109 protein-coding genes and 5 pseudogenes (2 of these 114 only partly in view) are annotated in these 112804 nt (G+C 64.1%); 56 read left to right on the top strand and 58 right to left on the bottom strand.

Translation table 11 applies throughout. The annotated features are described in order from the left end of the window. Window positions 1-260 (top strand): annotated as a pseudogene (locus AABD04_RS07030) (isopenicillin N synthase family dioxygenase); it begins 732 nt to the left of the window's first position. Here AABD04_RS07030 and AABD04_RS07035 read toward each other — a convergent pair. Then, window positions 254-682, bottom strand: coding sequence for a DoxX family protein (locus AABD04_RS07035; RefSeq protein ID WP_341440650.1), 429 nt, complete (start codon window positions 680-682; stop codon window positions 254-256). The pseudogene AABD04_RS07030 and the gene AABD04_RS07035 overlap by 7 nt on opposite strands. A 34-nt stretch (window positions 683-716) precedes the next feature. Here AABD04_RS07035 and AABD04_RS07040 point away from each other — a divergent pair. The 4 genes and pseudogenes from AABD04_RS07040 to AABD04_RS07055 form a co-directional block, all read left to right on the top strand. Further along, a pseudogene (locus AABD04_RS07040) lies at window positions 717-932 on the top strand (Y-family DNA polymerase); the annotation flags it as partial. A 217-nt stretch (window positions 933-1149) separates the two neighbouring features. After that, on the top strand, window positions 1150-2682 hold the full coding sequence (gene istA / locus AABD04_RS07045; RefSeq protein ID WP_094665460.1) for an IS21 family transposase: 1533 nt from the start codon (window positions 1150-1152) through the stop codon (window positions 2680-2682). Then, window positions 2679-3449 (top strand): IS21-like element helper ATPase IstB, encoded by a 771-nt coding sequence (gene istB, locus AABD04_RS07050; RefSeq protein ID WP_094665458.1) that lies wholly within the window; start codon window positions 2679-2681, stop codon window positions 3447-3449. Before istA (AABD04_RS07045) ends, istB (AABD04_RS07050) begins: the two co-directional genes overlap by 4 nt. A gap of 123 nt (window positions 3450-3572) precedes the next feature. After that, window positions 3573-4436 (top strand): DNA polymerase IV, encoded by an 864-nt coding sequence (locus AABD04_RS07055; protein WP_341440651.1) that lies wholly within the window; start codon window positions 3573-3575, stop codon window positions 4434-4436. Here AABD04_RS07055 and AABD04_RS07060 read toward each other — a convergent pair whose 3' ends face one another. From AABD04_RS07060 to AABD04_RS07070, 3 genes are all read right to left on the bottom strand, one after another. Continuing rightward, complete coding sequence (locus AABD04_RS07060) at window positions 4437-5141, bottom strand: TerD family protein (protein WP_243595541.1); 705 nt, start codon at window positions 5139-5141, stop codon at window positions 4437-4439. Between the two features lie 126 nt (window positions 5142-5267). Further along, window positions 5268-7019 carry a pyruvate dehydrogenase gene (locus AABD04_RS07065; protein WP_341440652.1) on the bottom strand — a complete coding sequence of 584 codons (1752 nt, stop codon included), beginning with the start codon at window positions 7017-7019 and terminating at the stop codon, window positions 5268-5270. 206 nt (window positions 7020-7225) lie between these two features. Next, window positions 7226-8338: a YbfB/YjiJ family MFS transporter gene (locus tag AABD04_RS07070; protein ID WP_243595539.1), complete on the bottom strand. Its 1113-nt coding sequence runs from the start codon at window positions 8336-8338 to the stop codon at window positions 7226-7228. A gap of 130 nt (window positions 8339-8468) precedes the next feature. Between AABD04_RS07070 and AABD04_RS07075 the strand changes: the two genes are divergently transcribed. The 5 genes from AABD04_RS07075 to AABD04_RS07095 all read left to right on the top strand — a co-directional run bounded on the left by AABD04_RS07075 (window position 8469) and on the right by AABD04_RS07095 (window position 12171). Then, entirely contained in the window at window positions 8469-9332 is an 864-nt protein-coding gene (locus AABD04_RS07075) for a hypothetical protein (protein ID WP_341440653.1), read from the top strand. Between the two features lie 91 nt (window positions 9333-9423). After that, a complete protein-coding gene (locus AABD04_RS07080) occupies window positions 9424-9723 on the top strand; it encodes a type VII secretion target (RefSeq protein WP_341440654.1) in 300 nt (99 codons plus the stop codon). Then, window positions 9720-10703, top strand: a complete 984-nt coding sequence (locus AABD04_RS07085) for a hypothetical protein (protein ID WP_341440655.1) — start codon at window positions 9720-9722, stop codon at window positions 10701-10703. Before AABD04_RS07080 ends, AABD04_RS07085 begins: the two co-directional genes overlap by 4 nt. Before the next feature lie 209 nt (window positions 10704-10912). After that, entirely contained in the window at window positions 10913-11644 is a 732-nt protein-coding gene (locus tag AABD04_RS07090; RefSeq protein ID WP_341440656.1) for a hypothetical protein, read from the top strand. 17 nt (window positions 11645-11661) lie between these two features. Then, entirely contained in the window at window positions 11662-12171 is a 510-nt protein-coding gene (locus AABD04_RS07095; protein ID WP_341440657.1) for an LpqN/LpqT family lipoprotein, read from the top strand. Here the strand turns inward: AABD04_RS07095 and AABD04_RS07100 are convergent. After that, window positions 12168-13535 (bottom strand): MmgE/PrpD family protein, encoded by a 1368-nt coding sequence (locus tag AABD04_RS07100; protein ID WP_341440658.1) that lies wholly within the window; start codon window positions 13533-13535, stop codon window positions 12168-12170. The genes AABD04_RS07095 and AABD04_RS07100 overlap by 4 nt on opposite strands. A gap of 179 nt (window positions 13536-13714) precedes the next feature. On the opposite strand from AABD04_RS07100, the gene AABD04_RS07105 reads away from it, so the two are divergent. Then, window positions 13715-14527, top strand: coding sequence for a cyclase family protein (locus AABD04_RS07105; RefSeq protein ID WP_243595532.1), 813 nt, complete (start codon window positions 13715-13717; stop codon window positions 14525-14527). Continuing rightward, window positions 14524-15951: an MmgE/PrpD family protein gene (locus AABD04_RS07110; protein ID WP_341440659.1), complete on the top strand. Its 1428-nt coding sequence runs from the start codon at window positions 14524-14526 to the stop codon at window positions 15949-15951. Before AABD04_RS07105 ends, AABD04_RS07110 begins: the two co-directional genes overlap by 4 nt. A gap of 58 nt (window positions 15952-16009) precedes the next feature. Here the strand turns inward: AABD04_RS07110 and AABD04_RS07115 are convergent, their stop codons facing one another. Both AABD04_RS07115 and AABD04_RS07120 read right to left on the bottom strand, forming a co-directional pair. Beyond that, window positions 16010-16837 carry an HpcH/HpaI aldolase/citrate lyase family protein gene (locus AABD04_RS07115; RefSeq protein WP_341440660.1) on the bottom strand — a complete coding sequence of 276 codons (828 nt, stop codon included), beginning with the start codon at window positions 16835-16837 and terminating at the stop codon, window positions 16010-16012. Beyond that, window positions 16834-17622 carry an IclR family transcriptional regulator gene (locus tag AABD04_RS07120; protein ID WP_243610918.1) on the bottom strand — a complete coding sequence of 263 codons (789 nt, stop codon included), beginning with the start codon at window positions 17620-17622 and terminating at the stop codon, window positions 16834-16836. Before AABD04_RS07120 ends, AABD04_RS07115 begins: the two co-directional genes overlap by 4 nt. A gap of 211 nt (window positions 17623-17833) precedes the next feature. Here AABD04_RS07120 and AABD04_RS07125 point away from each other — a divergent pair, with 211 nt between their 5' ends. The 9 genes from AABD04_RS07125 to AABD04_RS07165 are packed head-to-tail and all read left to right on the top strand — an operon-like array spanning window position 17834 to window position 27189. Next, on the top strand, window positions 17834-19054 hold the full coding sequence (locus AABD04_RS07125) for an ABC transporter substrate-binding protein (protein WP_341440661.1): 1221 nt from the start codon (window positions 17834-17836) through the stop codon (window positions 19052-19054). Further along, entirely contained in the window at window positions 19051-20040 is a 990-nt protein-coding gene (locus tag AABD04_RS07130) for a branched-chain amino acid ABC transporter permease (RefSeq protein ID WP_341440662.1), read from the top strand. Before AABD04_RS07125 ends, AABD04_RS07130 begins: the two co-directional genes overlap by 4 nt. Beyond that, window positions 20037-21080, top strand: a complete 1044-nt coding sequence (locus AABD04_RS07135) for a branched-chain amino acid ABC transporter permease (RefSeq protein ID WP_341440663.1) — start codon at window positions 20037-20039, stop codon at window positions 21078-21080. Before AABD04_RS07130 ends, AABD04_RS07135 begins: the two co-directional genes overlap by 4 nt. Further along, window positions 21077-21799 carry an ABC transporter ATP-binding protein gene (locus tag AABD04_RS07140; protein ID WP_243610921.1) on the top strand — a complete coding sequence of 241 codons (723 nt, stop codon included), beginning with the start codon at window positions 21077-21079 and terminating at the stop codon, window positions 21797-21799. Before AABD04_RS07135 ends, AABD04_RS07140 begins: the two co-directional genes overlap by 4 nt. Continuing rightward, window positions 21796-22500: an ABC transporter ATP-binding protein gene (locus AABD04_RS07145; RefSeq protein ID WP_341440664.1), complete on the top strand. Its 705-nt coding sequence runs from the start codon at window positions 21796-21798 to the stop codon at window positions 22498-22500. The genes AABD04_RS07140 and AABD04_RS07145 overlap by 4 nt, the downstream gene beginning before the upstream one ends. A gap of 13 nt (window positions 22501-22513) precedes the next feature. Next, window positions 22514-23146 (top strand): hydantoin racemase, encoded by a 633-nt coding sequence (locus tag AABD04_RS07150; protein ID WP_335742820.1) that lies wholly within the window; start codon window positions 22514-22516, stop codon window positions 23144-23146. Further along, window positions 23143-24516, top strand: coding sequence for an FAD-dependent oxidoreductase (locus AABD04_RS07155; RefSeq protein ID WP_341440665.1), 1374 nt, complete (start codon window positions 23143-23145; stop codon window positions 24514-24516). The genes AABD04_RS07150 and AABD04_RS07155 overlap by 4 nt, the downstream gene beginning before the upstream one ends. Window positions 24517-24535: 19 nt before the next feature. Further along, window positions 24536-26002: a dihydroorotase gene (locus AABD04_RS07160; RefSeq protein WP_243595521.1), complete on the top strand. Its 1467-nt coding sequence runs from the start codon at window positions 24536-24538 to the stop codon at window positions 26000-26002. Continuing rightward, the gene (locus AABD04_RS07165) at window positions 25999-27189 is read left to right on the top strand and encodes a CaiB/BaiF CoA transferase family protein (RefSeq protein ID WP_341440666.1); all 1191 of its coding nucleotides are present in this window, start codon (window positions 25999-26001) and stop codon (window positions 27187-27189) included. The genes AABD04_RS07160 and AABD04_RS07165 overlap by 4 nt, the downstream gene beginning before the upstream one ends. Window positions 27190-27229: 40 nt before the next feature. Here AABD04_RS07165 and AABD04_RS07170 read toward each other — a convergent pair whose 3' ends face one another. Both AABD04_RS07170 and AABD04_RS07175 read right to left on the bottom strand, forming a co-directional pair. Beyond that, window positions 27230-28156, bottom strand: coding sequence for an ABC transporter substrate-binding protein (locus tag AABD04_RS07170; RefSeq protein ID WP_341442981.1), 927 nt, complete (start codon window positions 28154-28156; stop codon window positions 27230-27232). A gap of 75 nt (window positions 28157-28231) precedes the next feature. Further along, entirely contained in the window at window positions 28232-30535 is a 2304-nt protein-coding gene (locus AABD04_RS07175; protein ID WP_341440667.1) for an excinuclease ABC subunit UvrA, read from the bottom strand. A 173-nt stretch (window positions 30536-30708) separates the two neighbouring features. On the opposite strand from AABD04_RS07175, the gene AABD04_RS07180 reads away from it, so the two are divergent. Beyond that, entirely contained in the window at window positions 30709-31164 is a 456-nt protein-coding gene (locus AABD04_RS07180; RefSeq protein ID WP_243595518.1) for a PASTA domain-containing protein, read from the top strand. Window position 31165: 1 nt separating this feature from the next. On the opposite strand, the gene AABD04_RS07185 is transcribed toward AABD04_RS07180, so the two are convergent. Further along, on the bottom strand, window positions 31166-31705 hold the full coding sequence (locus AABD04_RS07185) for a DUF2231 domain-containing protein (protein ID WP_243595517.1): 540 nt from the start codon (window positions 31703-31705) through the stop codon (window positions 31166-31168). An 89-nt stretch (window positions 31706-31794) separates the two neighbouring features. Here AABD04_RS07185 and AABD04_RS07190 point away from each other — a divergent pair, with 89 nt between their 5' ends. Then, on the top strand, window positions 31795-33291 hold the full coding sequence (locus AABD04_RS07190; RefSeq protein ID WP_341440668.1) for an acyl-CoA synthetase: 1497 nt from the start codon (window positions 31795-31797) through the stop codon (window positions 33289-33291). Window positions 33292-33298: 7 nt separating this feature from the next. On the opposite strand, the gene AABD04_RS07195 is transcribed toward AABD04_RS07190, so the two are convergent. From AABD04_RS07195 to AABD04_RS07205, 3 genes and pseudogenes are all read right to left on the bottom strand, one after another. Beyond that, a complete protein-coding gene (locus AABD04_RS07195) occupies window positions 33299-35134 on the bottom strand; it encodes an HNH endonuclease (protein ID WP_341440669.1) in 1836 nt (611 codons plus the stop codon). Between the two features lie 46 nt (window positions 35135-35180). Continuing rightward, window positions 35181-35432 (bottom strand): DUF3253 domain-containing protein, encoded by a 252-nt coding sequence (locus tag AABD04_RS07200; protein WP_243595553.1) that lies wholly within the window; start codon window positions 35430-35432, stop codon window positions 35181-35183. A gap of 15 nt (window positions 35433-35447) precedes the next feature. Then, a pseudogene (locus AABD04_RS07205) lies at window positions 35448-35621 on the bottom strand (DUF2256 domain-containing protein); the annotation flags it as partial. Between AABD04_RS07205 and AABD04_RS07210 the strand changes: the two are divergent. Continuing rightward, entirely contained in the window at window positions 35599-36165 is a 567-nt protein-coding gene (locus AABD04_RS07210) for a peptide deformylase (protein WP_243610930.1), read from the top strand. The pseudogene AABD04_RS07205 and the gene AABD04_RS07210 sit on opposite strands and share 23 nt — an antisense overlap. Here AABD04_RS07210 and AABD04_RS07215 read toward each other — a convergent pair whose 3' ends face one another. Together AABD04_RS07215 and AABD04_RS07220 are read right to left on the bottom strand one after the other, a co-directional pair. Continuing rightward, the gene (locus tag AABD04_RS07215) at window positions 36166-36603 is read right to left on the bottom strand and encodes a hypothetical protein (RefSeq protein WP_243610931.1); all 438 of its coding nucleotides are present in this window, start codon (window positions 36601-36603) and stop codon (window positions 36166-36168) included. It abuts the gene before it with no gap. Continuing rightward, window positions 36603-36935, bottom strand: a complete 333-nt coding sequence (locus tag AABD04_RS07220; protein WP_243595512.1) for a hypothetical protein — start codon at window positions 36933-36935, stop codon at window positions 36603-36605. Before AABD04_RS07220 ends, AABD04_RS07215 begins: the two co-directional genes overlap by 1 nt. Before the next feature lie 107 nt (window positions 36936-37042). Here AABD04_RS07220 and AABD04_RS07225 point away from each other — a divergent pair, with 107 nt between their 5' ends. Further along, on the top strand, window positions 37043-37456 hold the full coding sequence (locus AABD04_RS07225; RefSeq protein WP_243610932.1) for a DUF6992 family protein: 414 nt from the start codon (window positions 37043-37045) through the stop codon (window positions 37454-37456). Between the two features lie 142 nt (window positions 37457-37598). Further along, window positions 37599-38867 (top strand): DUF4185 domain-containing protein, encoded by a 1269-nt coding sequence (locus tag AABD04_RS07230; protein ID WP_243595510.1) that lies wholly within the window; start codon window positions 37599-37601, stop codon window positions 38865-38867. On the opposite strand, the gene AABD04_RS07235 is transcribed toward AABD04_RS07230, so the two are convergent. Beyond that, window positions 38800-39462, bottom strand: coding sequence for a hypothetical protein (locus tag AABD04_RS07235; RefSeq protein ID WP_341440670.1), 663 nt, complete (start codon window positions 39460-39462; stop codon window positions 38800-38802). The genes AABD04_RS07230 and AABD04_RS07235 overlap by 68 nt on opposite strands. Then, window positions 39459-40415 carry a hypothetical protein gene (locus tag AABD04_RS07240; RefSeq protein WP_243595508.1) on the bottom strand — a complete coding sequence of 319 codons (957 nt, stop codon included), beginning with the start codon at window positions 40413-40415 and terminating at the stop codon, window positions 39459-39461. The genes AABD04_RS07235 and AABD04_RS07240 overlap by 4 nt, the downstream gene beginning before the upstream one ends. 250 nt (window positions 40416-40665) lie before the next feature. Between AABD04_RS07240 and AABD04_RS07245 the strand changes: the two genes are divergently transcribed. Beyond that, a complete protein-coding gene (locus AABD04_RS07245) occupies window positions 40666-42030 on the top strand; it encodes an acetamidase/formamidase family protein (protein ID WP_341440671.1) in 1365 nt (454 codons plus the stop codon). Window positions 42031-42045: 15 nt separating this feature from the next. Here the strand turns inward: AABD04_RS07245 and AABD04_RS07250 are convergent, their stop codons facing one another. Next, the gene (locus AABD04_RS07250) at window positions 42046-42639 is read right to left on the bottom strand and encodes a TetR/AcrR family transcriptional regulator (protein ID WP_341440672.1); all 594 of its coding nucleotides are present in this window, start codon (window positions 42637-42639) and stop codon (window positions 42046-42048) included. Window positions 42640-42783: 144 nt separating this feature from the next. On the opposite strand from AABD04_RS07250, the gene AABD04_RS07255 reads away from it, so the two are divergent. Next, window positions 42784-43848, top strand: a complete 1065-nt coding sequence (locus tag AABD04_RS07255; RefSeq protein ID WP_341440673.1) for an aldo/keto reductase — start codon at window positions 42784-42786, stop codon at window positions 43846-43848. Window positions 43849-43860: 12 nt separating this feature from the next. On the opposite strand, the gene AABD04_RS07260 is transcribed toward AABD04_RS07255, so the two are convergent. After that, window positions 43861-44478 (bottom strand): TetR/AcrR family transcriptional regulator, encoded by a 618-nt coding sequence (locus AABD04_RS07260; RefSeq protein ID WP_341440674.1) that lies wholly within the window; start codon window positions 44476-44478, stop codon window positions 43861-43863. Between the two features lie 85 nt (window positions 44479-44563). Between AABD04_RS07260 and AABD04_RS07265 the strand changes: the two genes are divergently transcribed. After that, a complete protein-coding gene (locus tag AABD04_RS07265; RefSeq protein ID WP_341440675.1) occupies window positions 44564-45916 on the top strand; it encodes a cytochrome P450 in 1353 nt (450 codons plus the stop codon). Window positions 45917-45918: 2 nt separating this feature from the next. On the opposite strand, the gene AABD04_RS07270 is transcribed toward AABD04_RS07265, so the two are convergent. The 3 genes from AABD04_RS07270 to AABD04_RS07280 all read right to left on the bottom strand — a co-directional run bounded on the left by AABD04_RS07270 (window position 45919) and on the right by AABD04_RS07280 (window position 48570). Further along, a complete protein-coding gene (locus AABD04_RS07270) occupies window positions 45919-46782 on the bottom strand; it encodes an alpha/beta fold hydrolase (protein ID WP_243595505.1) in 864 nt (287 codons plus the stop codon). A gap of 46 nt (window positions 46783-46828) precedes the next feature. Continuing rightward, on the bottom strand, window positions 46829-47125 hold the full coding sequence (locus AABD04_RS07275) for an antibiotic biosynthesis monooxygenase family protein (RefSeq protein WP_341440676.1): 297 nt from the start codon (window positions 47123-47125) through the stop codon (window positions 46829-46831). A 68-nt stretch (window positions 47126-47193) separates the two neighbouring features. After that, window positions 47194-48570, bottom strand: a complete 1377-nt coding sequence (locus AABD04_RS07280) for an NAD-dependent succinate-semialdehyde dehydrogenase (protein WP_243595503.1) — start codon at window positions 48568-48570, stop codon at window positions 47194-47196. Between the two features lie 239 nt (window positions 48571-48809). On the opposite strand from AABD04_RS07280, the gene AABD04_RS07285 reads away from it, so the two are divergent. Next, window positions 48810-51047, top strand: a complete 2238-nt coding sequence (locus AABD04_RS07285) for an NADP-dependent isocitrate dehydrogenase (RefSeq protein ID WP_341440677.1) — start codon at window positions 48810-48812, stop codon at window positions 51045-51047. A gap of 162 nt (window positions 51048-51209) precedes the next feature. On the opposite strand, the gene AABD04_RS07290 is transcribed toward AABD04_RS07285, so the two are convergent. Beyond that, window positions 51210-52103 (bottom strand): LysR family transcriptional regulator, encoded by an 894-nt coding sequence (locus tag AABD04_RS07290; protein ID WP_341440678.1) that lies wholly within the window; start codon window positions 52101-52103, stop codon window positions 51210-51212. Window positions 52104-52185: 82 nt separating this feature from the next. On the opposite strand from AABD04_RS07290, the gene AABD04_RS07295 reads away from it, so the two are divergent. From AABD04_RS07295 to AABD04_RS07305, 3 genes are read left to right on the top strand one after another with little or no spacing between them, the layout of a single operon-like run. Then, entirely contained in the window at window positions 52186-53619 is a 1434-nt protein-coding gene (locus AABD04_RS07295) for a CitMHS family transporter (protein WP_335742195.1), read from the top strand. Next, entirely contained in the window at window positions 53616-54968 is a 1353-nt protein-coding gene (locus AABD04_RS07300) for an acyclic terpene utilization AtuA family protein (RefSeq protein ID WP_341440679.1), read from the top strand. Before AABD04_RS07295 ends, AABD04_RS07300 begins: the two co-directional genes overlap by 4 nt. Further along, window positions 54965-55279 (top strand): AtuA-related protein, encoded by a 315-nt coding sequence (locus AABD04_RS07305; protein WP_341440680.1) that lies wholly within the window; start codon window positions 54965-54967, stop codon window positions 55277-55279. Before AABD04_RS07300 ends, AABD04_RS07305 begins: the two co-directional genes overlap by 4 nt. Here the strand turns inward: AABD04_RS07305 and AABD04_RS07310 are convergent. Together AABD04_RS07310 and AABD04_RS07315 are read right to left on the bottom strand one after the other, a co-directional pair. Continuing rightward, entirely contained in the window at window positions 55276-56118 is an 843-nt protein-coding gene (locus AABD04_RS07310) for an adenylate/guanylate cyclase domain-containing protein (protein ID WP_341440681.1), read from the bottom strand. The two genes, AABD04_RS07305 and AABD04_RS07310, sit on opposite strands and share 4 nt — an antisense overlap. Further along, entirely contained in the window at window positions 56115-57095 is a 981-nt protein-coding gene (locus AABD04_RS07315; RefSeq protein ID WP_341442982.1) for a GlxA family transcriptional regulator, read from the bottom strand. The genes AABD04_RS07310 and AABD04_RS07315 overlap by 4 nt, the downstream gene beginning before the upstream one ends. 124 nt (window positions 57096-57219) lie before the next feature. On the opposite strand from AABD04_RS07315, the gene AABD04_RS07320 reads away from it, so the two are divergent. Next, entirely contained in the window at window positions 57220-57852 is a 633-nt protein-coding gene (locus AABD04_RS07320) for an isochorismatase family protein (protein ID WP_341440682.1), read from the top strand. Window positions 57853-57879: 27 nt separating this feature from the next. Here AABD04_RS07320 and AABD04_RS07325 read toward each other — a convergent pair whose 3' ends face one another. Further along, entirely contained in the window at window positions 57880-59082 is a 1203-nt protein-coding gene (locus AABD04_RS07325) for a VWA domain-containing protein (RefSeq protein ID WP_341440683.1), read from the bottom strand. Window positions 59083-59361: 279 nt separating this feature from the next. Between AABD04_RS07325 and AABD04_RS07330 the strand changes: the two genes are divergently transcribed. Together AABD04_RS07330 and AABD04_RS07335 are read left to right on the top strand one after the other, a co-directional pair. Next, window positions 59362-59787, top strand: coding sequence for an EVE domain-containing protein (locus AABD04_RS07330; protein ID WP_341440684.1), 426 nt, complete (start codon window positions 59362-59364; stop codon window positions 59785-59787). Between the two features lie 24 nt (window positions 59788-59811). Further along, window positions 59812-60468, top strand: coding sequence for a nitroreductase family protein (locus AABD04_RS07335; protein ID WP_341440685.1), 657 nt, complete (start codon window positions 59812-59814; stop codon window positions 60466-60468). A gap of 43 nt (window positions 60469-60511) precedes the next feature. Here AABD04_RS07335 and AABD04_RS07340 read toward each other — a convergent pair whose 3' ends face one another. Next, window positions 60512-60964, bottom strand: coding sequence for a hypothetical protein (locus tag AABD04_RS07340; RefSeq protein ID WP_341440686.1), 453 nt, complete (start codon window positions 60962-60964; stop codon window positions 60512-60514). 145 nt (window positions 60965-61109) lie between these two features. Beyond that, window positions 61110-61610, bottom strand: a complete 501-nt coding sequence (locus tag AABD04_RS07345; RefSeq protein ID WP_341440687.1) for a hypothetical protein — start codon at window positions 61608-61610, stop codon at window positions 61110-61112. Window positions 61611-61705: 95 nt separating this feature from the next. On the opposite strand from AABD04_RS07345, the gene istA (AABD04_RS07350) reads away from it, so the two are divergent. Together istA (AABD04_RS07350) and istB (AABD04_RS07355) are read left to right on the top strand one after the other, a co-directional pair. Next, window positions 61706-63238, top strand: coding sequence for an IS21 family transposase (gene istA / locus AABD04_RS07350; protein ID WP_094665460.1), 1533 nt, complete (start codon window positions 61706-61708; stop codon window positions 63236-63238). Then, window positions 63235-64005: an IS21-like element helper ATPase IstB gene (gene istB / locus AABD04_RS07355; RefSeq protein WP_094665458.1), complete on the top strand. Its 771-nt coding sequence runs from the start codon at window positions 63235-63237 to the stop codon at window positions 64003-64005. Before istA (AABD04_RS07350) ends, istB (AABD04_RS07355) begins: the two co-directional genes overlap by 4 nt. A gap of 59 nt (window positions 64006-64064) precedes the next feature. Here istB (AABD04_RS07355) and AABD04_RS07360 read toward each other — a convergent pair whose 3' ends face one another. The 4 genes from AABD04_RS07360 to AABD04_RS07375 form a co-directional block, all read right to left on the bottom strand. Further along, complete coding sequence (locus AABD04_RS07360; protein WP_341440688.1) at window positions 64065-64859, bottom strand: WXG100 family type VII secretion target; 795 nt, start codon at window positions 64857-64859, stop codon at window positions 64065-64067. Further along, window positions 64859-65155 carry a hypothetical protein gene (locus AABD04_RS07365; RefSeq protein WP_341440689.1) on the bottom strand — a complete coding sequence of 99 codons (297 nt, stop codon included), beginning with the start codon at window positions 65153-65155 and terminating at the stop codon, window positions 64859-64861. The genes AABD04_RS07360 and AABD04_RS07365 overlap by 1 nt, the downstream gene beginning before the upstream one ends. Beyond that, window positions 65152-65472 (bottom strand): SAV_915 family protein, encoded by a 321-nt coding sequence (locus AABD04_RS07370; protein WP_341440690.1) that lies wholly within the window; start codon window positions 65470-65472, stop codon window positions 65152-65154. Before AABD04_RS07370 ends, AABD04_RS07365 begins: the two co-directional genes overlap by 4 nt. 165 nt (window positions 65473-65637) lie before the next feature. After that, window positions 65638-65769 (bottom strand): hypothetical protein, encoded by a 132-nt coding sequence (locus tag AABD04_RS07375; protein WP_341440691.1) that lies wholly within the window; start codon window positions 65767-65769, stop codon window positions 65638-65640. 83 nt (window positions 65770-65852) lie between these two features. Between AABD04_RS07375 and AABD04_RS07380 the strand changes: the two are divergent. Then, window positions 65853-65999: pseudogene (locus tag AABD04_RS07380) on the top strand (Glu/Leu/Phe/Val dehydrogenase dimerization domain-containing protein); the annotation flags it as partial. On the opposite strand, the gene AABD04_RS07385 reads toward AABD04_RS07380, so the two are convergent. Then, the gene (locus AABD04_RS07385) at window positions 65997-66917 is read right to left on the bottom strand and encodes a PucR family transcriptional regulator (protein ID WP_341442983.1); all 921 of its coding nucleotides are present in this window, start codon (window positions 66915-66917) and stop codon (window positions 65997-65999) included. The pseudogene AABD04_RS07380 and the gene AABD04_RS07385 overlap by 3 nt on opposite strands. Before the next feature lie 345 nt (window positions 66918-67262). Here AABD04_RS07385 and AABD04_RS07390 point away from each other — a divergent pair, with 345 nt between their 5' ends. Further along, entirely contained in the window at window positions 67263-68846 is a 1584-nt protein-coding gene (locus tag AABD04_RS07390) for an aldehyde dehydrogenase family protein (RefSeq protein WP_423228125.1), read from the top strand. Continuing rightward, window positions 68843-69670, top strand: coding sequence for an SDR family oxidoreductase (locus AABD04_RS07395; protein ID WP_341440693.1), 828 nt, complete (start codon window positions 68843-68845; stop codon window positions 69668-69670). The genes AABD04_RS07390 and AABD04_RS07395 overlap by 4 nt, the downstream gene beginning before the upstream one ends. 57 nt (window positions 69671-69727) lie before the next feature. Here the strand turns inward: AABD04_RS07395 and AABD04_RS07400 are convergent, their stop codons facing one another. Next, window positions 69728-70795, bottom strand: a complete 1068-nt coding sequence (locus AABD04_RS07400) for a ParB/Srx family N-terminal domain-containing protein (RefSeq protein WP_341440694.1) — start codon at window positions 70793-70795, stop codon at window positions 69728-69730. A gap of 180 nt (window positions 70796-70975) precedes the next feature. Between AABD04_RS07400 and AABD04_RS07405 the strand changes: the two genes are divergently transcribed. Further along, window positions 70976-71479: a hypothetical protein gene (locus tag AABD04_RS07405; RefSeq protein WP_341440695.1), complete on the top strand. Its 504-nt coding sequence runs from the start codon at window positions 70976-70978 to the stop codon at window positions 71477-71479. Then, window positions 71476-72105 (top strand): RES family NAD+ phosphorylase, encoded by a 630-nt coding sequence (locus AABD04_RS07410; RefSeq protein ID WP_341440696.1) that lies wholly within the window; start codon window positions 71476-71478, stop codon window positions 72103-72105. The genes AABD04_RS07405 and AABD04_RS07410 overlap by 4 nt, the downstream gene beginning before the upstream one ends. Before the next feature lie 3 nt (window positions 72106-72108). Here AABD04_RS07410 and AABD04_RS07415 read toward each other — a convergent pair whose 3' ends face one another. The 6 genes from AABD04_RS07415 to AABD04_RS07440 form a co-directional block, all read right to left on the bottom strand. Further along, window positions 72109-72639 (bottom strand): GNAT family N-acetyltransferase, encoded by a 531-nt coding sequence (locus tag AABD04_RS07415; RefSeq protein ID WP_341440697.1) that lies wholly within the window; start codon window positions 72637-72639, stop codon window positions 72109-72111. A gap of 258 nt (window positions 72640-72897) precedes the next feature. Then, window positions 72898-74322, bottom strand: a complete 1425-nt coding sequence (locus AABD04_RS07420; protein ID WP_341440698.1) for a hypothetical protein — start codon at window positions 74320-74322, stop codon at window positions 72898-72900. Next, window positions 74322-77318, bottom strand: coding sequence for a hypothetical protein (locus AABD04_RS07425; RefSeq protein WP_341440699.1), 2997 nt, complete (start codon window positions 77316-77318; stop codon window positions 74322-74324). Before AABD04_RS07425 ends, AABD04_RS07420 begins: the two co-directional genes overlap by 1 nt. Before the next feature lie 207 nt (window positions 77319-77525). Then, the gene (locus AABD04_RS07430) at window positions 77526-78491 is read right to left on the bottom strand and encodes a dioxygenase family protein (protein ID WP_341440700.1); all 966 of its coding nucleotides are present in this window, start codon (window positions 78489-78491) and stop codon (window positions 77526-77528) included. 1 nt (window position 78492) lies between these two features. Further along, window positions 78493-79563 carry a maleylacetate reductase gene (locus tag AABD04_RS07435; protein ID WP_341442984.1) on the bottom strand — a complete coding sequence of 357 codons (1071 nt, stop codon included), beginning with the start codon at window positions 79561-79563 and terminating at the stop codon, window positions 78493-78495. 35 nt (window positions 79564-79598) lie between these two features. After that, window positions 79599-80000: a nuclear transport factor 2 family protein gene (locus tag AABD04_RS07440; protein ID WP_341440701.1), complete on the bottom strand. Its 402-nt coding sequence runs from the start codon at window positions 79998-80000 to the stop codon at window positions 79599-79601. Between the two features lie 473 nt (window positions 80001-80473). Between AABD04_RS07440 and AABD04_RS07445 the strand changes: the two genes are divergently transcribed. The 5 genes and pseudogenes from AABD04_RS07445 to AABD04_RS07465 all read left to right on the top strand — a co-directional run bounded on the left by AABD04_RS07445 (window position 80474) and on the right by AABD04_RS07465 (window position 86989). Beyond that, window positions 80474-81469, top strand: coding sequence for an ABC transporter permease (locus AABD04_RS07445; protein WP_341440702.1), 996 nt, complete (start codon window positions 80474-80476; stop codon window positions 81467-81469). Window positions 81470-81563: 94 nt separating this feature from the next. Further along, window positions 81564-82622: pseudogene (locus AABD04_RS07450) on the top strand (substrate-binding domain-containing protein). Between the two features lie 41 nt (window positions 82623-82663). After that, window positions 82664-85174, top strand: coding sequence for an ATP-binding cassette domain-containing protein (locus AABD04_RS07455; protein WP_341440703.1), 2511 nt, complete (start codon window positions 82664-82666; stop codon window positions 85172-85174). A 37-nt stretch (window positions 85175-85211) separates the two neighbouring features. Then, window positions 85212-86186: a zinc-dependent alcohol dehydrogenase gene (locus AABD04_RS07460; RefSeq protein WP_341440704.1), complete on the top strand. Its 975-nt coding sequence runs from the start codon at window positions 85212-85214 to the stop codon at window positions 86184-86186. Window positions 86187-86218: 32 nt separating this feature from the next. Continuing rightward, window positions 86219-86989 carry an SDR family NAD(P)-dependent oxidoreductase gene (locus tag AABD04_RS07465; protein ID WP_341440705.1) on the top strand — a complete coding sequence of 257 codons (771 nt, stop codon included), beginning with the start codon at window positions 86219-86221 and terminating at the stop codon, window positions 86987-86989. A gap of 7 nt (window positions 86990-86996) precedes the next feature. Here AABD04_RS07465 and AABD04_RS07470 read toward each other — a convergent pair whose 3' ends face one another. Continuing rightward, on the bottom strand, window positions 86997-87713 hold the full coding sequence (locus AABD04_RS07470; protein WP_341440706.1) for a helix-turn-helix domain-containing protein: 717 nt from the start codon (window positions 87711-87713) through the stop codon (window positions 86997-86999). Window positions 87714-87943: 230 nt separating this feature from the next. On the opposite strand from AABD04_RS07470, the gene AABD04_RS07475 reads away from it, so the two are divergent. From AABD04_RS07475 to AABD04_RS07500, 6 genes are all read left to right on the top strand, one after another. Then, complete coding sequence (locus AABD04_RS07475; RefSeq protein WP_341440707.1) at window positions 87944-89008, top strand: zinc-dependent alcohol dehydrogenase; 1065 nt, start codon at window positions 87944-87946, stop codon at window positions 89006-89008. Continuing rightward, entirely contained in the window at window positions 89005-90090 is a 1086-nt protein-coding gene (locus AABD04_RS07480; RefSeq protein ID WP_341440708.1) for an SDR family oxidoreductase, read from the top strand. The genes AABD04_RS07475 and AABD04_RS07480 overlap by 4 nt, the downstream gene beginning before the upstream one ends. Beyond that, window positions 90087-90860 (top strand): SDR family NAD(P)-dependent oxidoreductase, encoded by a 774-nt coding sequence (locus AABD04_RS07485; protein WP_341440709.1) that lies wholly within the window; start codon window positions 90087-90089, stop codon window positions 90858-90860. Before AABD04_RS07480 ends, AABD04_RS07485 begins: the two co-directional genes overlap by 4 nt. Window positions 90861-90907: 47 nt before the next feature. Next, the gene (locus AABD04_RS07490; protein WP_341440710.1) at window positions 90908-91981 is read left to right on the top strand and encodes a 2,3-butanediol dehydrogenase; all 1074 of its coding nucleotides are present in this window, start codon (window positions 90908-90910) and stop codon (window positions 91979-91981) included. Window positions 91982-92030: 49 nt separating this feature from the next. Beyond that, window positions 92031-92909, top strand: a complete 879-nt coding sequence (locus tag AABD04_RS07495; RefSeq protein ID WP_341440711.1) for an NAD(P)-dependent oxidoreductase — start codon at window positions 92031-92033, stop codon at window positions 92907-92909. A 209-nt stretch (window positions 92910-93118) separates the two neighbouring features. Further along, window positions 93119-94150, top strand: a complete 1032-nt coding sequence (locus tag AABD04_RS07500; protein ID WP_341440712.1) for a zinc-binding dehydrogenase — start codon at window positions 93119-93121, stop codon at window positions 94148-94150. 66 nt (window positions 94151-94216) lie between these two features. Here AABD04_RS07500 and AABD04_RS07505 read toward each other — a convergent pair whose 3' ends face one another. Genes AABD04_RS07505 through AABD04_RS07520 form a run of 4 tightly spaced genes read right to left on the bottom strand, consistent with a single transcriptional unit; the run spans window position 94217 to window position 98214 of the window. Then, the gene (locus AABD04_RS07505) at window positions 94217-95350 is read right to left on the bottom strand and encodes a serine hydrolase domain-containing protein (protein WP_341440713.1); all 1134 of its coding nucleotides are present in this window, start codon (window positions 95348-95350) and stop codon (window positions 94217-94219) included. Continuing rightward, entirely contained in the window at window positions 95340-95966 is a 627-nt protein-coding gene (locus AABD04_RS07510) for a TetR/AcrR family transcriptional regulator (RefSeq protein WP_341440714.1), read from the bottom strand. The genes AABD04_RS07505 and AABD04_RS07510 overlap by 11 nt, the downstream gene beginning before the upstream one ends. Next, window positions 95963-97525 carry a class I adenylate-forming enzyme family protein gene (locus AABD04_RS07515; protein ID WP_341440715.1) on the bottom strand — a complete coding sequence of 521 codons (1563 nt, stop codon included), beginning with the start codon at window positions 97523-97525 and terminating at the stop codon, window positions 95963-95965. The genes AABD04_RS07510 and AABD04_RS07515 overlap by 4 nt, the downstream gene beginning before the upstream one ends. Before the next feature lie 26 nt (window positions 97526-97551). Then, window positions 97552-98214 (bottom strand): nitroreductase family protein, encoded by a 663-nt coding sequence (locus AABD04_RS07520; RefSeq protein ID WP_027497814.1) that lies wholly within the window; start codon window positions 98212-98214, stop codon window positions 97552-97554. Between the two features lie 183 nt (window positions 98215-98397). Between AABD04_RS07520 and AABD04_RS07525 the strand changes: the two genes are divergently transcribed. Both AABD04_RS07525 and AABD04_RS07530 read left to right on the top strand, forming a co-directional pair. Next, window positions 98398-100323 (top strand): flavin-containing monooxygenase, encoded by a 1926-nt coding sequence (locus tag AABD04_RS07525; protein ID WP_341440716.1) that lies wholly within the window; start codon window positions 98398-98400, stop codon window positions 100321-100323. Between the two features lie 131 nt (window positions 100324-100454). After that, on the top strand, window positions 100455-100850 hold the full coding sequence (locus tag AABD04_RS07530; protein WP_341440717.1) for a RidA family protein: 396 nt from the start codon (window positions 100455-100457) through the stop codon (window positions 100848-100850). A 1-nt stretch (window position 100851) separates the two neighbouring features. Here the strand turns inward: AABD04_RS07530 and AABD04_RS07535 are convergent, their stop codons facing one another. The 13 genes from AABD04_RS07535 to AABD04_RS07595 all read right to left on the bottom strand — a co-directional run. Beyond that, entirely contained in the window at window positions 100852-101688 is an 837-nt protein-coding gene (locus AABD04_RS07535) for an SMP-30/gluconolactonase/LRE family protein (protein ID WP_341440718.1), read from the bottom strand. Continuing rightward, on the bottom strand, window positions 101685-102617 hold the full coding sequence (locus AABD04_RS07540) for a sugar kinase (RefSeq protein WP_341440719.1): 933 nt from the start codon (window positions 102615-102617) through the stop codon (window positions 101685-101687). Before AABD04_RS07540 ends, AABD04_RS07535 begins: the two co-directional genes overlap by 4 nt. After that, entirely contained in the window at window positions 102614-103240 is a 627-nt protein-coding gene (locus AABD04_RS07545) for a bifunctional 4-hydroxy-2-oxoglutarate aldolase/2-dehydro-3-deoxy-phosphogluconate aldolase (RefSeq protein ID WP_341440720.1), read from the bottom strand. The genes AABD04_RS07540 and AABD04_RS07545 overlap by 4 nt, the downstream gene beginning before the upstream one ends. A gap of 26 nt (window positions 103241-103266) precedes the next feature. Beyond that, window positions 103267-104415 (bottom strand): galactonate dehydratase, encoded by a 1149-nt coding sequence (gene dgoD, locus AABD04_RS07550; protein WP_341440721.1) that lies wholly within the window; start codon window positions 104413-104415, stop codon window positions 103267-103269. Next, the gene (locus tag AABD04_RS07555) at window positions 104412-105131 is read right to left on the bottom strand and encodes a FadR/GntR family transcriptional regulator (RefSeq protein WP_094609877.1); all 720 of its coding nucleotides are present in this window, start codon (window positions 105129-105131) and stop codon (window positions 104412-104414) included. Before AABD04_RS07555 ends, dgoD begins: the two co-directional genes overlap by 4 nt. Window positions 105132-105162: 31 nt before the next feature. Further along, window positions 105163-105903, bottom strand: a complete 741-nt coding sequence (locus tag AABD04_RS07560) for an SDR family NAD(P)-dependent oxidoreductase (protein ID WP_341440722.1) — start codon at window positions 105901-105903, stop codon at window positions 105163-105165. Next, window positions 105900-107078: a DUF4380 domain-containing protein gene (locus tag AABD04_RS07565; protein WP_341442985.1), complete on the bottom strand. Its 1179-nt coding sequence runs from the start codon at window positions 107076-107078 to the stop codon at window positions 105900-105902. Before AABD04_RS07565 ends, AABD04_RS07560 begins: the two co-directional genes overlap by 4 nt. A 2-nt stretch (window positions 107079-107080) precedes the next feature. Beyond that, the gene (locus tag AABD04_RS07570) at window positions 107081-108175 is read right to left on the bottom strand and encodes a zinc-dependent alcohol dehydrogenase family protein (RefSeq protein WP_341440723.1); all 1095 of its coding nucleotides are present in this window, start codon (window positions 108173-108175) and stop codon (window positions 107081-107083) included. Window positions 108176-108215: 40 nt separating this feature from the next. After that, window positions 108216-109268 carry an ABC transporter permease gene (locus AABD04_RS07575; protein WP_341440724.1) on the bottom strand — a complete coding sequence of 351 codons (1053 nt, stop codon included), beginning with the start codon at window positions 109266-109268 and terminating at the stop codon, window positions 108216-108218. A gap of 1 nt (window position 109269) precedes the next feature. Further along, window positions 109270-110832 carry a sugar ABC transporter ATP-binding protein gene (locus AABD04_RS07580; RefSeq protein ID WP_341440725.1) on the bottom strand — a complete coding sequence of 521 codons (1563 nt, stop codon included), beginning with the start codon at window positions 110830-110832 and terminating at the stop codon, window positions 109270-109272. Next, window positions 110829-111812, bottom strand: a complete 984-nt coding sequence (locus AABD04_RS07585; protein ID WP_341440726.1) for a substrate-binding domain-containing protein — start codon at window positions 111810-111812, stop codon at window positions 110829-110831. The genes AABD04_RS07580 and AABD04_RS07585 overlap by 4 nt, the downstream gene beginning before the upstream one ends. 154 nt (window positions 111813-111966) lie before the next feature. Beyond that, window positions 111967-112593, bottom strand: coding sequence for a hypothetical protein (locus tag AABD04_RS07590; protein ID WP_341440727.1), 627 nt, complete (start codon window positions 112591-112593; stop codon window positions 111967-111969). Window positions 112594-112595: 2 nt separating this feature from the next. Further along, window positions 112596-112804, bottom strand: the 3' end of a protein-coding gene (locus AABD04_RS07595; RefSeq protein WP_341440728.1) for a hypothetical protein. The gene runs 439 nt beyond the window's last position; 209 of the gene's 648 nt are visible here — the last part of the coding sequence; its start codon lies beyond the right edge, outside the window; the stop codon is at window positions 112596-112598.

A 112804-nucleotide genomic window follows, 5' to 3' on the forward strand; every position in this document is an offset into this window, starting at 1 on the left:
ATCGGGTGGTCGCACCAGGGCCGGGCACAGACCGTATATCGATACCGCATTTCCTGAGCCCCGCGCTCGACGCCGTCGTACCGGTCATCGAATTGCCACCCGAGTTGGCGCAGTTCTCACGCGGCGTGGAGATCGATCCCGACAACCCCATCTACAGCACTTACGGCGAGAACGCGTGGAAGTCCCGCACACGTGCGCATCCCGACGTGGCGCAGTTGCACCACGGCATCGTTCCGGCCGGACAGCAGTCCGCCTACTGACGTCGGTTGCGCTCCTGACGGGATGCGCGCCACTGGGCCCACGCCCCGGTGCACCACAACGCCCAGACGATCAGCAGTGGCTGGAACAGCAATCGGATTCCTCGTGCCGTATCGGAGTCGAGGCCGAACGCATCGGTGTGGGTGACGAACTGCGAGATGTTGCCTGGGAAGACCGCAACGAAGAACGCGGCGACCACCCAACCCACGAGCGGTGCGCGAGCAGTCCAGAACAGCAACGCCAGGCCGAGCACGATTTCCACGACGCCCGATGCCAGTACGACGAAGTCGGTGCTCAGTGGCACCCACTCGGGAACCTGCGCTGCGAACGTCTCGCGCGCCCAGAAGAGGTGGCTGAGGCCCGCGAAGACGAGGAACGCTCCCAGTACTAGTCGTCCGATGGTGCGAGAAATCGATTTCGTCATGGCGTCATGAGACACCACGGGCACACTGAACACCATGACCGGGAGCGCTTCGACCGACTTCGCTCGTCGCCGATGGGTACTGCACGTGGACCTCGATCAGTTCATCGCGGCCGTGGAAGTGCTGCGCAACCCCGAGCTGGTGGGGAAAGCCGTGGTGGTCGGCGGCAGGGGAGACCCGACCGAGCGTGGGGTGGTGTCGACGGCATCGTACGAGGCGCGTGCAAAGGGCGTCGGATCCGGAATGCCGCTGTGTCGGCGGCCATGAAAAACTGACCACAGGCGGCCATGAATATGCCCACTGACGGCCGATAAGAACTGACCACTCGCGGCCACGAATGTGACCGCCTGTGGCCACGAATCTGCCCAGACCACACCCATCCTCTCGGCGCGTCAGCGCCGAGGAGGCCTCTCCTGCGGTTTCGATACCGATGCCTAGTCCGTATCGAATCCACCGCAGGAGAGACCACGTGAAGTCTGACGGAGAACTGATGGACATACTCAATGCATACGACCTGACCGGATCATTGCGGGCCGCCGCAGACTTGTGCGGCTGCTCCCACAACACCGTGAAAAAGGCCGTCGAAGACCGAGACGCCGGCCTGCCACCGGCCACCCACCGAACCAAAATCACCGACGACTGGCTCGAATACCTCGAAGAGTGGGTCTCCAAATCCAAGGGCAAGATCCGCGGCGACAAAGCCCACGAGAAACTTCTCGCACTCGGCTACACCGGTGCCGACCGCACCACTCGACGCGCCCTCGCCGAAATCAAAACCCAATGGAGACTGGGCAATACGAGAGTGCACCGGCCATGGATCACCGAACCAGGACTGTGGCTGCAGTACGACTTCGGAGACGGCCCGGTCGTCGACGGCCGCAAGATCGTGCTCCTCGTCGCCTGGCTGGCCTGGTGCCGCTACCGCATCGTGGTCCCACTACGCGACCGCACCGCAGCGAGCGTCTTCGCTGGCCTGGACCGGGTCTTCCGCATCATCGGCGGCGCACCGACCTACCTGCTCACCGACAACGAAAAGACCGTTACCGCCGGCCACGTCGCCGGCGTCCCGATCCGCAATCGCACCGCGGTCACCTTCGGTCGGTACTACGGAATCACCGTGCTGACCTGCCAACCGGCGGACCCTGCATCGAAAGGCGGAGTGGAGAACGCTGTCAAACTCGCCAAAGCCGACATCGTGCCCACCGAGACGAACCTGCTCGAGCAGTACGCCACCTTCGCCGACGTCGAAATCGCGTGCACGGCGTTCATGACCGAGATCAACGCCCGAGTACATCGGGCCACCCGCCGCGTCCCGAACGAGATGCTCGCCGAGGAACGACCCGAGTTGCACGGTATCCCCGACATGCCGCACACCGCAGTCCTCGGAGTCGCTCGCCGAGTCCCCGACAACACACCGATGGTCACCTTTGATCACTGCCAATACTCGACACCAGCAACACTATTGGGTCAGAGCGTGTGGGTCAGACTGCACGACGGGACAGATGAGGTCGTCATCTGCGCTCTCGATGACGGTGGCCCGATCGAAGTGGCCCGGCACGCCCGCACCACACCCGGCAGCCCCGCCATCGACGACGCCCACTTCCCCGGACATCACCCGAGGATCCCCGGCGACTACAGCGTCCGCGCGCGAACAGTATCCGAACAGCAATTCCTCGCGATCGGGGAAGGTGCCGCGACATGGCTCAAGGAAGCCGCCGCGGTCGGCACCGAACGGATATACCTGAAAATGTCGCACGCGGTCGATCTCGCGCGACTCGGAGTTCGGGGCGATGTCGATTGGGCACTCGGGCACGCAGCGGTGCACGGCCGCTTCGCCACCGGCGACCTCGACTCGATCCTCGCATCGAAGGGAATGGACCTCACCCGCCGCGGCGCATCCGAATCCACCTCCCTCACGCAAGGCACATCAGGATGGAACTTGTTGGGCAGCAACGCTATCGAACACAAAACCGCCGACGAGACGAACGAAGGTCAGCGATGAACACCGTCACAGCGGAACTCCCCACCGACCTCGAAACGCTGCTGCGGCAACTCCGCCTGCCGCATGCCAGGTCCATCGCCGCCGAAGTCCTCGCCACCGCACGAGCACAACGCTGGGACCCCGCCGAGGTCGTCAAAGCGCTTCTCTCAGAGGAATCCGCCGGCCGGGCACGATCGATGCTGACCGCCCGCCGCAAAGCAGCGGGATTCCCCACCGGGAAGACCTTCGAGGTCTGGGACGAGAACGCATCATCGATCCCGCTTCCCACCCAGCATGCCCTGCAGACCCTCGAATGGGTGCATCGCCGCGAGAATCTGGTGGTCTGCGGGCCGGCCGGGACAGGCAAGACATTCTTCCTCGAAGCGTTGGGACAGAACGTGATCCAAGCGGGGATGCCGGTCGCGTGGTTCACCCTCGAGCAGATCGGGGTCCTCGTACGCGCGCACCGATCCGACGACTCACTCGGCAAAGCGATCGCGAAGATCGTGCGCGCCGAACTCGTCGTGATCGACGATGTCGGGCTGTTGCCCGTCGGGACCGATGCCGCCGAAGGGCTGTACCGAATCGTCGAAGCAGCCTACGAACGCAAGTCCGTCGCGATCTCCTCGAACCTTCACCCGAGCGGGTTCGACGAACTGATGCCCAAGACCCTCGCCACTGCAACGGTCGATCGGCTGCTGCACCACGCGCACCTATGCCAAACCAGCGGCGATTCGGTCCGCCTCGCCCAAGCCCTGCACGGTCAGGGGGTCAAACCCTTGACCTGACATGATGCTCGACCGGTGGCGGACAAACCCGACATGGGCAGATTCGTGTCCGCCACCGGTCAGTTCTTGTTGGCCACCCATGGGCAGTTCTCGTGACCGCCTGTGGTCACTTCCCGATGTCCATTGACACCGCTGCGCATCGCCGCGAAGAAGATCCCCGACGCGGTCTTCCTCCCCGTGGACAAGCCGGCGTACGACGAGGCGTCGACCATGGTCATGGACACTCTGCGGAAGTTGGGCGTCGTGGTCGAGGTGATCGGCTGGGATGAGGCGTTTCTCGGTGTGGAGACCGATGATCCGGAGTGCTTCGCACAGACGGTGCACGACGCTGTGTTCGACGCGACGGGTCTGCATTGCTCGGTCGGCATCGGAGACAACAAATTACGAGCCAAGATCGCCACCGACTTCGACAAACCGCAGGGTATCTATCGCCTGACTCAGGACAATTGGTTCGAGGTGATGGGCGAGCGCGGTACGGACGCGCTGTGGGGGATCGGCAAGAAGATCTCGAAGAGGCTGGCGGCCCTCGGCATCTCGACAGTCCGAGAGCTGGCCGATGCCGAGGACGCGGACCTCGCCGCCGCGTTCGGACCGAAGATCGGTCCGTGGCTCGCTACGAAAGGTCGAGGTACAGACCTCGCACCGGTGACGTCCGAGCCGTGGGTTGCACGGTCACACAGCCGTGAGGTCACGTTTCAGAGCGACGTCGCAGATTGGGCGGTCATCCGAGACGAGGTGGCCGGTCTGACGTCGAAGGTGTTGGCCGACATCGAGGCCGAGAACCGGCCGGCCGTTCGGGCGGCACTGAAGATCCGCTACGCGCCGTTCGAGACGCACACCGTCAGCGCACCGATCGTCGGCGCGCCCACCTTCGATCTCGAGATCCTGATCTCGGCGGCGGTGGCCCTCGTCGATCGCCTCGACCACACCCGGGAGGTCCGTCTCATCGGCGTTCGGCTGGAAATGACTCCGCCGCAACCCCTCTGACTACTTGCGGCCCGCCGCCCAGCGCAGGCCCCAGCCGTACTTCTTGTCCAGGTCTGCCTGACTGCCCTGGATGTATTCGACCTCGCGGGTAACGGTGATCCCTGCAGAAGTGTTCTCCAACAGAGCGATCGAGCAGATTCGCGCGGAGTTCTCGGCCGAGTCGAGACGTACCTCGACCTGCGGTCCGCTGGTGGGGTACAGCGTCACCACCCCGTCCACTGCGGCCCAGTTCGGAGCGCCGTCGTAGATCATCGCGAAAATCAGAATCCGAGCGAACTTCTCGGGGTGCGCGAGGTTGATGTGCATATTCTCGCCGCCACTGACCGAGCCGGAACGGTCGTCACCGTCGAGGGCGATGAACGGGGCGTCCTGCAGCGAGCCGAAGCTGTTACCGAGCGCCTGTACGACGCCTTTGGAACCGTCACGCAGTTCGTAGAGGCACCCGAGGTCGAGATCGACGCCGCCGGAGCCGTACGACGCGGCTGCCAGCTTGGCGAGAAAGCCCTTCTTCTTCGGCTGTGCCGCGGGTGCGCCGGTCGACCAGTTGAGGTTCACCCGCATCGAACCCTGCTTCTCGCCGGACTTGGTGAGGCTGATCGTCGGTGACGCCTTGGACAGCGTCACCTTGCTCAGGCTGACGGGTGCTCCGGGTTGCTGCGCTGCGTTCTGCCCGGTCGAGGGCTTGCGGGTGTAGTCGATGGCCATGGTGGAACCTTCCGAAATGGTCGGTGACCGGATCGCGATGTCCGGTTTGGGCGGTGTGTCGACAATAACTGCCCGTCCGATGTACTCGATGCCCGCACCGACACACAGGGCGCTCGACAACGTCGTCTACGGCCTCGGCACGTTGCGCAGATTCGACTTGGCCATCCGAACCGCCTCGCCGACACCGCCGTTCAGCACGACCTTGCTCATCGCCAGTGCGAACCCCTTGATCTGTTCCCCGGTGATGGTCGGCGGGACCGAGAGCGCGAGCGGATCGGTGACCAGTTGCACCAGCGCGGGACCATCGACAGCGAACGCGGTCTCGAGCGCGCCGCGGATGTCTTCGGGCTGCTCGACGCGTTGCGCGTGGATACCCGCTGCGGCAGCGATGCCGGTGTAGTCGACCTGGGGCACGTCGACACCGAAGTCCGGCAGGCCGTCGACCAGCATCTCGGCCTTGACCATGCCCAGCGTCGAATTGTCGAACAGCACGATCTTGACGGGCAGCTTGTACATCGCGACGGTCAGCAGCTCGGAGAGCAGCATCGAGAAACCGCCGTCGCCGGAGATGGAGACGACCTGGCGGCCAGGATTGGCGAACTGTGCGCCGATCGCGTGCGGCAGGGCGTTGGCCATCGAACCGTGCAGCATCGATGCGACGAAAGCCCTTCTGCCGGTGGGGTTGATGTAGCGCGCGGTCCACACGTTGCACATGCCGGTGTCGGTGGTGAAGACGGCGTCGTCGGCAGCGAGGTCATCGAGCACCGACGCCGCGTACTCGGGATGGATGGGGACCAGCTTCTCGGCGTTGCGGGTGTACGCGCCGACGGTCTTGCCCATCAGATCGTTGTGCTTGTCGACCCACTTCTCGACGTAGCGGCGGTCGGTCTTGCGATCGACCAACGGCTGCAACGCATTCAGCGTGGCGAGAACATCCCCGTGGATCGGGTACCGCACCGAAGTCCGACGCCCCAGTTTCGTGGGATCTATGTCGATCTGCGCGGTGGTGACGTCCTCGGGAAGGAATTGCTGATACGGAAAGTCGGTACCGAGCAAGATGAGCAGATCTGCGTCGTGGATCCCCGCGTGTGCCGCGCCGTATCCCAGCAACCCTGTCATGCCGACGTCGTACGGGTTGTCGTATTGAATGAATTCCTTGCCGCGCAACGAATGTCCGACGGGAGCGCCGATGGTGTCGGCGAACGCGACCACCTCGTCGTGAGCGCCCTTGACGCCGTAGCCGGCGAAGATGGCGACCTTCTCGGCGTTGTTGATGGCGTCGGCCAGCTTTTGGATGTCCGCCGTGGGAGGGGTGACCACCGGTGCGGTGGGAATGGCGATCGGATCCATCGTTCCGGCAGCCGACAGCTCGGCGATGTCGCCGGGGAGCGTCAAGACCGACACGCCACCGCCGGTGATGGACGCATTGATCGCTGCGCGGAACACCCGAGGTGCCTGCTCGGCGGTGGAGACGAATTCGTTGTAGAGCGAGCACTCACCGAAGAGGCGGTCGGGGTGCGTCTCCTGGAAATAGCCCGAACCGATCTCACTGCTGGGAATGTGCGAGGCGATCGCCAGAACCGGTGCGCCGGAACGGTGTGCGTCGTACAGGCCGTTGATGAGATGCAGGTTGCCGGGTCCGCACGAACCCGCGCAGACGGCCAGCGTGCCGGTGGTCTGCGCGTCGGCGGATGCAGCGAACGCCGCAGCCTCCTCGTGGCGGACATGAATCCAATCGATGCCGCCCTTGGCCGATCCACCGGTTCGACGCACCGCGTCGACCACTGGATTGAGACTGTCGCCGACGATGCCGTAGATGCGTTGTACGCCGGCGTCGACGAGTCCTCGAACGAGTTGATCGGCCACTGTGGTGGGCATGTGAAATTCTCCTCGAATGTAGTGGCGCGTTCGGATCGATGTGCCTCACGTGCGCCAGTTCGACGCCTTCCCTGTGCCGAGGGCGTATCAAACATAGAAATGCAGAGCGACCGCCACCGCAAGAGGAAAGCCCAGGTAGAGGCCCGGCGCGATCTCCGTCACGTGGCGATACTCCTGTCGGGACCGAACCGGTTTTGCTGGTGGCCCTACGCGGACAGCCGCAACACTCGGACGGAAGCTACGGTTCCCAGCACCAGTACCCCGGTCGCGATGGCGAAGGCGATCGAGTAGGAGTCCCCGATGGCGGGTGCGACGATCAGTGGGCCGAGTACCTGCCCGACGCCGTAGACGGCCGTCAGTGTTGCCGCGGTACGTCCGATGGGCAGTGTCTGAGCGGTGCTCATCGTCAGCATCGTGATGCCCATGAACGTTCCGCCGAACAGCAGAGCCGAGAACACGGCGGCGACGGTGTTCCCGGTCAGGGCGGGGAGCACTGCTGCGATCGACTGCAAAGCGAACGCCGCCACCAGGGCGTTGCGCATGCTGGTTCGGCGGGCGACTGCCTGCCACAGCACCGTCGCCGGTACCGCGGCGAATCCGACGACGATCCACACCGCCGGACCGACCGACGTGCTGCCGTGGCCACCGACCGCCGCCACGAGAAACGTGCCGACGACGATGTAGCCGAGACCCTCGAGGAAGTACGCGAACAGCAATGTCCGCCATACGGTTCGGGTCCTGCCGTCGATGTCGCCGGGCGCAGCCCGCGTTGCGGGCTCGGCATGCACCCGCAGCGTCCACGCCGGGGCGACGAGGACCACTGTCAGCAGCGCCGAGCACACCCACAGCGCCTCCCAGGACAGGTGCGGTCCGAGAAGCAGCGTCAGAATTCCCGACGCCGCGATGCCTGCGCCGACGCCTCCGAACGCGATACCGGGTGAGGCGCCGACGGCGCGATGCTTCGTGACGGTGCTCGCGCAGGCGATGAAGACCGCGGCGCTCGCCAGGCCCGCCAGAAATCTCAGGGCAGAGAACGCTGCAGTGGAATGGACTGCGGCCATGGCCAACTCGCTGGCGACGAGGACCACTGTCCACAGTCGGAACGATGTCGTCGTGTTGATCGACGGGCGCACGGACAAGACGATTGCGCCGACGAGATAGCCGGCGTAGTTCGCGGTCGCGATGACGGCACCGCTGCTCGGGGTCACCTCCGCCGCGTCGACCATGATCGGTAGCAGCGGCGTGAACACGAATCGCCCGACGCCCATCGCGGCCGCGAGTCCGGCCGCGGCAGCGAACGATAGTCGACGGCCGTTCATTGCGGTTGCCCTCCTAAGTCGTTAGCCGCGCCAACGGTACGCGTTGCATCCCCGTCTCATCGAACCGAGCAGCAGGGAACCGATCGCACCACCGGTGCGTCCAACACCTGATACCGACTGTGGGGGACGCATGAGTGAAACGAAGTACACCGACGCAGAACGACCCACCTGGGTCCCGTACTGGCCGAACACGTTGGGACGCCTGTGGCAGGCAATCATCGCAACCGTGGCAGTGGTGGCGGTTTCGATCCATCGTGGCCAGCTCGCAGTGCGCGGTGACGACCCTTGGCACACTATCGGTCCGATGGTTCTGCTGGCGGTGGTGATCTGCGCCTGGGTCGGGCTCCACGACAACGTGATTCGGTGGGGGATCCCGGTCCGATTCGTCCGGCGCATCGAGGACGACGTACACGGGAGCGGCATGTCCATTCCGCCCCGGACGGCCAAGCTCTGGTTGATCGTGTTTGCGTCGATCGCTGTGACGGGGATCGGGGTCGCTCTGGCCAGGAGCGAGATGTTGGCTCCGGTTGGCATGCCGATCGCCGGAACTGGTGCCGTCGTGCTGCTGGTGACGCTCGGGTTTCGCAGTAGCGTCGAACTGCGCTTGTTCGCGGACGGATTCGTCAGACGCCGACGGTCGTGGATGTTCTTCGTTCCGCGCACTCACGACATTCGCGTGAGCTGGGACGATGTGGAGCAGTACGAGGCCTCGACGTACCGAACGTCAGAGAAGCGGGGGAGTGGGTTCACCGAGCCCGTACTGTACGTCCGAGCGACTGGGCTCGATATCGAGCGTCCCCGCGACCGGCTGGATCAACCGGACCGGATGGCGATTCGCATCCATTTGCTCGCAGCCGAGCCGAATGCCGTTCTGGCATTGATGAAGTGGTGCACGGACGGCCCGGTCAACCGGATTCTCATGACCGGCTACGACTCACCCGACTTGCTGGTGCCACCACCGCTTCGTGAGCGACTGGAACTGTCGCGATCCTAGCTTCGGCACGGAACCGATCACGGGCTCGCTGCGTCAAACCCGATGACGCCGATTCACCGGGCGTCGATTCGGTACGAATCGGGGGAGCGTCATGACAGTGAATGTGGATCCAGTGATCCTGCGGCAGTTCTCGAATGTGTTGTCGGGGACCGGAGCGGCAATCCGTGAGTTGGACGCGCTGGCACCGTTCCGTACATCGGAGAATGCGTTGCAGGGAAGCGACTTTCACGCAGCGTGTGCAGCGGCGGCCGCGGCGGCTTCAGGAGCTGTTGCAGCATTGGCCGGTCGGGCCGAATGCGTCGCGGACATCGCGCGTGGTGTCGCACAGAACTACGAGATCGCCGACGACGAACTCGCCCGCCGCCTCGCTGCGATGGACGAGCCGAAATGACTCCGACGGTTCCGCACGTCGCGGGCTGGGAGCCGGAGTCGATGCGCAAGACGATGATCGAACTGGCCGAGATTGTCGAACGCGTCAACGGCCAGCGCACCGGGGTGTTGGAGGAGCAGGACGTGCTGGCCGAGACGTGGACCGGCGAGGCAGCAGCCGCCGCGGCCGAACGAGTGGTGACCGAATGCTCCAGGATGAGCTCGGTGTGCGGTGAGATCGATTTGCTCGGTGCGGCATTCGCGACCGCAGCAGGAATGGTCGACGCCGCGAAGACGCATCTGCAGGCGCAGGTGTCTGCGGCGACCAGGAGCGGGTTCGCCGTACGGGCAGACGGTGTGGTCGATCCCGACGGGATGATTGCGCTGATACCGGACAGCCTCGGCGAGGAAAAGGTACGCCAGGCCGACGAACTGCGCTCTGCTGCAGCTCAGTTGACCGAGGACATCCAAGATGCGCTGAAACAGGCAGAGCGGGCCGCCCTCGACGCTGCGCAGCAGTTGGCCGAGCCCACAAAGCTGTTGACCGCGCTTGCGCTCGGCAGCCCTACCGGGAAGTTCGTCGAGAACTCGGATGGATCGTTCTCATGGGTGCCGGACTGGCCGACGACCATAGCGTCGACAGTGATCGGAGGCATGGCCGACGTGACGAGGAGAGCACTCGAATTTCCAGGTGTCGGTTCCGTGGACGACGTCGCCAGAAACATCGGCCGCGGACTCGGGGCGTTCGGTGGTGTGGCCGGAGCGATCCCCGGATTCGCTCAGAACATCGACGACGGGATGGACCCGACCAAGGCCGTCATCGTCGAGGCAGCACCCATCGCTGCCGGGGCCGCCACGACATGGGTGTTCGGTGCCATCGGCAGCGTGGCGGGTTCGATCGTTCCGGGACCCGGCACGGTGGCCGGCGCGGCGATCGGTATTGCTCTCGGAGGTGCCGTCAATTACGGCGTGTCCAAGCTGTTCGAGGCGAAGTGGAAATGAGCCGAGACGAAGACAACAACGCCATCTCGAAGCACGCCGTCTGTTCGCTGCGTAAAAGCCCTGTAGGACAGCAGAAACCATTATGGGTGCGAACCTGGCGCAGTGTGCATGTCGGGTGGCTCATAGCGTTCGTCGGTCTCGCTGGGGCATCCGTAGCGATTCTTGTGACCCCCGTCCTTCTGTTCGAGCCCCTTCCCCCGGATGTGCTCATGGGCGTGTTGTGGCTCGCGTTTCTGGTGATCGTGGCACTCGGACAGTCTGTGGTGATGTCCGGCGTAGGGTCTGCGCGGCTGTCGCGTTTCGTGCGACCGATCGAGGTGGCTGCGGCGGGACGTGGTTTGTCCGTGCCCGGGCGCGGAGACTTCCTGATCCGGAGCTTCATCTTCGCCTTCGCGGTTCTGCTCGGCTTTTCGTACTTCTACTGGAAGGACGACGAACCTGGACGTCGCCAGTTCAGGGCGGAGATCTCGACGCTCGTCGGAGCCCCGGTGGGCCTTCTGTGGTTCGTTCTGGGATTCGTCATCGTCAACCGGACGAGAATTTCACTGCATCCCGACGGCATAGTGCAGGAGATCTATCGACGTCGGGCATGGAAGGTGACCAGCGACGTCACGGTTGTTCCGTGGGACGGGATTGTCGGCCTGCAGCCACAGACACATCCGAATCCGGCGGTCCCCCATCCGCATCTGTACCCCACCGTCCGCGTTGTGTATCGCGAAGCCGACAGTGAATTGGATCAGGAACTGACGCTGATGGTGTGCGAGAAAAAGGTCGAGCCCAATTCGTTGCTTGCTCTGTTGCAATGGTGTCGCGACAATCCATGGGCGCGCGAACAGCTTGCTCACGACGACGCACGAGAATTGCTTCGCCCGCCCCGGTTCCTCGATCGCATCGCAGCAGACCGAGCGGCATCGATGTCGGGTCGACGGGACGTCCAGTGACTACTCGGGAACATTCGATGCAGAGCTTCTTGCAGCAGCAGGGTGTCGAGCCCGTTCCGGTACATCTGGACGAGTGCAGCAGATTCGGTCTCGAACTGCCGACGATGCCGGGCTGGGACGTGGTTCCCGAGCACCTGTTCCCGCATGCCACCGCGGTGCTGTGTTCGCCGGCGAACGCCGTCGACGGGTTCGTGCCGAATGCTCTGGCGCTGGTGGGGAAATTGACGCGATCGGTGGACCCGGTGTCCCTGCTGGAGTGCGGGTTCGGAGATACACGGACGTTGCCGGGCTGGGTCGAGGTCAGCCGCGATCGAGCATCGCTGCGCGGACTACCGTCCGTCGCGATCGCCGGTCGGTACGAGTGGGATGGGCATCTGCTCTTCGCGCGGACCCGCTACGTGGTTGTCCACCACATCGTCGATCAGTACCTCGTGCAGCTGACGGTCACTGTGCCGGATTCGCTGCGGCAGAAATTGTTCTGCGCTGCAGACGAGTTCGTCGACGAGGTACTCATCGGTCGACGCTAGCGACTCGGTAGTGCGCGCAACAGCGCTGCAACGTCCTCGGTATCGCCGAGGGAGTCGACGATGTCCTCGATGACTGCGGTATCGGATTCGCCGACCAAACGAGCGATCTTGGCGCGCACCGCACTGAAATTCATCGGGAAATGGTCGATGTCGCCCACCGGATTGGGGGCGGTCGCAGAAAGAGTGGTTCCGTCCCGAAATTCGATCGTCACTTCGGCGGCTCGGCGCTCTGGTAGCAGCGCGTCGAGCTCGGTCGATGTCGTGACGTCGACACGGTCGCTCAACGATTCGGCCGCGGAGAAGCCGGCACCTCGGGGATCCAGAGAATCGACGTCTATCTCGTCGGAAACCAAGGCGGCTGCCACGACGAACGGCAGCGAGAACATGGCACCGAGCCTGCTGGAGGGATGTCGGCGAAACAGGGGTTCTGCCAGCGAATGTGTCCGTACCCGTACATGTTCGACGTCCTCTGCAGACCAGTCGGCACTCGCGCGCAGGCTCTGTACGGCGTCCACCGCGGCGTGCGTGTACGAGCAGCTGGCGTGTTGCTTCGTATAGCCCTGCAACGTGAGCCAACGATCGCCGAGGTCCTCGGTCAGTCGGGCGGTGTCCAGCGTCCCTACCAGTGCGCCCAGGGTGTGTTCGATAGCCCCCGAGTTGTGCACTACCCCCGATCGAGCCAGCCTGGCCGCGTTCACGCCCGCGCGCGCGGCACCGCCGATCCACAGGTTTCGTGAGAAGTTTCCGTCGAGGACCACTGCCCATGGTGCCACTTGAACCAGCGCAGACGACGAGTCGATCGCCGCCGCGACCTCGTTCGCATCGGCGCCACGAAGCAATGCCGCTGCCGTGGCAGCACCGGTAGCACCCCAGTGCCCATGGGTGTGCCAGGAACTGTGGCGGGTCAGTGCCCAGCCGAATCGGGCAGCAACCTCGTAGCCCGCCACGACGGCCGCCAAGAACGTCGAACCCGGGATCGGCGTAGGTGCCAGCCTGGCCGCAGCGATCGCCGCTGGAAGCACATGTGCGGCGGGATGTCCGGCGGCGTACTTGTTGCCCTCGTCCAGCTCGAGGCAACACGATGCGATGGCGTCGAGCTCGGCTGCCGTGTCGATGGTGGTGCCGACGCTTCCGCCTATCGGGTACGTCGATCCGGGCTCCGCATCCCACTCACGACGCACCGCGACCATCTCGGCGGTGCGGGCACCGGCGAGGGTGACACCCAGCAGATCGAACAGAATCAACCGAATCCGGTCGTCGAGCGGTGCGGGCAGGGGCGCACTTGTGAGTTCGACCATCACTGTGGCCAAGGCGTCCACCGCAGACATATGTTCCGTTGAGCGAAACGCGGAAGAACCGTTCATCCGTGGACTGTAGAAGGCCGAAAAAGAAAGAGTCAATGATCGAGACGTGCGAGCAGGGGACTGCTACGCTCGGTCTACCGCTGGAACGGCTTCTTGCAGGTCATTAGCGTTCCGTCTGGCGAAACAATATTTACGCTGGTGCGAGGTGCGCGCGCAGCGTCTAACGAGGAGAAGAAGCAATGTCCGATCAACTTCTTCGTGCAGTCCAGGGGGGCGTGCGCGCAGTCGATCTCGGTAGGCAGTTGAGAGTCGGCATGCCGCAATCGCCCAATCATCCGCAGTTCTGGCACACCCTGCCGCGTAGACACGGTGACGTGACCAGAGCGGATGGCGGTAGCGCTGCGAACGACATGATCACCACCGGAACGCATGTGGGCACTCATATCGACGCGCTGGCCCACGTCAGTCACGACGGAAAGTTGCACGGCGGGGCCGATGCCGGTCAGTCGTGCCTGGGCGGTAAATACGTCGAACACGGCGTGCACACCATCGAACCCATGATCCGCCGTGGTGTGCTGCTCGACATCCCGAGACTCCTCGGTGTCGGTCGTTGCGAGGGTGGATACGAGATCACCGTCGACGATCTGCAATCGGCATGCGCTGCAGAGAAAATCGAGATCGAACGAGGCGATGTCGTGTTGATCCGCAGCGGCTGGGGGCAGTTGTTCGCTGAGGGGCTGCCCTACGTCGGTGGTCCGTCCGGAGTTCCCGGGGTCGGAGAAGCCGGCGCGCAGTGGCTGGCGGACAAGGGTGTCCACGCTGCGGGTGCGGATACGATCGCGTTCGAGCGGCTCGCCCCCGGTGGCGGACATGCGCTGCTACCCGCGCACCGAGTTCTGCTGGTAGAGAGCGGGATCTACATCATCGAAGCGCTGGACCTCGAAGAGCTCTCCCAGCAGGAATTGTTCGAGTTCACGTTCGTTCTCGTTCCGCTCAACATCTTTGGTGCAACGGGTTCGCCGGTCCGGCCGCTGGCGGTGACGTCCGCATGACCGAACGCACACTCGCGCAACACCTGGCGCATTTTGCTGCGACCACCCGCTATCCGGATCTGCCCGACGCCGTGATCGCATCGGTGGGGATGCGGGTGCTCGATACGCTCGGGATCGCCGTGGCAGCTACCGACCTGGAGACGAGCAAGGCCGCGACCGAATGGGCCCGTGAACAAGGCGGGGCAGCAACGGCATCCGCGATCGGCCTCGACATTGCCCTTCCTCCCGCGTTGGCAGCGTTCGTCAACGGAGTGCTCGCACACTCACTGGACTTCGACGACACACACCTCCCGTCGATCCTGCACCCGAGCGCCAGCGTGGTGCCCGCGGCTCTCGCTGCCGCTCAGGAGCACGGAGCCGACGGTCGAGAACTCGTACGAGGCATCGCGATCGGGCTCGAAGTCTGTGTGCGCATCGGTATGGCGGGATTCGACCCGGCCACCAAGAACTCGGTGTTCTTCGAGCACGGCCAGCACGCGACGTCCATCTGCGGTGCGATGGGAAGCGCCGTGGCCGCCGCTGTCATCGGTGGTGCGTCCGAGGAGCAGATCGTGGACACGATGGGTATTGCCGCGTCGATGGCGTCGGGCATCATCGAGGCCAACCGCACCGGTGGCACCGTCAAGCGCGTGCACTGCGGTTGGGCTGCGCACTCCGCGCTCTCCGCGGCAGGGCTTGCGCGACATGGGATCACGGGGCCGCCGACGGTCCTCGAAGGACGGTTCGGCTTCTTCCAGGCCTGGCTGCACGAGCCGGGCCGAGCCAACGAGATTCTGGACGGACTCGGCACCGAGTGGGCCGTTCCCAGAATCTTCTTCAAGCCGTATCCCGCCAATCACTTCACCCATGCCGCAATCGACGCGGGAGCAGCTCTGCGGGCGAGGGGAATCCGGCCGGAGCAGATCGAGAAGCTCGAGCTCGGGGTGCCCGCTGCGAATCTGCGTACCATCGGCGAACCCATCGATGTCAAGCGCACGCCCGAGACCGGTTACATGGCGCAGTTCAGCGGCCCGTACGCCGTGGTCGTCGGCCTGCTGGGTGGGGGCGGACTCGGTGCGGCACTGGAGGACTACACCGACGAGTTGGCGAAGTCGGCGGATCGACGGGCCCTGATGGCCAAGGTCGACGTCGTACCGGATCCGAAGTGCGACGCCATCTTCCCGCATCAGTTCCCGGCGGTGCTGACCGCAACACTGATCGACGGAACAGTGCTGGTCGAAGAGGTACTCACCACGCGTGGCGGACCCGAACGACCGCTGTCCTTCGACGAGGTCTCGACCAAGTTCACCAGTAACGCACGGCCGTTCCTCACCGAAGTCGAGCTGAAGGACCTTGCCGGTCGATGCGATCGACTCGGAGACCTGACCGACATCGGAGCACTGCTTGCGCCGTTGACCGATCTGAAATCGCCCACGCAGCAATAGGACAGTCCTCGGGCACCGTCACTCGTGTGGCGGTGCCCGAGCTGCAAGTTCGACCAGTTCAGGCCCGGCCGAGAATCTCTCGCGCGCCCCGGACCACTGCCTCGTCGACGAACCGTCCGTTGTCGTCGACGGTCGGTCCGCCCTGCGAATCCGTGTAGAGCTGTACCAGTCGACGTGCTGTATCGACATCGTCCACCGACGGCGTGAGCGCTGCATTGATGATCGGAACCTGACGGGGGTGCAACGCAGTCCGGGCTCGGAATCCCATCTGCACGAAACGTTCTGTGGTGCCGACGAAACCGTCCAGGTCACGAAAATCGGTGGACGTCGGTGCAATAGGTGCCGCCAGTCCCGCAGCAGCACAATCGATCACGACGTTCAGGCGAACAGCGTCGATCATCGGCTCGGTGGCCGCCGAACGGGTGATCCGTAGATCGGCGAGCAGGTCGACCTCACCGATCCCGAAGGTTCGTACTCTGTTGCATCGAGCCATTTCCGGCAGGGCGCGCAGCGAGTGCGCGGTCTCGATGAGGCCGATGAGTTCGACCTCGCCCAGATTGTGCTGGGTGAGCAATCGGTCTGCACGCGTGAGTGACTCGACCGAACACTTCGCCACCATGATGCCGGTGACTCCGCCCTCGGCGACGGCCTCGAGGTCTTGCGTCATGAATTCGGGGGTGACGCGGATCCAGATCTGGGTATCGGTCGACGGCTCCGAGGCCAACCATCGCGTGAGAGCGGCACGCGCCCGGTCCTTCTCCGGCAGTGGAACCGCATCCTCCAGGTCGATGATCACAGCGTCGGCGGCACCGCCCGCGGCCTTGTCGAACAATTCGGGCTTGTTCGCCGGTACGTAGAGGAACGACCGGGCGGAGGTGGGGGTCATCGAGCTGCACGCGCTTCCAGGATGGTGGTGATGGACTGGGCCGCCGCGACAACTTGGCCGGCGTGAACGATGTGTTCGTCGTCTGCGGACGATGAGTAGCGGAAGGCGGGGCCGGAGGAGCTGACCGAACCGAGCACGTGCCCTGCGGCGTCGAAGAACGGCGCGGCGATCGAGGCTGCACCGGTGTTTCGCTCGTTCGTCGAGGTTGCGTATCCGTTGGTGCGGATCTCGGCGAGGCGAGCGCGAAAGCGGGTCTCGTCGGCGTCAGGAGAATTGCTGCGCAGTTCCTGAAAGGCCTCCTCCGCGAACCGATCGGGGAGGAACGCCAGGATCGCTCGGCTCGATGCGCCCGAGTGCAACGCGTACTGAGGTCCGATCTCGACGACCATCTTCACCTCCTGAGGGCTCTCGTATTGATCGAGATAGACGCGTCGGTGGCCGACAAGTACCGAGAGCGTTGCGGTTTCGCGTGTGTTCGCCCGCAGCGCGCGAAGCACCGGAGCCGCGATGGACCGGACGTCGAGCTGGCTCCACGCCTTGGTGCCGAGTCCGATGGCCGCCGGGCCGAGTGAATACGTCGACTCGCCCGCCACCGGCTGCACGATCGATCGTGATGCGAGCGATTGCAGAATGCGGTGCACCACAGCCTTGCTCAGGTCCAGGGTGCGGGCGATCTCGGACACGCCGAGCGCTCGATCGGATTGGGCGAAGGCGATGAGCACATCGGCAACTCGATCGGCCGACTCTGTGCCCGTCGACGTCTCCAGTACAGGCCTGTTGACCATAAGTGTCACCTTTCGGGATACGCGGCCGTTCCGCTGGGCGAACCATACCCGTAACAAGAAATTGACGGAAGAGCCTGTTCTGAGGCCGTGATGCGTGCCATACTCGATTCCAGCGAGATCAATCATCAATCTGATGGTGCGCTCAGCGGAACGGTTGGTTCCGCCCAGTGGTTCGACTCGGCGCCGATGGGCGCGGAAGGCAGATTCGACAATGAAGAAGCTCGTAGGTGTGCTGACAGCCGTTGCAGTCGTGGGTGCGGCAGCATGTGGCTCCTCCACCGGTTCGGACGACTCCGGACCCATCAAGATCGGATCGGTTCACCCCACCACCGGAGCTCTGGCAGGTGTGGGCGGGCTGATGAACGACGGTGCGGCACTCGCCGTGGCCGATATCAATGCAGCGGGCGGCATTTCGTCCATGGACGGTCGGCAGTTGGAATTGGTGTCGGGCGACAGTCAGGGCAAAGCAGAGGTCGGACAGAGTGAGGCGCAGCGACTGATCGACGAGGGCGCGGTGTCGCTCATCGGCACGTACCAGAGTGATGTCACGCAGAACGTCGCCTCGGTCGCCGAGCGATCCCGGGTGCCGCTCGTGATCGATGTGGCGGTGGACGACAAGATCCTCGACCAGGGTTACCAGTACTCCTTCCGCATGCAGCCGAACGCTTCCAGCATGGGAACCGATGGTGCCAAGGCACTGGCCGCTATCGAGGAGCAGACCGGTCAGCCCATCGACCGAGTGTCCTACCTGCACATCGAGGGATCCTTCGGAGACAGCGTCTTCGACGCGTTCCAGGCCGAGGCGGCCAACCAGGGAATCTCATCGGTGCAGGAAATCACCTATCCCGCAACCAATTTCTCGGACGCCACCACTCAGGTCCGTGAGGCCGCAGTGTCCAATCCCGACGTCATCGTCGCCACCGGCTACTACCCGGACGGTCTGTTGATCGCCCGCGCGGTGGAACAGTTGAACTTGAACGTCAAAGGGGTCTACGGAATTGCCAACGGCGCGTTCGACGACAGCTCGTTCCCCAGTGCTGCAGGCGCGGCAGGCGAAGGCGTGCTGAGCGCCAACTACCACTACGACGCCACCAGCGACCGCGTCACCGATATCCGCTCGCGGTTCGAGGCCGAATACGGACGGCCCATGGAAACCGCGGCAATGCTGTCCTACCAGGCGGTCGAGGTCATCGCGGCGGGCCTGAACGACGGAGCATCGAGTGATCCGGAAGATCTGCGCGACGCCATCTCCGGTGTCTCGATCGAGGATCCGCTGCTCGCCTTCAGCGGACCGATCGAGTTCGACGAAACCGGGCAGAACAAGAACGCCACCGTCATCGTCATGCAGGTTCGCGACGGAGCAGTCGCCCAGGTGTTCCCCGAGGAATTCGCCACGGCCGCAATCGAGTTCCCCGTAGGAGCCGGCCAGTGACGGCCGCTACCTCGACTGCGGAGAAAACGGGAAAGAAGAGCCTCTCGGGTCTGAACCCCGGTATCCCGGTCGCAGCAGCGATCGTCGTCATCATGGCGGTGATCTATCTCGTCGGCGGGAAAGATCAGGGCCTGGTCACACAGTCGGTGGTCTCCGGACTTCTCCTCGGCGGTGTGTACGCACTGATCTCCGTCGGACTGACGCTCATCTTCGGTGTCCTCGGAATCGTGAACTTCGCCCAGGGCGCGATGCTGACGATGGCGATGTACATCGTGTACGCGTTGTCCACCGCAGGTCTGCCGGTCTATCTCGCGACACTGCTGGCGGTTCCGGTGATGTTCCTGTTCGGCATGGTCGTTCAGGCAACACTGCTGACGAAACTGACCGTCAGTGGCAGCCACGACGGGCCGCTCCTGGTCACCCTCGGTCTGTCGCTGCTGATCATCAACGTGCTGCTGATGATCTTCGGTGGGCGACCGCAATCGGTGCAGGCTCCGATCGACGGTTCCCTCGACGTACTCGGCGCCGTCGCGGCGTGGCCACGCGTGATCGCGTTCATCGGGGCTGCGTTGGTGGCCGTCGCGCTCACCGCGGTGCTGAAGCGGACGCCACTCGGATTGTCCATTCGCGCAGTCGCATCCAATTCCGAGGGAGCCAAACTGGTCGGCGTCGACATCGGGCGGGTCTATGCGCTCACCTTCGGTATCGGCGCGGCCTGTGTCGCGGTCGCCGGCGGATTGATGACGCCGTTCACCAGCCTGACGCCGTCGGTCGGAGAGCAATTCACCATCCTGGCGTTCGTGATCGTGGTTCTCGGCGGACTCGGAAGTGTCGTCGGAGCCATGGTCGGTGGCCTCGTCATCGGCCTGGTGCAGACCGTCGGCGCGCTGTACCTCCCCGGAACAGGCTCGCTGATCCTGGTATTCGCGGTGTTCGTTCTCGTCCTGTTTCTCAAGCCCGAAGGATTGTACGGAGCGCGCCGATGACAACGACAGCTGCTGCACCCAGCGCGGTGCACGACGACCCACGACTGAAAGACACCTGGCTCCGTCGCCAGTTGATCACGCTCGCAATCGGATTCGTCGTGGTGTCGGCATTGCCACTGATTCTCGGTGAGCAGGCGCAGACGGTCGCCGTCCGCACCCTGATCTTCGCGCTGATGGCCGTAGCGTGGAACATCATGAGTGGTTTCGGCGGCATGTTCAGTTTCGGACACGCCGCCTTCTTCGGAATCGGTGCGTACACCGGCGCGTATCTGCTGGTCGACCACGGTGTATCGCCGTGGATCTCGATGATCATCGCGGCGACTCTCTCGGCTGTGGTGGGAACGCTCATCGCCTATCTGTGCCTGCGCTACCGGCTCGCCGGGTCCTACTTCGCGTTGGCCACGTTCGCTTTTGCGCAGATGTTCCTGCTGCTGGTGCAGAACCTGGAGGTGTTCAACAAGACCGAGGGTTTCAATGTGCCCATTCTGCCGCGTGATTCGTGGTGGATGCTGCAGTTCGAGAAGGGCAGCCCCAACTACGTCTGGATCCCGCTGGTCATCCTGACCCTCGCGGTTCTCGGCACCATCTTCTACACCCGTTCCAGGGCAGGGCAATTCGTCCAGGCCACCCGCGACGACGAAACTGCCGCAGCCTCGCTCGGTATCGACACGATGAAGTATCGGTTGATCGCCGTTGCTGCGAGCTGTGCCCTCACCGCCGTCGCCGGCGTCTACTACACGCAGTACTACTTCTTCGTGGGCCCGGAACAGGCCTTCGGTTCGGCCGTTTCCGTCGAAGCGATCGTGCCGGCCGTCATCGGCGGCATCGGAACGATCTGGGGGCCGGTCATCGGTGCAGCCGTGATCGGGCCGTTGTCGGAGTTGATCAATCAGCTGCTGAGAAACCCACCTGCCTTCCTCGAATTCCTGCAGGGCACAATCGGATTGGACGTTGCCGCGTACTCGGTAATTCTGATCGCGATCGTGATCTTCCTGCCCAAGGGAATCTTCGGGACGATCCGTGAGAGGTGGAACCGATGAGTTTGTTGACCATCGAGAACCTGAGCAAGTCCTTCTCTGGCATCCACGCGGTGCGCGAGGTCAGCCTCGATGTACCCGAGCACGAATTCCTCGGCATCATCGGTCCCAACGGGGCAGGAAAGACGACCCTGTTCTCCCTGCTGTCGGGTGAGCAGCCCCCGACAGCAGGGCGAGTGATCTTCGACGGAACGGACATCACCGGATGGCCTGCGAGCAAGATCGCGCGCGCCGGGCTGGTGCGGACGTTCCAGTTGATGCGCCCCTTCGACTCGATGTCGGTGCTCGAGAACGTCACCATCGCCGCATTGTCGAAGCGCAAGTCGCGTAAGGATGCCCGGCGGCATGCCCTCGAAGTTCTGGACCGTGTCCAGCTGTCCGACCAGGTCGGCGGCAAGGTCTCGACCATGTCGACGGCAGGCCTCAAACGACTCGAACTCGCGCGCGCACTGGCCATGGAACCGCGCGTGGTACTCCTCGACGAGGTACTCGCCGGGCTCGTTCCAGCCGAGCGGGCACCGATGATCGAACTGCTGCGCACGGTGCATCAGCAAGGTCAGACGGTGATGTTCGTCGAGCACATCATGGCGGCGGTGATGGCCCTGTCCGAGCGTCTGGTGGTCATGCACGAAGGTGCAGTGCTCACCTCGGGCGACCCACGCACGGTCGTTGCCGACGACCGCGTCGTCGAGGCATACCTCGGAGAGGAGAAGACTGCATGATGCTCGAAATCGACAACCTGCACGCCGGATACCGTCGGCTCGAGATCCTGCACGGGTTGACCCTGTCGGTCGAACGGCACGAGATCGTCTCCCTGATCGGCGCGAACGGTGCGGGCAAGACGACAACGCTGCGTGCGCTGTCCGGCCTGGTGTCCACGTCCGGTGGCAAAATCATGCTGGACGGCACTGCAATCCATGGGATGCGCGCGGACCGGATCGTGCGAGCCGGGCTGGTGCACGTCGCCCAGGATCGGGCGTTGTTCGGCAGCCTCACCGTGGCCGACAACCTCGAGATGGGCGCGTACACCCAGAAACGCAGCGGCGTGAAGGAGTCCCTCGACCAGGTCTACGCCCTGTTCCCGATTCTCGCCGAACGACGAGAACAGCGGGCCAACACGATGTCCGGCGGTCAACAGCAGATGCTCGCCATCGGGCGCGCCATGATGTCGAAGCCGCGGGTACTGACACTCGACGAACCGTCCGTCGGGCTCGCTCCCAAGCTGGCAGCTCAAGTTCTCGACGCGATCGTACGTATCCGTGATTCGGGTGTGACCGTGCTGATCGTCGAACAGAACGCCGCGCAGGCACTCGCCATCTCGGATCGGGCCTACGTCATCGAAAGCGGGTCGATCGTGCTGACCGGCACCGGACCCGAACTGGCACACGACGAGCGAGTCAAAGCTGCCTACCTCGGCATTTAGGAGTCCACCTCACATGCACCTCTTGGCTTTCACCCCGATCGACGTAGACGCGGCAGAACTGCGGCGCCGGCAGGATCGGTACGATCACCTTTCACCCGCGGGGATCACCGTCGAGCTCCGCAACATCGGGCCCGATGCGCCGAGCGCACTGGATACCGAACTCGACGTCAGACGGTCCGAAGACGTGCTGTCGCAGGCCTTTCACTCCGTGCGCGACACGCACGCCGACGGGTTCCTGCCCGACTGCGTGCTCGACCCCTGCGCCGAGGAAGCGGATTCGTTCGCGCGGCCGCTCTACGGCCTCACGCGGCTGACGGCGTCGTTCTATGCCTCCCAGGGACATCGGATCGGTGCGTTGGCGAGAAACGACGCCATCGCCGCAGAACTGGACCGCCGACTCGGGTTCTACGGGATAGTCGCCGAGGCCACCGAGGTGCTCGGGCTCGGTGTGCACGACATCGCAGACGCCGGAGCCTGGGGCAGAGCGGTCTCGGAACACGCGCGCAAACTCCGGTGCACCATCGCCGTCAATGCCTGCTCTGCAGTCGATCTCGTCGATCCACCGACGTCACCACAGGTCGTCGATCCGACGGCTACGGCGCTGCGGTTGCTGGGTCTGCGTTCCGATCTGCAGGTCCCCGCATGAGCGAGGACGGTCCCGACCTGGTGGTGGCGGGCGCGGGCGGCGGACTCGTTGCTGCTCTGCGTGCGGCCCAGCTCGGGCTCGACGTGCTTGTGGTCGAGGCCAGCACGCACTTCAAGCGGGGCAACAACACGGCAATGTCCACGGCCATGATCCCCGGTGCCGGTTCACGGTGGCAGCGCGAGGCCGGAATCGAGGATTCGCCGCAGCAGTTTCTGGACGATGTCTTGCGCAAAACGAAGGGTAGTGCCGATCTTCGTCTGGCGTCCACCCTGGCCGATGTCAGTGCGCCGCTGGTGGAATGGCTCGCAGATCACGTCGAGCTGCCGCTCACGCTCGTCACTGATTTCGCGTACCCGGGTCACTCGCAATTGCGTTGCCACACAGTCGAAGGCCGCCACGGCAGCGCGATGCTCGAGCACCTCGCCCGAGCGGTCGCGGACGAGCCGCGGATCGACATGTTGACTCCCGCCCGCCTGACCGACGTGTCCGTCGACACCGCCGGGGCTGTCGACGGGGTGAGCATCACGATGCCCGACGGTAGCGTCGATGTCGTTCCCACCCGCGCAGTTCTGTTGGCCACCAACGGTTACGGTGCCAATGCGGACATGGTGGCACAGTACGTGCCGGAGATATCCGCGGCGCGCTATCACGGCAGTGAGCACTCCAACGGGGATGCGCTGGCCATCGGACGTCGTCTCGGTGCCGACTCGGCATACCTCGATGCGTACCAGGGGCACGCAGCACTGTCGAAGCAGGCGACGACGCTCGTCGGATGGGCGACGGTGATGCACGGCGGTGTCGTGCTCGACTCGACCGGTCGCCGGTTCGGTGACGAGACGACCGGCTACTCCGAATACGCGGCCACTCTGGCCGCCAGGCCCGGCTCCGAGGGCTGGGTTGTCATCGACCGCGAGATCTACGACAGTTGTTTGTCGTTCAAGGACTTCCAGCAGACCGTCGACTCGGGTGCCGCGGTGTGGGCCGACGATGCGGAGAGTCTTGCTGCCGCAACCGGGCTCCCGCCTGCGGCAGTGGCGGAGGAGCTCGTCGCTGTGGAAAGCTATGCGCGGGGAGAGGCGTCGGATCCGTTCGGCCGCAACTCTTTCGAGCACCCGCTGGCCGGGCCGTACGCCGCCATCAAGATCGTGCCCGCGTTGTTCCACACCCAGGGTGGGCTCGTCGTGGACGAGAACGCACGTGTTCTGCGCACCGACGGTTCCGCCATCACCGGTCTGTTCGCCTCGGGCGGTGCCGCGATGGGCATCTCCGGCCACGGTGCGGCCGGGTATCTAGCAGGCAACGGATTGCTCCCGGCTCTCGGACTCGCTTACCTCGCGGCAAGCTCACTCCGATCAACTGCACTCTTGTGAAAAAATCGAAAGGACAACCATGTCAACGCTCTTGATCACCAATGCGCGCGTAGTTCGTGCAGGATCCGATGCCCCCGACGAGGGCGAATTTCTGGACCTGCTCATCGAAGACGGCAAGTTCACCCGAATCGAAGCGAACATCGATGCCTCCGCGGCGGACACCGTCGTCGACGCAGCAGGCAAGATCGCGTTTCCAGGCGTCGTCGATGCGCACCAGCACTGGGGTATCTACAACTCGCTCGGTGAGGATGCCGAGACCGAGTCGCGGGCGTGCGTCCAGGGCGGCGTGACCACGTCGCTGTCCTACATGCGGACCGGCCAGTACTACATGAACACCGGCGGTTCCTACGCTGATGTGTTCCCCAAGGTCCTCGAGGCCACCGAGGGACGACCCTACGTCGATTACGCGTACCACCTCGCGCCGATGTCGAAGGAACACATCGACGAAATCCCCTCGCTCATCGCCGACCACGGCGTCACATCGTTCAAGATCTTCATGTTCTACGGTAGCCACGGGCTCCACGGCCGGTCCACCGATCAGAGCGAGTTCCTCATGACGCCCGAGGGGGAGCGCTACGACTTGGCGCACTTCGAGTTCGTCATGCGCGGCATCCAGGCTGCCCGTGAGCAGATGGGCGACAAGGCCGATCACATCTCGCTGTCGCTGCACTGCGAGACCGCCGAGATCATGAGCGCGTACACCAAGATCGTCGAGGAGGAGGGCACCCTCGAGGGCCTCGCCGCATACAGCGCGTCGCGGCCACCGCATTCCGAGGGCCTCGCCGTCACCATCGCGTCGTTCCTCGCAGACGAGACGCAGCTGCCCAACATCAATTTGCTGCATCTGTCGTCGCGCAAGGCTCTGACCGCGGCGATGCGGATGGCGAAGGCATTCCCGCACGTCAACTTTCGCCGCGAGGTCACCATCGGGCACCTGCTGGCCGATATCGACACCGCCTACGGACTCGGTGGCAAGGTCAACCCGCCGTTGCGTCCGCGTGACGACGTCGAAGCGCTGTGGGAGCACCTGCTCGCCGGCGACATCGATTGGGTCGTCAGCGATCACGCGTGCTGCAAGGACGAGAAGAAGTTCGCCGAGGACCGCGGCGACATCTTCGCCGCGAAGTCCGGCTTCGGCGGTGCCGAGTACCTGCTCCCGGGACTGGTCAGCGAAGGACGCAAGCGCGGCCTGAGCTGGCGTCGCATCGCCGAGCTGACCTCGCTCAACCCGGCCCGACGCTACGGGCTGCCGGGCAAGGGAGACATCGCCGTCGGTATGGACGCAGACGTCGCCCTCATCGACCCCGATCACACCTGGACCGTCCGGCCTGAGGATTCCGAGTCGGCGCAGGAGTACACACCGTTCGAGGGATTCGAGCTCGGGGCCAAGGTGACCGACACGTTCGTCCGTGGTCAGCGGGTACTCGCCGACGGTGCCGTCGCCGGTGCGCCGGCAGGCCGCTACCTGCACCGTCCGTACCTGTGACGGGCCCGCTCGAGGGCATCAGAGTTCTCGATATCTCGACGATCCTCGCCGGCCCTCTCGTCGCGCAGATCCTCGGCGATTTCGGGGCGGAGGTCATCAAGATCGAGCACCCCACCAAGCCCGACGGTATGCGCGGACACGGCCTGGACAAGGACGGTCACCCGCTGTGGTGGACGATGATCGGTCGAAACAAGCGAACGATGACTCTCGACCTCGGAAATGCACAGGGCGGAGCACTCTTTCGTCGTCTCGCCGCCGAAGCCGACGTGGTGGTCGAGAACTTCCGGCCGGGAACCCTCGAACGCTGGGGACTGGGATACGACGTGCTGTCCGAGCTCAATCCGGGTCTGATCCTGTTGCGTGTCACGGGTTTCGGTCAGACCGGGCCGTACGCCACCCGGCCGGCCTTCGGGACGCTCGTCGAATCGATGAGTGGCTTTGCGCATCTGACCGGTGAAGCAGACGGACCGCCGACGCTTCCTGCGTTCGGACTGGCCGATTCCCTCGCCGGGATCGCCGGCTCGTCGGCGGTGTCCATGGCCCTGCTGCACCGAACCAACAACGGCGGTCAGGGTCAGCAGATCGACCTGGATCTGTTGAGCCCGATCATGGCCGCGGTCGGGCCGGGCGTCATCTACGCCGACCAGTTGGGGATCGATCAGGAACGCACGGGCAATCGGTCGAGCAACAATGCGCCCCGCAACCTGTACAAGACCGCGGACGGTCATTGGTTGGCGATCTCCACGAGCGCCAATTCGATCGCTGAGCGCGTGCTGGTCCTGGTGGGCCACCCCGAGGTGCTCGACGAACCATGGTTCGCCACCGGGCGTCAGCGCGCCGCCCACGCGGATCTGCTGGACGAGTACGTCGGCGGGTGGATCGGCGAGCGGACGAAAGACGTGGTGATCGACGAGTTCGAAAAGGCAGGCGCGGCAGTCGCTCCCGTCTACAAGCCGAGCGACCTGTTGTCCGATCCACAGGTCAACGCCATCGAGATGGTGACGACCGTCGAGGACGACGACCTCGGTCCGGTGCGCATGCAGAACGTCATGTGGCGGATGGGTGGTAGCCCCGGAAGCATCAGACACACCGGACGCAAGCACGGTGCCGACACCGATGAGGTGCTGACCGAAATCGGGTGCAGCGCCGACGAGATCGAGGCCATGCACCGCGACAGCATCGTCTAGAGCGCGGCGGGTGATCGCAGTGTTCGGTCACCCGCCGAGTTCACACCGGAATCTGTTGCACCACAGCGGCGACGGCTTCCACCTGGTCTGCGATGCGTGGGCCCCACCGACTCGACAGGTCCTCGTCCATCGGGAAGATCCTGCCGTCTCGGACGGCGGTCATCGAACCCCACCCCGGCCGAGCGGCGACGGATTCGGCTGTCACGCCGCAGCATTGGGCGTCGGCGAGGAACACGATATCGGGATCCGTGGTGATCACCGTTTCGGCGGACAGTTGTGGGTAGTCGCCCGCATCGGAGCCGTCGGCGATGCTCTCGAGGCCGAACAGTCCGTAGATTTGGCCGACGAAGCTCTGGCTGGACACGGTGTACAGCGTGTCGTCGAGTTCGTGGAAGTACGTCAGCGGCTGATCACGATCCGGAACGCTCGCCACGGCAGCGTCGATCCGGGACCGCATCTGGGCGACCACCGCATCGCCGTCGGCGTCGTGCCCGGTGGCATCCGCGACGCGTTCGATCTGCGAGTACGCGTCGTCGAGGCTCGTCGCGGCCGGAACCAGCAGCGTCGGAATGCCGGCCTCGGCCAGAGTGGACGTCACGAGGCCGAGGTCGGTGGAGGTGATGACCAGGTCCGGGTCGTACGCGACGATCGCCTCGAGACTCGGCGTGAACGCCGACAGCCCGGTCTTCGGTGCGTCGGCGGGATAGTCCGACTGATCGTCGACGGCCGCCACCTGCTCACCCGCGCCGACGGCGTACAGGGTCTCCGTCGCCGTCGGGCTCAGCGAGACGATCGAACGAGGCATCGCGTCGATGGTGACGGTCCCGCCGTCCGGGCCCGACGCGATCGTCCTCGGAAACTCCCCGCTCGACGCCGCGGCCGAGGTGGTGGTCGGCGGGGAGTCCGCCGTCGTGCCGCCGCAACCGGTCGCGACCAGCGCGACGACCGCGAACCCGGCTGAGATCATTCGTGCCGATCGACGCTGCACTGCCACTCCTGTGTTTCCGGTGTCTCTTCCAGCGCCAACACTATCGGGTCGCGGTCAGCGGCCCAGGCTCCGTGCCAGGTACGTGCCGGTGTGGGTGTCGGAGAGCACCAACTCGTCGACGGTGCCGGTGAAGGTGATCAGCCCGCCGTTGTGCCCGCCGTCGGGGCCGAGGTCGATGACCCAGTCGGCGGCGGCGATGACGTCGAGGTTGTGTTCGATGACGATCACCGACCTGCCCTCGTCGACCATCCCGGACAGCAACGCGATCAGGTTCGACACGTCCGACGGGTGCAGACCGGTCGTCGGCTCGTCGAGAACCAGCACCGGTGACGACCCGACCAATTCGGTGGCGAGCTTGAGCCGTTGACGTTCGCCGCCGGAGAGGGACGACAGGTTCTGGCCGAGTGAGAGGTAGCCGAGGCCGACGTCCCGGCACCGACGGAGGATGTCGCGGATCTTCTTGACCTCGAAGAAGTCCTGCGCGTCCTCGACGGACATCTCGAAGATGTCGGCGATGCTGATGCCGTCGACGGTGTGCCGGATCGCGCCCGATCGGAACCGCCTGCCCTGGCAAGTTTCACACGTGCTCGTCACCGGGTCGGTGAACCCGAGATCGGTGAAGATGACGCCACCGCCCTGGCAGTCGGGGCACGCACCGTCGGAGTTGGGGGAGAACAGTGACGGCGGCTGCCCGGTCTTCTTGGCGAAGTAGGCGCGGATCGGATCGAGCAGTCCGGTGTAGGTCGCGGGGGAGGAACGACGCGAACCGCGGATGGGTGCCTGGTCGATGATGACGGCGTCCGGCGCGGACTCGCGAAGGTGGCCGTGGATGAGGCTGGACTTGCCGGAGCCCGCGACACCGGTGACGGCCGTCAGGACTCCGAGCGGAATGTCGACGCTGACGTCGCGCAGGTTGTGGGTGCTCGCTCCGGTGATGCTCAGCCAGCCCGATGGCGGACGGGGAGTGCGTAGTTCGACGCTTTCGCGCCGCAGCGCGGATCCGGTACGGGTGTCGGCGCGGCGCAGTTCGTCGTAGGTGCCCTCGAACACGACTGTGCCGCCGGCCTTTCCGGCACCGGGGCCGATCTCGACGATGCGGTCGGCGATGGCCATGACCTCGGGATCGTGCTCGACGACGAGGACGGTGTTGCCCTTGTCGCGCAGCGCGAGCAACATGTCGTCGAGGCGGTGGACGTCGCGGGGGTGGAGCCCGGTGGTCGGTTCGTCGAAGACGTAGAGCATGTCGTTGAGGGTTGCTCCGAGGTGCCGCACCATCTTGATGCGCTGCGATTCACCGCCCGACAGCGACGACGTTGTGCGGTCCAGGCTGAGATAGCCGAGACCGAGATCGACGAGTCGTCGCAGCTGCGTGACGATTTCGGCGGTGACGCTGCCCAGGACCGTGATCCGCCAGCCGTCGATGCGGTCGGCGAGTTCGGAGACCTGCATCGCGAACGCGTCGGGCAAGGACAGTCCTTCGAGGGTGGCACCGCGGATGGTCTCGTTGTATCGAGAGCCGCCGCAGGCCTCGCAGGTGCCGCGGGTGACGATGCGCTCGAACGCGAGCTTGGCTTTGCCTTTGAGTGCGTCGGCGTCCTTCGCCAGGTAGCTGCGCCGGAACCTGGACACGATCCCCTCGTAACTCTTCATGACGGCGTCGGGATTCATCACCTCGACCTCGCCGGGCTTGGCGTCGAAGAAAATGTGGCGCTCACGGGCGGAGTACTGCTCGATCGGGATGTCGAGGTCGAACAGGCCCGAGTCGGCGAACACTCGGTACGGCCATTTGCCGACCTCGAAGTCCGGATGCTTGAACGGCCCCTCGCGCAAGGACTTCGACTCGTCCACCAGCTCGCGGAGGTCTACGACCTTCGCCTCGCCGAGCCCCTCGCATTCGAGGCACATTCCGGCGGGGTCGTTGAACGAGAACGCATTGGCATAGCCGATGCTCGGCGTGACGGCGCGGGACCAGAGCATGCGTAGCCAGTCGCCGATGTCGGTGATGGTGCCGACCGTCGATCGCGGGCCACCGAACAGACGCTTCTGATCGACGATCACGACGGCCGACAGGTTGGCGATCAGATCGGCGTCGGGCCGACCGTAGGACGGGAGAAACGTCTGAGCGAACGCGGTGAACGTGGAGTTGATCTGCCGTTGTGCTTCGGCGGCGATGGTGTCGAAGACGAGCGACGACTTGCCCGAACCGGAGACGCCCGCGAACACGACGAGCGAGCGTTTGGGGAGGTCTAGGTTCACGTCGCGGAGATTGTTCTCGCGGGCTCCACGAACGATGATGGTGGACAGTTCGTCTGCAGGTGTCGGTGTATCGATCGAGATCGTCGGCTGGGCTGGAGTCATTGCGTTCGAGTCGCCTTTCGCCGCCCCCGACGCTGGTTCGCCCGGGACCGACGCAGTCTACCGTACGGCGTACGGAAATGCGCTGAGAGCGCCCGCCGTAACAGACTTACCGGTCTGACGATCTCTCATGGGCACCGGTTGCAACAGGCTGTCGGTCGTGTCGAGAGGTATTCATGACGAGCAGCAGTCGTTTCCGCGTGCGATCGGCCATCGTGCTCGCCCTTCCTGTGTTCGTCCTCGCGGGCTGCGGATCTGCGGACTCCGCCGAACCCGAGGTTCGAACCGAAGTGCGGACTGTGACCGTGGACGCGACCCCAGCCACGACCGCGCCGACGGCTTCCGAGCGAATTGTCCTTCCGGACACCACCGCGCCCGAACCGCCCGCCGCGGAGCCCGTCCTCGTTGCCATGCCTCCGGTCGTGTGTATGAATCTGCAGACTGCCCAGAATACGATTCAGGCTGCAGGAGTCTTCTACTCCCGGAGCAACGATGCGTCCGGTGCGAGCCGGATGCAGGTCAACGACTCGAACTGGATTGTCGTAGCGCAGGATCCACCCGCAGGGACTCTCATCGGTGAGGGGGATGCACTGCTGTCCGCGGTGAAGATCGGTGAGCCGAACAATTGCTGATCTACCGGCGAATGTTGTGCTTGCCTGCCGGAGCCGGTTCTTGCTCGGTGGAGCTGTAGGCGAGGTGACCTCCGATGAGGCCGCCGACGCTCGCTGCCGCCAGGCCTGCCGCAGCCAGGGCCTTGGCAACACCGTCGGTGTGCTTGCGGCGTCGTAGGTAGGAGCCGAGGAACAGGAATACGCCGGTCGCGTTCGAGGCCGCGTGGATCATCCCGACCCGTCGTTGGCGCGTGTTCATCGTCGACCAGTCGGCCCAACCGGTGGCGATGGCTGCCGGCGCGGACGCCAGCCCGACGGAGATGACGAGCTTGCTCGCCCTCGATTGGTGATTGAGCAGGTCGAGGGCAACGGCGCTGGTCCAGCTACCGATGGTGACGTTGACGAGTGCCGGGTGAATGGGGTGACCGATCCATCGCCCACGGAGCGCCCCACCGATCGCGCTGTCGTCGAGTGCGGGCTCGAGAACGCCGTTGATGGCGTTGCCGGTTCCGTCGAGGAACGATGCCGATTCGAGGCTGTCGAGTGCTTGTTTGAGTGTCATACCGGGGCGAATGCCCCACTGGGGATGCGCGAACCGTAAGGGCAGCCAAACACGGGACGAGATGCTTGGACGTCCTATAACGTCGGGTGATGAGCAGCGGAACACGAGTGAACACCGTCGACGGCGTCCTGCGACGGTCGGCCGCGAAATTCCCCGATCGTCTCGCCGTGACGTTCGAGGGACGCAGTCACACCTACAAGGAACTCGATACCGCGGTTACCCGCGCCGCCCGCCGGCTGATCGCGTTGGGATTGAACAAGGGTGACCGTGTGGCGGCGTACGGCGTCAACTCGGATGCGTACGTCGTTGCGTTCCTTGCTTGTGCGCGAGCCGGATTGGTGCACGTTCCGATCAACTACGCGCTGGTGGGCGAAGAACTGCAGTACTTGCTCGATCAGTCGGGCTCCCGCGTGGTTCTCGTGGATCCGGCGTTGACGGCCACCCTCGACTCCGTTCGTGGAGACCTGATGATCGAGCACGTGGTCTCCCTTCCCGATGTACTGGGCACAGACGGTGACGGCTCCGAACTCGAACCCGCCGCCGATTCGACCGACCTCGCTCAGTTGCTCTACACCTCCGGAACGACGTCGAAACCCAAGGGCGCGATGATGTCTCATGGCGCGCTCGTCGCGGAATACGTCTCGTGCGTCATCGCGCTCGGGTTCACTCGGGACGACGATCCTCTACTCGTGATGCCGATGTATCACTCGGCGGGGATGCACGTGTTCATGCTGCCCTACCTGTCGGTGGGTGCCACGGTCCGCTTGATGCGCAGGCCCGACGTTCCGGAGATCCTGCGCCGCATCGAAGAGGAGAAGATCAAGTCTCTGTTCCTGGCACCGACGGTGTGGGTTCCGCTCGCCAATCACCCCGACCTGGCCACGCGCGACCTCTCGTCGCTGAAGAAGGCGCAGTACGGGTCTTCGATCATGCCTGTCACCGTGCTGACTCGGCTACGTGACCGGTACCCGGACATCGAGTTCTACAACTGTTTTGGGCAGTCCGAGATCGGCCCGCTGGCAACGGTATTGCAGCCCGAGGAGCACGAGGCGCGGCCGGCATCGTGCGGACGTGCGGTGTTCTTCGTCGAAACCCGCGTCGTCGATGCCGACGGCAACGATGTGCCGGACGGCGAGCCCGGCGAGATCCTCTACCGTTCCCCTCAGTTGTGCGACGGCTACTGGGGCAAGCCGGAGGCGACGGCAGATGCGTTCTCGGACGGGTGGTTTCATTCCGGTGACCTGGTGACCCGTGATGCCGAGGGGTTCATCACCGTGGTCGATCGGATCAAGGACGTGATCAACACCGGCGGCATTCTCGTCGCGTCGCGCGAGGTGGAGGATGCGATCTACACCCATCCGGCGGTCGCCGAGGTCGCGGTGATCGGGACCCCCGACGACAAGTGGATCGAGGCGGTGACGGCCGTCGTCGTTCTGAAGGACGGAAGTGAGTTGTCGTCGGAGGTCTTGATCGACCATGTGAAGGGTCGGATAGCGCCGTTCAAGGTGCCCAAGACCGTCGCGTTCGTCGACGAATTGCCGCGCAATCAGAGCGGAAAATTGCTCAAGCGTGAGCTGCGCAGTTGACCTGTTGTCAGGCTGCGCGACGTTTTCGTCGGTGGTAGCTGGGGATGGGTCGCCTTGTGGGGTCGATGGATTCGGGTGGGATGGCGTAGGGGTGTCCATCGTCGCCCATGAGTAGCTGCCAGTCGCCGTGGTGGACGAGGCGGTGGCATTCTCCGCAGACCAGCGCAAGGTTGTTCAGGTCGGTGCGGCCGCCGTGTTCCCAGAATCTGACGTGGTGGGCTTGGCACCACTGTGCGGGGCGGCCGCACATCACGCAGCAGGTGTCGCGGATGGTCAGAGCGATGCGCTGGTCGTCGGAGGCGAGTCTGGTGGTTCGTCCGAGCGCGAGTGGAACGCCGTTGTGGTCGACGATGACAGGGGTCAGGTCGGCGTCACAGGTGACGAGTTCGGCGAGGGAGCGACTGATCGGGCCGGTCCAGTCGAAGTGGAACGGCCAGTCCGCGTCGCCCGGCTCGGGAGCCGGGTTCTTCCTGGCATCGCCACCACCGGCATCGCTGCGACCGCCACGACCGGGACCGGCGTTGGAGTCACCGGTTCGTGAGTTGTCGGCGGTAACAGCACTGCTCCCGCCCACACGGTGATCGGCGGTGCCACGACCGGGACCGGCGTTGGCATCGCCGGTTCGTGAGTTGTCGGCGGTAACAGCACTGCTCCCGCCCACACGGTGATCGGCGGTGCCACGACCGGGACCGGCGTTGGAGTCACCGGTTCGTGAGTTGTCGCCGGTAACAGCACTGCTCCCGCTGGTACGGGCACCGCCCGCTCCGCGATCGGGGCCCTCGTTGCCGCCGCCATTGGCACGATCGGGACTGGCACCGCCGCCGGTTCGTGAGTTGTCGCCGGTAGCGCCGGCGATGTGTGTCGCCGAACCCGTTGTAGCGCTCCCGGATTGCTTCTCTCCGCGGTCCCTGAGCAAGTCTCGCAGCGGAACGATCAGGTGCACCGACGCCCGCGACCCACCCGCCGACCCGCGGCTGCCGCGTAGGTGTCGGTCGAGAATGTGATCGAGTGCATCGGCCCGGCGCTTCGACGGACCACGTGGATCGCGCTCACCACCGTGGCCCGGGCGCGGAGCGGTCAACCCCGACAACGCGGTGAGCAGCTTCTCGGCCACCATCAGGTCGACGTTGCCGCCCAGCTGGAAGCGGCCATTGGCCAGAGGATGAACGTCGAAACGGTTCAGGTCCGGGTTCTCCGACACCGGCCGCGGTGCAGGAGTCGGCGGAACAGGCTCCGGTGCAGGCGGTTCCGGATCGGGCAGCCTGTCGGTGGACGTCGCTGAATGATCGCTCTGCCCCGCCTGGTCTCGACGCTCCTGCTCCCGCTTTTCCTGCTCTCGTTGTTGTTGCTCCCGTCGGTCCTTCTCGTGCCGGGCCCGAGCGTCCTCCGCCGCAGAGTGCGCCAGCGCTTGCGCACGTGAGGTGACCTGACCGGCGGTGCTGCGCATCGCGGTGTCGAGGAGTTCGGCGACGATTGCGTCGCGTCGATGCTCGTCGAGGGTGGGGTCGGCCAGCAGGACGACGTCGTAGCCCTCGGCGATCGCGGCGGCATGCGCGGCGTGGATCTCACCGCAGGCGAGGGCGTCGAGCACGGTGTGGTGATCGTGCAGCCAGTACCCCAGTGCGTTCTGGCGGACGGCTGATCCGTCGGTGATCCGAACCGACCGGGCGTACCAGCGGGTCACGGACGAGTGGCCGAGCTTCATCGCCAATCCGCGTCGGTCGATCTCGGCCAGCAGAGTCAATCTGGTTGCAGCAAGCGCATTCTCGTGGGAAGTCGCGTCGGCGAGCGCGGAGACCAATTCCTTGTCCCCGAGCCCGAACACATCCCCCCATGTCTTCACCCCACGAAAGCTATACCCACCCACCGACACGTTTCTGCAGCGCAGGTCAGCGCTTCCACCGGATGCGGATGGGCCCCTTCGCGGTCGATGGATCGACGACGGAACCCTTCTGTGTGATCTCGACTTCTCCCGCGTCGACCATGCGTCGAGCTGCGCGGCGGACCGGCTCCATCAAGTCGCGCCACCCGTCGTCGGACAGCGCTCGTGCGACGTCGGAGGGGCAGATCGTGGCGTCACGAGATCGGGCGTCGAGCAGGGTCCTGATCTTGTCCTCGAGTTCCTTGTCTGTGGTGCTCACCTTGTGTCGCCGGCATGTGTCGCTGCAGTACTTGATGTCATCCCAGTTCTTCTCCCACTTCTTGCGCCATTCGATTCTCCGTCCGCACGATGCGCAAACCTTGTCCGCTGGGTGCGCCGTGGGGGAGCGACGGGAGTGAGCCATGCTTCGACAGTAACCTCGTCGCATGGCGATTCGACCCATCCTCATTGCCGGCGACCCGCGGCTGACGACCTATGCCGTTCCCGTCGCCGAGTTCGATGCGGCACTGGCGGCGTTCGTGGACGATCTCTTCGAGACCAACACCGCCGCGCACGGTGCCGGTCTCGCCGCCAATCAGGTCGGTGACCCGCGGGCGGTGTTCGTCTACGACCTGAACGACGGCGGAGTGCGTCACCGCGGGCACGTGGTCAATCCAGTGCTCGAGACGTCGGCGATCCCGGAGACGATGCCCGACCCCGAGGACACCGAAGGGTGTCTGTCGGTTCCGGGGGAGCGGTACCCCACGGGACGCGCCGAGTGGGCCCGCGTCACCGGCGTCGATGTGGAGGGCGATCCGGTGACGGTCGAGGGCCACGGCTACCTGGCTCGGTGTCTCCAACACGAGTGCGACCATCTGGCCGGTCACCTGTACCTCGACCGCCTGATCGGCCGCAATCAGCGCGCCGCCAAGAAGATGATCAAATCCATGGGATGGGTCGAACCAGGCAACAGTTGGCTGCCCGGATCCGACTCCGACCCGTTCGGTTGGTGATCAGCAGGCCCCGGTGACAGCGCAGGCCGTCGATCGTTCGAGTTTCCAGCGGCCATCCGACACGACGAAGTCGATGGTCGTAGGTTGCCCCAGTGAGGCTCCTGTCGCCGCGACCCGGTCGGGCGAAACAGTGGAAACGTGGTCGAAGATCACCTCCGACACGATTCCCCCGCTGTCGAAGACCGCGGCGTTTTCCTCCGCCGATCCTTCGAGCGCGTCGGCGCGGTCGCCTCGTTCGGCGGTGCCATCGAACACGGTGCGAAAGATCGCGGTCGTATCCTCCGGGGTGGGGATGGCGGTGGCTGCGACCGCTGAGGGAGGCAGCGGGAACGACGTCGGCGTCACGTCGACCACCTCGACCTGCGGCTCGGGTTCCGTTGCCGCGCAACCGGTAAGAGTGAGGAGCGCCAGTCCGCACAGTGCACGGCCGACGAACATCAGAAGGGGTTGTAGACGTAGAGCATCCGGTAGTTCCACTCCGACGACCCGGCCGGGATTCGGATCTCCGTCAGGGCTCGGCCGTTCTGGGAGCACCAGCTCTGACCGTGGAACGACGAGCAATCGATCTGCACGCTCGTGCCGAACGGGCTGACGATCAACGACTTGGTGCTCGCTGCACCGTATGCCGCCGGGTCGAAGGCGCTCACGAAGTTCGCGGTCGAATCCTTGGGCCCGAACGGGTTGTCGTCGGGAGCTGCGGAGGCTGTCGGCGCGACGAGCACTGCGCCGCCGATCGCCAACGCGACTCCGGCGAGGATCTTCTTCAGCATGGTGGCTCCGTTCGTTTCGAGCACGAATTTTCAGTGCTCATGGGATCGGCCGCAACCGACCGCGCGTTACGAACCGGCCTTCCCTCGAACGCGGCACACTGGAGACCATGACAGCACTCGAAGCCCCCATCGTCGCCCAGCGGCTCGGCCGTCGTCTCACGGTGTGGGGCGGTGGAAGTGCGCTCGTCGGAACGGTGTTGGCGTTGCGCGGGTCGTCGCCTGCCTGGCGGGCGTTCGGTCAGCAGACCGCCGGGTGGGGAGCAATCGATGTGGCCATTGCCGCCGCGGGGGCGCTCAACTCCTCGGTCCCGACGTCCAAGAGCTTGAGCAAGCTGCTGTGGATCAATGCAGGTCTCGACGTTCTCTACATCGCGACCGGTGCGCACATCGCCGTCAGGAAGCCTCGGTTCGGCGGCCGGATCACCGCTGACCAGGCGCTGGGCCACGGAGCTGCCGTCGTCGTGCAGGGTGCTGCGCTTCTCGCTCTGGACACGACTCACGCGCGCATGATCGCCGACTAATCACACGAGTGTCATTCTCGCCGTAGGCGTTTTGTCAAGTACCGACGCGCCCGATTTGTTGCGTGTTCGGTAGATTTGCGTAACACTCGTCCCATCAGTCACATCAGTATCGTGGGTCACACGGGAAACGGTGGGTTCGTTAATGCGTGTACGTAGTCGGCAGATCGCTGTCGGGGCTGTCCTGGCACTGGCAGTGAGCGGACTCAGCGCTCTCACCGCGCCTACCGTCTCGGCCGAACCCTGCGGTGGTCTCGGTGGGCCGGGTTCGTCGCCGCTGTTCGGATCCTCGGGCAGCGCGGGGATGTCGGGCAAGAATCCCCAGGGGCCGCAGGGGCCTCTCCCTCGGATCACCGGCAATACGCAGAGCATTGCCTGGGTCACCGGTCCGCAGAGCGTGAACAACACCTACGACGACCTCGCGATGTCCGGCACCGACCTGGGTATCAGTTGGGACAACGGTGCCGGCCAGATCTTGATGGCGTTCGGAGACACGTTCGGGGACTGCTCCTCCGGCAACGCGCAGTGGCGCAGCAACGCCCTCTTTCGTTCGGACAAGGCATCGACGAACCTGGCGCAGGGCATCGAGATCGGTCCAGCCAACCCAGCGGACAACACCTCCGGTGCGGTCGTGCGAGCCGACAATCCCAGGTACGCAGCCGAAATCATCGCGAGCGCCAAACTGCCGACCGTCGAGGACACGACGATCCCCACGGCGGCCATCGCGATCGGCAACACCCAGTACATCAACTACATGTCGGTGCAGAGCTGGGGCACACCAGGACGCTGGATCACGAACTACTCCGCAACGGCTAAATCGACTGACAACGGCCAGAATTGGTCGACGGATCCCAAGACGATCCGCGTCAACAAGGGTGTCACCATCCCGGGCTTCACCAACGTCCACGAGAGCCAGGGCAAGTTCCAGCAGAGTGCCTACGTGCTGGGTCGCGACGGCGAGTACCTGTACCAGTTCGGCACTCCGAACGGACGATTCGGCGACGCCTTCGTCTCGCGCGTGGCACCGAACGACATCGAGAACCTCGACGCGTACGAGTACTCGACGCAGGATCCGGATCCGACGAAGCAGTGGTCGAAGAATATCGGCGACACCGTTGCCATCGTCAAGGGACCGGTCAGCGAGATGTCGGTGGCGTGGAACGACTACCTCGGCCGCTACGTGATGATGTACGGGGACGAGAACTCTCGCACATTGGTCGCTCGCACCGCCGACAATCCCGAGGGTCCGTGGAGTGCGCCGAGGACAATTCTCGACGCCGGTCAGACGGCCGGTGGTATCTATGCGCCGTTCATTCACCCGATGTCGAGCGGAAAAGACCTGTACTTCACTGCTTCTCGGTGGTCGGACTACAACGTGCTGTTGTTGAAGACGAATCTCGATGCTCTGAAGTGATCGTCCCCGATCGTTCGATGGCGGCCTGCAGGTAGGCGTCCACATCGAGGTCGATGGAGGCGGACAGTAGTCCGCGCCGGATCGTCGAAAGATACCTGCTCGACGGTTCGCCGGGCTCCCGCACGATCGAACTGGTCAGTGTGAACGCGGGCTGTCCACCGAGGTCCGGAAGTCGCAGCAGTGCATCGTATTTGCCGCGGAAGTTCTCGCCCTCGCGATCCACTGCCAGCTGCGACCACTGTCCGATGGCAAGCGTCTCCGTCGCTCCGATATCGACGGACCCGACGACGTTCTCGACCGCAGCCAGATGAGCGAACTGGCGTCGGTCGACCAGGTAGCCGTGCGCTACCGAGCGATTCGTGGCATCTACTGTTGTCGCGACGAAGGCGGATGATCCTGTCCAGCGCTTGGAGACGCCTGCGAAATACAGTGCGTGGTCGATCCACAACCACTTTTCTTCAGCAGGTAACGCAGTCGACGGCGCGGTAGGGTGCGCACCGAATTCGGAGCTGTCGTCGGATCCCGTCAGGTAGGTGAAGAACCTCTCGCGCAGCAGGTTCGACCCGTACGAGACGTACCAGAGTCGGTCGGTCACTCGGTCTCGAACAGCTGCCGGTATGCCTCGGCGAGCAGGTCGGCGGCCAGGTCGTGGTTGTGTGTCGCTGCGCCCGTGGAGTTTCCGGAGCGCATGAGCCGGGCGTTGAGGCCGTAGGCGAGGTCGTCGAACGTGTCGTCGTCGATGCCCAAGTCGACATCGACGTCTTCTTCCAGCAGTGCCCCGAGGTCGATCGACCACGACCACACACGTTCGTCACGGTACGGTCCGCGCCCAGCACTGACGGTCTCGTTGGATATCTCGAGCTGCTCGTCGGTCCGGTCGCGCGGAACATTGGTGTTGATGCGCAGGTCGAGTTCGATCGTGTCGTCGTCGTGCATGATCTCGTCTATGCGCAGCGTTTCGAAACCGCCGCACGTCAGCGTCACCAGGCGTCGAGGTCCCGTCTGGTCGGGTGCGTCGGACAGTGCCGCAATCTGCCACAGGTACTTGGTGGTGTTCGCCGGGTCGGGTATCGAGGAATTGATGTAGTCGGCCACGATGCTGCGGATGGCGGGGTACGCGATGTGGTCGGACAGTTCCCAGAATTGTTTGCGCGCCTTGCCCACGGCTGCGTCGAGCAATGTTGCCCGCTTGGCTCGTTCCTTCGGCAGTGCTGATTTCGCGCTCGGTGCCTCGCCGATCGCATCGGACTCGGCGGGGCGTTCGCGTAGGCGGGTCAGGCGCGACACGAGCTCCTGCACCTCTACCAGCTGGTCCGACGTTCCGGCCGTGAAGTCGATTGCCTCGATGTCGGTCCAGGTGTCCAGATCGGCGGCGAACCGCGCGGCGACCGAATCGGCGTAGCCGACGTGAGCCGAGCCGTCGGTGAAGTGCAGAACGTAGAGCCCGGCTCGGTGTTCCTTGGCCGCGAAGACCGTGGCGATGGATCCGGCGTCGGTGACGTCGAAGCGCTCGAAGGTGAATCCGTCGGGTGTGGAATCTGTCGGCATGGTCGTGAATCTACCGATGTGAGTGGGCAGCGCCATTCTCGCTGTCGTCGTCGAGCCGTGAACATCGTTGTCGACGATGGTGGGTTTGCCGAGTCGGTGCCTGCCGCTGTCAGCGCGATCTGGCGGGCGGCGGTCGGTGGTAGCGATCCCAGCTGAGCTGTCCCGCTGAGCACTTCGTCCGACCCGCGTTCGTAACGGCCGAGAAACACGGCGCGTCTACGTTCGAGATTCGGACACTTCAGGAGGCATCATGGCGCGGTCGATGGCGGAGCAGGCAGCGGAAACGATCACCAAGGGAATCGGGCGTCGCGGCTTCATCCAGGCGGTGGCAGCACTCGGCGCAGGCGTCGGAATTGCCGGAACGGCAGCGTGTTCTACATCCTCGACGACCACTGCGGCTGCGAGTTCATCGGCACCCGCAACTACCGCCGGCGGGATCCTTCAGCCCGGAGCGGGCGACATCTCCGGCGATCACTACCTGAGCTCGGAGGTCGACAAGGTCCTGTGGGGCTACGTGCCGACGGTCGAGTCCGAATCGGTGCTGCAGATGAAGTCCGGTGAGACGGTGACCATCGACGCGCTCAGCCATGAGGGGATTCTCGAAGACCAGGGCCGCGATCCCGTCGAATTCTTCGGTGGCGAAGGTGTTTCCGAGTCCGACGTTCTTCAGGACGCGATCGACATCGCCGGCGGATACGACCGGACGGTCCGCAACTTCGACGTCGACGGACCGCACGTGGTGACTGGCCCGGTGTTCGTCGAAGGCGCGCAGCGCGGCGACGTGCTCAAGATCGAGACGCTCGAGGCGATTCCTCGGGTCCCGTACGGCGTGGTGTCGAGCCGGCACGGCAAGGGTGCTCTTGCGGTCACCGCGTCGGGTGAGGCACCGGCGGGTATCAGCCTCGACGAGGTCATGCCACCGATCGGAAGCGACGGCAGGAAGTCGGGTGACCCGACGCAGTACGGCAACGTCTCCACGTTCACCGCCGTCGAGGACGGGCAGGGCGTGATGCGGTACGGCGATGCGTCCGTGCGCTTTCCGCTACGTCCGTTCATGGGCATGATGGGCGTTGCATTCGCCAGCGACCCAGGGTTGACGTCGCCCAATGCGAATTCGATTCCGCCGACGCTCGGCGGCGGCAACATCGATGTCGGGTTGCTCGGCGTCGGATCGACGTTCTACCTCCCGGTGTTCGCGGAGGGTGCGTTGTTCTACGTCGGCGATCCACACATGGCGATGGGCGACGGGGAGGTGGCGTTGACGGCGATGGAGGGTTCGCTACGCGGCACCTTCCGCCTCACCGTCTGCAAGGCGGGCAGCGGTGATGCCCCGTCCGTCGCGTACTCGTATCCCTTTGCCGAGAACGAGGACTCGTGGATTCCGATCGGTCTGTCCGACCCGGACGGTGCCGTCGGCGGCCAGAGCTCGGACCTGAACGCCGCCATGCGCCGCGCGGTGGTCAATGCGCTCGACTTCCTCGAGACCGATCTGGGTATGGACCGCGCGACGGCCTATGCGTACCTCTCCGCGGCCGCGAACTTCACCGTCTCGCAGGTGGTCGACAAAACGGTCGGAGTGCACGGCCAGATCTCGAAGGCGCACTTCGACCGATAGGTCACCTGGATCGAACTACGACGGCTGGGCATCGAAACCTACTGCTTTGTCGATCAATTCGCGAGCAATCCCGGCAGCGATCGGTAGCGTTTCGATGCCCAGGGCTCTGGTTCTGATGGATGCCCCGTCGAGCAGAAGCGCAAGTTGCTGACCGAGCACATCCGGGTCGTGAGCCCCAGCCATGCGTGCAAGTTCCGAAAAGTGCTGCGCAACCGACAGCTTGTACGCGCGAACGACCTCTCGTGCGGGGTGTTCCGGGTCCGCAATTTCTACGGCGGCCCGGATGAACGGGCACATCGGTGTCGGGTCGCCCGAGCTCGTCGGGTTCGGCTCGAATGCAGCCAGAATGTGCTCGCGGGGCGAGAGGTCGTTGCGTCGGAACACTCCGGGCTCGGACTGCAGGTCTTGTGTGCGTAGGCATTCGGCGACGACTTCGTCTTTGCTGCCGAAGTGTTGGTAGATCGTTCGCTTGGATACCTGTGCTTCCGCGCTGAGCATGTCCATGCCGGTGTTGTTGATGCCACGTTCTCGGAACAGTTCTCGGGCGCTGTTCAGGAGACGCTCCCGCGCCCCACGGCCACGGCGCACGCCGGTCGGGCCTGTATCCATCTGCTGCCCTCGCTCTCTCCAGTCAGGTAACGGTCAGTGTACTTAGCTTGCAGGGGTGCGAGCACGCTGTTACGTTGAAAACTGATCGGTGTACTTAAGGGTCCGCAGCACCGTTCGCACGGCACCATGGATGAGGAGAAGACGATGACTTCAGGTCTCGACACCTACCGGACGCTGGGGCGTTCCGGATTGCGTGTCTCGCGGCTCGCTTTGGGCACAGCAACGTTCGGCACGGACTGGGGGTGGGGTGCCGAGCGGTCCGAGGCTCGAAAACTATTCGATGCATATGTGGACAGAGGGGGGAATTTCATCGACACTGCCCCGACCTACACCGACGGCAGTTCCGAGAAGATGCTCGGCGAGTTCACCCGTGGCAATCGGGAAGCCATCGTGCTGGCGACGAAGTACACGACGCTGCGTCGTCCCGGAGATCCCAACTCCGGTGGCAGCAATCGAAAGAATCTCATGGCCTCGGTTCAGGACAGTCTGCGCCGATTGGGTACCGACTACATCGATCTGCTGTACCTGCACGTCTGGGACGACGCGACGCCGATCGACGAGATCATGCAAGGACTCGATGATCTCGTTCGGCGCGGACACGTCCTCTACGTCGCGATTTCGACGGCCCCGGCATGGCAGGTGGCGCGTATGCAGACAGTGGCCGATCTGCGTGGCTGGGCACCGTTGGTAGCACTGCAGATCGAGTACAACCTGATCGAGCGGGGTGGCGAGCGCGATCTGATTCCCATGGCGCATCAGTTGGGTCTGGGTGTCGTCCCGTTCTCGCCGCTGGCGGGCGGCGTTCTGTCGGGGAAGTACGCCCAGGCCGACGTGGGTGGCAGCGACTCGGACGGTAGTTCCGGGACCCGACGAGACTTCAACATTGCCATGGGTTCGGTCACCGAGCGCAACCTCGCCATCGTCGACGTAGTGAGGGAAGTGGCGAGCGAATTAGGTTGTACGCCTTCGCAGATCGGTCTTGCGTGGAATCTGCGTAGTCCGCACGTCACCGCCCCGATCATCGGGGCGCGAACGCTGGAGCAGTTGGAGGAAAACCTGGGTGCACTCGAGATCGAGTTGAGCGCCGAACATGTGGCGCAGCTCGACCGAGCCAGTGCAATCGACCCCGGTTTCCCACACGCAATGCTGGCAAGCGATCACATTCGTCGGCAAACGCGTGGGGAGATGAAGTTCGACGCCCGGGTCTGACCCCCCGCCATGTCAGCGATGCGCCGTCGCGATGAACTGCCGGGTTGCGGCGTCGACGATATCCGCAGGGGTGATGTCGATTTCGTTGTTGAGCCACGCGATCACGAGTTCGGCGAGTCCGCCGATGAACAGGAGGCCGTTGATCTCCGACTGCGGTTGCGGGAAGGCCTGCTCACCGTAGAGTTCGCGCGATTGTTCGGCGACCAGGTGGGCGAACGCGCGCATGGACTTTCGTCGGTATGCCCTGAGTGAGTCGACGGCCAGTGATTCGATCATCGCGACGCGGCCCTTGCGCGGGTCCTCGGTGAGCACGCCGACGAAGGCAGCGATGGCGTTGTGTACCTGTTCTTCGACGGTGGGTGCGGGGGAGTGGAGCGCGTCCAGGGCCTTGGATCGGATCTCGTCGGATATCGAATCCACCACTCGTTCGAGCAGCTCGTCTCGGCCGGTGAAGTTTTCGTAGAAGTAGCGTTCGGTCAGCTTCGCCTCCGCGCAGATCGCGGTCATGGTCGTGTTCTGGGCACCTGCCTTCGCGAACACCTCGAGCCCGGCGTCGAGCAGGCGGGCCCGACGGTCGGCAAGGCGGTCGTCGGCGCTCATGCCGTTGTAGCGGCGCGTCGTGGAGGCCATGGGTAGATCTTGACAGAGGGAGCAAGTGTGACGCACACTACATCGAATCTGACAGGACGCTCTGTCAGATTGATGGAGGTCGACTATGGCACGTGCTCTGGCTGCTCCACCTGCTGATTCAACGCTCCAGCCGGTATACGGCGACGGCGGTGTGCCCGTCGTGGGCCACACCCTGGAGTACATCCGAGACCCTCTGAAACTGCTCGGGAGTCGATGGGAGAAGTACGGCGAGGTCTCCTGGTTGACGATGGCCGGGCAGAAGTGGATCACCGTCCTCGGCCCCGACGCATGCCAGCAGGTGCTTCAGAACGCCGACAAAGCGTTTGCGAACGGAGACGGTTGGTCTCTTCTGATCGGCCCGTTCTTTCACGGCGGATTGATGCTGCTCGACTCCGACGAGCATCTGAAGCACCGACGAATCATGCAGCAGGCCTTCACGAGGGACAGACTCACCAAATCCGTCGAGGCGTTGAACCCCGTCACGGCAACAGGATTGGTCGCCTGGCAGGGCGGACGCGACGTCCAGGTCTACCCGGCGCTCAAGGCGTTGACGCTCGAGGTCGCGACGAGCATCTTCATGGGCGGGGCCGAGGGCAGTACCGACGCCGAGATAGCCGAGCTCGATTCGAGTTTCGTGGCGTGCGTTCAGGCGGCGACGTCGATCGTGCGCTATCGAGTTCCGGGAACGCGGTGGAAGCGTGGCCTCGACGGCCGCGCCATGCTCGAGCAGTTCTTCCGGCGCTACCTACCTGCGCGGCGCGCCACCGAGACCGACGACCTGTTCTCGGTTCTGTGCCACATCGAGGGGGACGACGGCGAGCGCTTCTCGGACGACGAAGTGATCGACCACATGATCTTTCTGCTCATGGCGGCTCACGACACGTCGACGATCACGCTGTCGACGATCATGCAGTATCTCGGGCAACACCCCGAGTGGCAGGACAAGTGTCGTGCGGAATCCGAGGCCCTCGGCACCGATGCACCGACGCTCGCGCAACTCGACGAACTGCACAGCGTCGACCTGGTGATGAAGGAATGCCTGCGGCTGGTGTCACCGACTCCGGTGGTGGCGCGTCGCGCAGTGAAGGACACCGAGGTGCAGGGAAAGTTCGTTCCGGCGGGCACGTATGCGTCGGTCGCGCCGCATTTCACGCACCACATGGAGCAGTACTGGCCTAACCCCGAGAAATTCGACCCCGGCCGGTTCGCCGCCGATCGTCGCGAGGACAAGGTGCACCGCTACGCGTGGGAGCCGTTCGGCGGGGGCGTGCACAAGTGCATCGGCATGTTCTTCGCGGGCGCGGAGATCAAGACGATCATGCACCATCTGCTGTTGCGGTTCGACTGGTCGGTCGACCCCGATTACGTTGCACCGCTGAACTTCACGTCGCTGCCCTTCCCGGAGGACGGGCAGCCCGTGCACCTACGGCAGCGGTAGATCTATCCGGCGCGGTCGGTCAGCCACCCGATGATATTCGCGGTGACCTCGTCGCGGTTGGTCTCGTTGAGGATTTCGTGACGCGCTCCGGGATAGAGGGTGACGGTCACGTCGCTCATCCCGGCCTCGCGGTACCGGGCGGCGAGGGTTTCGATCAACTGTCCGCCACCGGCGAGCGGGTCGTCGGCTCCCGAGGTGATGAGCAGCGGAAGGTCGGAGCGGATCTGCTCGAGGTTGTGCGGGTCGGCCAGCTTGTCGGCCTCACCGAACAACGCGGGGACCGTCGACTCCGGGAGGTCGAAACCGCACAGCGGGTCGGCGACGTAGGCGTCCACTTCGGCCTCGTCGCGGGTGAGCCACTCGTATCCGGTGCGGTGCTCGAAGGCGGCGTTGAACACGCTCAGGTCGCCGGCAGGGGCGTCGGCCATTCCGGCGGCGAGGATGTTCAGCGTGGTCGAGCCCGACAGCACCACTCCCTCGTACAGATCCGATCGCTCGATCAGAACATGCTGCGCGGCAAACGAACCCATCGAGTGCGCGAACAGGAACAGCGGCAGGTCCGGGTAGTCGTTCAGCAACGATTCGCCCAACTGCTCGATGTCGGCCCACAGCCCAGCGAACGCTGCCGCACCGAAGTCACCGGGGGTGTCGACGATCGACTGGCCGTGGCCACGATGATCGGACGCGACGACGTGAAATCCGGCGTCGTTCAGCGCGGCGGCGAAGCGGGCGTAGCGGCTGCCGTGCTCGGCGAGTCCGTGCGCGATCTGCACGACGCCGCGGGCCGGGTCGGCCGAGGTCGCCCAGGTGTAGGTACTGATCTCGGTGTCGTCCTGCTTGGATACGAACGACGAAGCGTTGGCCACGGTTAACTCCTCGAGACGGCGATGGGACGAAACTCGAACCTATCGGCTAGGCCCGCAGTACCGGGTCGAAATGCTCGACGACGGGGAACGGGTCGTAGAAGTGATGCAGGAGCGTCTTCCATTCCTGATATTCCTCGGACTGTCGAAAGCCCTCGGTGTGGTCTTCGAGGCGCTCCCACTCCACCAGCAAGAGATAGACATCGGGCTGTTCGACGCCGCGCGAGAGGGTCAAGTTCACGAACCCCGGCATCGAGGAGATGATCGACTTCGCGTCGGAGAAGGCGACCTCGAATTCGTCGGTTCGGTCGGGAATGACATGCAGCAGGGCGTGTTCGACGATCATCGGGACAGTATGACCGCGGCACGACAAAGCTCCCCGGACAACTGCCCGGGGAGCATCGTCAGCTGAGCCTACTTAGCGGAGACTCGCACCAGCTTCTTGTTCACGAACTCGTCCATGCCCCACGGTCCCAGTTCGCGGCCGACGCCGGAGCGCTTGACGCCGCCGAACGGGAGGCCGGGGAGGGTGGTGCCGTGCTCGTTGACGAAGGCCATGCCGACCTCGAGCTGCTCGGCCACATCGCGGGCCTTGTCCAGGTCGGTGCTCCACACCGATCCGCTCAGACCGTATGCCGAGGAGTTCGCCAATTCGATTGCCTGCTGCGGGCTTTCGACCTTGTAGATCACACCGGCCGGTCCGAACAGCTCTTCGCTGTACGCCCGCATGTCCGGGGTGACGTCGGTCAGCAGCGTCGGCTGCACGAATGCACCCGGCCCGTCGATCTTCTTGCCACCGGTCAGCAGTGTCGCGCCCTTGGCGACGGCGTCGTCGATCTGCTCGATCAACGTGTCGGCGGCGGTCTGCGACGACAGCGGCCCGAGGGTGGTGTTCGCGTCCAACGGGTCCCCGGTCTGCACGGCCTCGAACGACGCGACGAGCTTGGTGACGAAGTCGTCGTAGATGTCTTCGGCGACGAGGATGCGCTTGGCGGCGTTGCAGGCCTGGCCGGCGTTGGACAGTCGTGCGCGAGTCGCGGATTCGACGGTGGCATCCATGTCGTCGGAGTCGAGCAGGATGAACACGTCCGACCCGCCGAGTTCGAGGACGACCTTCTTGAGGTTGCGTCCTGCGGTTTCGGCGACGGAGGTTCCGGCTCGCTCGCTACCGGTGAGCGAGACGCCCTGCACGCGGGGGTCGGCGATCATGTCGGCGATCTGTTCGTTGGTCGCGAAGATGTTGATGTACGCGTCCTGGGGGAGTCCGGCCTGCTGGAAGATCTCCTCCATCAGCAACGCCGATTGCGGGCAGTTCGGTGCGTGCTTGAGCAGAATCGTGTTGCCCACCATCAGGTTCGGACCGGCGAACCGGGCAACCTGGTAGTACGGGAAATTCCACGGCATGACGCCGACCAGTGCGCCGACCGGCTTGCGCTGCAGCACAGAGTCTTCCGCGCCGGGCACGTCGAGCTTCTCGTCCTCGAGCAGCGTCGGGCCGTTGTCTGCGTAGTACCGGTAGATGCTCGACGACAGCTCCACCTCGCCCTGGGACTCGGTCAGCGGCTTGCCCATCTCGAGCGAGATGGTTCGAGCCAGTTCGTCGGAACGCTCGGTGTAGAGGTCAGCGACCTTGTGCAGGATTTCCGCGCGGTGCTTCGGTGAGGTCTTGCGCCACGTCTGGAATCCGGCGTGTGCGTCGGCGAGTGCGCGCTCGACGCCGGCCGTGTCGAGAGTTTCGAATTCCTTGACGGTTGTGCCGTCGGCTGGATTGACAGTCTTGTAGGTCGTCATACCCGGTTCAACGGTCGCAGAGGGTGCCATTGTTCCTATTCGGGCAAATCGGAGGCTCCGACGGTGGTCAGGGCCGGATCGAGGAGGGTTGCGAAATCCTTTGAGCGCCCTACCGGTCGGTAACTTGGAACCGCTGGTGGAGTGATACCCCACTGCCCCCCACATTCGCGGGATCGAAGATTAAAGTTGACCACGAACGCATCCAAAAGACGACGTTGAAACTGAGGCAAAGGCGAAACATGACAGCGAAGAAGCCGACCATCATCTATACCTTGACCGACGAGGCGCCCATGCTGGCGACTCACGCGTTTCTGCCGGTCATACGTTCTTTCGCCAGCGCGGCCGAGATCAACGTCGAGTCGAGTGACATCTCCGTTGCCAACCGCATCCTCGCCGAGTTCCCCGACTACCTCAACGAAGACCAGCGAGTGACCGACAACCTCGCCGAGCTGGGCAAGCTGACGCAGTTGCCCGAGACCAACATCATCAAGCTGCCGAACATCAGCGCCTCGGTGCCGCAGTTGCTCGCCGCCGTCAAGGAACTGCAGGACAAGGGCTACGCGATCCCGGACTTCCCCGGCAACCCGAAGACCGACGAAGAGCGCGAGATCCGCGACCGTTACACCAAGTGCCTCGGCAGCGCCGTCAACCCTGTTCTGCGCGAAGGTAACTCGGATCGCCGTGCGCCGAAGGCCGTCAAGGAATTCGCGCGCAAGCACCCGCACTCCATGACCGAGTGGTCGATGGCGTCGCGCACCCACGTCGCACACATGCGCGAGGGCGATTTCTACCACGGTGAGAAGTCGACCGTTGTCGACGGTGACCGTGAGGTCAAGATGGAGCTGCTGCCCGCCGACGGCGAGCCGATCGTGCTCAAGGAGAAGGTCTCGCTCACCGATGGTGACGTCATCGACTCGATGTTCATGAGCAAGAAGGCGCTTCTGGATTTTTACGAGGAGCAGATGCAGGACGCCTACGAGACCGGCGTCATGCTGTCGCTGCACGTCAAGGCGACGATGATGCGGGTATCGCACCCGATCGTCTTCGGCCATGCCGTCCGCGTGTTCTACAAGGACGCGTTCGCCAAGCACAACGAGATCTTCGAAGAGCTCGGCGTCAACGTCAACAACGGCCTGTCGGATCTGTACACCAAGATCGAGACGCTGCCGGCATCCAAGCGCGACGAGATCATCGAAGACCTGCACAAGTGTCACGAGACCCGTCCGGAGCTCGCGATGGTCGACTCCGCTCGCGGCATCTCGAACTTCCACTCGCCCAGCGATGTCATCGTCGACGCATCGATGCCCGCGATGATTCGCGCCGGCGGCAAGATGTGGGGAGCGGACGGTCGCCCCAAGGACACCAAGGCCGTCAACCCCGAGTCGACCTTCTCCCGGATTTACCAGGAGATGGTGAACTTCTGCAAGACCAACGGCCAGTTCGATCCGACGACGATGGGCACCGTTCCCAACGTCGGCCTGATGGCGCAGAAGGCCGAGGAGTACGGCTCGCACGACAAGACCTTCGAGGCTCCGAAGGCCGGCGTCGCGAACATCACCGACATCGCCACCGGCGAGGTCCTGCTCACGCAGACCGTCGAAGAGGGCGACATCTGGCGCCTGTGCATCGTCAAGGACGCTCCGATCCAGGACTGGGTTGCGCTCGCCGTGCGCCGCGCTCGCGAGTCCGGAATGCCGGTCGTCTTCTGGCTCGACCCGTACCGCCCGCACGAGAACGAGCTCATCGGCAAGGTGCGCACGTACCTGAAGGATCACGACACCGAGGGCCTCGACATTCAGATCATGTCGCAGGTGCGCGCGATTCGGTACACGATGGAGCGTCTGGTCCGCGGACTCGACACCATCTCCGCGACGGGCAACATCCTGCGCGACTACCTCACCGACCTGTTCCCGATCCTCGAACTCGGCACCAGTGCCAAGATGCTCTCCATCGTTCCTCTGATGGCGGGCGGTGGACTGTACGAGACGGGTGCAGGCGGCTCGGCTCCCAAGCACGTCAAGCAGCTCATCGAGGAGAACCACCTGCGCTGGGATTCGCTCGGTGAGTTCCTGGCTCTGGCCGTGAGCCTCGAAGATCTGGGCATCAAGACCGGCGACGTCAAGGCGACCATCCTCGCCAAGGCACTCGACTCCGCCACCGGCAAGCTGCTCGAGAACAGCAAGGGCCCGTCGCGCTCGACCGGCGAACTCGACAACCGTGGCAGCCAGTTCTACCTCGCGCTGTACTGGGCGCAGGAACTCGCCGAGCAGACCGAGGACGCCGAACTGGCCAAGCACTTCGGAGCACTGGCAAAGACGTTGGCAGACAACGAAGAGAAGATCGTCGCCGAGCTCAACGAGGTCCAGGGGACTGCAGTCGACATCGGCGGCTACTACTACCCCGACCCCGAAGCCACCGCCGCAGTGATGCGTCCGTCCAAGACCTTCAACGAGGCTCTGGAGTCGGCGAAGCAGTAGTTCTTTCTGCCCAACCCCCATCGAATGAATGGTCCATTCACGCGCTCAGACGTTGTGAATGGGCCATTCATTCGTATTGGGGTGCAACAATATTCGGGTCCACCGCCCACCCCGTCCGGATCAATGTGACTTTCACGCGCTCAGACGTATTGAATGGACCATTCATTCGTTACGGGGCGGCACCAAAATGTCCAGAAACGCCGAACAACTGGCGCTCTGGCGTCGCCCCGGCAATTGCACGACCGAAATGGTGCGATGAATGGTCGGCTCGATCGGCAGGTAGACAAGGCTCGCGAACGACATCATCGGCACCACCAGTTCCGGGATCACGGTGATGCCGAGTCCCGCCGCGGTCAGGCCCGCCACGGCAGCTACGTTGTGTGCCTGAACCGACGGTCCGACGTCGACTCCCGCGTTCTCCAGAGCCAGTCGTACATGCGACGCGATGCTGGATTCGGGGCCGAAGGCGATGAACGGCTCGTCGGCGAGGTCGGTCCAACTCAGGCTCTTGCGCTGCGCCAGAGCGTGATTCGACGGTAGCGCGCAGACGAACGCATCGGCGCTGACCGTCGTACGCACCAGGTCGTTCGCTCGACCCGAGGCTGCCACCACTGCGAAATCCACGGAGCCGTCGCGGACCGACGCGACCACGTCGTCGCGCAGGCCGTCCTTGATGTGCACCGAAACGTCGGGATGACTGTTGCGAAAGTCCACGATGTACGGCGGGAGGAACGTCGCCGCGATCGACGGCAAGCACGCGATGGTGACGGTTCCTCGGTCGCCCGAGACGAAGCGTCCGATCTGCTGCAGGCCGTCATCGAACTCGAGCAATACCCGACGGGCATAGGCCGTCACCTCGTGTCCATCGCCGGTGAGGTCGACGCTGCGGGTGGTGCGGACGAACAGTCGCACGCCCAGGCGGCGCTCTGCCTCGGCGACCGTGCGGCTCAGGTTCGGCTGGGATACCCCGAGGGACGCCGCCGCCGAGGTGAAGCTCGCGAGATCGGCCAGCGCCACGATGGCCCGTAGGTGCGCGATACCGATATTGATGCTCACAGCGAATGAATGTATACCCAACTGATGTTGGACTGCGTAAGTGATCTGCACAACACTCGTCGTATTCGATGAAGGAGATCACATGTTGTCACTGCTCGGCTTCGGGACGATTGCCATCATCCTGCTGCTGTTGTTCACCCAGCGCGTCGCGGCCATCGTCGCGCTTGCAGGTGTCCCGCTCGCTGCGGCGTTCCTGGCCGGCAACTCTCCATCCGAGGTGGCAGGGTTCGTCAAAGAGGGACTCGGCGGGGTCGTCGGCGTCGCCGCGATGTTCCTGTTCGCAATCGTCTTCTTCGGGATCATGCGCGACGCGGGTCTGTTCGATCCGATCATCGCCCGCATCGTGCGCTGGGCAGGTAGTGCCCCGCCGACCGTGGCAGTCGCGACCACTGCCCTCGCCGTGGTGGCTCACCTCGACGGTGCCGGCGCAACCACGTTCTTGATCGCCGTCCCCGCCATGCTGCCGATCTACGAACGCCTCGGTATGAGCCGGCTCGTCCTGGCGACCTGCGTCGGTCTCGGCGCCGGAGTGATGAACATGGTCCCCTGGGGTGGTCCGACGGCTCGCGCTGCAGCAACACTGGGCGTCGACGCCAACGAGCTGTGGGTGCCGCTGATTCCCGCGCAGATCGCCGGGGTCGTGTTCGCACTGGGCGTCGCCTACTATCTGGGTCGGCGTGAGCGGACCCGGTTGGCCAAGGTAGCCGCGGGCGATGCGTCGGCCGTCGTGGAGGAGTCGACGGCGCGAGTCGCCGAACGCATGTCCGTGGGATCCGGGGATACCGGATCATCAGTCGATGACGCGAACGAGGAGCCCGGCAGCCCGTCGACCGGCGGGAACGATGCGGACGGTCCGGCAACCGCGTCGAGTGACCGAGCACTGCTGCGGCCGAAGTTGTTCTGGGTCAACGCCTTCCTGGTAATCGCGACGTTGGCTGCGTTGATCGCCGCCATCGCCCCGCCGGAGACGTGCTTCATCATCGCCACTATCGTGGCGCTCCTCGTCAACTACCGCGGAATGAAGGCCCAGTCGGCCCGCATCGAGGCCCACGCTGTCGGCGCGATGCTCATGGTCGGTACGTTGCTCGCGGCCGGTGTACTACTCGGTGTGCTCGACGGCAGCGGCATGATCGAATCGATGGCGGTCAGCGCGGCGAATGCCATTCCGGACGCTATGGCACCTGCCTTACCGCTCATCGTCGGCGTGTTCGCCGTCCCGATGAGCCTGATCTTCGGGCCGGACGCCTACTACTTCGGTGTGCTGCCGGTCCTCATCGAGGTCGGCGACCAATTCGGCGTCAGCGCAATCGATCTGGCGCAGGCCTCGATCATCGGTGAGGAAACCGTCGGATTCCCCATCAGCCCGATGACCGGCGCGTTCTACCTTCTGGTGGGTCTCGCGAAAGTCGACATCGGTAAGCACATTCGCCACACGCTGGGGTGGGCGTGGCTGATCAGTCTCGGCATGCTCGGCGTTGCCATGGCCACCGGCGCGATCCCGCTGTGGTCGTCATGAGTCGCGACGGAACGATCCGGCTCGGGGCCGGCGCAGGGTTTGCCGGCGACCGCATCGACCCGGCACGGATCTTGGCCGAGCGCGGCGAGCTCGACTATTTGATCTTCGAGTGTCTCGGGGAGCGGACGGTTGCGACCGGGCAGGCACGAAAGCTGCTCGATCCCGCTGCGGGCTACGACCCACTGTTGGCCGCGCGGATGCGGGCAGTGCTGGGCGCGACCACGGAGCAGGGCATCACCGTCGTGACGAACTCGGGAGCGGCGAATCCTGTTGCGGCAGCGGCCGTTGCTGCTCGTGTTGCCGAGCAGGTGTGCTCGCGCTCGGTGCGCATCGCTGCCGTCACCGGCGACGATGTGCTCGACGCAGTGCGCCGGATCGACCCGATGGTGTGGGAGACCGGCCGGCCGCTGTCGGAGCATTCCGAGGAACTGGTGTCGGCGAACGCCTATATCGGTGCCGATGCGGTTCTGCCCGCACTCGATGTCGGTGCCGACGTGATCGTCACCGGCCGTCTTGCCGATCCAGCGCTGTATCTTGCGCCGCTGATGCACGAGTTCGGTTGGGCCGGACAGGACTGGGAGACGCTCGGTGCAGGGACGGCCGTCGGACATCTTCTCGAATGCGCGGGCCAACTGACCGGTGGCTACTTCGCCGATCCGATCACCAAGCCGGTGCCGGGTCTGGCACATCTGGGATTTCCGTTCGGTGACGTACGTGCCGATGGCACAGCCGAATTCGGCAAAGTCGACGGTACCGGCGGGGAATTGACGCGGCGAACGTGCGCCGAGCAGTTGCTCTACGAGGTAGGCGATCCAGCCCGGTACTTGACGCCGGACGTGACGGCCGATTTCACCGGAGTCGCGTTCGAGACCGTCGGACCCGATCGGGTAGCGGTGTCCGGGGCGACGGGCAGTACACGGCCAGAGGAGCTGAAGGTGACCCTCGGTTTTCGCGGCGGTTGGCTCGGCGAAGGTCAGATCAGCTACGCCGGGCCACGCGCACTGCAACGCGCCGAGCTCGCCGGAGAGATTGTGCAGCAACGACTGTGGGAGGTGCACGGTATTCCGGCCGAGAATGTCGGCGTCGAGTACATCGGTGCGGGTGCGGCGTTCCGCGGACTTGCTGCCCCAACCGATGTCCCCGAAGTGCGGCTGCGCGTGACCGGGAAGGTGCCCGACGCGGAGACCGCGGCACTCGTGGGGTGGGAAGTCGAGAGCCTCTACACCAACGGTCCTGCCGGCGGAGGTGGCGCACGCAGCAGCAGCGCCGAGGTGCTCGCGATCAGATCGTGTCTGATTCCACGTGCACAGGTGACGACCGATGTACACACCACGGAGGTGACGGTATGAGGACTGTCGACGATCTCGCCGACGTGCGAACCGGGGACAAGGGCGACACCCTCATTCTCGCTGTCTTTCCGCGCTCAGAGGAGTACTACGAGTTATTGACCCGTGAACTGACTGTCGATGCCGTTGCCACGCATTTCGCGCCGCTGGTCACCGGGGACGTACACCGCACTGACATGCCCCTGGTCTGTGGGTTGGTGTTCGAGCTACCCGGCGTGCTCGGTGGGGGAGTGACCGGAAGCCCGGTGCTCGACGGACACGGCAAATGCCTGAGCTACCACCTGTTGAGTATGGCTGTGGGTGAGCAGATCTAGTCGAGTTGCTTGACGTCGGTGTCGGTCAGCACCGGTTGCACCGGCAGCACAATCGGATACAACTGAAAGGTTCCGCTCATTCCTTTGAGTTCGACGTCGCGGGGCGTACCGAGAGTCAGATCATGCGCCGCACCGATGGCCTTGCGCACCGGTTCGCTGATCAGAATTTCGCCGCCGTCGGCCTGTCCCGCGACTCGTGCTGCCATGGCCACGTTGAGGCCGAACAGGTCGTCACCGCGTCGTACGGAACTGCCGACGTGGATACCCATCCGGACGCGGATACGGTCCCATCGATCCGGGTTCTTCATCAGTGCTTCTTGCACTTCCACCCCGCAACGCACGGCCTGGCACGGGTCGGAGAAAGCAATCATGTAGCCGTCGCCCTGGCTTTTCACCACGTGCCCGCCGTGGGCGTCGACGTGCTTGTTGATGAGCTTGTTGTGCTTTTCGAGCAGTTTCACCCAACCGCGGTCGCCCAACTCCTCGTTGCGTGCGGTGGATCCTTCGATGTCGGAGAACATCACCACGATGTCGCCGTCGGCCGTCATGCGTGCCAGGTCGGGGCGTTCGACTTTGGCCCAGCCCGCGAGGTCTTCGACGGAGTTGCGGACCGTGGCACCGAATCCCTTGTTGATGAGTAAGTCCGTGGTGTGGAAGGCAGTCCTGATCGCGAAGGGCACCAGGCCGCGTCGCTTACGGCGTTGCTGCGATTCGAGAGCGCGGTCCAGTGCCCGGCGCGTGTGCGTCAACTTTCGACGCGAGACGATCAAGACCACACCGAGCGCGATGATGGCAGCGAGCTCTACTCCGGCAACTATCCACAGGATCACGTCGCTCATCCTTGCCTGTCGACCGCATCTGTGGGCGCACATCCGACGGCGAATTGCCGTCGATAGGCCGTCGGTGTCACTGCGAATGCCGAGCGAAAGTTCTGACGTAGTGTCACAGCGCTGCCGAATCCGCACAGGGCAGCGATGTTCTCGATACTGCGATCGGTCGTTTCGAGCAGGCTCCGAGCTTCCTCCAGGCGTTTGTCCAAGACCCAGCGAGCCGGGGTGGATCCTGTCTCGAGCTGAAACTGACGGATGAAGCTGCGTCGGCTCATGCGCGCATGGTCGGCCAGTCGCTCGATGGGCAACGGCTCGTCCAGACGCTCGAGCGTCCAGCTCAGCACGTCGGCGATCGCGGTATCTCCCGATGCCTCGATGACCGGACGCTCTATGTACTGCGCCTGCCCGCCGTCGCGATGGGGCGCGACCACCAGACTCCGCGCCACCCGCGTCGCGGCCGCCGAACCGAGGTGCTTGCGCACGATGTGCAGGCAGGAATCGATCGACGACGCGGTGCCCGCGGAGGTCATCACGTCGCCGTGGTCGATGTAGAGCACCGACTCGTCGACGCCCGCGTGTGCATTTCGCTCCCGCAGCTCGGCCATCTTGGTCCAGTGCGTGACGGCCGGACGGCCGGCGAGCAACCCGGTATCGACTACAGCGAACGAACCGAGGCACAGACCTGCGATCTCTGCCCCTCGTTCGTGTGCTCCTCGCAGTGAGTTCGAGAAGTCAGTGCTTATGCGAGGCAACGACTCCGGCCACGATGTCACGATCACGATATCGGCCCAGGCGACGGTATCGGGCCCTGCGATCTCGCCGACCGGAAATCCCTCCTCGGTGCGGATCGAACCGGCTTCGTCGGACCACACTCGCGTCTCCCAATCCGGGGCGAGTCCGAGCCGGGTCACCTCGCCGAACACCATCAACGGCGCGGCGAGGTGGAACATCGTGATGCCATCGAACGCGTAGAGCGCGATGCGCATGCCGACTCCGATCTCAACCACTGGCGCAAATCCATCGAAAGTATGCATCCGTGCCACTCGTGAATGCAAGAGCAGCACCGCAGGATGAAGTGCGACCGAACAACGCCAGTCGAAGGAGAACGCCATGACCGCACCGCGTAGAGCCCTCATCGTCATCGATGTCCAGCAGGAATACTTCGAGGGAGTGCTGAAGATTCAGTACCCGCCCCGTGACGAATCGCTGGCCAACATCGTCCGCACGATCGAAGCTGCCGCGGCGCAGGATCTTCCCGTCGCGATCGTGCAGCACGAAATGCCCGAAGGTGCGCCCGCTTTCGTCAAAGGCACTCCGACATACGAACTGCACCCGGACATTCAAGCCGTCGTGCAGCCGTCTTTCGAGCGGGTCGAGAAGAAGTACAGCAGCGTGTTCGCCGGGACCGGAGTCGCGAAGTGGCTGCAGAGCAACAACATCGACACCGTCACGATCGTCGGCTACATGACCAACAACTGCGACCTCGCTTCCAGCGCCGACGCCGAGGCGCTGGACCTGACCGTCGAGATCCTGTCCGACGCCACCGGTGCAATCAACCTCTCGAACGAGGCCGGCACCGTCTCTGCCGAACAGTTGCACAAGGCGCTGATGGTGCTCTACCAGTCGAACTTCGCGGCGGTAGCGACGACGGATCAGTGGATCGACGCGGTCAAGAACGGAAACGGGCTCACTGCAAACAATCTGGTGGTCTCGGCATCCCAGGGCAACGACGCGGTGGGCTGAGTTTCATCAGAGTCTTGGTTCGCGTCGTCAGTCGATTATCTTCGCCGCCCGAGCTGCACGTACCCAATCCGGGAATTCGCTGAGGATTCGTTCGTACAGCTCGGCGTCGGAGACTTTGTCGATGTCGTCGAGCGCGAAGAACCCGGCGTTGTCGATGAGCCGACCCTCCATGGTGTCCAGCTTTTCCAGAACGCCGTAGTTCGCTTTGCCGACACCGATGAACTGCCAGAAGATGGGCGCGCTCGATGCCGTCCGCATGAAGCTCGCGATCGGCCCACGCTTGGTGAAGCCACCGTCGGTGAAGAACAGCACCAACGTGGGCTGACGCGAGGCGACCGTGGACAGGATCTGATCCATGATGGGCAGTTCGTCGTTGGTGCCACCGATCGACGCGTAATCGATGCCGCCGTGGTGGCCGTACAGGTGGAGGTAGGTGTCGGCCCAGGAATCGGTGTCCGCGACGGTGATGACCGGCAGCTGCGCGTACCACGAGCCATAAAGGTAGGGCTCGAGTTCGCCGTCGTCGTCGAGTTGGGTCGCCACCGGAACCATGCGTTCGACGACTCTGTGCACCACGCGCGTCGAATACTGCCTGCTCATGCTGCCGGTCTTGTCGATGACAAGAATGATGCGAGCCCGCAGTCCCACAGCGTCTTTCGTCAGCAACACCTTGTGCACATGTTTCTTACGAAGATCGAGCTTCTCGCGTTTGACCAATGAGAGCTTTTCCTCGCCCGCCACAGAACGCACTGTCGGGGTCTCGGTGTCGTCGACGTCGACTCCGTGTTCGCGCACGAGATCGGCGAATCCCGCGTCCCAGCCGGCACTCACGTTGCGCACTTTCCAGTCGCCGCCGCGGCGGTAGATTTCGATCAGAACTGCCGCAGTTTCTGTTGTCAAACCCGTTGCTGGACTGACTATATTGCTGGATTTTACGGTCAGTCCAACACGAGCCGACAGTGCGCTGTCCGATGCGATCGCGACGACGATGGCGTCGACGTCGGCAGGTACGAGTCGCAGGTCGATGCTCAACGACTGAGTCGAAGACAATCGGACCGCGCCTTCAGGCGACGATGGTTGGTTGAAGAACACGAAGTCGTCGTCGTTGCGTACTTTTCGACTCGTGTTCACTTGAAACGCAAGTAGGTCGACACCCTTGGCATCGTCGACGGTGACCTCGAACGCTCGTGCCTCGATCGGGGCATTTCCGCCTCGTGTCAGGGTCGTCATGGTGTCCTTTCGCTGTCGCTGGAACACATGAAGTCAGCGTAGTTGCGACACGAATTGGTGTACGAGCTTCGCAACTAAGTTGCCCGTGACGGTCGCCGTGAATCAGAAGACGCAGACGTTCCGAGTAGGTGCAAGAGGCACCTCCTGCCAGGTATCTGATCGGTGTAGCTGGCCAGCGGCTGCTCAGAGATCCCGACGTGCTGCCGTCCGTACCAGATGGGTTGGCAATCGTCCCTACAGGTGCAGAGCAATGATGCGGTTGCCCAGTTCGTCATTACGATGACGGTTGTGACGGCGCGGGCGATAACGGACCAGGCGCTCGGTGCCTGGGTGATCAAGTGCAATCCGCACAAGACCGATCTCGCGCCGATGGTCGAAGCCGGACGCGCACACGAGCACTGGTGCGTTGCCGACAATTACCGAACGCGTCTGATGGCACCCGGGCAACCCGTGCTGTTCTGGGTCAGTAGCCATCCCCGACGCGGAATCTGGGGTGTGGGTCGGCTGACCGGTACCCCGGTCCCCGGCCCGCAGTGGAAGGTCTCGACGAATATCGCGCTGTTCGACGAGCCGATCCTCGCGTCGGACATTCAGTCCATCGAGGAACTGTCGATGCTCGAGGTGTTCCGATCGCCGCAGCAATCGAATCCGTCCTGGGTCGACGCGTCCGCGTGGGCACTGATCCGACCGTTGCTGCCGGTCTGACTGCCGGTGGTGCATGATCGAGGGGTGACTTCCTTCCCGATCATCGACCTCACTCCCGACGAGCTGCTGACCACGACGCGCACCGTCCGTAAGCGTCTGGACCTGACGCGGCCGGTGCCCATGGAGCTGATCAAGGAGTGTCTCGAGATCGCTCTACAGGCACCGTCCGGGTCCAACAAGCAGGGGTGGCAGTGGATCGTCGTCACCGATCCCGATCTTCGCGCTCGCATCGGGGCGATCTACGGCGAATTGTTCACCGCGTATCAGGCATCGAAGCATTCCGCGTCGGCGCTGTTCGCCGACGATCCGGAACGCGCATCGGTGCAGAAGCGCGTCGGAGACAGTGCCGGATGGCTCGGCGAGCACATGGGTGAGGTGCCGGTCCTGCTGATTCCGTGCATCCGGGCCGGTAAGACGCTCCCGGCAGGAAATCAGGCGGGCTTGTGGGGCTCACTATTGCCGGCGGTGTGGAACTACGCCCTGGCTGCGCGGGCGCGCGGTCTCGGAACGGCCTGGACGACAATCCATCTCGCGAAAGAAGCCGAGATCTCCGAACTGCTCGGCATCCCCGAGGATTTCCATCAGGGTGCGCTGATTCCGACGGCGTACTACACCGGCGAGACCTTCAAGGTTGCTCCGCGGGATCCGATCGAGACGGTGCTGCACCTCGATCGCTGGTGACGCGCGGTCGGACCGACCGCGGCTCCGTACCGACGCACGGCGGCTAGATCTTGAGAATTCGGCGTGCCGCTTTCGATATGTCGCAGTTGCCGTGGGCGACGGAGTGGGCGATGCCGTTGTAGACGAGGTTCCAGAGCAGTGGGTTCTGTTGTGTGGCGTTCAGGACGAGGACAAATTTGTTGCCGTGGGTGTCGCGGATCGACATGGCGCGATTGAGTCCGACGGTGGTGGATCGGATTCTGATGAGTTCGTAGGTCGATGCCCACTCGTCACGTTGTTGGATCCATCGAGCACCGGCGATGACACGGTCCTTCTTCAGATGGAAGTACATCGCCACGCAGATCACAGTGATGAAGACCCACAGAAACCAGTTGGATGTCCAGTCGAATCCGCGATAGATGACTGTTCCGCTGACGGCAAAGAGGCAGAGATAGAAGATCGCCCCCTGCAGTGGGTAGTGCTTGGATTCTTCGCACCATTCGAGGGGTGGTCCCATTTCCGCGGGTACTACAATGTCGGTCGTCGGGCTACCCGGTGGTGTCATCCGCATACCCTTGGATTCGGTGCGCGGCGCGGACGGCGGTCTCGGTTCGCCCGTCGTCGGGTCGGGCATGGGAGCGGGTCGGGTGAATCTGCGCATCTCAGTCGGTCGCCGCTTCGATGAGTTCACCGACGCCGTAGGCGACGAGAATGCCGACGCCGACGGCCGCGACTGTCGCGGGACCTCCAGCGGCACTCCCCAGCAGCAGAGTTGTCGCAGCCGTACCGGCCAGGAAGCCGCCCGCATCTTTTGCGACGACCTTCGTCGCGTCACCAAAGTCTTCGGCATCCCGCAAGTCATGTGCTGTTTGAAGCGAGGTGACGACAACTCCCGCGATGGGTATCTTCTGGCCGATAGCCCCTGTCAGCGGCAGGCCCTTCGAAGCCAGCTGGCCAAGCTTCGGTAAGACGCTCCCCGGCAGCAGCGCCCCGTTCTGTGCAGCGACTCGAATCGCATCATCCGCAGCAGGGGTGAAGGCCTGTCGGCGGCCATGAAAAACTGACCACAGGCGGCCATGAATATGCCCACTGACGGCCGATAAGAACTGACCACTCGCGGCCACGAATGTGACCGCCTGTGGCCACGAATCTGCCCAGACCACACCCATCCTCTCGGCGCGTCAGCGCCGAGGAGGCCTCTCCTGCGGTTTCGATACCGATGCCTAGTCCGTATCGAATCCACCGCAGGAGAGACCACGTGAAGTCTGACGGAGAACTGATGGACATACTCAATGCATACGACCTGACCGGATCATTGCGGGCCGCCGCAGACTTGTGCGGCTGCTCCCACAACACCGTGAAAAAGGCCGTCGAAGACCGAGACGCCGGCCTGCCACCGGCCACCCACCGAACCAAAATCACCGACGACTGGCTCGAATACCTCGAAGAGTGGGTCTCCAAATCCAAGGGCAAGATCCGCGGCGACAAAGCCCACGAGAAACTTCTCGCACTCGGCTACACCGGTGCCGACCGCACCACTCGACGCGCCCTCGCCGAAATCAAAACCCAATGGAGACTGGGCAATACGAGAGTGCACCGGCCATGGATCACCGAACCAGGACTGTGGCTGCAGTACGACTTCGGAGACGGCCCGGTCGTCGACGGCCGCAAGATCGTGCTCCTCGTCGCCTGGCTGGCCTGGTGCCGCTACCGCATCGTGGTCCCACTACGCGACCGCACCGCAGCGAGCGTCTTCGCTGGCCTGGACCGGGTCTTCCGCATCATCGGCGGCGCACCGACCTACCTGCTCACCGACAACGAAAAGACCGTTACCGCCGGCCACGTCGCCGGCGTCCCGATCCGCAATCGCACCGCGGTCACCTTCGGTCGGTACTACGGAATCACCGTGCTGACCTGCCAACCGGCGGACCCTGCATCGAAAGGCGGAGTGGAGAACGCTGTCAAACTCGCCAAAGCCGACATCGTGCCCACCGAGACGAACCTGCTCGAGCAGTACGCCACCTTCGCCGACGTCGAAATCGCGTGCACGGCGTTCATGACCGAGATCAACGCCCGAGTACATCGGGCCACCCGCCGCGTCCCGAACGAGATGCTCGCCGAGGAACGACCCGAGTTGCACGGTATCCCCGACATGCCGCACACCGCAGTCCTCGGAGTCGCTCGCCGAGTCCCCGACAACACACCGATGGTCACCTTTGATCACTGCCAATACTCGACACCAGCAACACTATTGGGTCAGAGCGTGTGGGTCAGACTGCACGACGGGACAGATGAGGTCGTCATCTGCGCTCTCGATGACGGTGGCCCGATCGAAGTGGCCCGGCACGCCCGCACCACACCCGGCAGCCCCGCCATCGACGACGCCCACTTCCCCGGACATCACCCGAGGATCCCCGGCGACTACAGCGTCCGCGCGCGAACAGTATCCGAACAGCAATTCCTCGCGATCGGGGAAGGTGCCGCGACATGGCTCAAGGAAGCCGCCGCGGTCGGCACCGAACGGATATACCTGAAAATGTCGCACGCGGTCGATCTCGCGCGACTCGGAGTTCGGGGCGATGTCGATTGGGCACTCGGGCACGCAGCGGTGCACGGCCGCTTCGCCACCGGCGACCTCGACTCGATCCTCGCATCGAAGGGAATGGACCTCACCCGCCGCGGCGCATCCGAATCCACCTCCCTCACGCAAGGCACATCAGGATGGAACTTGTTGGGCAGCAACGCTATCGAACACAAAACCGCCGACGAGACGAACGAAGGTCAGCGATGAACACCGTCACAGCGGAACTCCCCACCGACCTCGAAACGCTGCTGCGGCAACTCCGCCTGCCGCATGCCAGGTCCATCGCCGCCGAAGTCCTCGCCACCGCACGAGCACAACGCTGGGACCCCGCCGAGGTCGTCAAAGCGCTTCTCTCAGAGGAATCCGCCGGCCGGGCACGATCGATGCTGACCGCCCGCCGCAAAGCAGCGGGATTCCCCACCGGGAAGACCTTCGAGGTCTGGGACGAGAACGCATCATCGATCCCGCTTCCCACCCAGCATGCCCTGCAGACCCTCGAATGGGTGCATCGCCGCGAGAATCTGGTGGTCTGCGGGCCGGCCGGGACAGGCAAGACATTCTTCCTCGAAGCGTTGGGACAGAACGTGATCCAAGCGGGGATGCCGGTCGCGTGGTTCACCCTCGAGCAGATCGGGGTCCTCGTACGCGCGCACCGATCCGACGACTCACTCGGCAAAGCGATCGCGAAGATCGTGCGCGCCGAACTCGTCGTGATCGACGATGTCGGGCTGTTGCCCGTCGGGACCGATGCCGCCGAAGGGCTGTACCGAATCGTCGAAGCAGCCTACGAACGCAAGTCCGTCGCGATCTCCTCGAACCTTCACCCGAGCGGGTTCGACGAACTGATGCCCAAGACCCTCGCCACTGCAACGGTCGATCGGCTGCTGCACCACGCGCACCTATGCCAAACCAGCGGCGATTCGGTCCGCCTCGCCCAAGCCCTGCACGGTCAGGGGGTCAAACCCTTGACCTGACATGATGCTCGACCGGTGGCGGACAAACCCGACATGGGCAGATTCGTGTCCGCCACCGGTCAGTTCTTGTTGGCCACCCATGGGCAGTTCTCGTGACCGCCTGTGGTCACTTCCCGATGTCCATTGACAAAGGCCGACGTCACTCTGGTCGCGGCTGTATTGACCGAATTGGGTGCCGCCTCGGAGGCAAGGGCGACGAACCGTTCCAATTGGGCGGCTCTGGTCTGTGCAATCGCACCCCAATGGTCGGCTTGCTGGGCGGCAGTGCCCAGGTAGCTGATCACTCCGCCGGCGGTCATCCACGGCGCGGAACCGCGCAGCCGGTCCAGCCAGCCAGCACTGTCATCGAAGGCGGACTGCAGCGCCGTGTGAGCATTCGACTCGGTCGTCCGTGCCTCGATGACCATGTCGACGGCATCGTTGTACGCCGCGATCTGGTTCGCCTGCGTTGTCAGTTGATCGATCGACCAGGGGCCCGTCGGATGTAGTGGTTCAGGATCGCCGATCCACGTTGCGTTGCAGACATTCGGGCCGACCCAGATACCGGTTTCGATGGCCCGCGCAATCGCTCGGTTGAGGCCTTCTCGGGCTGTGAGCATCGAGTCGGCGAACGATTCGAGTGCCTGCGCCAGCGCTGTTGCCCGGTCCGCGGTCTTTTCTGCGGCCGTGCTCAACGTCGAGATCGTGTCGCGGAAACTGTCTCCGGCACCGGACTTCCATACGTCCTCGGACCGGTCGCGGGCGTCGCGGAACCTTTCGAATCCGCCCTCTGCACTCTCGCCGAGCGTGCGCAACGCTGCTGCACACTCGCGGCAGGCATCGATGTCCACGTCGAGGTACACGTAGATCGGCATCAGCGCGGACCGCCCGGTGCTCCTGCATCGACAACGGCTGCGGTGTTCGCGTCTTCTGCGGTCGCGTAGTTCTCGTCGCACGCCTGCACTGCGTCGGCTGCGCGAGCCGAGGCGATCATCAGCTCCGACATCGCCTGCGCCAGAGACCTTATGGCCTCGCCGACGAAGATGGTGGACGGGCCCGCGTTCGGCACCTCGGGTGCGCTGTCGCCACTCGAATCCAACGTTTGCGCGTTCTCGATCAGTATCCGAGCGGGTTCGTTCAGGTCACCGATCTCGATACCTGGCAGGCTCATCGGAGCGGATCAGTCATGTACGTACCGGGCGTACTGCTATCAGCGCCAATACGTCTGTCCGGCAGTGGAAGTGCGGCATCGAGTAGGACGACGTCGATTTCGGCCGACGCGCGGATCTCGGCGAGCCCGTGTTCGTCCACCAGCCCCCACGGCTGTCCGTTGCCGCAGTTCTGGACCAATGATGTCAGCGACGTGTATGCCGCCAACCCGACTCGGCCGTCGGGCAGGATTCGCAGATCAACCGTCCTGCTGGCAGTACCGTCCGACGGTTGAAGCGGCACATACAACCCCGGCGAACTGCCGCGATGCTCGAACATTTACCCCCCGGTAAGTCGACGTCAGCGACCCCCGGCGTGCTGACTCCGGCAATACAGTAGCGGGTTCTGTTCGATTCGGGAGCACTGCCGACCCGAGGCAGTTCGGCGTCGGCACGGATGCTCGGTGTTGTGGAACTTGCGAATGATCGCGGCGGCGTGCTCGGGTCAGAGACCTCTCCAGATGGACGGTTCGGCTAGACGATCGTCTCCACGTGGATGATCTCGGTCCTGGGTGAGGAGCTCGTGCAACTTCTTGGGCTCCTCGGCGCGGCGAGCCCGGCCGATCAGCATCCCCACCGCGACCAACTGCTGCCGTACGCCGTCGTGCAGGTCGCGCTCGATGCGGCGGCGTTCGTCGTCGATGGCGTCGACGACGTTGGGTCAACGACTTCCTCGTCAAGTTTCTGGGATTCGAGCAGATTTCCAAGAACGCGCTCGCCGGACTTCCCATCGGCGGAGGCCAAGGCGGATCGGACTTCTACCCGAAAGGGCGTTCCGAAGCGGCAGTGATGCGGTTCTGTTGGTCAGTTCGCGCTCTGTGTGTCGGCGGTTGCGCAGACCAGGGCAAGGTGCAGTTCCAGTCTTCCGGTTTCCAGACTGTGTCCCAGAAGGTCCTCGGCTTGCCGTAGTCGATAGCGAACGGTGTTGCGATGCAGGCCGAGTTTTGTCGAGGCACCGCCGACACCCTCCGCAAGGTAGGCGATCACGGTGTCCCGAAGCGGGGCGTGGACATCGTCTGCCAACCGTCCGAGAGTGCGGTCGATGAAGGTCGACAGTGCCGTTCGATCCGCGGAGAGCAGGCTGACCAGTTCTACATCCGAATACAACACGAGCTGGCGTGCATCGGCCTGTAGTGCCGCAACAGCTTCCCGGTGGCTGGACCGGAAGCCTTCTACTCCGTTGGCGGTGATGCCGATACCGATCCGTATGTCCTTGGGACGTGTGGTCGCGTTCAACAGAGTCAGATCGGGTGTGTGGTCGGTCGCGAGCCAAGCCCAGAGGGTGCGCGACCCGACAGGGACCAGCAGCGGTCGGGGTGCGCCCAATGCTGCGGCCAGCCGGACAGCTGATTCTTCGAGCCCTGTCGTGCCGTCGGTTTCGCTGTCGGCAATGATGACAAGTGCGGTGTTGCGGCGTCGAAGTGGATGGCCGAGTGAGGTTTCCGCCGCGGTCACGTCGACGGCGTCTCCGCGCAGGACCGCCTCGACCTGTTGCCTTCGCCGCGTGAGCGCACTGCGCAGCCATCGCTCACGCTCTTCCGCGTACGCGGTGATCAGTTGCTCGACGCACAAGCTGAACCAGTCGGTTGCGCGCGACCAGACCTCGGTCAAAATCTCGACCCGGCCTTCCTCGGGCCAATTCTGGGTCTCGATCATCTCGTTCGCATACCGAAGTGCAGCCTGTTGCCCATGCCGGTAGATCCGGAGCAGAACTGACAGCTCCATTCCTCGGCGCGCGATCGTACAGGCGAGGTGCACAGCCTCGACTGCAGGACGCACGTCATCGGCATCGGCAAGCAAATACGCGACGAAGGCCCGCAGTTGTCCTGCGGTGCTGGCGTCGAGGTCGCGGCGAAGCTCGAGGTCGGAGTCGAACAGGGGCAGTTCCGCCGCGATTTCGTCGTTGAGACGTTGTATGACGGCGGCAACGTCGCTCGTCTTCACCAGATTCGCCGCGAGCTCGCCGATCCAGGAGGTCGGGTTGAAATCGGTCACCCCACAATTGTGCACCGCGCACAATCGTGACTCGGCTACTTGGATATTTCTCTCTATCGACGCACTCCGAAAAGAATGACGATGGACTTCTTGTTGCCATCGAGGAGTAGAGGGACAGTGTCCGCAACTACGACAGACCCGCAGATCGAGATCGTGAATCCGGCAGACGGCCGAGCGGTCGGAACGGTACCGAACGTCGGTAGAGCCGAAGTGGAACGGATCGTCGGTGACGTGCGCGCAGCGCAGCCTGCGTGGGAGGCACTCGGAGCCAAGGGGCGCAGCACGTGGTTGGCGAAGTTCCGCGACTGGCTGCTCGATCACGCCGACGAGATCGCCGATGTATTGCAGTCCGAGACCGGAAAACCCCGGGCCGAGGCTCGGATCGAAGCGCCGATGATGGCCGATTTGATCAACTACTACAACTCCAACGGTGCGAAATTCCTGGCCGACGAGCCGGTCGGGGCGCATGGTCTGATGACGATACAGAAGAAGATGCTCAAGGTTTTTCGGCCCTATCCTGTCGTCGGAATCATCACCCCATGGAATTTTCCGCTGGTCATGCCGCTGATCGACGGCATCCCCGCACTGATGGCCGGTGCTGCCGTGCTGATCAAGCCGTCGGAGGTGACACCGCTGACTGCGCAGCTGATCGAGCGCGGCTGGACCGACATCGGCGCGCCGCCGATACTGAGAATTGTCACCGGGCTGGGCGCTACTGGCGAAGCGGTTGTCGACGCGGTCGACTACGTCCAGTTCACCGGTTCCACCCCGACTGGTCGCAAGATCGCCCAGGCCTGCGCCGGGCAACTCAAGCCGTACAGCCTCGAACTCGGCGGTAAGGATCCGGCGATCGTGCTGGCCGACGCCGACGTCGATCGGGCGGTCAACGGGGTGACTTGGGGCGGACTGATGAACTCTGGGCAGGTGTGTATCTCTGTCGAACGTGTGTACGTAGAAGCCCCGATCTACGACGAGTTCGTCGCAAAGCTCGCACGGAAGGTCGGCTCGCTACGCCAAGGTGCCGACGACCGGTCCTTTGCCCACGACGTGGGCGCATTGGCGACTACGGATCAGCAGACAATCGTCGACGGTCAAGTCACCTCGGCCATCGCAGCGGGGGCGCGTGCTGTGACCGGAGGAAAGCAGGGCGTAACCGGCACGTTCTATGAGCCCACTGTCCTTGTGAACGTGGACCATTCGATGGCCTGCATGCGGGAGGAGACATTCGGTCCGACGATCCCGGTGATGAAAGTGGCCGATGAGGCCGAGGCGATCCGGCTGGCGAACGACTCACCGTTCGGCCTGTCGGCAACGGTGTGGACCAGTGATATCAAACGCGGCATGGCCGTTGCGCGACAGATCGAGGCCGGCGCAGTCAACATCAACGACGCCTTCATCAACTTATTCGAATTCGGGCTGCCGCACGGCGGATGGAAGGACTCCGGCGTCGGGGCGCGTTTGGGTGGGGCACAAGGCGTTCGGAAGTACTGCCGGGTTCAGTCGATCACGGCACCGCGCATTCCGACGTTGCATGCCGAACCACTCTGGTATCCCTACAGCCCGACCAAAATGAAAGCAGTGGGTGGACTGCTGCGCATGTTGGTTGCACGAGACCTCGGCCGAATTCTCGGCCGCACAAACGACAAGGACAACGCATGAGCAGCACAATCTCCGGCAAGGTAATCGCAATCACGGGCGGTGCCCGTGGCATCGGCTTCGACACGGCCAAGCGCCTTGTCGCAGACGGTGCCCGCGTCGCGATCGGTGACATCGACGAAGTGCAGATGAAAGAGGCTGTCACCGAACTCGACATCACGGCGTACGCGCGACTGGACGTCACGGACCCGGCTTCGTTTGCCGAGTTCTTGGATATGGTCGAGTCCGAACTCGGTCCCATCGACGTCCTGGTCAACAACGCCGGCATCATGCCGACCGGCTGGTTCCATGAGGAGTCGGACAAGATCACCCGACGTCAGGTCGAGATCAACGTCCTCGGCGTGATGTGGGGTTCGAAGCAGGCACTGCAACGGATGCTGCCGCGCCGCGCTGGTCACGTCATCAATATCGCGTCACTGGCCGGGGAAGGCTACTTCCCCGGTGTGGCCGCGTACTGCGGGACGAAGCACGCCGTGAAGGCACTCACCGAGACACTGCGCCGGGAATACCGCAACAGTGGAGTCGAATTCTCCTGCGTCATGCCGACATTCGTGAATACGGAGTTGACGGCAGGTGCCGGCAAGCCGAAGTTGCTGCGCAACGCGGAACCACAGGAGATTGCCGACGCGATCGCCGATCTCATCGCCCACCCGAAGCCACAGGTTCGGGTGACTCGTCTCGCCGGCAAGGTCAGTCAGCTTCAGAATGTATTGCCGCGCCGAATGCTCGCTCCGATCATCAAAGTCTTGCGCGCCGAGCACGTCCTGCTCCAGGATGTCGACAACAATGCTCGAAAGGCCTACTTGGACCGCATCGAAACCAACTAGGCCACGCGACCTCGAACTGTCGTACCTGACCTGGCACCGGTCGGGTCGAAGGACGAACTACCTCGGCAGTCCCATCTTGTACTGCAATGCGTAGGCCAGTTTGCCGGGCTTGTCGTCCGAGTACGGTGCCGACAGCTTTCCGAATTCGCCCTTGGAGGCTGCCTTCCCGTCGTTCCACGCGCCCAGAGCGCCGAGTTCCGCTGCGGTGCGGCCACTGTCGATCACCGCGTCTTTCGGTGCGGCGACCTGAGCGCGCGACACCGATTCGACGGTGCTCAGGTAGCTCGCCAGGTTGGTGCTGTCCCACCCACTGATGTCGACGGCACCGGAGTCACGAACCCATGCGCCCCAATAGAATTCCTGGAACGGGATCGAGCCGGGTGTGAAGCCGATGTCTCGGGCGAAGTACGTCAGGCTGCGGTACTCGTCGTTCTGGAACTTGGCGAGACCGACTCCCGACGGCAGTTGTTCCACCGGAACCTCGTTGCCGTCGACATCGTAGTTCCACACCCACTTCTCGGCTTTCATTCGCGCCCAGAAATCGGCAGTGGTCAGGTCGCTGAGGTTCGCGACCACCCGCAGACGCAAATGCAGGTTCGGTCCACCGTCGGCTGATTCGTAGAACGAGGTCAGAGTGTGGTGTCCGTCGGTCAGGTACGGCACGCCACCCGGCCCGATGACGACAGTCTTCATCGGCGCGATGGTGTCGGGCGTTTCCTGGCCGACGGGGACGGTGCAGGTGAACGACGACGGATTGTCCAGTCGTGCATCGGGCAACGCGGAGGCGGCCTCTTCCTGGCCGTTGGCCTCGCACCAGTCGTCGAATTTCTTGTTGATTTCGTCCTTGCCGAGTGTGTAGCGACCGAGCTTGTAGTACACCTCGTCGTACCCGAGCGAGGGCTGCGTCGCGCGCACCTCACCGATCGTGAGATCGAGAAGCTCACCCGCTTCGGCACATTGGTAACCGAGGCCCGCCGAAGATCCGGAGGGAAGCAGGCCTGCGACCTGACACAACGGCGACATAGTCCTCGCCGGCGCGGCCGTGGCAACGGCACCCATCGACGTGGACACAACAGAGATCAATGCAAGTGCGCCCAACAGTGCAGCTCTACGAAGCGAGGCCATCGGTGAAACTCCCATGAGTTCGAGAAACGAAGTCTGCCGAGACTGTCGCACTCCGGTCACCGGTCGATATCGAGCAACCGAACCGCAGGTGTTCCGGAGGTGAACGCGTCAGGTCCCGTCCGGTTACCGAGCCAAGTTGACATGGTTGACATCGAGGCAGTGGAGGGGGACTATCGGGGCATGTCCACAGTCGAGAAGGATTTCGAGGTCATGGCCCACCGGCTGGTCGAGGCCAGCGGCGCGCCTGACGAACGTGATCTGGCGTACGCGAGGGCAGGTCTCGAGGGCATCGTCAACGGTTTGAAGGCGCGTCGTGCGTGGAGCGAGCACGTGGGTGAGATCTTGACTCCGAGTGAGGCTCTCGCAGTAGCGGGTTGGACTCGTGCTGCTCTGAGCAAGGCTGTGCGCGACCATCGCGTTCTGCGATTGACAGGTGGTAACGGCAAGTACGGGTATGCCGCGGCCGGGTTCACCGACGACCGTCCGGCAAAGCCGATTGTCGGTCTCCAAGAGGTGCTTCGGGTGTGGGCGGAGGTCGATCCGCAAGGATGGTCGACGGCTGCGTGGTTGGCCACCGAGCAGCCCGAGTTGGGTGGCCGCACACCTCGGCGTGCTCTTCTCGATGGTGATGTGCCGGTCGTAGCTCGCGCGGGCCGGGCTGCTGCCAGTCGCCTTGCGGCGTGAGTTCCGAGCGCACTGTCGTTCATCTGTCCGAGCCCAAGCCCGTAAGGGAATTGGCGGGGCGATTTCCGTCGTACACGTACCCGGCCGGGACGGAGCTGTTCAGGTCGCATCGGGCCGGTCTGGGAACGTGGTGGTACTCGTCGAGCGGTGGCGGCAGGTTCGACCTCGATGAGCCCGACGGCACGTGCTACTTGGCGGAGGACGAAGTGGTGACGCTTCTGGAGATTTTCGGCGGTCAACTCGTGGTGCCGAGGTACGAGGTCGATGTGCGCGCTGCGTCGGCGATCACGCTGGGTTCCGATGTCACGCTCGCCGATCTGACTGCCAACACCGGTGTTGCGTTCGGCGTGACGGCTGAGATCTTTTCGACTGCGGATTATCCGTTGACCCAGCGGTGGGCGGTCGCGTTACGTGCGGCGGGTTTCGACGGTCTGCGGTATTGGGCGCGCCACGAGCTCGAACGTTCTGGTCGGTGTATTGCGCTATTCGGTGAAGCAGGTGCGGGCGGTGAGGGACATCGCCATGCAGTGAAGGTTACGACCGGACTGTCCGACCGGGCGGATCTGCTGCAGCGGTGGCACGAAGAAACAGGCGTCACGATCCTGGACGTTCCGGATCTGCTGTAGCGGTCAGCGATCCTCGCGCAACATCGCGTACACGAGGGTGTCCGTCCATTCACTTTTGCACCACCAGTTCTGGCGAAAGTGCGCTTCCTGACGCATCCCTACTCGGGCCGCCAACCGGGCCGACGCGTCGTTCCGACCATCCAGCTGTGCGCTGATCCTGTGGATTTGGGGGAGCGAGAACACGTGCTCGACCAACGCGTTGACCGCCTCGGTGGCGTAACCACGACCGGCCACGTCGGGGGAGAATGTCCACCCGAGCTCGACGAGGGCCGGGGAACCGTCGACCAACCATGCCTCGGCGTTGCCCACCACCGTTCCCTCGTGTTCGACGACCATCGCGAGCGCCTGGGTGTGCAGTCCTGATCGCTTCATCCGTTTGCCCACGGCTGCAACGGCATCGGCATGTGTCCAGGCCTCGTGCAGCAGATAGCGGCACACTTCCGGGTCGCTGTAGTACGCGAGAATCCTGTCCGCGTCGTCGGGTTCGTACAGACGAAGCGTCAGGCGTTCGGTGTGAATGGGCTCGACGGTCATGAGAGCTATTCTGCCCGGACCGAATTCACGCTTATTCGAGCCCCGTCCTCGGACAGGCATTGACGGATCGTGGTGAATCGAAGCTGATCGTCATCATGTGGAAGGCACGTGAATCGGTGGACACGCGGCACAGCGTCGTACCCAATGCAGACCCTGTGGCCGTCTCGTCGAAAACTCCACCCTGGCAGCGGTACCGGTGGACCGTCCTACGCTTCCTGTCACCCGTCGCACTGCTGGTCCTCGGGCAGATCGCCAGTGCTACCGGGCAATCGCCACCACGACGTATTTCTTGCCGTCGATCGTCTTGCTCTGCCCGAGCCGGATGCTCAATGCCTCGAGCGGGGTGAGGAGTTCGTATTTCGGCAGTACCGGCTCCAACGTGGCCAATTTCGAGTTCGATGCCTCGGCCGGCGCGGTCCCGGTGCTGGGGCCGGCTCGGGGAACGAGCAGGGTGAAGATGGTCGTGCCGTCGGTGATCGGCCCCAGTTGCTTGCCGGACTGTGCGAGTGCTCGGTTCAGCGAGCCGATGGGTCCCTGTCGGATCGGCTTGGCTTCGGCGTCGGTGGACGTGAGGAGCACCAGGCCGACGACCGCACCGGCCACTGCGTAGGACACAACCTTCACCGTCACCAAGGATGTCACCAGTGTTTCGGCGGCGGCAAACACGGCTGCCGCCGCCGGAGCGGCGACAGGCGCGAACACGATGACGATCGCTACGATCACGACAGCACCGATCAGTGCTGCTATCTGCAACTCGGACAGAGTCTGTTGCTGCAGTGTCTGCGACTGCGCGGAGGGCGTACTCATCACCCGCGCGTACGTCGATTCGTCGAGGAGCATGGTCACTGCAGCCCCGGCGACGATACGTCCGGCGCACAGGGTTTTCATGGCAGCGGAGATGCCGTCGACGAAGCCGTTCAGGGGCGCAACGATCCCCGTCGACGACAACTCGGGGACCGTGAAGATCGGCATGGGTATGTCGAACGGGGCGGGGTCGGGCAGATACGCGTACTTGGGCATGCCCCTCGGGAAGTACCTCTCGATGACGAGTGAGCGCAGCGCCCAGCTGTAGCTGAACACGTAGTCGGGGTCTTCCTTGTCGTCGATCTCCCAGTGGTAAAGCACGGCCCCCGGCAGGTACTGATCGGCGATCAGCGTGGCAACGGGTTTGTCGGGGCGGCGGAACTCGAACACCACGGAGGACCCGTCGATCGTTCGGCGCAGTGGGTAGTAGTTCATCCCCGGATGCCAGGCGATGACCGAGAGGCAGTGTCGATTGGCATGGTGGGCATACCATTCGGCTTCCTTGGATGCGCGGGTGTCGTAGTCGACGGCCGGTGGCGTCCCCTTCCCGATGAATTTCTTGGGTTTGATTTCCCAGATGGCGTGCAGGTGGGTATCGACGATGTCAGCGAAGCCGACCGGTCGATCGAGCTTGGGATCGGACACCTTTTTCGTCAGTCTGTTCAACGCGAAGGTGATGTTGCTCAGGAGAGCATCGAGCGTGTTCCACAGTCGTCCAGTTTTGCTCGCGTCGGGAATGCTGAACTCCACTTGTGGTGCGCGCCAGGGCTGAGCACAGAAATCGACCTGGATCACGAAGTGCTCTGCTCGTCCGTAGCGCTCCATCATCCCGACGACATCGGGCTCACTGAGCGGCGAGGACTGCCCACACCTGGCCACTATTGGTCCATCGCCGTCGGAAGCGGAGACTCGTCCTGTTGCAACCAGACCAGGGTCGTAGGGACCTTGTACGTCCAGGGGGTGCCCTCGGGGACGGCTCCCTGGAGATCGTCCGTCTTGTCCCGAGTCTCCTCTGCGAGTGAACGAAACAGATCGTCGTCCAGGTCCGGAAGTGGGCCGCCCTTCCACACCAGATCGGACAGGTCGTGTTTGCCGTGTGGGTTCATCAGCAGGTAGCGGATCATGTCTTCGAATGCCCTCGGGGCAGGCAGGGTGATCCGGACCGACCCGGCCGACAAGAAGTTCTGAAAGAGGGGATCGGGGTTGTCTCCGGCCATCAGGTCGTCCCACTCGGAATGTCTGCCCCAGAAGTACGGATAGAACATGTACGTCATGTTGTTCCACTCGAAGGCTTGCTCGAAGAACTGAACTATCCGGCCGTCCGTCAGTGCCTTGTCGAAGTCGATTCGTGGCTCGTCCTGATAGTGGCGAACTGCGCCGAACCGGTCGAAGTGTTGTCCCGTGAGCATGCTGATACTGAGCCGCTTCAGCTCCGTTGCGATGGTGGACTTGTTGATTCCAGGGTTGTGGCCCCGGATGACGACGGCAGAGTCCGAGCGGGCGCGCAGGTCGGCCACCGCCTGATCGTAGGCCCGCTTCTTGATCTCGTACTGCGCGTAGATCTTCCCGAAGGTCTTCATCTGCCACGCTCGTAGGTGATCGGGCCGTCGAAGGCAGATGACGCTGACGGTCGCCGATGCGGTCTGGGTGTCGTGGATGGAGAACGTGACGGGAATTCTTTCCCCGCTGGCCGCGTAGAAAACCCCCGGCGGGTAGGCGTTCCCGTATTCGGCGAATAGCTTCGTCTTCGATGTATTCGATTCACCGATGGCGTGGGTGAAGTGGTTGACGCTGACGATGGTATTGGGGTGATCCCACCTGACGGTGTGCATCGAGAACTCGTAGCCCACCATGTCGTATCCGATGGGAACGACGAACTTTTCGTCGGCCGACATGATCACCGCGTCGTCGTCCATGATCTTGCCGTCGGATTTCAGGGTGACGGATACAACCACGAATTCGTCCGGAGGAGAATCGATCTCGGTCAATCCGTACCGGCTGGCGTACCGCCGGAAGTTGAGACTGGTGAGGTGGTTCCAGTTCAGCGCAGGATAGTGGTTACCGGGTGACGGCATGTCGGTGTAGACCAACGGCGGGGGAGGGTCGATGCCGATGTCCGTGCGAGGGTTCATCGCGGCGGAGCGGTAGAGCGCGGCTGGCTCGGGCAGAACGAGTTCGATGAGCACCCGCGATCCGTAGTTGTAGACCTGTGCCCGATACTTCTTGTCGACCCACCGGTAGATACCGCTGATGTTCTTGGACCCCGGTGCCGTATTGACGATACCGGTGGAGTTGATCTCCTCCACCTCGGTGATCGTCTTCGTGGTCCGCTCGGCCCGCACCCGGTTCTGCACCTTGTCCAACGACTTGCTGACGACCTCCCTGGCGAAGGTAGAGCTGTTTTTCGTCGACTCCTTCGTCGAGTCCTTGGTGGCGAATTCCCCAGTGGCCGTTACCTTGACCATTCCGTACGAGCCGGTCACTTCGACACCGGCTTTCCAGTCGGCTTCTTCCTGGATGGTCTTCTCGGCCTCGGATTTGATCTCGAACCGGTCGGTGGTTTGCTGGCTCCGCTCCGATTCCTTGTTCTCGTCCGTCGCCTCGAAGATGGTGGTCTCCGTTCGATCGAGACGACGGTGCATACGGTCGCGCTTCTCCCCGGCCAGCACATTCTCGATATGCGCGATCTCACCGGCCACGTACGACGTCAACGTCTCCTTCACCACTTTCAGATCGCCGATGCCGATCGTGGTGATCTTGCCGCTCATGTCCGCGTCGCCTCTGTCCGACAGGGGCGGGATCGATACGTCGATGTCGACGAATTTCTCGATCTGCTGCTGCAACAGACTCGACGGGGCGGGGACGACTTCGACGTCGAAGTCCTTGGCGGCCAACGCCAATGCGTTGGATACTCTGACGGGGTCCAGTGCGGCGGCCTCGATCGACATGCGGTCGAGCTCGTCGGCGAGTTCGCGTCGCGCGACATGGATCGGAGTGCTCTGCCCGATTCTCAGTCTGTCCAGCAGGTTCGATTGTGTGGACGTGAGGTCTACTGTCACAGCGCTCCGTAGGCTTGCGACGGTGGACACCTCGGTGATGTCGGTGGCCTCGTCCACACCCGTGGCGATCTCGTCTCGGGTGGGTGATCGCCGTCGTGTGGTTGGCGAGGTTCTGGCGACGGCCGAGTCTGCGGTGTAGGACATCAGTGCCGCAGCAGAGACGATATTCCGAGCGAGCTCGCGGTACTTCGAGTCGTCCTCCGGTTCTGGTCGGTCCTCCCTGTTCGGGGGCGGCACAGGCGGGGATGTCGGCACCGGTCGAAGATTGTCGGTGAACGCAGGATCGAGCATCACCCGCGAGTCGAGCAGTCGAAGGACGTCACCGACGTCGGTGCCGCCCTGCGGCGTGCCGGCGACGAGGTGGAACAGTTGCAGAGCCGCGACCGGTTCGATGAGCATCTTCCCGGCATTCGGTCCGTGTGCGAACGCGGTGTAGATCGCCCGCCAGATGGAGTTCATCGACCGTGTTCTGCCACCCGCCGAGGTGTACGTGCTGCGCGCGCCGACCAACATATCGTCGAGTTCGACCACCGTGTCGCTGCCGTTGTCGCGAGCGAGCACCCGACATTTCTCTTCGAGATCCCACCGCTGCTGAGCCCACTGTTCGATGTTTCTGTGATCGAGTTCCTTCCACGCTGCTTCCGCCGCTCCGGGTTCGGCGAGGTGCTGGGCGAGCGAGATCAACTCGACAGGTCCCGAATCGTTCTCGAGTTGTGGGTCGCGCATGGCGTAGACGAGGGTGTCCTGCTTGGTGTACAGCTGCAGCGGCCGCGCCGCGACGAATGTGAACAGTTCGGTGACGATGGCTTCGCTCACGATGGCTCCCGACCACTGAGGACGATCCCCATCCAGCCTGGACACTCGACTCGACGGCTCGTGCGGCAAATGTAGCCCTGATCGGCCGGGTGGTAAACCGCACAAGCATGTCGACTGATCGCCAATCGTTATGCATAGCAAACGATTTGATGTCCAGCTGAGAACGCAGGCCAGTTCAGCAACGACTCAGGGTGGTGTCACATACATCTAGTTTGGAAGCGAAGCCTGCACAGCGGAGCTCGGTACCGTGGGCTGGGCTCCTGCGTCGTTCGCGCGCCGATCCGGTGCGAGAACGATGTCGAATTCGACTCTCGACCAGGTGTTTTCCCCAAGGTCGCGACCGTCGGGTGCGGGAGTTCCCGCGGGCTGTTCCACGAAGTCCTTGACGAGCGAGTCCTTGACGCCGAACACCGAATCACGTTCGAGCAATTCGTCGCCGCGCACGAAGATGTGGGTGATCAGCGTCCGTTTGCCCTCGGCGGCCACCATGAAGTGCAGGTGCGATGCCCGCATCGGCGAGCGCCCGGCGGCGTCGAGCATCCGCCCGACGGGTCCGTCGAACGGAATCGGGTACGGAGTCGGAGTGAGGCCCCAGAACGCGAACTTCCCGTTGTCGTCCGAGAACAGGTGTCCACGAGCGGCGACCCGTCCATCGGAGTACTGGACGTCGTAGAAGCCGTCGTCGTCCGCTTCCCACACCTCGATCCGAGCATTCGCAACTGGGTCGCCTGCGATATCGGTGACCGTCCCCTCGACCCAGCATGCCTGGCCCGGTGCGCCCTGGGAGATGTCACCGCCCGACTCGATCGCGGGGGCGTCGTCGACGAAGAACGGACCGAACACAGTCGATTCCGTCTCGCCGGCGATCGCTTCGTTGTTGACGGTCACCGTCTGCATCGACGCGCCGAACACGTCGGACAGCAGGATGAATTCCTGACGTCGATCATCGGTGATGTGACCGACCTCGGTGAGGAACTCGATGGCCGTGGTCCACTCGTCTTCGGTCAGTCGGACTTCTCGGATGAACGCGTGGAGATGCTCGGTCAATCCCGTGAGAAGTTCTCGCAGTCGCGGATCGGGGGTGTCGGCAAAGCTGGCCAGGACCTTGTCGGTCAGTGCTCGCTCCCGGCCATTCTGCTCCGCGGAGATGTCGGTGCGGTTGTCGTCAGCCATGTCAGCGTCCCTCGTCCTCGGAAGTCGTTCCTGCCCAGACATTATGGAGCAGAACCTCGAGCGATTCAGCGGTGACCGGCCGCGGATTGGACGCGGGGGCTGCTTCGAGAACGAGCGCAACGGCCTCGTCGAGATCGGACTCCTTGAGGCCGTAGTCGCGCAGCGCGGTCGGTGCCTCGAGTTCGGTGCGGAGCGACCACAGTCCTTCCACTGCAGTGGAGGTCCCGAAAGCAGCCGCGATGCGCTGCTCGGCCGCGGGCGCGTATGGAGCGTTGTACTCGAGTACGTGTGGCAGCACGATCGCATGCGTCTGGGCATGCGGCATGTTGTACGTGCCACCGAGCACATGGCAGATCTTGTGATGCAAGCCGGATCCCGCGGACGCGAAGGCGACCGCGGAAAGGTAAGCGCCGTAGAGGGTTTGCTCATGGCCGGATTGGCTGGCGGAATCTCGCTTGATGTCTCGAAGCCCGCTGGACAGCGCAGTGATGGCCTCCACCGCGAGAGTCGAGTTGATCGGATCCGCTCGCGGAGCCCACATCGAGTCGACGGAATGCGCCAGGGCGTTGAGCCCGGACGCCACACTCAATTTCACCGGAAGGGTCAGCAGCGAGAGCACGTCGTAGATCACGGTGGTGGGGAGTACGCGCGCGTCGACGCCGGTGGTCTTGCGCGAGGACTCCGTCAGTCCCCATACGTTCGTGGCCTCCGAGCCCGCATATGTGGTGGGAACGGCGACAATGGGAATACCGCTGGTGAGAGCGACGGCCTTGGCCAGACCGGTGGTCGAACCGCCGCCGATGGAGACCAGCAGATCCACGTCGTGTTCACGGGCCGCGGCGCGTGCTTTCTCCGCTGTCTCGATCGGAACATGCTGTACCACATCGGAATACATCAGGCGTGGTTCGATCTCGCTGCACACCGACTCAGCCAGCTCGGTCTCGGCGGGGCCGGCGATCACCATGACCGACTGTGCGTCGAGTCGAGTGACCTCGGCAGCGAGGTTGGATGCGGCCTTGCCCGCTCCGAACAGAACGCGTTGAGCGAGTGAGTCGTGCTCGAATTCGAGCATCCGTGCCTCCGGTGTGTCGGTGAGTCGAGTGTGTATCAGTGCGAGGGGCGCGGAGTCGGCTGGTACGCGAGCAGCAGCCACTCGTCGTTCTCCTTGACCCACACCGCAATCGAGTTGTTCACCAGTTCCTTCTCCTTGCCGTTGGCGGTGATGCTCGCGTTCATTTCGCCGACGACTACTGCGGTGTCGCCCGACACGAGAATGTCGTCGGTGGGGTGGTCGATGCGGTGGTAGACGTAGAAGCCCGAGGTGACCTTGTTCAGGTACGAGTCCACCGTGTCGCGGCTGCCGTCGGAGTGGGTGTACACGAGGTTCGGGTGGCAGCAGCTCACGAAGGCATCGAGGTCGCCGTCGACGATCGCCGTGTAGCGCTTGTTCTCGAGCTCGGAGATCGTGGCCTTGATGGCGTCGATATCGAGTTCCTGTGCCTGTGTCATGAGGATTCTCCTGGAAAGTCGAGCGGCCGCAGATGTGCCGGTAGCTGAGACGGTAAGCACACCGAGGGCGGGTGTCAACTATTAACGAACACCTGAATTGTCCGTCCGCGGCCCAGTCGAACCGTCGTGCGGCGAACCCGACGGCACTGTGATTGCATCATTCGCGCAGCTCGCGGCAGTCAGGCTGGCCCGAGAAGTGGTTCACGGCACCGGCCTCTTGACAAAGTGACCCACTGCACAGTTCAATCAGGACAGGACATTGCATGCAGCGTCGGTGGACACTGTGCGATGTGACCGGCCCGATGTGTACAGCCGGATCCATCGCATCCGAATCGTCCGTCGGCTGCACCGACCCCTCATTGCGCGATCATCGGAGAACTCTCGTGACATCACACGGTCAAACGGTTGGAGGCCCCGCCCCGACGGCGGGTGCCGGGCCTGGTCCCGGCAACGAACGGGCGAAGACGGACGTAGTGCGCACTGCTCTGAGCGGACGTGCGAGAGGTGCCGTCGCCATCGGAGTCGCCACCGTCGTGCTGTTCCTGGTCAGCGCAGTACTCGCGCCACAGAGCGTCAGCGGTGGGGCGATCTCGGCGATGTTGCCGTTCGCGGCGATCCTCGCGGTCGTCGCGATCGGGCAGACCCTGGTCGTGCAGCAAGGCGGTATCGACCTCTCGGTGCCGGGCGTGTTCTCACTGTCGGTCGTCGTGGTCACCAAGCTCGCCAGTAGCGGTACGACCGGTGCGATCGTCATGGCCGTTGTTGCAGCCCTGCTCATCTCTGCAGTGGCCGGAGCAGTCTCGGGCTTCGTCGTCGCGCGGTTGAACGTTGCGCCGATCGTCGCGACCCTCGGCATGAATGCACTGCTCATCGGTGCTACCTGGGCCGTCTCCGAGGGTGCTGCACGCCGCACCCCGACCGGACTGTCGGATGTCATCGGCTCGACGGTGCTCGGAGTTCCGGTGACCGTCGTCGTCGCGGTCGTTCTGACCGTCATCGTCGGGATCGTCGTTCGGCTCACCCCGACCGGACGCATCTTCGAGGCCGTCGGTGCCAATCCTCGGGTCGCCGTCGCGGCAGGCATCGCCCCGCTGCGCTACACGTTGAGCGCCTATTCCGTGGCCGCCGTGCTGTACGCCGTCGCCGGTGTGTTGTTGACCGGCATCGTCAACACACCGGGAATCAGTGAGGGCAACACCTACCTTCTGCCCTCGGTGGCCGCAGTGGTTCTCGGTGGCACATCGCTGCTCGGCGGTAAGGGCAGTGTGCTCGCCTCGTTGATCGCTGCAGTGTTCTTCACCCAGGTCGACCGGTTGGCGTCGACGCTGGGACTCGCCTACGGCTGGCAGATCCTCATTCAGGCTCTCGCGCTCGGCCTCGGTGTGGCCTTCCACAGCGGTTTTCGGCCCGTAGGCAAACGTCGCGCCGGTGCCGTCGAGGAACCGCGTAAGTCGGTCGAGGTGTCGTGACGGCCGGCACGCGGCACCTGCCCCGCTACGACATTCGTTCTTACCCCCTGACTCGAGGACACCATCGATGACGCTCAAGACCTATTCCTTGCGGATGCTGACGTTGCTGCCTGTTGCCGCCCTGATCGCGGGCTGCTCGGTGGGCGGCTTCGAGACCGTGTCCAGCAGCGAGCCGCGGCCGGACTGGTGTGGCCCGACGCCGGCCGTCATCGGGTTCGCCGACGGTAGCGGTGGAAACAGCTGGAAACGAACCAACGCCGCCGAACTGCGGGACGAACTCGCGAAGTGCTCCTCGGTCACGGACTTCATCACCACCGATGCCCAGGGCGACACCCAGAAGGCGATCGCCGACATCAAGAGCCTCGGCGCTCAGGGCGTCGACGGAATACTCGTGTTTCCCGACTCGGGCAAGGCCGTTCTTCCGGCACTGCGCTACGAGTACAAGGCCGGCGTCGCCGTCGTTCCGTACCGGGTTTCTCCCGGTGGCTCCGAGGGGTCGGAGTACACCACCTTCGTGGCCGCGGATTTCGGTGCTATCGGCCGCCTCTACGCCGAGTGGCTGGTGAAGTCGCTGCCGAACGGCGAGGGCAACGTTCTGTTCCTCGGCGGACCGCCCGCGAACTCCTAGGATCTCGCGGAATACGCGGGCATGCAGGAAGTCCTGGTCGATCATCCGGGCATCAAGTTGATCGGCGACCAGCCGTTCACCGTCACCAACTGGACGCCCGCAGAAACCCAGCAGGCTACCTCGACCATGCTCTCGCGTTACCCCCAAATCGATGCGGTCATGACGGACTTCGCCGCGACCAGCATCATGACGGCATTCCAGCAGGCAGGCCGGCCGCTCCCGCTGATCGCATCGGCCGATTCCAACGGACTGTCGTGCCAGTACGAGCAGCTGAAGGACGCCAATCCCGGATTCGAGCTGTTCACGGTGACCTCGCAGACCTACATGGTTCGACTGGCCGTCCAGCATGTCGTAGCCGAGGCCACCGGGGGCATCGCCCCCGAGTCGAAAGTCGATGTGCCGGTTCCCTTCGAGGACTCGATCAGTGGTGTACCGAGCGCACCGATCTGTGAGCCGGATCTGCCCGAGGACGCGCTCCTGTCGACCGCACTCGATCCCCAGCGCATCGGAGAGGTTTTGCAATGACACGTCCGATCACACCGCAGCCAGTGCTGTCAGGAGCTTCGATGAACGAGAGATCCACGTCCACAGTCACTCTCGCCGAGCCGTACCTTCAGGTCCGCGGGATCGGGATGACTTTCGGCCCGGTGACCGCGCTGGCCGGTGTCGACATCGACATCAGGCCGGGGCAGGTGCACGCGCTGCTGGGTGAGAACGGCGCAGGCAAGTCGACGCTGATGTCGATCATCTCCGGGACGCTGAGCCCGACCTCGGGATCGGTGGTCGTCGCGGGCGACGAGCGCACCGACCTGACGCCTGCCGACGCTCTTGCGCTCGGGATCTCCATCGTCCATCAGACTCCCGCTCTGTTGCCGGACCTGACGGTCACCGAGAATCTCGTGCTGGCCATTCCTCGGAACCTGCGCCCCTCGATTTCGGAGATGGGGCCGTGGGTCACCGAGAAGCTGGCGGTCGTGGGGTGCACGGTGCACCCGGACACCAAGTGCGGCGACCTTCCCATCGCCGAGCGTCAACTGATCGAGATCGCCAAGGCGCTCGCGATCGACACGAAGGTGCTCATTCTCGACGAGCCGACGGCACCGCTGGTGCAGGACAAGGTCGATCTGCTCTTCGAGCAGGTGCGACGGTTCGCCGCAGCCGGGGTCGCGGTCGTCTACATCACCCACCGCATCCCCGAGGTGCGGGAACTGGCAGACACGATGACCATTCTTCGCGACGGCCGGGTGCGGGGTTCCTACGATCCGCAGTCACTCACCGACGACGAGATCATCACGCTCATCGCCGGACGCGACGTCGACGCCGTGTTCCCACCCAAGGGCACCGGTTCGAGTGCGGAAGGACTCGTCGTCGAGAACCTGTCGAGTCCCGATTTCGAGGACATCTCGTTCACGGTCGGGGCGGGCGAGATCGTCGGTCTCGCCGGTGTCGCGGGCAACGGTCAGGTCGCAATACTCCGTGCCCTGGCAGGTCTGTCCGAATCCACCGGAACAGTTCGGTTGGGCGGTGATCGATTGACGCTGAAGTCGTCCGCCGACGCACACCGCGCCGGAATTGCATTCATGCCTGCCGATCGCGCAGGAGAAGGTGTGTTGCCGGAGTTCTCGATCCGGGAGAATTCCGCCCTCGGCGCGTTCGGACGATTCGTGTCCAACGGCATCATCGACAAGAGCCGCGAGAGTCGACTCACGACGGCGATGGCCAAGGCCCTGACCGTCAAGGCACCGAGCGTCGAGACCTCGGTGGGGAACCTCTCCGGAGGCAACCAGCAGAAGGTGGTCCTGGCCCGGGCGTTACTGTCCGAGCCCACGCTCATTCTGGCCGAGGAGCCGACGCAGGGCGTCGACGCCGGAGCCCGCGCCGAGATCTATTCGCAGCTACGAGCGGCCGCGGACGACGGTATGGCGATCGTCGTGCTGTCCTCCGACGCTGTCGAACTCGAGGGGTTGTGCGACCGGGTTCTGGTCGTCTCCCGCGGTGCCGTCGTCGAGTCTCTCAGCGGTGACGCGGTGACCGAACACAACATGATGCACGCCATGGTGTCGGCCACCGGACACCGAAGCGCTGCGGCGGCAACGGGAGTCGGGGCGGTGGACAAGCCTCCGAGCAAAATCGCTCGATCACTGCCCGCGTACACACTCCTCGGTGCCATCGTTCTGCTGTCCCTGATCGCCACGACGCAGAACGCACGATTCCTCGGTGAAGCCAACCTCGTATCGGTACTGCTCACCACCACGGCGCTCGGCTTCATCGCGCTGGGCCAGATGGTTGTGGTGATGACCGGCGGCATCGATCTGTCGGTGGGACCTCTCACCGGGCTGGTGCTGGTGATCATGTCGTTCTTCTGGTTCGACGGGGCGTCGGTGGGGAGTTTGGTGGCCGGTGTCGCCGTGGCCGTCGCCGCCGCGATCATCGTCGGCGCAATCAACGGCGGATTGATCCGCGGCCTCGGCTTCACTGCCGTGGCAGCAACGCTGGTGACCTACATCGGTATTCAGGGAATCTCACTGCTGCTGCGACCGGAGATCGACGGATACGTCGACTTCGCCATTCTCGATGTCATCAACTACAGCGTCGGTCCGGTTCCCGTGGCGTTCGTGGTCGCGGTACTCGCAGCCGTGGCGCTCGGTGTCGTGCTGCGCTTCGCTCGGCCCGGAATAGCGCTCCGCGCTTCGGGATCCGATAGCGCGATCGCCGAAAAGATGGGCGTCCGTACCGGCCTCACCGTCACGGCGGCCTACATAGGCTGCTCGTTGATGACGATGCTCGGTGGAATCATGCTGGTCGGTCAGGTCGGCGTCGGTGACCCGAACCAGGGAATCGGATTCACCCTGTCGGCCATCACCGCGGTCGTCGTCGCCGGAACACTGCTGCGCGGCGGTAGCGGTTCACCCATTGCGGTACTGCTCGGAGCGCTTCTGCTGCAGGTGATTCTGGCTCTCGCCAACTTCCTGCGGCTGGATACGGCCTGGCAGTACTGGCTGCAGGGCGCCATCGTCATCGTCGCCGCCGTGCTGTACATCGCTCTGCAGCAGCGCAATTCGGTTCGCAAGCACTAACGTTTCGCACAAGAACGCCCCACTAGAGGAGACATCAGTGAAAGCACTCAGATTTGTCGGAGAGAACCGGGCCGAGGTCTCCGACATCGACATCCCGACCATTGCGGCGGACGAGGTTCTGATCGCCGCACGATCGGTCGGCGTATGCCATTCCGACATCGAACTGCTCGAGGGCCGGTACATCATCCCGTTCGAGTACCCGATCATTCCCGGCCACGAGTGGTCCGGTGAGGTCGCGAAGGTGGGTGCCGACGTCGACGGTTTCGAGGTGGGCGACCGTGTCGTCGGAGAATGCGTCATCGGCGAGGACCACTTCGGATTCTCCATCAGCGGAGCAGCGGCAGAGTTCTTCGTCGTCAAACCTGCATGGCTGCACAAGCTTCCCGATGAGGTCTCGTTCACCAGCGGTGCTCTCGTCGAACCGTTCAGTTGCGGCTACTACGGGTTGATGCGCGCCGGAAACGTCAACGCGAGCGACGTACTCGTCGTGCTCGGAGCCGGACCGATCGGGCTCGGCGTCGTTGCCGGCGGCGCAGCCATGGGGGCGACGACCATCGTGGTCGAACCTTCCGAGGGACGTCGGCAGGCCGCATTGAAACTCGGTGCCGCACATGCAGTCACCCCGGACGAGGTGGACGAACTACTCGCGCAGGTGAGTGGCGGCCGAGGTGCCGATGTCGTCATCGAGGCAACGGGCCGTCCCGAGGTGATGGCCAGTGCCCTGGAACTCGCCGGGCATCGCGCACGGGTGGTGTACATCGGCATCGACGTCGGACGGTCCGCACCGGCGAAACTGGGTCTCATCCAATCCAAGGAACTCGACATCCGCGGCGCGATCGGCTCGCCGGGCGTGTGGCCGGCGACGCTGCGCTTCATCGCCAGGAGTGGACTCGATCTCGGCGGACTGGTGACGCGCGAAATCGCGGCCGACGATGCCGTCACCGCTCTCGACGAAGCACAGAAGCCTGCCGAGAACATCAAGGTGCACATCACCTTCGATGCAACTCTCTGAACCCTGAACGCACACGACACCGAGGACCTTTCATGTCTCGTCTGAACGACAAAGTCGCCATCGTCACCGGATCCGGCAAGGGTATGGGCCGCGCCATGGCAACGCTGTTCGCTGCACAAGGTGCTGCCGTCGCGGTCACCGACGTCTCCGAGAAGGACGGACTGGAGACCGTCCGACTGATCGAGGAACAGGGCGGTCGGGCGGCGTTCTGGCGATTGGACGTCAGCGACGAAGCCGAAGTGTCCTCGGTGTTCGAGCAGGTGTCCGCAGAGTTCGGAAAGCTCGACATCCTCGTCAACAACGCCGGCATCTCCGGTGTCGACAAGCCCACCCACGAGGTCACCGAAGCAGAGTGGGACGCAGTTTTCGCGGTCGACGTGAAGGGCGTCTTCTTCTGCACCAAGCACGCGATCGGGCATCTACGGTCCAACGGCGGTGGCAGCATCGTCAACATCTCGTCGATCTACGGACTCGTCGGATCGCACGAGATGGCTCCGTATCACGCCGCCAAAGGCGCGGTCACGATCATGACGAAGAAGGACGCGGTGACGTACGGACGCGACGGGATCAGGGTGAACTCCGTCCACCCCGGCACCATCCTGACTCCGTTCGTGCGTGAACTGGCCGAACGCAGCGAGGGCGGATTGCGTGGCTACCTCGACATCATGGAGCCCAAGCATCCGATCGGTCACGTCGGTGAGCCGGAGGACGTTGCCAACGCCGTGCTGTTCCTGGCGAGCGACGAGGCCCGCTTCGTGCACGGCGCGGCTCTGGTGGTCGACGGCGGTTACACGGCGGTGTGAGACCGCGTCATTTCTGCCGACCGACCACGAACCAGATTGCGACACAGGTCTCGTCGTGCGGGTTGCTCAGTCGGTGGGGAATGGACGAGTCGAAATGGAGACTGTCACCGGGGCCGAGTACCTGGCGGGCGAAGGCGACCTGAATCTCCAATCGTCCGGACAGGATGTGGATGTACTCCTTGCCGCCGTGGTTCATCAGATTGTCCGCGGGGCAGGATTCGGTTCCCGCCGGGTACGTGACGCGGAGGAACTCCACCTCCGGGTCGTCGTCCGGCGTCAGGCGTTCCCAACGGACACCGCCGAGGTACAACTCTGGCCGTTCGTCGGCGCGCTGCAGGCCGGGGAGAGCTCCGACCTCCGGGAGCGGCTGAACCGAGGACGGTCGCGCACTGCCGTTTGCGTGGGCCACCTCGGCTCGGTCCGCGAGCGTCGGTCGAGCCGAGGGCGTAGGACGTGGAGATTCGAGGTCGTGCGGTGCTACATCCTCGGCCATCAGCGAGTCGAGCGAGAGGCCCAGCTCGGTGACCATGGCGTACAGCGTGCCGACCGACGGTGCCGTTCGGCCGAGCTCGACCTGAGAGATGAAGCTGGGGGACAGGTGAACTCGACGGGCCATCTCCCGCAGCGACATGTTCGCCTTCTCGCGCGCCCCACGCAGGCGTAGGCCCATCTGCGCGTTCATCTGCACAGCTGTTTCGGTCGATTCGACGCTCTCTTCGGCCATTCTTCGGTCGCCTTCCACCTCTGCATTCAACGTATTGCCCTATGCCCTGGGTGTACGCACCCACTGGACGGACCGTAGTGCATCGATTGTCTCATTGCTCGGTCATTCTGCTGTTCCACGTTCCCGCACGGGTTTTCGTGCCACACACGCTTGGCGCTGAACATGTGCAGTGTTACTCTACACTCCAAGAAGTAGCGTGCATCACATTCAATTTTCGTCCAGGAGGAATTGTGCCCGACACCATGCAAGCGGCCGTGTACTACGGCGCGCGCGACATCCGCGTCGAGGAGGTTCCGGTTCCCCGACGCGCGTCGGGTGAGGCGCTCGTCCGCGTTCTACGCTCAGGTATCTGCGGTACCGACGCCTCGGAATGGGTGGCCGGACCCAAGACCTTTCCGGTGTTGCGGCGCCACCCCAACAGTGGGCATCAGGGTCCGTTGATCCTCGGCCACGAATTCGTCGGCGAGGTGGTCGAAGCAGACCCCGACTCCGAGAACAAGGTCGGAGATCTGGTGGCCACCGGGGCCGGAATCTGGTGTGGCACATGCCGACGCTGCAAGGAAGGCCGTACCAACCAGTGCGCGACCTACAAGACCCTCGGACTCAACGTCGACGGCGGCATGGCGGAGTTCGCGAGCGTTCCGTCGAAGACACTGCGAGCGTTGCCCGAAGGACTGTCCGTCGACTACGCCGGACTCGCTCAGCCGTTGGCCGTCGGCATTCACGCTGCGCGGCGCTCGGGTGCCCGCGACGGTGACAACGTCGTCGTCATCGGTGCCGGAGCCATCGGCTCGTTCGTCCTCGCCGGCCTGAAGCATCTGGTGGATGTCGATTTCACCGTCGTCGACTTTCCAGGAAAGCGGCTCGATCGTGCGACGCGCCTCGGAGCGCATCGCACGATCGGTCCGTCCGATGATCTCGGCGCGGAGATCATCGAGGCGCTGGGCGGTAAGAAGCCGGACGTCGTCATCGAAGCGAGTGGAGCGCCCGGTCAACTGGTCTCGGCCTTGACCATGGTGACCGATGGTGGCCGCGTACTCGCAGTAGGAATTCCCAAAGAGAAACCGGAGCTGGATGTGCATTCGCTCGTTTTCCGAGAGATCACTCTCGAGACCACCTTGGCTCACGTGTGTGACACCGATCTGCCTGCTGCACTTGATATTTTGAACACCGGACCGCTCGGTGAGGAGCTGGCCGAGGCGCCGGTGGGACTGGCAGATCTGCCCGCGGCACTCGACAAGCTCTCGACCGGCAAGGTCGAAGGCAAAGTCCTCATCGATCCGGCCATCCGATGAGCGCGCCCAGCAGGTCGGCGCTCGTCATCGGGGCCACCGGTATTGCCGGCCAGACGATTTCGCGTCAGCTCGTCGACGCCGGGTGGACCACCTACGGTCTGGCCCGCGGCACGACCAATCCGGTCGAGGGCGTGGTGCCGGTCTCGGCGAACCTGCTCGATCCTGAGTCGTTGGCTGCAGCACTCGACGGCGTCGACCCGGAGATCGTGTTCATCACGGCCTGGATGAAGCAGGACTCGGAGGCCGAGAACATCGAGGTCAACGGGAGCATCATCCGCAACGTCCTCGGTGCCATGAAGGGTAAGTCCGCGCTGCGTCACGTCGCGCTGATGACCGGCCTGAAGCACTATCTCGGCCCGTTCGACGACTACGCGACCGGCGTCATGGCCGAAACTCCGTTCCACGAGAGCGAACCCAGGCTGCCGAACCCGAACTTCTACTACACCCAAGAAGACGAACTGTTCGCAGCGTCGGAAGAGCAAGGGTTCACCTGGAGTGTGCACCGAGCTCACACCGTCTTCGGTTATGCGGTGGGAAACGCGATGAACATGGCGCTCACGCTGGGCGTGTACGCCGAGATCTGCCGCGAGACCGGTGCGCCGTTCGTGTTCCCCGGCTCGGACACCCAGTGGAACGGCTTGACCGACATCACCGATGCTGACCTTCTTGCCGAGCAGATGATCTGGGCGGCAACACATGTCGAGGGCGAGAACGAAGCCTTCAACATCGCGAACGGTGACGTGTTCCGCTGGCGCTGGATGTGGCCGCAGATCGCGGAGGCGTTCGGCGTCGAACCGGTCGGGTTCTCCGATGCCCCCAAGCCGCTCGACGAGCGCATGGGTGACGCCTCGAAGGTGTGGGTAGAGATCGCTGCGAAGCACGATCTGGCCGAAGCGGATGTGGATCGCCTGGCGTCCTGGTGGCATACGGACAGCGACCTGGGTCGCAACATCGAGTGCCTGACCGATATGACGAAGAGCCGTAAGGCTGGTTTCCTCGGCTTCCGATCCACGTTCGAGAGTTTCATGGACAAGACCGAGAGGTACCGCGCGGCCGGAATACTTCCGAGGGGTCAGCGATGACCGAGAAGTCACAGTTCACGAACAAGGGTGCAATCGTCACCGGTGCCGGCAGCGGTATCGGTCGGGCGGTCGCGCATCGGCTGGCGTCGTTGGGTGCGCGGGTACTCGCCGTCGACATGAACATGACGGCCGCAGAGCACACGGCAGCGGAGTCCGAGGGCGAGATCCATCCGTTCGCCGCAGACGTGTCCGTCCACGATCAGGTGAAAGCGTATGCGGACGCCGCGACCGAGCTGATCGGCGAACCGCGACTGTTCTTCAACAACGCCGGGGTCGAGGGAGTGCACAAGTCGATCGTCGATACCACCGAGAGCGAATGGCGATCGGTGGTCGACGTCAACCTCAACGGGATGTTCTTCGGACTCAAGCACGTGCTTCCGCTGCTGCGTCGATCCGGGGGCGGAGCGGTGGTCAACACCGGTTCCATTCTGAGCCTCAAGGGCGCTCCCGATCGCTCCGACTACGTGGTGACCAAGCATGCCGTTCTCGGGCTGACCCGCAGTGCGGCAGCCGAATCCGCGGCTCACGGTATCCGGGTGAACTGCATCTGCCCGGGCCCGGTCGACACTCCGTTGATGTCGAGGTCCGAAAGCCTGGTCAACCCGGAGGATCCGAACTTCGAGCGCGACCGGTTCATCGAAGGCACACCGCTCCGGCGGTACGGATCTCCCGAAGAGATCGCCGAGCTGGTGGTCTTCCTGCTGCGCGAGGACGTCGGCTATCAGACCGGTTCCGCGGTCACCATCGACGGCGGAATCACCGCGGTCTGACGCAGGACCTCACCCTTCACACAGATTCTCGACTTCAGGAGAAAGCTATGCGCGCTGCGGTATTTCACGACCGACACGATGTACGGGTAGTAGACGTTCCGGCGCCGAAGGCCGGCCCGGGCGAGGTTCTGCTTCGTCCGTTCTTCTGCGGTATTTGCGGAACGGACCTGCACGAGTACGCTTTCGGTCCGATCGTCATCCCCACCGAACCCCACGCACTCACCGGTGCGAAAGCGCCGCAGGTGTTCGGCCACGAATTCTCGGCGCGCGTGGTCGAGATCGGCTCCGACGTCGAGTCGGTCGCCGTGGGCGATCGTGTCTCGGTGATGCCGCTCATCAGCTGCGGGAAGTGCTACTACTGTCGGCGCGGACTGAACCACCTGTGTGTGATCATGGCCTGCACCGGTCTGAGTTGGGGCGGCGGAGGAATCTCCGAACTGGTTGCGGTGCAGGAACAACAGGTGGCGGTGCTACCCGACAGCGTCAGTGACGTTCAGGGCGCTCTCATCGAGCCGGCAGCGGTGGCCGCCTACGGCGTCGACTGCACCGGGTTGCGCGCTGGTGACACCATTCTCATCACCGGTGCCGGACCGATCGGGGCCCTGTCCGCTCTGTATGCGCATGCGTCCGGTGCGGCAAAGATCATCGTCTCGGAGCCGAATGCCAAGCGGCGAGCGCTGATCGAGGCATTCGGTATCGCGGAGGTACTGGATCCGACGGTGCAGGATGTGCCCGCCGCCGTCCGGGCCCTGACCGGCGGTATCGGAGTCGACGCGGCAGCGGAATGCTCGGGTCACCAGCACGGATTGACGGCCGCACTCGACAGCGTCCGCTCCGGTGGAACCGTCGCGCAGGTCGGTCTGCACGTCAAGCCCGCGACGATCGATCCGATGGCCATGTCCAACAAGGACCTGACTCTGGTGGGTACCTGGTGCTACCCGGTGTACGACTGGCCGCGCATCATCGCGTTGGTCGCGTCGGGACGCTACCCGGTGGAGAAGGTGGTCAGCGAGATCATCGATGTCGAGAACATCGTCGCCGACGGATTCGAGCGGCTGCTGGATCCGAACGGTGACGCGCAGAAGCTTCTGGTGCGAGTCGGCGACGCACCGACGTCCTGATCGACACCGAAGAGCACACTTTATGGCCCGCCCCACGCTAGGAGAGACAATGCACATCGGATTCGCCGGAGTCGGCCGCATGGGTATCCACATGGTGCGCCGCTTCCTCGAGGCGGGCCACACGGTCACCGCCTACGACCTGTACCTGACGCCCGATACCGCGCCGGCTGAACTGGTCGATCTGGGAATGACGATCGCCACGACGCCCGCCGATCTGGCGCGAGCCGAGATTTCCTTCAGCATGTTGCCCGATGCGGCAGCGACCGAGGAGGTGCTGTTCGGTGAGCACGGAATCGCGACAGCCGGTGCGGCGGAACACCTTCATGTAGTGATGGGAACGGTAGGACCGACCGCCGTGCGCGAGTTCGCCGAGCGCGCAGCAGGATCGGGCACCGCGGTGGTCGACGCCCCGGTATCGGGCAGTGTGAGCCTGGCCGAGACCGGGCAGATCACGACCATGGTCGGGTGCGACGACGAACTGTTCACCTACCTGAAGCCGGTACTGGAGGCAGTGACGCGCGCTCAGTTCCACACCGGTGCGGCCGGTACTGCTTCGGTGGCCAAGCTTGCCGTCAATTCGGTTCTCGCTGCATTGAACCAGGCCGTTGCCGAAGCACTGATTCTCGGTGAGTCGGCTGGTTTGGCACCGGCCGCCCTGTACGAGGTGTTGGGCTCGAGTGCGGTGGCTGCGCCGTACGTGGGCTACAAGAAGGAACATTTCCTCGACCCGGCAGGAGCGGGAGTCGCATTCCCGTTGTCGCTCTTGCACAAGGACGTAGGCCTGGGACTCGCGCTGGCCCGCGACCACGGGCTCGAGCTGCCGCAGGCCACGACCGTCGGGACCGTTCTCGACGGGGCGTTGGAGTCCGGACTCGGTGCCAAGGACATGGCGGCAGTTCTCGAATTCTTGACGCCGTCCGAGCGCTGACCGTCAGTTCATCGCCCGGAGGGGGAATCCCTACTCGTCCGACGATTTCAGTAATTGGGTCGGCTTGGAGGTGCACGGCTTCCCCCGGCACGACCGTCCTGCGCGAGCACGTGATGGTATGTGAAGGGGCGTGGGTCGGTCCGGAAGGCACCGGACGTTGCGGGCAGGACTCCCGTGCTCTGACCGCGTGCCCGTCGAGTGGAGATGATATGAAAGCCCTGGTATTCCGCGAGTACGGCGGCCCCGAAGTCCTGAAGATCGAGGAGCTTCCGGATCCGATTCCGGGATTCGGTGAAGTGGTGGTCGATCTGAAGGCGACCGCGCTCAACCACGTCGACATCGATGTGCGCGAGGGCGTCTCGCGTTTCGACTTCGCGATGCCGCACACATTGGGCCTGGAGGGTGCCGGCGTTATCTCCTCTGTCGGTGACGGTGTGGACCCCGCTCGGATCGGCGAGCGCGTAGCCGTCTCCTACATCCGCACCTGCGGCCACTGCGAGTGGTGTCAACGGGGCATGGAGAACATCTGCGTCAACCGCACACTGCTCGGCGAGCACATACCGGGCACGTACGCGCAGAAGATCTCGACACCCGCCGACCATTGCCTGACCCTTCCCGACACCGTCGACTTCGGTGAGGCGGCGGCCGCACTCAGTGCGTTCGGCACCGCCTGGCACGCGCTCATGGTCCGCGCCGAGCTGAAGCTGGGAGAGACCGTGCTGATCCATTCGATCGGGGGTGGCGTTGCTTCGGCTGCACTGCAGATATGCAAGGCTGCCGGCGCGACCGTGATCGGTACAGCCAGCCGAGACGACAAGTTGGCTCAGGCGACCGCTGACGGTGCCGATCACGTCATCAATTACACGACGACCAACGTGCGCACCGCCGTCGACGAGATCACCGGAGGCCGAGGGGTCGAGCTGGTCTTCGACGGCGTGGGAGGGACAGCCTTCACCGAGTCGATGTTCATGCTGCGCCCGTACGGCCGTCTGGTGTCGATCGGTGCTCACGCGGGGGAGGTCGTCGAGTTCGACATCATCGAGTTCTTCCGCCGCCAGATCTCGTACATCTCCTCGCATACCCAGACGCGTGACGAAATGCGTACTGTGCTCGATCTTGTCGGCAAGGGGGTGCTGCGCCCGCGCATCAACTCGCGTTATCCCTTGGATCGCGCAGGGGAGGCTCACGAGGAGTTGGCTGCGCGTACCGCCTACGGGAAGATCATCCTCGACATCGATTGAGAAGAGCGGTGTGGACGCGATGCCGTCTCACCTTCAGCAGGCACCCCCTGGACCCGCTGAGTGTGGTCAACCGATGGCGTCGTACACCGCGCGCACGTAGTGCTCGGCTCGCTCCGAACCGATGATGCCGGGACCCATTCGGTTCATCACGTACGAGATGGTCACCTTCGATTCCGGGTGCAGAACGGTGAGCGATCCGCCCCAGCCACCCCAGAAGCAGATTTTGCCGTCGGGGATGTAGGGCATCGATTCCTGTTGCGGCAGAGCAAAACCCAGGCCGAAGCGCAACGGAATGCCCAGCGCTAGATCGACTCCGTTGGACTGCTCCTCGAAGATCGCGTCGATCGTCTCCGGGCTCAGCAGACGTACGCCGTCGACGGTTCCGCCTCGGGAGACGACCGACAGGACCCTTGCAACCGACCGTGCGTTGCCATGCCCGTTCAGTGCACCCATGTCCGCGGCACGCCACGCCGCGGTGTTCGCGGACGAGGCCTGCACCAACGGTCCGAGAAAGGTCCTACGACGCACCATCGTCGGATCGGGCACGGCATCATCGGTCGGCGGGGGCGGCGGAACGACGTCGGCGATTCGATTCCAGTCGGCCTCGGCGGCACCGATCTGGAAGTCGGCACCGAGAGGTCCGGCAATCTCGTTGGCCACGAACTGCCGCAACGGCTTTTCGGTGACGCGGCGCACTACTTCGCCGATCAGGTGCCCCTGACTGGCTGCGTGATACCCCGACGTCGTGCGCGAGTCCCACCACGGAGCTTGCTCGGCCAGACGTGAGGTCGAGAGGTCCCAGTCGTAGAGGTCTTCTTCACTGAACGGCCGGTCCCATCCCGACACTCCGGAAGTGTGCGACAGCAGGTTCCGGACCGCGATGTTCTCCTTGCCTGCGGCTGCGAACTCGGGCCAGTACGTCGCGACCGGCGCGTCGGGATCGAGCACGCCGCGGTCGATGAGCATCAACGCCGCCAGGCACGTCACCATCTTGGTCGTCGACCACACGTTGGTGATCGTGTCCGACTCCCAGGGCAGGCGGCGCTCGGTGTCGCGATACCCGCCCCAGAGGTCGACGGCGGTGTGGCCGTCGATGTCGACCACGATGGACGCGCCGAGTTCCGCTCCGCTGTCGAGGTTGGACGCCAACTTCTCGCGCACGCCCGAGAATCTTGCGTCGCAGTGACCGTCAATTGCCATGTGATGCCCCCAGAATGCGGTGAACGGCTAGTTCGACGTAGTTGTCGGCGACGTCCTCGATGCTCAGCTCGCCGCCGTCGTGGAACCAGTTGCTGATGCCGTTGAGCATGTCGGTCAGAGCAAACGACGCCAGCCGCGCATCCGGAACGGTGAATTCACCACTGCGCATTCCGGCGGTGATCACGTCGCGGACGCGTCGTTGGTACTGGCGGCGGTAATCCTCGATGACAGTGCGGTGCTCCGGGGTGAGAGAAGCCAATTCGTGCAGGCCGACGATGTATTCCACCCGTCGCCGATTGAGATGCACCAGGTGCGCACGCACCAGAGACGACAGGCGTTCGGTAGGTGTTCCGGCCGCGTCGAGCAGCGGCAGGTTCTCCTCGGCCGGTTCCTGTGTGACCGTCAGACAGATCGCGAAGAGGATGTCTTCCTTGGACGGAAAATGGTGGTAGAGGCTGGCACCCTTGATACCGACGGCGTCGGCGATATCGCGCATCCCGACTTTCGAGTAGCCCTCACGCGCAAAGATATCGGCGGCATTGGCGACGATGTCGTCTCGCCGTTGGCGAGTGCGTTGCTGTCGGGGGAGAGCGGTGACCTCGGATGGCTGCGTCATACGGTTTCCTCGACCGCCGCCAGCAGTCGCAGTTCACGCTTGAGGATCTTGCCCTGCGGGTCGACGGGTAGCTCGGCCACGATGTGTACCGATTTCGGGGCCTTGTACGACGCCAACTCGGTGCGGCAGAACTCGATGATCGCGGCTGGGTCGGCGGTCACCCCGTCGCGCGCGATGACGAAGGCGGTCACGGCCTCGGACCAGTACGGGTCGGGAACTCCGACGACGGCGGCACGCAGCACGTCCGGGTGCGTGTGGATGGTGCGTTCCACTTCCTGCGACGACACGTTCATCCCTCCCGACTTGATCATGTCCTTCATCCGATCGTAGAAGAACAGGTTGCCGTCGGTGTCGATGCGCACCATGTCGCCAGTATGTACCCAGCCGTCTCGGAACACCTCGGCGGTGCGCTCGGGGTCCTTGAAGTAGCCGAGCATCACCGACGGAGTGCGGCAGAGCAATTCACCGATCTCGCTCTCGTTGCCCGCGGGGTCGACCACCTTGATCTCGAGATGGGTGACGGGCTTGCCGATCCACGACGCGTCGCCGTCGGGGATGTCGTCGAGTGTCGAGAACCAGCCGACCGAGCCGAGCTGCGAGAGTTCCGACTGTCCCCAGTAGGTGCCCCAGATGGCCTCGGGTGCCGCGGCGGCCCAGGCGCTGATCGTGTGCGGTGACACCTGGCCACCGTAGGTGAGGCAGCGTCGGACCTGGCTCACGGACTCGGGCCCGAACTGCTCGTCACGGGCCAAGGCCAGATAGAACGTCGGCGTCTGCGCGATGACGGAGATCTTCTCGGCGGCGATGATGCGCAGTGATTGAGCCGGGTCGACCGTCGCGGGCAGGACGAGGGTGGCACCCATCAGCGTCAGCGTGGTCATCGAGCCGAGTCCGGCGATGGTGTGGAACGGCATGACGAACAGCCAGGTGTCCTCTGGTCCGGTGCGCAGGCCCCAGCTCCACGCAGGCGCGGTGGAGATGAGGAAGTTGCGGTGCGGAATCATGACGCCCTTGGGGGCGGCTTCGGTTCCGGAGGTGTAGATGACCATCGCGACGTCGTTCTCGTCCATGTCGACGTCCGGCTCGGTGGACGGGGTGTTGGTCGTCAGTGCGGCGTATTCGGGGCCGAACGTCACCAGGGTGGTGGTGTCCGGCTTCACCGAGGAGATGATCTCGGCGTAGGCCGGATCGGCCACCACCACAGTCGGTTCCGCGTGCTCGAGTTGGTGCTTCACCTCGGCCGCGCGATACATCACGTTGATGCCGGTGAAGGCCGCACCGGCTTTGAGTGTTCCGTAATACGCCACCACCACGTCGACGCTGTTACGAGCCATCGATGCGACGCGGTCGCCCGAAGTCACTCCGAGATCGACCAGCAGGTTGGCGAACTGGTTTGCGCGAGAATCCAGTTCGCCGTACGTGGTGACCTCGCGGGTGCCGTCCGCTGCGTAGCTGATGAACGCAACCTTGTTCGGCTGAGTCCGCGCATGGCGACGAAGTTGATCGCCGATGGTGGCGCGGCCGATGGGGGAGCGGTGGTGGATGGCAGTACCGGGCACGGCGGACTCCTTCAGAAGCTGTGGTTTTACAGTGCAGGCGAGAGGGCAGCGGAGTCGAACATCGGCTGCGAGAACGTCTCTGCCGCAACGATCTGCTCCACCGGATCACGGGTGAGTTTGCGTGGGAACGACTTCTCCGGATACCCGACGGCGATGTGCGCCGCGGTGATGTAGTCGTCCGGGATGCCGAGCAGTTCGCGAATGGCCGGTTCTTCGTGGCACAGCAACGTCGTCACCGCGGTCGCGACGCCCTGATCGCGCAGGCTCAAGCACAGGTTCTGCACGGTGGGGTAGATGGACGCGCCGCCGACGACGGAGAGTCGGCCGAGTTCGTGGTCGGTGGGGTGCAGTCCGTCCAGTGCGGCGCAGACCACCACGATGGCGGGCACCTCGTGAAGGTGGCGGGCGAAGTAGTCGGCGTCCTGCACGGTCTTGGGCAGTGCCCCGACGGCGACGGTTCCGCCGGTGATGCCGGCGAAGTAGGCGTCCCACATAGGGAGGTAGAGGTCGGCGAGGGCCTGCTTGCGGGCGGCGTCGCGCACGACGATCCACCGCACGGGCTGACGGTTGCCGCCCTGCGGGCCGAAGCGGGCGACGTCGAACGCGGCCTTGAACACCTCGTCGGGAACAGGATCGCTGAGGTACCGCCTGCAGGTGCCGGTGGTGCGCATCGCCTCGGTGAGTTCCATGGGTGTTTCCCTTCGCCTGTCCGCTGTTAGGTAGTGCCATGAAGCATCGTGTGGCGTGGGCCACATTGTCAAGAGTTCAAATGCTGCGAATTTCGAGATCACGAATCCCTTGCGCCAAATTGCCTAACCATGGTTAGTTGAGCTGTCGAAGTCGGATTGAGCAGCTCACAACAGGAGGTACCGGTGTCCACAGACGCATCAACGGCAGCGGAAACCGTGGGTGGGGTTAATCGGGATCGGCTCTCGCGGGCTCTCACCGCAGCCAACCTGCCCACGCTGGTGGCGGTGCTCTATCAGTTAACCGGCGATCGCACGTGGCTCACTGACCCATATCGCCCCACGCGTAGTCGAGGCATGGACAACAACGACACCGGCGGATTCGACGACGCAGTTGCCGACCGCATCCGCGCCGCAGCGCTCGACGCGATCTGCGCGTTCCACGACGGTGCGCCCATGGCGGTGCCCTCGCCCGATTCGGAGCATCTCGTCGAGATGATCAGCGTGGCCGTCGGCGAGCAGGTTCCTCCCGAGTTCGGCGTGATGGTCGCCGAGGACATGGGCTTCACCGCCGCGGACACTCAGGTGGCGGCTCCGAACGATCTGTCGGTCATCGTGATCGGTGCCGGCGTCTCCGGGATGCTCGCGGCCATCAAGCTGCACGAGGCGGGCATCAATCACACAGTGCTCGAGAAGAACTCCGACGTGGGCGGCGGCTGGTTCGAGAACACCTACCCCGGTGCGGGCGTCGACACCCCCAGTCACCTGTACTCCTACTCCTTTGCGCCGCGGGCCTGGAGCACGCACTTCGGCAAGCGAGACGAGGTGTGGCAGTACCTCAGCGATGTCGCCTCCGAACATGATCTGCGGCAACGGATTCGCTTCGACACCGAGGTGGCGACCGCCGAGTACGACGCGCAGCGGCAGGGCTGGACCGTCACGACGATGGATGGCGAGATCCTGACCGCCGATGTGGTGATCACCGCTACCGGTCAGCTCAATCGGCCGAAGGTGCCCCACATTCCCGGGCTCGAGTCGTTCGACGGACCGATCTTCCACACGGCGAACTGGCCGGCCGATCTGGATCTGACCGGTAAGCGCGTCGCCATCGTCGGAACCGGGGCCAGCGCCATGCAGGTGCTGCCGGCCATCGCGTCGACGGTGGGGCATGCGACGGTGTTTCAGCGTTCGCCGCAGTGGGTGTCGTCGAGCGATGTGTACTTCGCCGAGATGGGCGACGACGCCAACTACCTGATGGATGTCGTTCCGCTGTACCGGCTTTGGTACCGAACCCGGCTGGCCTGGAACTTCAACGATCGGGTGCACAGCTCGCTGCAGGTCGATCCCGGGTGGGAGCATCCGCAGCGCTCGATCAACCCGGCGAACGACGCCCACCGACGGGTGTTCACCCGCTACATCGAACGTGAACTCGACGGCCGCCCCGACCTGATCGAGAAGTCGCTTCCCGATTACCCGCCCTTCGGTAAGCGGATGCTCCTCGACAACGGCTGGTACGCCGCGCTCAAGCGCGACAACGTCACCCTCATCGCCGACGCCGTCTCGTCCATCACCGCTAACTCGGTTGTGGCGCAGAACGGTTCGGGGACCGAGGTCGATGTGGTGATCCTCGCGACGGGCTTCGAGACCCACAAGCTGCTGACGCCGATCGACGTGCGCGGACGATCGGGGGAGTCCATCCGCGATATCTGGGGTCCCGAAGATGCGCACGCGTACCTCGGCATCACCGTCCCGGACTTCCCGAACCTCTTCATCACCTGCGGTCCCGGCACGGTATTGGGTCACGGGGGGAGCTACATCACCATCGCCGAATGCCAGGTGCGCTACATCGTCGATGTGCTGATCGACATGGTGGACAAGCGAATCGGAGCCATCGAGTGCAAGGCGGACGTGGAGACGGAGTATGTTCGCAAGCACGACGAGGCGCACGCCAAAATGATCTGGTCGCACGGCGGCATGGACAACTGGTACCGCAACAACGCCGGACGCGTGGTCTCGACGCTTCCGTGGCGCATCGTCGACTACTGGGAGATGACGAGGCGGGCCGATCTCGACGACTTCGTCATGGAGCCTCGTCTGGATGAGGCTCGCTGATCAGGTGGATGTCGACTGAACGCCGTTAGTACGCGAGACCGTATGGGCCTATAACGCCGACGATGTCGGGATTCCATGCAAGGCTCGGCGGTGCACACACACACCCGAACGGTCGAATGGAGCGCGCCGCGATGGAACGAACGGCAGTCAACCCGGTGCGATGGTCGGTGGACATGGGATTCAACCAGGGGGAGATCGTCTCGGGGCAGGCTCGGACACTCTATCTCTCCGGCCAGACAGCGACGGGCGACGACGGCTCACCTCAGCACCCCGACGACATGGGCGCGCAGTTGTCCCTGTGCCTCGACAACCTGGAAGCCGTTCTTGCCGAAGCGAATATGTCCTTGGCAAACCTCGTCCGGCTCAACGTCTACACCACCGATGTCGACGCGTTGCTGCCGCACTACGGCGACTTGGCAGCGCGACTGGGTGCGGCGGGCGTCAAGCCGACCAGCACCCTGCTCGGTGTCACTCGGCTCGCGATCCCCAGTTTGCTGGTCGAACTCGAGGGCACCGCGGTCGGGTAGGTCAACCGCCGAACATCGCGGTCGGCACACCGCCTACGGTGGTGGACGTAATCAAGGTCGCGCCGTCCCAAGGACCCGGCTCGTCGAGGCCGGTCGTAGCACTGGTCACCAGAATGCGCCCCGAGCCGAAGGCGATGCTGGTCGGTTGAGAGGCAGGGACCGGAACGACGTCCACGAGTTCCCCGTCTGGCGCATACCGATGAAGACGATGCCCACCCCACAGCGCTGACCAGAGGCACCCGTCGGCGTCGACGGTCATTCCATCCGGATTGGCGTCACCGATTTCGGCGAAAACTGTTGGGGCAAGGAGACTGCCGTCGTCGGCCACGTCGTACCGGGTGATCACTCCGGCCGTGCTCTCCGCCAGATACATGACGGATCCGTCCGCGGAGAAGGCCGGACCGTTCGGAATTGTCAGTCCGTCGAGGACGCGATGAGTGCTGCCGTCGACGTCGACGCGCACGAGGAACCCGGTACCGGGATGGTCTCCGTACGGCATGGCACCTGCCCAGAATCGGCCGTGCGGATCGGCGACCCCGTCGTTCATGCGCATCGGCACCAGTGCGTCGACCAGCAGGTCGGCAACCCACTCGACCTCGCCGCCGGACCGGTCCAGGAACGCGATCCCGTTGCCCGCAGCGGCAATCCATCCTCCACCCGGCCGTGGTGCGACCGCCCCGAGCGGTACGTCCAGGTCGTGCAGCACCGAGCCATCATCTATAACCAACGCGCCGGACAGCAGGTCGACGAACACGAATCCGGCGTCCGAGGCTCTTGCTCCTTCGCCCAATTCGTATCGCGCATCGGACAGCGGTGCCCATTCACCCACGAGAGTCATCGCAGCGCCGCTCCGGATTCGGTGGTGATCAGATCGAGCTCGCCGCGTGTGGGCAACCCCTCCCAGTCGCCGCGGCTCGATACTGCGAACGCTCCCAATGTGTTCGCTCGAGCGAGTCGTTCTGTGATGGACAGCCCGTCGAGGCGACCGGACAGGTATCCCGCGGTGAAAGCGTCGCCCGCTCCGATGGAATCGACGACTGTCACTCGGTGGCCGGGCGCTTCGTCGACGCCATCGCGGGTGTGGACGGCGGCACCGTCGGCCCCTCTCTTGATGACGACCTCGTGCACCCCGGCGTCGAGCAGTTCGTCCGGATGCGTTGCGACGAGCTTCAATTCGTCCTCGGACGCGATCACGATGTGTGAAGCACGAACGAGCGGACGCAGCACCGCGGCCGCTGAATCCAGGTCCCACAGCCGGGACCGGAAGTTGACGTCGAACGACACGATCACACCGTCGGCGCGGGCCCGCCGCACAGCGGTCTCGATCGCGGCGGCGGCATCCGTCGACAGAGCGGGCGTGATGCCGGTGAGGTGGAGGATGCGAGGCGACTCGGTCAACGCAGCATCGGCGTCGGCAGGGGTGAGCCGGGATCCGGCCGAGCCTGCGCGGTGGTATTCGACGCGGGTGACGTCGGGCAGGCGCTGCTCGAACATCACCAGCCCGGTGGCGTGATCGGGATCGCGAACCACGCTGTCCGTCAACACGTTCTCGGCTCGCAGTGTGCGGAGGATCAGTTCGCCGGATTCGTCGGCACCCACCCGTCCGGCCCAGCGGACTCGATGGCCGAGCCGAGCGAGACCGATGGCGACGTTGGTCTCTGCCCCGGCCATCGCGACGGTCGCTGCGCCACCGAACTTGATCAGGCCTGCACACCGAACTGCCACCATCGACTCACCGATGGTCACGACGTCGAGGTCGGCAGTCATCGGTCGGTTCGAACAGCGTCGAGAAACGCACGCGCGCGTTCGCGAAGTTCGCCGAGATCGCCACCGTTCGGAGCGTCGCCACACAGCGGACTGGCGACGCCGACAGCAGTGGCCCCGTTGGCGAAGTACGCCGCGATTGCGTCGGCCCCGACCCCGCCGACCGGGATGAGCGGCACATCCGGAAACGGTGCCCGCAGATCTTTGAAGTACTGCGGTCCGAAGACCGACGCCGGGAAGATCTTGACGCCGTCGACGCCGAGGCCGACGGCCGTGACCACTTCCGTCGGTGTCAGTGCGCCACACAGCACCGGAATACCGCCGGCGACAGCAACTTCGACCGACGGTGCGACGGCGGGGGTGACGACGTAGGTCGCGCCGGCGTCTCGTACCCGCGCCACGTCCGCCGGGTCGATCACTGTGCCGGCCCCGAGCTGAACCTTCCCGTCGAGGCGAGCGGCAACAGTCTCGATGACCCGCAGTGCGTCGGCCGACGTCAGTGACACCTCGAAGAGGCGGACCCCTTCGTCGGCGAGGGCGAGGGCGGTGTCGATGGACGCTGCGGCGTCGGTACCGCGGATGATGCCGAGCAATCGGTGCTCGCGAAGGTCGTCCAACAGGGTCATGGAAGTTCTCGTTTCTGTAGAGCTCGTCACCATTCGGCGAACGAACCATCCGGGTGGTGCCAGATCGGGCCGTGCCAGCTCTCGGCAACGGCATCTGCGCGACGTACAGCGTCTTCGTCGACTTCGATGCCCAAACCTGCTGCGGTCCAACGCTCGACGTGACCGTCGACGAAGGTGAAAGGCGACCGGTCGAGCACATAGTCGAGCAGTTCCGCGCTGCCTTCGTTGTAGTGAATGCCGATGGACTGCTCCTGCAGCAGGAAGTTCGGCGTTGCGAACGCGACTTGCAAACTCGCCGCCAACGCGATCGGACCGAGTGGGCAGTGTGGTGCCAGCAGAGCCCCGAAAGTGTCGGCGAGCGTGGCGATGCGCCGCACCTCGGAGATGCCGCCCGCATGGGAGATGTCGGGTTGAACGACGGTCACGCCGGCTTCGAGGACGGGCAAGAACTCCGCGCGTGAGAACAACCGTTCGCCGGTGCCGATCGGAACACTGCTGCTGGACACGATGTCTCGGAGTCGGTGCGCGAATTCCGGGAGCACCGGTTCCTCGACGAACAGCGGCCGGAGCGGCTCCAACATCGGCAGCAGTCGCCGCGCGTCCGCGACACCGACCCTGCCGTGGAAGTCGATCGCCACGTCGTTGCCGTCGCCGATCGCCGCACGAACCTGCGAGACACGCTCCACCACACCATCGAGCTCGGCTGCGGTGGCGAGACGGCTCAGACGGCCGCACGCGTTCATCTTCAGCGCAGTCAGCCCGTTCTCGATCTGAGCCTGGGCAGCGTCGGCCACCTCGGCCGGTTCGTCGCCGCCGATCCATCCGTATACGCGGACTCGGTCGCGCACCGCGCCGCCGAGCAGCTGATGGACGGGCACACCGAGCGATTTGCCGAGGATGTCCCACAGTGCCTGGTCCAGTCCGGCGACTGCGCTGGACAGTACCGGTCCGCCGCGATAGAAGCCGCCTTTCGTCATCACCTGCCAGTGCGCTTCGACGGTGCGGGGATCGCGGCCGATGAGGAGCTCGGCCAGCTCTCGAACAGCGGCGCGTACCGTGTCGGCGCGGCCCTCGACGACGGGCTCACCCCACCCGACGATGCCGGCATCGGTCTCGACGCGGCAGAACAGCCAGCGGGGTGCGACAGCAAACGTGTCGATTGCAGTGATCTTCACTCGTGGTCCTTGCTGTTGATCAGTTCGAGCACGCGCGACAGGTCGTCGACGGACTTGTCGAGAAGCGCACGGGTCAGCTCGACCGCACCGGCCGCATCGCTCGCTCTGATGGCGTCGACGACGGCGCGGTGGCTGGGAACCGGGTTGTCTTCGGTGTGGTTGTGCACCAACGAGTCTCGAACCATCAAGGCCGGTTCTACGAAGATGCTCATGCTGGCGAGCATTTCGTTGTGGGCCGCGCGCAGCAGTATCGCGTGCCAGGCAAGGTCGGCCGCGGCCGCCTGGTCTGCACCGGCCGATGACGCTGCCTCCATGTTGTCGAGCGCTGCCTCGAAGTCGGCGAGATCGTCGTCGGTGCGGCGCAGCGCAGCGAGGCCTGCCGCCGACGGTTCGATGATGGCGCGAACCTCGGCCAGCTCGGTGAGCATTGCCGCCGCATCGCCCGCGGCATGCCGCCACCGGATGACGTCACTGTCCAGCACATTCCATGCGGCCCGGTCACGGACGAAGGTGCCGCGTCGCTGCCGAGAATCGAGCAAACCCTTCGCGGCAAGCACCTTGATGGCCTCCCGTAGCGCGGTCATCGACAGGTCCATCTCCGAGCCCAGAGCGCGGAGGTCGAGGGTCTCACCAGGGGTGATGGTGCCGTCCACGATGCGTGAGCCGAGCAGTTCGACTGTGGTGCCGTGCAATCCGCGTCCTGTGTAGCCCGTCATGCGATCCCCTTCACGCCATCGGTACTGTCGCTCATGCCGAATTCTTGGTGATACTCCACCCGCCGTCGACGACGAGAGTGGTTCCGGTGATGAACGACGCCTGGTCGCCGAGCAGAAATTCGATCGGCGCCGCCACCTCGTCCGGTTGTCCGAGTCGGCCGGTCGCGGTTTGGGCCGCACTGGCTGCGCGGTCTGCATCCGAGATCCCGTCCCACTGCGCGGTCAGCACCGGTCCGGGCAGCAGACAGTTCACCCGGACCTCGCCACCGTATTCGGTCGCGAGCTGGCGGGTGAGACCCGTCAGCCCGGCCTTGGTCGCCGCGTAGGCAGGGACGGCGGGGAGCCCGAAGTTGGCGTGCACCGAGGAGACGAGAACGATCGAGCCTCGGCGATCTCGCCGCAGGTCGGCCAAGCATGCCCGGACACCCAGAAACGTTCCGGTCAGGTTGACGTCCAGTTGCCGTTGCCACGAGGCCAGCGTCATCTCGTGCAGCGCCACCCGATCGGTGGCGAGTGCGTTGCTCACGAGGGCGTCGACGGGACCGAGTCCGACGTGCACCTGCTCCAGCGCATCGTTCCAATCGTTCTCGGACGTGACATCGCCGACGAACGCGAGAGCTCGCCCACCTGCCGACTTGATCTCTGCTGCAACCTCATCGACTCGATCGTCGAGATCCAACAACGCGACGGACCACCCCGATGCCGCCATCCGACGCGCCGTCGCGGCACCGATACCGCCGGCCGCGCCGGTGATGAGAACGGTGCGTGTCATGGAGTGTCCTTCCGTGCCGGGGTCACGTCGTAGTCGGTTCCCGTGTGGTCCCGCAGCATCACATCACCGACAACCGCGATGGTAAGAGCATCGCCCGCCCGAGCAAATGTCACGGCCTCACCGTCGACGACCAGGTCGCCGGAGATGTAGCTGCAGAAGCGGTCGTCGCCTTCCCAGTGTCCGACCGAAGTGACGGCGCGGACGTCGCCCGAACCTTCGGAGACGCCACTGCGGTAGCGGTAGTCGGTGCGATCACCCGGTGCCAATGCGGTCGAGGGGCCGAGCAGTTCGATCTCCACGATGCGAGCACTGGGGTGCAGGCCACCCAGGTGGGTGATCGGGTGGGTGAGGGGGTGCTCCATCCAGACCTCGACCCGCGAGCCCTGGTCCGGGTACTCGGCAGTCGGGTCGACGGTGAACGTCTGGGTCGCGGTGGTGCCGAAAGCGCTGTGCGCCAACCATCCGCTGGCTCCGGGTACACCGACCTTGCCGACGACGTCCTGGTGCGCCACGTGCAGTCGGTCGGTGCCCAGAGCGTCCACTCGCGGTGCGGCGGTGCCGACGGCCAACTCGACTGTTCGGTGATCACCAGGCTCGATGCCGATGTCCACACCGCCGGACCCGGGTTCGCCGCCCGCGCGCTGGGTGACATTCCACAGCGCCCATCGCACGTTGTTCTCGGAGGTGTTCTGCGCGCACAGGTGCACGTCGTAGGCGCTCTGCCCGCGGGTCACGCAGAACGCGCGCGTGACGGTGAGGCCGGTCCGTGGGTCGTGGCCGCTGGTCATGGTCACGGTTGTCGACTTGTCGGTGCGGTCGACGGTCCAGTCGTAGTAGCCGGAATCCAGTACGGGGTCCGGCGGTCCCGCCCATTCGGTCGACGCCGACCAGCCCTGCGGTGCCGGCCATGTCTTGTCGCCGCCGTAGTTGTTCCACAGGCTCATCGCGCCGGACACGGGTTCGGGGACATGTGACCCGACCGGATGCAATGCGTCATCGAGCAGAGACGCGTTCCGCCACAACAACTCCTGCCCTCGCAGGCGCATCGAGAGCAAGCGCCCACCCAGTGCGGGGACGAACCCGAGGCGCAGTACGCCGTTGTCGATCCACACGACGTCGGGTCGAGAGCCACCGCCTTCGTCGATCTCGGTGGCGACCTCCGCGGGCATGTGCATTGTCACCGAACCGAATTCGAGACGAACACGACTTTGCCTCGACTGCCGCCGGCGGCCAGAGCGAACGCTTCCTCGGCCTGGTCGAGGGAGAAGCGATCGCTCACCACCGCCTCTGGTCGTAGACCCCAGGCGACCAGGTTGTGGGCCAGGTCGGACATTGCTTGCAGCGACGTGACCCAGGAGGCATGCAGCGTCAGTTGCTTGTGCAGCAACGTGTCCGAGACTTCCGTGTCGAAGCGGCCACCTTCACCGATGAACGAGACGTGGCCCCATTCGGCCGCGTGTTGCACGGCGGTAGTGCGGCCCGGTGCCGAGCCCGAGGCGTCGATGGTGAAACCGAACCCGGCACCACCGGTCATCTCGGTGAGAAGGGCGTCGGCCTCGTCGGGGGAGACAGTGGCGTCGAAGATCCCGAGGGAGTCCGCCCAGGTGCGGCGTACTTCGGACAACTCGACGCCGACCACGCGTCGTGCGCCCATCCCGCGCCCGATCATGCCGGCCGCCAATCCGACCGGTCCCAACCCGACGACCAGCAAATCACCTTCTCCGCTGACTCCGATACGTCGTAGACCTTCGTACGCGGTGCCGAATCCGCATGCGATCAAGGCACCGTCGATGTATGACAATTCCTCGGGCAGTGGGACGCACGTCCGCTCTTCTGCGAGAACGTAGCGGGCGTTGCCCCCGTCACGTTGCCAGCCGTACGACTCACGGGAATCCGCAGTGCAGCTGATGTAGTACCCGCGGCGGCAGTTGTCGCAGAGCCCGCAGCCGGCGATGTGGTACACGATGACCCGATCTCCGGCGGTGAACCGTGCGCAATTCGGTCCCGCCGCAACCACGCGACCAGACGGCTCATGACCGGAGACGACGCCGCGGTAGGCGGGTCCATCGATCCCGCGGTGCGTCTTGTACTCCCGGTAGATGTAGCTGATGTCCGTACCGCAGATACCGGCGGCACCAACCTCCACCAACAGCTGGCCCGGTCCCGGTGTGGGCACGGAGACCGTACGTCGTTCCGTGGTGGAGTCGCCCGGGAGGTAGATGCCGGTCATCGTCTCGGGGACGACGGGGGAATCTTGCTCGACTGTGGTCACGATGTTCTCCTGCTGAAATTCTTGGTTGGGACGGTGTGGGTCAGGAGGTTCGCATCGCCGCGGCGCTGCGCCGGCCGATGAGTGCGTTGATGAGAACGGCACCGACGATGATGACGCCGCGGATGACGTCCTGCAGGAACGAGTTCACGCCCAGGAGCACAAGACCGTTGCCGATCACCGTGATGAAAACTACGCCCAGAAAAGTCCCCAGCATGGTGCCGCGTCCACCGGCGAGTGCTGCGCCGCCGATGACGACGGCCGCGATGATGTCGAACTCGAGCCCGGAGCCGGCGCTTCCGGAGCCGGCTCCCAAGCGTGCAGCGAGCAGAATTCCCGTGATGGCCGAGAGCAATCCGGTGGTGGCGAACAGCAGGATCCGGACCTTTGTCAGGTTGATACCCGACAGTCGAGCGGCGGATGCGTTGCCACCGATCGCGTAGATGGAGCGGCCGTAGGCGGTGAACTTGGCGATGTAGACGAACGCGACGAAGAGAACGAGCATGACGACTGCCGACGTCGGAATACCGAGGATGGAACCGCCGAGGAGGTCGAACAGACCACTTTCGGGCAGCACGACGGGTAGGGCGTCCGTGAGGTACAACCCGAGACCACCCAGGACACTCCACAATCCGAGTGTGGCGATGAAGGACGGGACCTTGAAGGCCGCCACCAGCCAGCCTGCCAGTGCGCCCCACGCGATGCCGAGCACCAAGGTGAGCAGCACGGCACCGACGACTCCGAATCCCCATGTGGCACTACCCATCGCGACGATCACGGATGCGAAGGCGACAGCAGGTCCGATGCTGATGTCGATCTCACCGGCGATGATCACCAGCGTCACGCCCCATGCGGCGATACCGATCGTCGCCGCGTCCCGCAGGATGCCCAATTGGTTTGCACCGTCCAAGAATCCAGCGGCGGTGAGGCCGAGCACAACGTAGAGGGCAATGATCGCGACGACCAGCCCGATCTCGTTCAGCTGGTGCGAGCGTGAGCTCAGCCAGCTGCTCTTCTTCGTTCCGTCGCCTGCGGGGCGGTCCTTGTCGATGGTGACCATGTCGGTCCTTCTCTCGTCGTCGCTCGGGGTCGTCACGTCACGCCGCCATGGCGGCGGCGAGAACGGAATCGATGGTGATGGCGGATCCGGTCAGCTCGTCGGCGACCTCTCCGCCGCGAATGGCTATGACGCGGTCACAGACCAGCGGTATTTCCTCGAGTTCGCCGGAGACGAAGACGACGGCGGCACCGCCGTCGGCGAGTTCGCGTACGAGGCGATAGATCTCGGCTTTGGCTGCGACGTCCACACCTCGGGTCGGTTCGTCCAGCAGCAAGATGCGGCTGCCCGCGTGCAGCCAGCGGCCGATGACGGCCTTCTGCTGGTTGCCGCCGCTCAGGTTGACGATGGGGGTCGCACCCTTGGCGGTGGCGATCGACAAGCGGGAGATGAGGTCCGCTGCTGCCGATCGAACTCGCTTGTAGTCGATGGTGGAGCCACGACTGACGCTGCGCATGTCGGACATCACCATGTTCTCGTCGACTCCCAGCATCGGGATGATACCGGCACCTTTACGGTCCTCAGGGGTCATACCGACGCCGAGCTTCTTCATGTTCGACGGCGAGACGGAGCCGACCGTTTTCCCCTCCACCACAACCGAGCCCGAGACCATGGGGTCGAATCCGGCAATCGCGCGGAGCAATTCGGTGCGTCCCGATCCCATCAGCCCGGCCAGGCCGAGTACCTCACCGGCGTGGACATCGAAGGACACGTCCCGAATCTTCGGTGGCAGAGAAAGGTTGCGGACCGACAGCAGGGGAGTGCCGGCGCGGTTCACGTGACGTTCGACGCGCACCTCGGTCTCGGTGATGCCCCCGACCATGAGGTCCACGACCTGCGCCGTGGTGGCTTCCGCGAGCGAGACGGTGTCGATGATGCGGCCGTCGCGCATGACCGTTGCGGTGGTGGCGACCTGACGGATCTCGTCGAGTCGATGGCTGACGTACACCACGGCGACGCCGGTGGAGGCGATGCGGGTGACGGTGCGCAGCACGACCTGAACTTCCGCAGCGGCGAGTGCGCTGGTCGGTTCGTCGAGAATGAGCAGCCGAGGGCGTCGACGGACAGCTCGGCAAATCTCCACCAATTGCTGTTCGGCGAGAGGCAGTGCTTCGACTCGGCTGAGCGGGTCGATGTCCAGGCCGAGCTCGTCGAAGACGCTTGCGGTTTCGCGTTGCATCAGCGCGTAGTCGATGCGGCCGCCGGAGCGGGGCCAGACGCCGAGGAACATGTTCTCCGCAACCGTCAGTGACGGAACGAGGCTGAGTTCCTGGTGGACGGTTTCGATGCCCAGGCTGGTCGACTCCCGGACGCCACCGTCCCCGAGGAGCGCGCCGTCGATGCGGATCGTTCCGGCGTCGGCGATCTCGACTCCGGACAGCAGCCGGATCATCGTCGATTTGCCGGCTCCGTTGCGTCCCAACAGGGCTCGGACTTCGCCGACGGCGATGGTGATGGAGGCGTCGGTGAGGGCGCGAACTCCCGTGTAGTGCTTGGTCAGTCCTTCGATCTCGGCGACGATGTCCGTGCCGGGGCGTGCCTTGTCTTTCATGGTGTCCTCTCGGCGCGGGCTCTGGTCGTCGGTGACGCTGCGGCCGGTCACGGAATGCCGTCCGGGTGCGTCTCGATCCACTCGCCGCCTGCATCCGGTCCGACGTACTCGTCGATAGGCGCGCGAATTATCATGTCGGGCGGGAGGTTTCCGTCGAGCACCTCGAGTGCTGCGTTGCCCGCCAGTTCGCCGACCTTGATGCCCGAGATGTCGGCGATGCCTTTGAGGATGCTGCCGTTCTGCAGCATTCCGGCCGCCTGGGTCGACATGTCGCCGCCGAACACCACGACCTTGCCGGACAGTCCGCGCGACTCGACGGCACGGACGGCACCGATGGTCTGTGATCCTGCTTCGCCGTAGAAGGCGTTGATGTCGGGGGAGGAGGTGAGCACCTGTTCGGCGCGTTGCACTGCCTCGTCGAGGGTCAGACCCTCCTGGTTGGCGACGATCTCTGCCCCCGGGATTGCTGCTGTCAGTGCTTCCTCGAAACCGATCCGACGTTCGATGCAGACCTCGAACTGCTCGCAATTGATCACGGCCACTTTGGGTTCAATGAGTCCGAGTTCTTGGAAGTGAGCGGCCATCTGGCGTCCGGACGCCGCACCGAACTCTTTCGGATCGCCGAGGACGTACGCCGACACCAGCCGCTCCGCGGCGGAGTCCTCGACGCAGGTGTTGTAGCAGATGATCGGCACGTCGTTCTCGTGTGCGAGTTCCAGCGCAGGGATGGAGGCGGTGGCCGACGCGGGAGAGATGATGAGTGCGTTGGCCTTCACCGACGCGACGGTGTCGACGAAGGTGCTTTCCTGCGACGCGTCCGATCGGATGTTGGCCTCGAGGAGTTGAGGCGAGTCGCCCACCGCGGAAAAGGTGTCGTCCACACCGCGGGCCACGCCGGCGTAATACCCCTCCGCATTGAGGTAGACGACCGCAATCCGTCCGTTCTCACCGATCCGGTCGGCGCAGCCCGTTGCCGAGAGGGCGACCAGCGCAGCACCGAGAACGGCACCGAGCTTCCACTTCAACTGCATATGACCTCGATGTTCGGAAGACGACTTTGTCCCTTCACAGTGACCCATGCCACCCATCTACGTCAATACTAAATTAGTATTTATTTTTCCGCCGGGTCTGGACCTGGTGTTTTCTGTCGTCTGGTCTCCCGTATCGGGGCAGTGTGAGTGCCGATCAGTTCCAGGTCGCCTGTTGCATCGACAGCACGAATCCGTGTCCGTCACCCGCGTCGCAGATCATGGCCTCGACTCGGGAGTAGCAGGTGTAGCCGAGATGCGAAATGGACGTGTTGTAGTCGAGTGATCGAGCGTTCTGGACTCCGAATGCGCCCTGGTTGAAGCACATCGGCGTCACCAGCCCGGGATCCAGGAAGAAGCCTTTGCTCAATTCGTCGGCCGAGAACGGGGGCTTGTCGCAGTCCGCACCCTCGGGTATCGGCGCATCTGTGGCTTGGCAGCCGGACGAGAACGCGGTCGATCCGAGTTTGCAGAAGATGTTGCCCGACGGCGACTTCCAACCGACCTGGTCATTGGGCGCGGCGTACACGGCCGGGTCGACGGGGGTGATCGGTATGGTCTCGGTCGATGGTGTTGCGACGGAACCGGAGTCGGGATCGTTGCTGATCGGCGGCTGGGAGGGTTGTTCTGACGCGCCCGTCGATGTTGTCGGCGCACCCGCGACCACGGTGGGGATGACCGACGGCATCGCATCCGTCGGTGCGTCCGAACTGCCACATCCCGTCAGGAGAAAGCCGGCACACGTAATGGCGGCGGCGACGACGGTGCACCTGCTGTGTCCCATCGTCAGTTCGACGTCGCCTGTTGCATCGACAACACGAATCCGTGTCCACCGCCTGCGTCGCAGATCATCGCTTCGACGCGAGAGAAGCACGTGAACCCGTTGAAGGTGATGGATGTGTTGTATTCCAACGGTTGTGCGTTCTCGACCCCGAACTCGCCTTGGTTGAAGCAGGTCGGCGTCACCTTCCCCGGGGTCATGTAGAAGCCCTTAC

It is taken from the genome of Rhodococcoides navarretei (assembly GCF_038069675.1).
GTDB lineage: Bacteria > Actinomycetota > Actinomycetes > Mycobacteriales > Mycobacteriaceae > Rhodococcoides > Rhodococcoides navarretei.

Excerpts from the sequence above, each read along its gene's own strand:
- AABD04_RS07530 (WP_341440717.1), top strand. The coding sequence starts at position 100,455 with ATGGAACGAACGGCAGTCAACCCGGTGCGATGGTCGGTGGACATGGGA.
- AABD04_RS07035 (WP_341440650.1), bottom strand. The coding sequence starts at position 682 with ATGACGAAATCGATTTCTCGCACCATCGGACGACTAGTACTGGGAGCG.
- AABD04_RS07565 (WP_341442985.1), bottom strand. The coding sequence starts at position 107,078 with ATGCACATGCCCGCGGAGGTCGCCACCGAGATCGACGAAGGCGGTGGC.
- AABD04_RS07440 (WP_341440701.1), bottom strand. The coding sequence starts at position 80,000 with ATGACACAGGCACAGGAACTCGATATCGACGCCATCAAGGCCACGATC.
- AABD04_RS07125 (WP_341440661.1), top strand. The coding sequence starts at position 17,834 with ATGAAGAAGCTCGTAGGTGTGCTGACAGCCGTTGCAGTCGTGGGTGCG.
- AABD04_RS07275 (WP_341440676.1), bottom strand. The coding sequence starts at position 47,125 with ATGATCGTCGAACACGCCCTGCTGCATGTCATTCCCGACCGAACCGAC.
- AABD04_RS07070 (WP_243595539.1), bottom strand. The coding sequence starts at position 8,338 with ATGAACGGCCGTCGACTATCGTTCGCTGCCGCGGCCGGACTCGCGGCC.
- AABD04_RS07405 (WP_341440695.1), top strand. The coding sequence starts at position 70,976 with ATGTCCACAGTCGAGAAGGATTTCGAGGTCATGGCCCACCGGCTGGTC.
- AABD04_RS07220 (WP_243595512.1), bottom strand. The coding sequence starts at position 36,935 with ATGCTGAAGAAGATCCTCGCCGGAGTCGCGTTGGCGATCGGCGGCGCA.
- AABD04_RS07545 (WP_341440720.1), bottom strand. The coding sequence starts at position 103,240 with ATGACCCTGTTGGACGACCTTCGCGAGCACCGATTGCTCGGCATCATC.
- AABD04_RS07495 (WP_341440711.1), top strand. The coding sequence starts at position 92,031 with ATGCACATCGGATTCGCCGGAGTCGGCCGCATGGGTATCCACATGGTG.
- AABD04_RS07095 (WP_341440657.1), top strand. The coding sequence starts at position 11,662 with ATGCAGAGCTTCTTGCAGCAGCAGGGTGTCGAGCCCGTTCCGGTACAT.
- AABD04_RS07520 (WP_027497814.1), bottom strand. The coding sequence starts at position 98,214 with ATGGAACTCACCGAGGCGATGCGCACCACCGGCACCTGCAGGCGGTAC.
- AABD04_RS07080 (WP_341440654.1), top strand. The coding sequence starts at position 9,424 with ATGACAGTGAATGTGGATCCAGTGATCCTGCGGCAGTTCTCGAATGTG.
- AABD04_RS07585 (WP_341440726.1), bottom strand. The coding sequence starts at position 111,812 with ATGCAGTTGAAGTGGAAGCTCGGTGCCGTTCTCGGTGCTGCGCTGGTC.
- AABD04_RS07145 (WP_341440664.1), top strand. The coding sequence starts at position 21,796 with ATGATGCTCGAAATCGACAACCTGCACGCCGGATACCGTCGGCTCGAG.
- AABD04_RS07160 (WP_243595521.1), top strand. The coding sequence starts at position 24,536 with ATGTCAACGCTCTTGATCACCAATGCGCGCGTAGTTCGTGCAGGATCC.
- AABD04_RS07505 (WP_341440713.1), bottom strand. The coding sequence starts at position 95,350 with ATGGCAATTGACGGTCACTGCGACGCAAGATTCTCGGGCGTGCGCGAG.
- AABD04_RS07065 (WP_341440652.1), bottom strand. The coding sequence starts at position 7,019 with ATGCCCACCACAGTGGCCGATCAACTCGTTCGAGGACTCGTCGACGCC.
- AABD04_RS07395 (WP_341440693.1), top strand. The coding sequence starts at position 68,843 with ATGAGCAGCACAATCTCCGGCAAGGTAATCGCAATCACGGGCGGTGCC.
- AABD04_RS07400 (WP_341440694.1), bottom strand. The coding sequence starts at position 70,795 with ATGGCCTCGCTTCGTAGAGCTGCACTGTTGGGCGCACTTGCATTGATC.
- AABD04_RS07590 (WP_341440727.1), bottom strand. The coding sequence starts at position 112,593 with ATGGGACACAGCAGGTGCACCGTCGTCGCCGCCGCCATTACGTGTGCC.
- AABD04_RS07325 (WP_341440683.1), bottom strand. The coding sequence starts at position 59,082 with ATGACGACCCTGACACGAGGCGGAAATGCCCCGATCGAGGCACGAGCG.
- AABD04_RS07300 (WP_341440679.1), top strand. The coding sequence starts at position 53,616 with ATGAGTCGCGACGGAACGATCCGGCTCGGGGCCGGCGCAGGGTTTGCC.
- AABD04_RS07075 (WP_341440653.1), top strand. The coding sequence starts at position 8,469 with ATGAGTGAAACGAAGTACACCGACGCAGAACGACCCACCTGGGTCCCG.
- AABD04_RS07185 (WP_243595517.1), bottom strand. The coding sequence starts at position 31,705 with ATGACACTCAAACAAGCACTCGACAGCCTCGAATCGGCATCGTTCCTC.
- AABD04_RS07250 (WP_341440672.1), bottom strand. The coding sequence starts at position 42,639 with ATGGATACAGGCCCGACCGGCGTGCGCCGTGGCCGTGGGGCGCGGGAG.
- AABD04_RS07240 (WP_243595508.1), bottom strand. The coding sequence starts at position 40,415 with ATGCCGACAGATTCCACACCCGACGGATTCACCTTCGAGCGCTTCGAC.
- AABD04_RS07225 (WP_243610932.1), top strand. The coding sequence starts at position 37,043 with ATGACAGCACTCGAAGCCCCCATCGTCGCCCAGCGGCTCGGCCGTCGT.
- AABD04_RS07385 (WP_341442983.1), bottom strand. The coding sequence starts at position 66,917 with ATGGAGCTGTCAGTTCTGCTCCGGATCTACCGGCATGGGCAACAGGCT.
- AABD04_RS07190 (WP_341440668.1), top strand. The coding sequence starts at position 31,795 with ATGAGCAGCGGAACACGAGTGAACACCGTCGACGGCGTCCTGCGACGG.
- AABD04_RS07265 (WP_341440675.1), top strand. The coding sequence starts at position 44,564 with ATGGCACGTGCTCTGGCTGCTCCACCTGCTGATTCAACGCTCCAGCCG.
- AABD04_RS07370 (WP_341440690.1), bottom strand. The coding sequence starts at position 65,472 with ATGTTCGAGCATCGCGGCAGTTCGCCGGGGTTGTATGTGCCGCTTCAA.
- AABD04_RS07315 (WP_341442982.1), bottom strand. The coding sequence starts at position 57,095 with ATGCGCATCGCGCTCTACGCGTTCGATGGCATCACGATGTTCCACCTC.
- AABD04_RS07120 (WP_243610918.1), bottom strand. The coding sequence starts at position 17,622 with ATGGTCAACAGGCCTGTACTGGAGACGTCGACGGGCACAGAGTCGGCC.
- AABD04_RS07560 (WP_341440722.1), bottom strand. The coding sequence starts at position 105,903 with ATGACACGCACCGTTCTCATCACCGGCGCGGCCGGCGGTATCGGTGCC.
- AABD04_RS07320 (WP_341440682.1), top strand. The coding sequence starts at position 57,220 with ATGACCGCACCGCGTAGAGCCCTCATCGTCATCGATGTCCAGCAGGAA.
- AABD04_RS07060 (WP_243595541.1), bottom strand. The coding sequence starts at position 5,141 with ATGGCCATCGACTACACCCGCAAGCCCTCGACCGGGCAGAACGCAGCG.
- AABD04_RS07465 (WP_341440705.1), top strand. The coding sequence starts at position 86,219 with ATGTCTCGTCTGAACGACAAAGTCGCCATCGTCACCGGATCCGGCAAG.
- AABD04_RS07150 (WP_335742820.1), top strand. The coding sequence starts at position 22,514 with ATGCACCTCTTGGCTTTCACCCCGATCGACGTAGACGCGGCAGAACTG.
- AABD04_RS07485 (WP_341440709.1), top strand. The coding sequence starts at position 90,087 with ATGACCGAGAAGTCACAGTTCACGAACAAGGGTGCAATCGTCACCGGT.
- AABD04_RS07230 (WP_243595510.1), top strand. The coding sequence starts at position 37,599 with ATGCGTGTACGTAGTCGGCAGATCGCTGTCGGGGCTGTCCTGGCACTG.
- AABD04_RS07245 (WP_341440671.1), top strand. The coding sequence starts at position 40,666 with ATGGCGCGGTCGATGGCGGAGCAGGCAGCGGAAACGATCACCAAGGGA.
- AABD04_RS07480 (WP_341440708.1), top strand. The coding sequence starts at position 89,005 with ATGAGCGCGCCCAGCAGGTCGGCGCTCGTCATCGGGGCCACCGGTATT.
- istB (WP_094665458.1), top strand. The coding sequence starts at position 63,235 with ATGAACACCGTCACAGCGGAACTCCCCACCGACCTCGAAACGCTGCTG.
- AABD04_RS07330 (WP_341440684.1), top strand. The coding sequence starts at position 59,362 with ATGACGGTTGTGACGGCGCGGGCGATAACGGACCAGGCGCTCGGTGCC.
- AABD04_RS07340 (WP_341440686.1), bottom strand. The coding sequence starts at position 60,964 with ATGGGACCACCCCTCGAATGGTGCGAAGAATCCAAGCACTACCCACTG.
- AABD04_RS07295 (WP_335742195.1), top strand. The coding sequence starts at position 52,186 with ATGTTGTCACTGCTCGGCTTCGGGACGATTGCCATCATCCTGCTGCTG.
- AABD04_RS07535 (WP_341440718.1), bottom strand. The coding sequence starts at position 101,688 with ATGACTCTCGTGGGTGAATGGGCACCGCTGTCCGATGCGCGATACGAA.
- AABD04_RS07455 (WP_341440703.1), top strand. The coding sequence starts at position 82,664 with ATGAACGAGAGATCCACGTCCACAGTCACTCTCGCCGAGCCGTACCTT.
- AABD04_RS07140 (WP_243610921.1), top strand. The coding sequence starts at position 21,077 with ATGAGTTTGTTGACCATCGAGAACCTGAGCAAGTCCTTCTCTGGCATC.
- AABD04_RS07305 (WP_341440680.1), top strand. The coding sequence starts at position 54,965 with ATGAGGACTGTCGACGATCTCGCCGACGTGCGAACCGGGGACAAGGGC.
- AABD04_RS07415 (WP_341440697.1), bottom strand. The coding sequence starts at position 72,639 with ATGACCGTCGAGCCCATTCACACCGAACGCCTGACGCTTCGTCTGTAC.
- AABD04_RS07470 (WP_341440706.1), bottom strand. The coding sequence starts at position 87,713 with ATGGCCGAAGAGAGCGTCGAATCGACCGAAACAGCTGTGCAGATGAAC.
- AABD04_RS07100 (WP_341440658.1), bottom strand. The coding sequence starts at position 13,535 with ATGAACGGTTCTTCCGCGTTTCGCTCAACGGAACATATGTCTGCGGTG.
- AABD04_RS07365 (WP_341440689.1), bottom strand. The coding sequence starts at position 65,155 with ATGAGCCTGCCAGGTATCGAGATCGGTGACCTGAACGAACCCGCTCGG.
- AABD04_RS07210 (WP_243610930.1), top strand. The coding sequence starts at position 35,599 with ATGGCGATTCGACCCATCCTCATTGCCGGCGACCCGCGGCTGACGACC.
- AABD04_RS07280 (WP_243595503.1), bottom strand. The coding sequence starts at position 48,570 with ATGACGACCTACAAGACTGTCAATCCAGCCGACGGCACAACCGTCAAG.
- AABD04_RS07260 (WP_341440674.1), bottom strand. The coding sequence starts at position 44,478 with ATGGCCTCCACGACGCGCCGCTACAACGGCATGAGCGCCGACGACCGC.
- AABD04_RS07490 (WP_341440710.1), top strand. The coding sequence starts at position 90,908 with ATGCGCGCTGCGGTATTTCACGACCGACACGATGTACGGGTAGTAGAC.
- AABD04_RS07180 (WP_243595518.1), top strand. The coding sequence starts at position 30,709 with ATGACGAGCAGCAGTCGTTTCCGCGTGCGATCGGCCATCGTGCTCGCC.
- AABD04_RS07555 (WP_094609877.1), bottom strand. The coding sequence starts at position 105,131 with ATGACGGGCTACACAGGACGCGGATTGCACGGCACCACAGTCGAACTG.
- AABD04_RS07215 (WP_243610931.1), bottom strand. The coding sequence starts at position 36,603 with ATGTTCGTCGGCCGTGCACTGTGCGGACTGGCGCTCCTCACTCTTACC.
- AABD04_RS07170 (WP_341442981.1), bottom strand. The coding sequence starts at position 28,156 with ATGATCTCAGCCGGGTTCGCGGTCGTCGCGCTGGTCGCGACCGGTTGC.
- AABD04_RS07430 (WP_341440700.1), bottom strand. The coding sequence starts at position 78,491 with ATGGCTGACGACAACCGCACCGACATCTCCGCGGAGCAGAATGGCCGG.
- AABD04_RS07110 (WP_341440659.1), top strand. The coding sequence starts at position 14,524 with ATGACCGAACGCACACTCGCGCAACACCTGGCGCATTTTGCTGCGACC.
- AABD04_RS07175 (WP_341440667.1), bottom strand. The coding sequence starts at position 30,535 with ATGACTCCAGCCCAGCCGACGATCTCGATCGATACACCGACACCTGCA.
- AABD04_RS07540 (WP_341440719.1), bottom strand. The coding sequence starts at position 102,617 with ATGACTGCCGACCTCGACGTCGTGACCATCGGTGAGTCGATGGTGGCA.
- AABD04_RS07435 (WP_341442984.1), bottom strand. The coding sequence starts at position 79,563 with ATGCTCGAATTCGAGCACGACTCACTCGCTCAACGCGTTCTGTTCGGA.
- AABD04_RS07155 (WP_341440665.1), top strand. The coding sequence starts at position 23,143 with ATGAGCGAGGACGGTCCCGACCTGGTGGTGGCGGGCGCGGGCGGCGGA.
- AABD04_RS07510 (WP_341440714.1), bottom strand. The coding sequence starts at position 95,966 with ATGACGCAGCCATCCGAGGTCACCGCTCTCCCCCGACAGCAACGCACT.
- AABD04_RS07105 (WP_243595532.1), top strand. The coding sequence starts at position 13,715 with ATGTCCGATCAACTTCTTCGTGCAGTCCAGGGGGGCGTGCGCGCAGTC.
- AABD04_RS07085 (WP_341440655.1), top strand. The coding sequence starts at position 9,720 with ATGACTCCGACGGTTCCGCACGTCGCGGGCTGGGAGCCGGAGTCGATG.
- AABD04_RS07360 (WP_341440688.1), bottom strand. The coding sequence starts at position 64,859 with ATGCCGATCTACGTGTACCTCGACGTGGACATCGATGCCTGCCGCGAG.
- AABD04_RS07390 (WP_423228125.1), top strand. The coding sequence starts at position 67,263 with ATGACGATGGACTTCTTGTTGCCATCGAGGAGTAGAGGGACAGTGTCC.
- AABD04_RS07285 (WP_341440677.1), top strand. The coding sequence starts at position 48,810 with ATGACAGCGAAGAAGCCGACCATCATCTATACCTTGACCGACGAGGCG.
- AABD04_RS07500 (WP_341440712.1), top strand. The coding sequence starts at position 93,119 with ATGAAAGCCCTGGTATTCCGCGAGTACGGCGGCCCCGAAGTCCTGAAG.
- AABD04_RS07135 (WP_341440663.1), top strand. The coding sequence starts at position 20,037 with ATGACAACGACAGCTGCTGCACCCAGCGCGGTGCACGACGACCCACGA.
- AABD04_RS07255 (WP_341440673.1), top strand. The coding sequence starts at position 42,784 with ATGACTTCAGGTCTCGACACCTACCGGACGCTGGGGCGTTCCGGATTG.
- AABD04_RS07115 (WP_341440660.1), bottom strand. The coding sequence starts at position 16,837 with ATGACCCCCACCTCCGCCCGGTCGTTCCTCTACGTACCGGCGAACAAG.
- AABD04_RS07310 (WP_341440681.1), bottom strand. The coding sequence starts at position 56,118 with ATGAGCGACGTGATCCTGTGGATAGTTGCCGGAGTAGAGCTCGCTGCC.
- istB (WP_094665458.1), top strand. The coding sequence starts at position 2,679 with ATGAACACCGTCACAGCGGAACTCCCCACCGACCTCGAAACGCTGCTG.
- AABD04_RS07090 (WP_341440656.1), top strand. The coding sequence starts at position 10,913 with ATGGGCGTGTTGTGGCTCGCGTTTCTGGTGATCGTGGCACTCGGACAG.